Source organism: Micromonospora sp. GCM10011541 (assembly GCF_042650725.1).
GTDB classification, from domain to species: Bacteria; Actinomycetota; Actinomycetes; order Mycobacteriales; family Micromonosporaceae; genus Micromonospora; species Micromonospora sicca.
Genome location: NZ_JBHSBP010000062.1, coordinates 1 through 91,369 on the forward strand (window position 1 = coordinate 1; position 91,369 = coordinate 91,369).

Sequence of the window (91,369 nt, forward strand, 5' to 3'; positions counted from 1 at the left end):
GACAACGGGATCGTCTCGCCACCATCGGGGACCTCGAAGTCGACGCCAACGGCCTGGGCAAGCGCAGCGGCGAGGGTAGTGGCCACCATCGCCGCGAGCGTGGCAATGAAGCCGGTGCCGGCGAGCCCGCGGAGTCGGTGGGTGTGCCTGGTCCGGCCCGATGCCGGGCCCGCGACGACCCCGGTGTCATCCATGCTGTTCATGTCGTTCCTCCATCCCTCGGTAACTGGCGTACGGGGTGTGTTGACCGGCAGGTGACGGTCCTGGCCCTGGGCGTGACGATGCGCACCCTCGCCGTGCGACGGCCAGGGTTCCGCAGGGCGCGGACGCCCGTGCCGCGGAGCCAGAACCCGGCGTCGCGTCCGACGACCGGCCCCGGCTCGCCGTCGCGCAACTCCAGCTGCACCCGCCCCCGGGTGACGACGCCGAACGCGTCGCACCACTGCGCCGCGACCACCGCGACACGCGCGCCACCGCGCAGCGCGAGCGTCCACACCGGGACTACTCCGTGCCGTCCGCCGGCAGGCGCTCCGGCAGCCCGAGCCGCGGGAACTGGTCGTCGTGGAAGATGACGATCTCGCTGATCGCCCCGCCGGTGACGCGCAGGACGTCGATCGTCAGCGGCAGGTACGCGCCCTCCCGCTTCCGCCAGAGGTAGAAGGCGACGGCCGGCTGCCGGTTCACCGAGGTGGGGACCGCGCGCAGGCCCTTCATGCCATCGAATCCATCCTCGACCCAGCTGTTCACCACCGCGTCGCGGCCGACGTACAGGCCCGGCGTGGGCGGCATCGAGCAGCGGACGTCGTCCCGCAGCATGGCAGCGAGCACGTCGATGTCCGTGGCCACACTGGCGTCGGTGAAGCGGCGCACCAGCTCGCGCGTCCCGGCGTCCTCCTCGCCGCCGGTCCAGTCCTGCCGCTCGGCGGGCAGGTGCTCCCGCATGCCGGCGCGGGCCCGCTGCAGCGCGCTGTTCACGGAGTTGACGGAGTCCCCGAGGAGCTCCGCGACGTCCTTCGCCGGCCAGCCGAGCACGTCCCGCAGGATCAGCACGGCCCGCGGGCGCGGCGCGAGGTGCTGGACCGCGACCAGGTACGCCAGCTCGATCGTCTCCCGTGCGACGGCGACGCTCTCCGGCTCGTCCGCATCGCCCGCGGGCAGCTCGTCGAGCAGCCGGTCCGGGTAGGGCTGCAGCCACAGCACCTCGCCGCCGGTCGCAGGCTCCGGGCGGCACTTGGCGAGCAGGTCCAGGCAGGCGTTGGTGGCGATCCGGTACAGCCAGGCCCGGAACGTCGACCGCCCCTCGAAGGTCTCCCGCCGCCGCCAGGCACGGAGGAACGTCTCCTGCACGGTGTCCTCGGCGTCCTCGAACGACCCGAGCATCCGGTAGCAGTGCACGTGCAGCTCCCGCCGGTGCCGCTCCGCCAGCCCCGAGAACGCCGGCTCGTCGACCTCGCCCAGACCGCACCCGCCCAGACCGCTCCCGCCCAGACCGCTCACGCCCAGCTCCTCCAGCCGCGTGTCCGCACTCATCACGTCATCCTTCCGTCTCGTCGTGTCCCGTCGTAGGTGTGACGGGTGCGGGCGCGACAACTCATCACTCGGGTCGATCGGCATGGCTGATCCAGTGACGGATCCGGTGGCGGAGCACGACGCGCGGTACGGCGAGGAGGGCGCGGGTCCGCCGGAGTGGGCGTGGGTGCGCGACCGCCTGGCGCGTGCCGGGATCCCCTGGTTCACGACGACGCGGCGGGCATGGACGCACGGGCACGGCACGAGGTCCACCGAAAGGGATGGGCTTGATCTTGGAGCCGAGACCCGGCTCACCTGGGGAGATGCGCGCCCGAAGGGATTCGAACCCCGGCGCTGTTGCGTTACCGGATCGGCGGACACGCTAGGCCCGCCGACTACCTGTCAGATCGCTTCGGCGAGCTCGGTGAACGCCGCGGCGACCCGCAGTGCGGGACGGGCGGTCTTACCTGGAGCCTCGCCCTCATCGATGTCCGGGTCTGCCACACCCGCCCTGACCTGCAAGATCAGGTTGGAAAACGCTCTATCTCTGACCCGTCCAGCGCAGATTCTGTCGCAACTGCCGGACGGCATCGCCTGGAGCCTCGCGCTGACGGGGTAAGCCGCCTAGGCTGCCGAAATGGCGGTCAAGCGGATCAAGCCGAACATCCGCTCCGAGGACTTCGACGGGAGCCGTCGGTTCTACACCGACCTGATCGGGCTGGACGGCGGTGACGGGCTCGACTGGATCCTGTTCTTCGGTGGGGAGACCCGCGAGGTCCAGCTCTCGGTCATGAAGCGGGACATCCGCGCGGACGTCCACCCCGACGTGTCGATCGAGGTGGACGACGTCGACGACGTGCACGCGCGGTGCGTCGCCGCGGGTGCCGAGATCGTCTACCCGCTCACCGACGAGCCCTGGGGGCTACGCCGGTTCTTCGTCCGCGACCCCAACGGCGCCGTCATCAACGTCACCCAGCACAGGGTGTAGCAGCCGAGCGGGCGGGCGGTGGTCAGGCGCGCTCGGTGGCGAGGCGCGCGCTGAAGCCGAGCAGGGCCACCCCGGTCAGCCCGTCCAGCCAGCGTCGGACCCGGCGGCGGGACAGCAGGTCGCGGGCGCGGTTCATCGTCGCGACCAGCACCAGCAGGTAGGCCAGCCCCAGCACCGCGTGGCTGAGCGCGAACAGCAGCAGCACCGCCAGGGGCGCGGAGCCGCCGACGAACTGCGGCAGCACGGCCAGGTAGAAGGCCAGCACCTTCGGGTTGGTGATGTTGGACAGGAAGCCCTGCCGGAAGCCGGTGAACGCCTCGCCGGACGGGGTGGGGCCGCCGTCGGCCAGCGGCGCGTACCGGCCCTGCCAGGCCGAGCGCCAGGCCTGCACGCCCAGGTACGCCAGGTAGGCGACGCCGGCCCAGCGGATCGTCTCGAACAGCGGCTGGGAGCGGACGATGAGCGCGCCCAGCCCGGCCGCCGCGGCGACGCCCTGCACGGCGTTCGAGCCGGTCACCCCGACCGCGCTCCACCTGCCGCGCCGTCGACCGGCGGCGAGGGTGTTCCGGGTGACCACCGCGAAGTCCGGGCCGGGGATGAGGATCAGCACCGTGGCGAAGACCAGGAAGGATCCGTAGCTGCTCCACGACATGCTTCCGACCCTACGACGGGGCCGACGCGCACTAGTGTTTTCTTGACGGTACTCCGCAATCCGCACTAGTGTCGAAAGCGTGGATACCACGCAGCTCCTCAAGGGCGTGCTCGACCTCGCCGTCCTCGCCGTGCTCCGAGAGGAGGACGGCTACGGCTACGACATCCTGCGCCGGTTGCGCGAGGCCGGCCTGGAGGAGGTCGGCGACGCCTCGGTCTACGGCACCCTGCGCCGGCTCTTCGCCGCCGGCCTGCTCACCACCTACGTCGTGCCGAGCGAATCCGGCCCGCACCGCAAGTACTACGCCCTCAACGCCGCCGGCCGGGACCAGCTCGCCCGCTCCGGCAAGACCTGGCGCTCGTTCGCCACGACCATGGACGCACTGCTCGACGATCGGGGGATGGCGGCATGACCGTCACTGGGCAGGACATCGCGGACTACGTCGACCGGGTGCGGGCCGCACTGGCCGACCTGCCGCCCGCCGTCCGCGACGAGTTGACCGAGGACCTGCCGGAGCACCTGACCGAGGTCGCCGCCGAGGCGGACGGCACGCTGGTCGAGCGGCTCGGCGAGCCCGAGGCGTACGCCGCCGAACTGCGCGCGGCCGCCGGCGCCGGCGAGCCGCTCGGCGCCCGCGGCGGCCTGAACCGGCGGATCGCCGCCGCCGCGCACCGGGCCCGCGCCCGGCTGTCCGGCCTCGACACCAGTCTCGGTCCGATCCTCGGGTACGCCTCGGCGAGCGAGTTCCTCCGCCTGCTCCGGCCGGCCTGGTGGGTGCTGCGCGGCTACCTGGCGGCGGCACTGCTCTCGGCGATCTTCAGTGGTGACCTCACCCTCGTGCCCCGGCCCTTCCTCAGCGAGGTCACCGGCCTGCTCGTGCTCGTCGCCGCCGTGCTGGCCTCGATCTGGCTCGGTCGCAACTCCGACCGACTGCGGCGGTGGCCGCGCCGGCTGATGCACGCCGGCGCCCTCGTGCTGGTGGTCTTCGGGCTGGTCCTGCTCGTCAACCTCGACGAGCGGTCGCAGTGGGACGACTTCGGCTACCAGGGGGTGTCGGTCGGCGACCGGTACGACAGCGTCCAGGACGTCTTCGTCTACGACAGCGAGGGGCGGCTGGTGGAGAACGCCCGGCTCTTCGACCAGAACGGCGTGCCGATCCGGCTCGGCTACCCGTCGTGCGTCGACCCGGCCCAGCCGGACGCCGCGCTGCGCACCGGCTACCCGTACTGCCCGGAAATGGCCCCGTTCCGGCCGCGGCCGCCCGCCACGGCACCGGTGCCGCCGGGGGCGAACGGGGGCGGGGCGACCCCGGCGCCGTCGGGAAGTTCGTTGCCGACGGCGGCCGCCACGCCGACCGCGGTCCCCAGCGCGACGGTGACTCCGGCCCCGACCGGCACGGTCCCGGAGCCGAGCCCGACCCGCTGAACCACACCGAGGGGCGCCCACCGATCCGGTGGGCGCCCCTCGTGCGTCCATGATGGACGGGGCGGTGCAGCGCGACCCGATCTTGATCGCTACGGTGTCGCTTGCTCTCACCCAACCCCGGAAGGAACGCCCGTGTCAGAGCAGGTCGCCGTCGCTCCCGCACCCCCCGCACGGGAGAGCGAGCAGCAGCCCGCCGCCCCGTCCACACCGGCCGCCGGGCGGTCCCGGATCGGCACGGTCCTCGGCGTCGTCGTGCTGATCCTCGGCGTGCTGGTCGCGCTCGCGGTGGGCGCGGTGCTCAAGCTCGGTCCCGGACCCCTCGGCGGCTTGCTGGGCCGCGACGGCACGGCCGACGCGAAGGCCGGCGACTGCGTCGCCGAGCTGCCCCGGGTCGCCGGCACCGGGGCTACGTCGGTCGACGACGCGACGATCGTCCCCTGCACCGGCGCCCGGGCCGCGTACGCGGTGGTCGGCCGGGTGGACGACCCGGCCGCCGCGCGGAGCCGGTCGGCGGTGGCGTGCGAGCCGCACTTCCGCCCCGGCGACGACGGATACGTCCTCTACCGCGTCGGCGGTGACGGCGACGGCTACCTGCTCTGCCTTGTCCGGAAGGCGAACGGGAGGTGAATGCCACTGTTCTCGCGTCTTCCCCGGCGTGGTGGCGGCGTGGCAGGCTACCCGCACGTAGGACCACTGGGCGACCAGCCAACGATGACTGACCGCTAGGAGGACGGGCCATGGGCGAGACGGTGAGCTTCACCAGCAACGGAGGGACGAGCGAGGGGTATCTCGCGATACCCTCCGGCGGTGTGGCCAGCCCGGCGGTCATCGTCATCCAGGACTGGTGGGGTCTCGTGCCCCACGTCCGGGCGGTGGTGGACCGCTTCGCCGAGGCGGGGTTCGTCGCCCTCGCCCCGGACTTCCGGCACGGCGAGCCGGCCAGCAAGCCGACCGAGCCGCGACAGATGCTGAACGGGCCGCAGATGGACGAGGCGGCGACGGAGATCGCCGCCGCGGCGGAATACCTCGCCGGCCGTCCCGAGGTCACCGGCAAGGTCGGCTGCGCCGGCTTCTGCGCCGGCGCCAGCCTGGCCCTCTGGTCGGCGACGTTCTCCGAGCGGATCGTCGCCACCGCCGGCTTCTACCCCCGGCTGCCCTGGGAGGGGATGCGCGCCGACTGGGCCGACTACGCCGGCAAGGCCGCCCTGATCCACTGCTCCGAAGAGGACGGCCTCTCGTCCGCGGACGGCGTGCAGGCCGCCCGCCGGGCCATCGAGGCGGCCGGCGGCAGTTGCCAGACCTACGACTACCCGGGCACGTCACACGCGTTCTTCAACGAGGACCGGCCGGAGAAGTTCGACCAGCGGGCCGCCGCCACCGCCTGGGCCCGCACCCTGGAACTCTTCCGGGCCAAGCTTGGCTGAGCCGCGTACGCCCGACGAGGTGGTCGCCCGCGCCGCGCGGGCGACCGACCTCGCCGACCTCGACGCCGCGGTGAGCGACTGCTTCGCCTGCCCGCGCCTGGTGGCCTGGCGGGAGGAGGTCGCCCGGGTCAAGCGGGCGGCCTTCCGCGACCAGCGGTACTGGGGCCGCCCGGTGCCCGGCTTCGGCGCCGCCGACGCGCGGACCGCCATCCTCGGGCTGGCACCGGCCGCGCATGGCGGCAACCGCACCGGCCGGATCTTCACCGGGGACCGCTCCGGCGACGTTCTCTTCGCCGCGCTGCACCGCGCCGGCCTGGCCAACCAGCCGACCAGCGTGGCCTCCGACGACGGCCTGACCCTGCGGGACACCCGCATCTTCGCCGCGGTGCGCTGCGCACCGCCGGACAACAAGCCCACCCCGGCCGAGCGGGACACCTGCGCGCCGTGGCTGCACCGGGAGGTCGCGCTGATCCGGCCCACCCTGCGCGTCGTGGTCGCGCTGGGTGCCTTCGCCTGGGCCGCGTGGTGGCCGGTGCTGCGCGACGTGTACGGGGTCCGGCCGCCCAGTCCGCGACCGGCCTTCGGCCATGGGGCACACTGGTCCGGCGGCTCCGCACCGGCGCTGCTCGGCTGCTATCACGTCAGCCAGCAGAACACCTTCACCGGGCGGCTGACACCAGGGATGCTGGACGACGTGTTCGCCCGGGCGAAGCAGTTGGCCGGGGTGGACTGAGGATGCGTGGGGCGGTGGGATGGACCTCGGCGTGCTGCGCAGGTGGTGGCCGATCGCGGCGGTGACCGTCCTGCTGGCCGTCGCCGCGCTGGCGGCCGGGCACTCCTCGATCGGGGCCAGCCGGATCCCGCCCGCCGCCGACAACATCCCCTACGTGCCGGACTACCCCTCCGCCGAGCCCGCGCCGTCGATCGCCGTCGAGCCGAGGGACGGCGCCGAGGCCACCCAGGCGCAGATCCCGGACTGGATCGTCACCGCCGCCATGGTCGTGCTGGGCCTGGCGGCCCTGCTCGCCATCGGGTACGTCGGCTGGACGCTGGTCCGCGGCGCGCTGCGGCGGACCACCCGGGCGATCCCGGCGCAGCGGGCCCGGCGTACCGCCGAGGGCACCGCCCGGGAGGTGGTGGCCGCGCTCGACGCGGGCCTGGTGGAGTTGGACGACCGGGCCACCGACCCGCGGACCGCGGTGATCGCCTGCTGGGTCCGGCTGGAGGAGGCCGCCGAGGAGGCCGGCGTGCCCCGGCTCGCCGGGGACACCCCGACCGATCTGGTCAGCCGGCTGCTGCGCGGCGACCCGGCGGCCGGCGTCCCGGCGATCGCCAGCGCGGACGTGCTGGACGGGTTCGCGCACGTCTACCGCGAGGCCCGGTACGCCACGCACACCGTCGACGAGCGGATGCGCGACCAGGCCCGGGCGGCCCTGCGCCGGCTGCGCGGCGAGTTGACCAACCTCGCCGGCCAGGTGGCGCCGTGAGCGCGAGGAGTGAGCCGGTCCTGCGAGCCCCGCAGTCGCGAACCGAGGTGGCGCCGTGAGCGCGAGGAGTGAGCCGGTCCTGCGAGCCCCGCAGTCGCGAACCGAGGTGGCGCCGTGAGTACCAGCATCGACGACCTGCTGTCGTTCGAGGAGGAACCGGCCGGACCGGCCGTCGCGCCCCGCGGCGGGCGGGTTCGCCTGGTGCTGCGGACCCTCGCGGTCACCGCGGCCATCGTGGCGGTCGTCGTGGCGGGCCTGCGGACGGTCGGCCTCCAGGTCTCCCTGTGGATCGTCGTCGCCGGGGTGCTCGCGCTGCTCGCCGTCCGGCGGGTCACCGCCGCGCTGTCGCCCCCGCCACCGCCCCGGGCCGGTTACCGTGCGCCGGCGGGCGAGGAGCCGGGCAGCTGGAACTGGGCCGCCCGGGACGCGCTGCGCGCCGCGATCAACGGGTGGGAACGCCCGCTGGACTGGTGCGCGGGCAACCGCGAGCGGTTCACCGAGCGGGTCCTGCCCCGGATCGGCGAGCTGGCCGACGAGCGGCTGCGCCAGAAGCACGGCATCACCCGCGAGTCCGACCCGGCCCGCGCCCGCACCCTGCTAGGGGAGCCGCTGTGGACATTCCTCAGCACGCCCTCCCGCCGCCGCCCGTCGCCGCGCGACCTCGCGGCGATCGTCACCGAACTGGAGAAGCTGTGTTGAACGACGTGGACCGGAGCATGCCCCCCGCCGAGGTGGGCCAACTGGCCCGGGCGGTGCTCGACGCGGTCGGCACGGTCGTGGTCGGCAAGCGGGAGGCGCTGGAACTCGTCCTCGCCGGCATCCTCGCCGGTGGGCACGTGCTGCTGGAGGACCTGCCGGGGCTGGGCAAGACGCTGACCGCGCGCTCCTTCGCGCAGGCCCTCGGGCTGGACTTCCGCCGGCTTCAGTTCACCCCCGACCTGCTGCCCGCCGACGTCACCGGCTCCTTCCTGTACGACCAGCGCAGCGGCGACTTCTCGTTCCGGGCCGGCCCGGTCTTCACCAACCTGCTGCTCGCCGACGAGATCAACCGGACGCCGCCGAAGACCCAGTCGGCGCTGCTGGAGGCGATGCAGGAGAAGCAGGTCTCCGTCGAAGGCGTCACCTACCGGCTGGACGAGCCGTTCCACGTGCTCGCCACCGCCAACCCGATCGAGTACGAGGGGACGTACCCGCTGCCGGAGGCGCAGCTCGACCGGTTCCTGCTCCGGGTGTCGTTCGGCTACCCGAACCACGAGGAGGAGTGGGAGGTGCTGCGCCGGCGGATGGCCCGCCGTCGCGAGGAGGCCGAGATCAAGCCGGTGGTGGACGCCGCCACGCTGCGCGCCATGCAGGCCGCGCTGGAGGACGTGGTGGTCGAGGACTCGATCGGCCGCTACATCGTGGCGCTCACCGCGGCCACCCGGGAGCACCCGTCCGCGCTGGTCGGCGCCTCCCCGCGCGGCTCGCTGGCGCTGCTGCTGCTGGCCCGGGTCCGGGCCGTCTTCGCCGGCCGGGACTACGTGGTGCCGGAGGACGTCAAGGAGGTGGCGGTGCCCGCGCTGGCCCACCGGATCACGCTGCGCCCGGAGATGTGGCTGCGCCGGGTCGACCCGTCCTTCGTCGTCGGTGAGGTCCTCGAGCAGACGCCCGCCCCGGCCAGCGGCGCGCTGCCCAGCTACGCGGCCGGGCGGCCCGGGCGCTGATGGCCAGCCGTCACGAGCCGGAGCCGGCGACGGGCTGGGCACCCACCTGGGCGCTCGGCCGGGCGGTGCTGCTCACCGGGCTGCTGCTGATCGCGGCGGTGCTGTTCGGCCGGGTCGACCTGGTGGTGCTGGCCACGCCGTTCGCCCTCGGCACCGCGTACGCGCTGCGCCGACGGCCCACCGCCGGGCCGCAGCTGGAGATCAGCACCGGAGACGCACACCTGGTGGAGGGCGGCCCGATGACCGCCACGGTCGCCGTCGGCAACCCGGACACCGTGTCGTACGACGTGGCGGTGGTGCGGACCCGGATGTCGCCGTGGCTGCGGGTGGAGAAGGTCGGCTTCGGCGGGACGGGCCTGCAGGTGGCCCGCGCCGGGGGCGCCGACCGGCCCTTCGTCACCTCCGTGCCGAGGGGCACGGCGGTCGACCTGGAGCTGTCCGGTACGGCGCTGCGCTGGGGCCGGCACCCGATCGGTCCGGCCGGCGCCCGGGTCGCCAGCGCGGACGGGCTGCTGGTCTCCCGGGCCGTGATCACCGACCCGGTGCGGATGCGGGTCTACCCGAGGACCGAGCCCTTCGAGGCGGTGGAGGCGATGCCCCGCGCGGCCGGGCTGGTCGGCGCGCACCATTCCCGGCGGCCGGGGGAAGGCGGCGAGCTGGCCGGGGTGCGGGTCTTCGCCCCGGGTGACCGGCTGCGCCGGATCGACTGGCGGGTCTCGCTGCGGGCCCGCCAGCTGCACGTCGCGGCCACCCTCTCCGACCGGGACGCCGAGGTGGTGGTGCTGCTCGACGTGCTGGCGGAGGCGGGCCGCTCCGGGGGTGTCAACGGTCCCGCGTCGGTGCTCGACACCACGGTCCGGGCGGCCGCCGCGATCGGCGAGCACTACCTGCACCGGGGCGACCGGGTGGCGATGCTGGAGTACGGTCCGGCCGCCCGCCGGCTGCGCCCGGCCACCGGGCGCCGGCAGTACCTGACGGTGCTGGAGTGGCTGCTCGACGTGCACGCCGAGGCCTCCCCGCACGAGCCGTACGACCAGGTCTTCGGGCCGCAGGTGCTCTCCGCCGACGCGCTGGTGGTGGTGCTCACCCCGCTGCTGGACGAGCGGTCGGCGCAGATGCTGGCCCGGCTCGCCCGGGGCGGACGGTTCGTGGTCGCGGTGGACACCCTGCCGGCCGACCTGCCGCCGCCGAAGGACCGGGGCTGGGCCGAGGTGGCGTACCGGCTGTGGCGGCTGGACCGGGACACGATGATCGGTCAGCTCCGCGAGCACGGTGTGCCGGTGGTGCGCTGGGCCGGCGCGGGCAGCCTGGACCAGGTCCTCCGGGACGTCGCCCGGCTGGCCACCGCCCCCCGGGTGGGTACCCGATGAACGACGTGCTGGAGGCGGTGAACGAACGGGTCCGCGCCGTGCGGTACGCGGCCACCCGGGTCAGCCTGGCTCCGTTGCTGGTCCGGGCCGCCATCTTCCTGACCGTGCTGGTCGGTTTCCTGCTGGCGTACCCCGTGCAGGTCTTCGCGCCGCGGGCGCTGCTGGCCCTCACGGTGGTGGCGGTGCTGCCGGCGGCCGGGCCGCGCCGGGTCTGGCCGACCTTCGCGGCGCTGGTCACGGTCGGTGGGTGGCTGCTGGCCTCGGCCGGCTTCGACCGGCCGATCGCGCTGTGGCGACTGCTCGCCGTGGCGACGCTGCTCTACCTGGCGCACACCCTCTGCGCGCTGGTCGCGCTGCTGCCCTTCGACGGGGTGGTCGACCCGGATCTGATCCTGCGGTGGTTGGCCCGGGCCGGTGCGGTGGTGCTCGCCAGCGCGGTGCTCGGCATCCTGCTGGCCGGGCTCAGCGGGGCGGGGGCGGACCGGGGCTTCCAGGCGGCCACGGTGGCGGGACTGCTGGTCGCGGTGGCCGTCAGCGCGTTGCTCGGGTGGCTGTTGCGTCGCAGATAACGGGACGGGCAGGACGTTGTGCAGGTCACAGGTGTTGTGCTCGGTCACAGAAGGGGGTCTCGAACGGGATTAGCCGAGCCGCCCGGGGAAAGATAGATGACGTGAATCCGAAGCGGATCCTTGTCGTGGGTGCCGGGCACGTCGGCCTGTACGCCGCTCTGCGCCTGTCCAAGAAGCTGAGCTCCCGTGAGGCCGAGGTCGTCGTCGTCGACCCGCAGCCGCACATGACCTACCAGCCGTTCCTCCCCGAGGCGGCGGCCGGCAACATCTCGCCCCGGCACTCCGTGGTGCCGCTGCGGCGGGAGTTGCGCAGGTGCAAGGTGGTGGCCGGCACGGTGACCCGGATCGACCACGACCGGAAGACGGCGGTCGTGCAGCCGATCAGCGGCCCGACCCGGGAGATCCAGTACGACCACGTGGTGGTCGCCCCCGGCTCGGTGTCCCGGACGCTGCCGATTCCGGGCCTGCACGAGCACGGCATCGGGTTCAAGACCATCGGCGAGGCCATCTACCTGCGCAACCACGTGCTGGACCGGCTCGACGTGGCGGCCGCCACGACCGACCCGGACGTCCGCCGTTCCGCGCTGACCTTCACCTTCGTCGGCGGTGGCTACGCCGGCATCGAGGCGCTGGCCGAGATGGAGGACATGGCCCGGGACGCGATGCGCTACTACCCGGAGCTGAAGCCGGAGGACATGCGCTGGGTCCTGGTCGAGGCCACCCAGCGGGTGCTGCCCGAGGTCGATCGGGACATGGGCGCCTACACGGTGCAGGAGCTGCTCAAGCGGAACATGGACATCCGGCTGGACACCCGGCTGGAGTCCTGCGTCGACGGGATGGTCAAGCTCTCCGACGGCGACAGTTTCCGCTCCGACACCATCGTCTGGACCGCCGGCGTGAAGCCTTCGCCGATGCTGGACGCCACGGACTTCCCGCGCGACGAGCGCCGGCGGGTCACCTGCCTGCCCACCCTCCAGATCGTGGACGGCGACCGGGTCGTCGAGGGCGCCTGGAGCGCCGGCGACTGCGCCGCGGTGCCGGACCTGACCAAGGAGCCGGGCAACTTCTGCTCGCCCAGCGCGCAGCACGCGGTCCGGCAGGCCGCCCGGATGGCCGACAACATCGTGAACGTGATCCGCGGTCGCGAGCCGGTCAACTACAAGCACAAGCACGCGGGCAGCGTGGCCAGCCTCGGCCTGCACAAGGGCGTGGCGCAGGTCTACGGGATCAAGATGACCGGCTGGCCGGCGTGGTTCATGCACCGGACGTACCACATGTCGCGGATCCCGTCGTTCAACCGCAAGGTCCGGGTCGTGGTCGACTGGTCGCTGGCGTTCTTCCTGAAGCGCGAGGTGGTCGCGCTGGGCCAGCTGCACGACCCGCGTGAGGAGTTCGCCGAGGCCTCCCTGCCGGTCGGCGCGCAGCGCAGCTGAGCTGGTATGGAAGGGTCCGTCGCCACGGCTGTCGTGGCGGCGGGCCCTTTTCGTCTCGCTCTGCTTCAACCCACGCAACACCTCGGTGAGCCGGCGCTTCTGTTCGGACGCGAGTGGCGCCCGCGGGTGGGTCAGAAGCGCCAGGTCCAGGCGTCGGCGATCCGGGTGCCGGGGCCGAAGAGCTGCTCCAGCGTCTTGTGCAGGAGCGGCGCGTGCGGGGCGTCGTCGGTCAGCGCCACGCACGACGCCCCCCAGAACTGGACGTCCCGGGCGGCCTGCCGCCGTTGCTCGTCGCCGATCGCCGCCGGGACGCCCCGCTTGGCCACCTCGGCCAACAGTGCCGAGGTGGGGCGCTTGTAGGTGCCCATGGTGGCCGAGCCGCCCCGGCCGTACGGGCCGATGAAGAAGCCCTCCGGCATGCCGAACTCCGCGTCCGCCGCGGTCGCCCAGCGCATCGGCCCCGGGTCCTTCGGGGTAGCGGGCGGCACGGGGACCAGCACCCCGCCGGGGCGTACGCACTGCCGCCAGTGTCCGGCGGTGACGAACGCCGGCAACGCCGGCCGGTCCGTGGTCGGCAGCGGCGCCGGGAAGACGCTGAGCAGGGCCGCGCCGACCGCCAGGGGGACCAGCCGCCGGGCCCGGCCGGGCTCGCGCAGGGCGCGGTCCACCGCGACCGTCAGCAGGGTGCCGGCCAGCGGCAGCAGGGCGAGGCCGAACCGCATCGGCAGCGCGCCGTCCACCACCGGCAGGCCGCCCAGCAGGGCGTACGGGCCGGGCAGCGCGGTCCGTTCGCCGGAGATCACCAGCTCGGGGCCGAGTGACAGCACGCCCATCACCAGCGCCCCGGCGACGCAGGCGACGACCACCGGCCGGCGGCCGAGCCAGACCGCGCAGGCGCCGGTGACCAGCAGCAGCGGCCAGCCGAGGAAGGTGTTGTACTCGGCCGGCCCGGTGGTCAGGTGGGACGAGGTGTCGCTGCCCAGCACCGAGAGTGGGGAGATCGTCCACCAGCTGCTCAGGTCGGCGGAGAAGTAGTGCGGGCTGAACATCCCGTCGGCGACCCCCTGTGGCCCGGCGAACTGGTACCAGAGGGGGTACGCCAGCACCAGCAGCGCCAGGCCGGCGGCGAGCATCAACCCGCCGCCGAACGGGGGCAGGGCTCGCCGGAACAGCGGTCGGTCGGTCACCGCGTAGGCGACGGTCATCACCAGCAGGGTGAGCGCGGCGAGGAAGAGCACCTCCTCGCCGACGAAGACCTGGACGGTGACTGCCGCCGCCAGCCCGACCGCCGAGGTGGCCAGCCGGCGGCGGTCCGGCCCGTCCAGGGTGCCGGCCGGGTCGGCGGCCCGGAGCAGCCGGACCACCAGCCAGACGATCACCGGGACCAGCCACTGCGCGGTCATGTGCAGGTGACTGTTGCTCTGCGAGATCATGCCGGGGCCGAAGCCGCACAGTGCGGCGCCGAGCCCGGCGGCGAGCCGGCGGGCCCGCAGCGTCCGGGTGAACAGCAGGTACCAGGCGGCCGCCGTGCCGGCCAGGTTCCCGGCGGCCAGCAGCGCGAAGGTGACCGGCGCCCCGACCAGCAGCGTGACCGGGGCGAGGAGCACCCCGAGCGCGATCACCGTGGTGTTGGTCATCAGGTTGACCCCGTCCGGCGCGTTGAGCCGGTCGGTGAGCAGGTTGAAGTCACCGAGCAGGGCGCGCGAGTCGACGGCCAGGAACCACTCGTAGAGGGTCTGGTCCTCGGGGTTCAGCGCGAGCATCCGCTGCCCGGGCGAGGGCCACAGCCCGTGGGTGAGCCAGCCCGCCAGCAGCGCGAAGAGCAGCCCGGCCAGCAGGTCCGCGCGATGGCGGACCGCGGTGGCCAGCAGCTGGGCGGACCGGGACGGGCGGGCGACCTCCGGTTCGAGGCGGACAGCCTGGCCGGGGTCGGGCCCGGGGGCGGTGCGGGCTGCGCTGGTCACGGCCTCGACCATAGTGGCGCGACCAGCACGGGGTACGCCGGGTCCGGGCGCAACGACTACGGTGAGACTGCACCGCCGCGTGTCGCCGCGCCGGTGTCACCCGCCCGGGTGGTGGAACGGCAGACACGGCCGCCTTAAAAGCGGCTGCCGAAAGGCGTGCGGGTTCGACCCCCGCCCCGGGCACCGAGACTCTCAGCTTTCCCACAGCTTCCGCCCGGCGTGGGCTGCGAGCCCCGTTTACCCTTGAGGGTGCACGTTCACGTGCACTGACCCCCTGAGGGAGGCCTGAGAAGTGAAGACCTCGAACCCGGTGCTCGCCCGGCTCGGCCAGGCGGCCGAGCGTGAGCGGGCGGCCGGGTACGCCCAGCCCGGGCCGTACGGACAGCCCGGTTACCCGCAGCAGTACGCGCCCTACCAGCAGCAGTACCCGACCGGCACCGGCTACCCGGCGGCACCGCCCACCGTGACCCCGATGACCCTCGACGACGTCGTCGTCAAGACGGTCATGCTGCTCGGCCTCCTCGGCGCCTCCGCCGCGGCGGCGTGGGTGCTCGTGCCCGACGCCCTGGTCGGTGTCACCTGGATCGGCGCCGCCGTCGTCGGCCTGGCGCTCGGCCTGATCATCTCGTTCTCGCGGATGGCGAACCCGGCGCTGGTCGTGGCGTACTCGGTCGTCGAGGGCGTCTTCGTCGGCATGGTCAGCAAGGCGTTCGAGTCGCTCTACGACGGCATCGTGCTGCAAGCCGTGGTGGCGACCTTCGGCGTCTTCTTCCTGATGGCGGTGATCTACAAGGCACGGATCATCCGAGCCACCCCGAAGTTCGCCCGGATCATGATCTCGGTCATGGTCGGTCTCTTCGCGGTGATGCTGATCAACCTGGTGCTCGCCCTCTTTGGCGTCAACACCCACCTGCGCGACGGCAGCCCGCTGGCCATCGGCTTCAGCCTGGTCTGCATCGTGGTCGCCTCGCTGAGCTTCGTGCTCAACTTCCACGAGATCGAAGAGGGCGTCCGGATGGGGCTCCCGCAGCGCTACTCCTGGATCGCCGCCTTCGGCATCGTGGTCGGCCTGGTCTGGCTCTACCTGGAGATCCTGCGCCTGCTCAGCTACTTCCAGGGCGACGACTGACCCGCCCGCCGCCCGATCCCGGCGCCCGCCTCCGCGACAGCGGCGGCGGGCGCTGTCGTTTTCCCGTCGCCCCCGGGCCGCCCGGGGCAGAGTGGGACCCGGGGGTACGTCGGGCGAGGAGGTCGCGGTGCGGAGTGCCAACGCGGTGCTGACCCGACTGGACGACGTCGGCCGGACCGAACGCCAGGTGCTCGGGGTCGGGGCCGCCGAGGCGATGACCGTGGACGACGTGGTGACCCGGACGGTCGGCCTGCTGCTGCTCACCGGCGTCACCGCCGCCGTCGCCTGGGTGGTGGTCCCGCAGGCGGTGTGGCTCTCGGCGGCGCTGGCCGGAACCGCGATCGCCGGGTTGGTGCTGGTGCTGGTCATCTCGCTGAAGCAGATCACCAACCCGCCGCTCATCGCGGCGTACGCCGTGCTCCAGGGGCTGCTGCTCGGTGTGGCCAGCCGGGCCTTCGAGCTGATCTACCCGGGGATCGTGGTGCAGGCGGTGATCGGCACCTTCGGCGTCTTCCTGGGCATGGCGCTGCTCTACCGGGCCCGGCTCATCCGCGCCACCCCGCGGCTCGCCCGGCTGGTCGCCGGCACGCTCATCGGCATCCTCGCGATCAGCCTCGTCAACCTGGTCACCTACCTGCTCACCGGCCGGCAAGGGGTGGAGGCGTACAGCCTCACCAGTCGGGTCGGCTGGCTGCCGTACCTGATCTCGGTGGTGGCGATCATCGCCGGGGCGTTCAGCTTCATCCTCGACTTCGACCTGGTCGAGCGGTCGGTCCGGGCCGGCCTGCCCCGCCGGTACGCCTGGTTCTGCGCGTTCGGCCTGCTGGTCGGGTTGATCTTCCTGTACTGGCAGATCCTGCGCCTGCTCAGCTACCTGCGCCGGTGACCGCCGGCCCCTCGTAGACTCGGCGGCGATGAGCGCAGCGGAACTGGACCGGGCGGTGGATCTGCTGGTCCGTCAGGTCGGTCACTGGCAGCAGCCCCGGTGGTCGGCGTCGGCCGAGGGCGGCAACGTGTCCCGGGCCGACCTGGTGCACAAGCTGGTGCAGGAGCTCGCCAACCTGGCGGCGGACGTGGAAGGCGGGCCGCGCCGGGACGTACCCCGGTTGGGCAACGACCTGGTGCTGCCGGACCAGCTCCGGGTGGTCGCGGCCGATCTGCTGGCGGCCGGGCCGCCGGAGGCGGTGCTCGACCGGGCCGCCGAGGCGGTCAGCAGGACCCGCTCGGCGCTCTGACCGCGCGGCTGCCGGCGGACCGCTGGCGCGGCGGCGGTCAGCGCTTCAGCCAGCGCCGCAGCTTCCGCCGCCGGGCCCGGTCGCGGGCCCGGGCGACGGCCCGCACGTCCCGGCCCGCCGTCGCGGCCTGCCGCGCGTGCAGGATGCCGTACGTGAAGGTGTTCTCGCCGTCGGCGTACGCGCGCAGCGCCTGCCGCCGCAGCACCTCGCGGGTGACCACCGAGTCCTGGTGCGCGCCGAGCAGGTCCTGCAGGTCCTTGAGCCGGTCGACCAGCCTGCCGGCGGGCTTCCCGACCGCCGGCTCGCGCACCTCGACGGCGTACCGGGCTGCCTTGTACGCCTTCCGCGCCTCGTGCAGCGCGACGTCCTCCGCCGCGTCGTCCGGCCGGTCACCGGCGAGGGCCCGGTCCAGCCGGTCGTCCGCCCGGCTCACCGCCCGGCGCACCCGCCGGGCGACCCAGCGCGCGTCGACCGTCCGCGCGGTCGGCCCCTCCAGCAGCGCGTCCAGCCGGGCCAGCAGGGCGGTGTACCGGTCGGAGTCGAGCGCCGCGCGCAGCTCGTCCAGGGCGGTGGCCAGGTCCGCGGCGAACCGGGCGGAGATCCGCGCCGCGACCGGGCCGAGCACCAGGTCGGCGGGCTCGGCGTGCACCGCGTCGGTGAGCCGGGCGGCCATCACCTGGGTGTCGCGGACGGCGCCGAGCTGGGCGCCGAGCCAGCGCAGCTCGGCCCGCAGCCACTCGCTCTGCCGGCGGTCCCACAGCCCCCGGAAGGTCCGCAGGGTGGACCGCAGCCGGCGGACGGCGACCCGCATGTCGTGCACCGCGTCCTCGTCGGCGCCCAGCGCGCCGGGGTGGTTGGCGATCAGCACGTCCCGGTGGGCGAGGGCGTAGTCGAGGACGGGCGCGGCGCCGGGATCGGGGGTGGCCGCCGGGGCGGCGAGCCGGGTGGCCAGCGCGCGGTGCGACTTGGAGACCGGCACCGGGCGGGCGCCGGCCGCCCGCAGCCGGGCGTCCACCGCGTCGAGCAGCGCGTCGTCGCCGTCGACCAGCTCGACCTCGATCTCCCGCCAGGCCTGCCGCTCGTCGGTGACCAGGTCTCGTCCCTCGACGGTGTCGTCGGCGACCTCGGCCAGCACCCGGCCCCGCCCGTCGAGCAGCCGGCGCTCGGTCCGACGGGTGGTGATCCGCGCCGCCGGGGCCACCGGCCGTCCCCGGGACGCGGCCCGGAACAGCGCGACCAGCTCCGCCGGCGGGTCGGTGTCGTCCGGCCCGGCGGGGAACTGGTACTCGGTCCGGTCGCCGCCGGCCGAGCCGACCTTCAGGTGCCAGCCCGCGTCGTGCCCGCCGGTACGCCGGCGCAGCGCGAACCCGCTGCGGGCCAGCCGGAGGTCGGCGGTGTCCAGGTAGACCGCGTCGAGGTCGAAGGCGGTGGCGTCCGACGTGGTCGTGACGCCACCGCACCCCGTCAGGTCCGGCAGGCGGAACCCCTCGTCACCGGAGTACTTGCGCTCCCGTTCCACGACCGTCGCCATGTCGGAACGGTACCCGGACCCGGGTACGCCGAAGCGGGCTCAGCTCAGCCGCTCGAGCACCATCGCCATGCCCTGGCCGCCGCCGACGCACATGGTCTCCAGACCGATGGTCTTGTCGTGCCACTCGAGGGCGTTGAGCAGGGTGCCGGTGATCCGGGCGCCGGTCATGCCGAACGGGTGGCCGACGGCGATCGCGCCGCCCATCACGTTCAGCTTCTCCTCCGGGATGCCGAGCTGCCGGTAGGAGGGGATCACCTGGGCGGCGAACGCCTCGTTGATCTCGACCAGGTCGACGTCGTCGATGGTCATCCCGGCCCGCTTGAGGGCCTGCTTGGAGGCCTCGACCGGGCCGAGGCCCATGATCTCCGGCGACAGCGCGGTGACGCCGGTCGACACGATCCGGGCCAGCGGGGTCAGCCCGAGGTCCTCCGCCCGCTGGGCGCTCATGATCACCACTGCGGCGGCCCCGTCGTTGAGCGGGCAGCAGTTGCCGGCGGTGATCCGGCCGTCGGGGCGGAAGACCGGCTTCAGGCCCGCGACCGCCGCCAGGGTCACCCCGGCGCGCGGGCCGTCGTCGGCGCTGACCACGGTGCCGTCCGGCGTGGTGACCGGGGTGATCTCGCGGGGCCAGAAGCCGTCGGCGATCGCCTTCTCGGCCAGGTTCTGGCTGCGCACGCCGAAGGCGTCCATGTCCTCGCGGGTGACGTCGTACACCTGGGCGAGGTTCTCCGCGGTCTGCCCCATGGACAGGTAGATGTCGGGAAGCCGGCCGTCCTCCCGCGGGTCGGTCCACACCTCCGCGCCGCCCCGCGCGCGGGCCTCCGACCGCTCGTGGGCCGCCGCGAAGCGCGGGTTCTCCCAGCCGCCGCCGACCAGCGCCTGCGCCTCCGGCGGCAGGGTGTCGGAGTTGCCCCGGGCGTACCGGGAGACCATCTCGACGCCGGCGGAGATGAAGACGTCGCCCTCGCCGGCCCGGATCGCGTGCATCGCCATCCGGGTGGTCTGCAACGAGGAGGCGCAGTAGCGGGTCAGGGTGGCGCCGGGCAGGCCGTCGAGGCCCATCAGGGTGGCGACCACCCGGGCCATGTTGAAGCCCTGCTCGCCGCCGGGCAGGCCGCAGCCCAGGTACAGGTCGTCGATCTCGGTCGGGTCGAGCCCGGGGACCTTGGCCAGGGCGGCCTGGACGATGGTGGCGGCGAGGTCGTCCGAACGGACGTCACGCAGCGAACCCTTGAACGCGCGGCCGATGGGGGACCGGGCGGTGGCGACGATGACGGCGTCGCGGGACGACTCAATCGGCATGAACCAACGTTAACCCGCGGGTAACTTACGGCGGAAGTCGCTCACCGGGCGGGAAATGTCACGCCGCCCGCGGTGGTCAGTGGTGGTGACGGGAGGCGACCGTCGCCGCCGCCTCGACCGCCGGCAGCAGGGCGTGCGCCCAGACCCGGTAGCCGTCGGCGGACGGGTGGTAACCGTCGTGGCAGAGCGTCCCGGCGTCCGCCCGGAACACCGGCCCGGTCTCGGTGGCCAGGTCGACCACGCTGCCGCCCGCGTCCAGCACGGCCGTCGTCTGGGCGCGGGCCACCCGCCGCCCGGACCAGCCCAGCACCTGCCGCAGCGGGGACGCCACCGCGCGGACCGCGCCGAGGTCGGGGCAGGTCCCCACGACCACCTCGACGTGCGCCTCACGCAGCCGGCGCACCGCCGAGCCGAGGTAGGCCGCGGCGTCCGCCGGCCGGGTCATCGCGGTGGCGTCGTTGGCGCCGACCAGGATCAACGCCACGTCGGGACGCTCGCCCAGCAGCGCCCGGGCCACCTGGGTGGCCAGGTCGGTCGAGCGGGAGCCGGCGACGCCGACGCTGGAGAGGTGCACCTGCCGGCCGGTCGGGCCCTCGGCGAGCAGGTGGGCGAGCTGGCCGCCCACGGTCTCCTCGAAGCGTTCCACCCCGACGCCGAGCGCCGAGGAATCGCCGAGCAGCACCAGCCGCAGTGGTGGGGCACCCGCCCGGCCGACCGTGGCGCGCAGGGCGAGGCCCAGCTCCGGCTGGGCGTAGCGGCGGTTGCGGGCGGCGATGGCCTGGCCGGCGAGGACGGCGGCCCCGCCCACCGTGCCGGCGACCAGCGAGAGCGCCGCGGCCCGACCCAGCCGGAACGCGAGCTCGTGGTGCTCGGTCATGCCGTCACCGCCCGGCGGTCGGCGGCACACGTGCCGGTCAGCTCGCTCATGCCAGTCCCTCCAGTGTTGGTGAGTCGGCTGCGGGACCGGGTTGCGGCACCGCGCCGACGCCGAAGAACGCCCGCCGCCGCAGCTGCGCCCAGCGGCCGCCCGGCCCCCGGTCCCGGCCCCGGACCTGGGTGCCGCTGACCTCGGTGCCGGCGTGCCGGGCCGCCTCGTGGGCCGCCTCCGGCAGCGACCGTACGCCTTCGCCCAGGGGGGCCGCCGCCCGGCGTTCCTGGCCCGCCCCGAGCGCGGAGAGCACGGTGGGCAGGAGCGCCGCCGCGGCCACCGCGTACCCCTCGGCGGACGGGTGGAACCGGTCCCAGGCGAACATCCGGGCCGGCTCGGCGGCGAACCGGGGACCCAGCATGTCACCCAGGGAGACCGTGGAGCCGCCCGCCTCGACCACCGCCACCGTCTGGGCGGCGGCCAGCTGCCGGCTCCAGCGCCGGGCCAGCCAGCGCAGCGGCGGCTGGATGGGCCGGATCGCGCCCAGGTCGGGGCAGGTGCCGACGACCACCTCGCAACCGGCCGCGCGCAGCGTGCGGACCGCGTCGACCAGGTAGCGCACGGCCAGCGCCGGCGGGGTCCGGTTGGTGACGTCGTTGCCGCCGATCAGGATCACCGCGATGTCCGGTTCGACCTCCAGGGCCGACTCGACCTGCGGCTTGAGACCGGCCGACAGGGAGCCGACCACGGCGTACCGGTGGAGCCGCACCGGCCGGTGCAGCCGGCGGGACAGCCCGGTGGCCAGCAGCGCGCCCGGGGTCTCCCGGCGGCGGTGCACGCCGTAGCCGGCGGCGGAGGAGTCGCCGAGGATCACCATGGTCAGCGGCGGGCCGGGGAACTTGGCGCCGTACGTCCCGTCGCAGCGCGGCGGGGGCGCCTCGGCCATCGGGATGGTCCGCCTTGCCTGGCGGGCCTGACCGAGCAGCACTCCACCCGTCGCGACGGTGGCCGCCACCGTGGCGCCCGTGCCGATCGCCGCCACCCGGGCGATCCGCCGGGCGCGCTGCCAGCCGGCCGGTACGACGGATCCAGCGTCCCCCATGAGCCGACATTATCGCGCCGGCCCGACACCCCGCTCTCCTCGCGTCGGCTGGTTCGCGGCTGGGAGACGACCGTTCTGGGTACCTCCTGCGGCAGGGCCGCCGACCGACGGTCCGGCCGGCGGGCGGCGCGGGGCTTGCGCCGGGGCGGCACGCTGGTCGAGCGGAAAGGGGCGCAGACGATGGGGAAGACGTTGAAGCGGAGCGCGGCGTTCACCGCGCTGGCCCGGGCCCTCATGGCGGGCGCGCGGGGAGGGCCGTCGCTGGGCGAGCGGCTGGCCGCGCTGCCCCGGATGATCAGGGCGACCGCCCGCGGGGAGTACGACGGCGGCCTGCGGCTGGCCATGATGACCGCGGCGACGGCGTACGTGGTCTCCCCGGTCGACGTGGTTCCGGAGCTGTTCCTGACCATCTTCGGGCTGGTGGACGACGCGGTGATGGTCACCTGGTTGGCGGGCAGCGTGCTGTCGGAGACCGAACGCTTCCTGGAGTGGGAGGCGCGTCGCAGCTCGGTCATCCCCGGACATGTCACGCCCTGACGGCACGTACCCTGGGCGTCGAGAAGTACGTCTGCCCGGCCGCCGTCGCCGGCGCCGCAACGAAGGGCACAACGAGGTGCAGTACTACGACAACGTCGTCGAGCTGATCGGCAACACCCCGCTGGTACGGCTGCGCAACGTCACCGAGGGCATCCAGGCGACGGTTCTGGCGAAGGTGGAGTACGTCAACCCGGGCGGTTCGGTGAAGGACCGGATCGCGCTGCGGATGGTGGAGGACGCCGAGGCCGCGGGCATTCTCAAGCCGGGCGGCACCATCGTCGAGCCGACCAGCGGCAACACCGGCGTCGGGCTGGCCCTGGTGGCCCAGCTCAAGGGCTACAAGTGCGTCTTCGTCTGCCCCGACAAGGTCAGCCAGGACAAGCAGGACGTGCTGCGCGCGTACGGCGCCGAGGTGGTGGTCTGCCCGACCGCCGTCGCGCCGGAGGACCCGCGCTCCTACTACAACGTCTCCGACCGGCTGGCCCGGGAGATCCCCGGCGCCTGGAAGCCCAACCAGTACAGCAACCCGGCCAACCCGCGCTCGCACTACGAGACCACGGGGCCGGAGATCTGGAAGCAGACGGAGGGGGAGATCACCCACTTCGTGGCGGGCGTCGGCACCGGCGGCACCATCTCCGGCATCGGTCGCTACCTGAAGGAGGCGTCCGAGGGCCGGGTCAGGGTCGTCGGCGCGGACCCGGAGGGTTCGGTCTACTCCGGCGGCACCGGCCGGCCGTACCTGGTCGAGGGCGTCGGCGAGGACTTCTGGCCGGAGACGTACGACCGGGGCGTCCCCGACGAGATCGTCGAGGTCTCCGACAAGGAGTCCTTCGAGATGACCCGGCGGCTGGCCCGTGAGGAGGGGCTGCTGGTCGGCGGCTCCTGCGGGATGGCCGTGGTGGCCGCCCTCGAGGTGGCCCGCAAGGCCGGCCCGGACGACGTGATCGTGGTGCTGCTGCCGGACAGCGGCAGAGGCTACCTGTCGAAGATCTTCAACGACAAGTGGATGGCCCGGTACGGTTTCCTGGACAACTCGGGCACCGAACCGACCGTCGCGGACGCCCTCGCCAGCAAGCCGGGCGGCCTGCCCGAGCTGGTGCACGTGCACCCGACCGAGACGGTCCGCGACGCCATCGACTACATGCGCGAGTACGGCGTCTCCCAGCTCCCGGTGCTCAAGGCCGAGCCGCCGGTGGTGACCGGCGAGGTGGCCGGCTCGATCGCCGAGAGGGACCTGCTCGACGCGCTCTTCACCGGCCAGGCGCACCTGCACGACACGATCGAGCGGCACATGGGCGAGCCGCTGCCGATGATCGGCGGTGGCCAGCCGGTGAGCGAGGCGGTCGGCCTGCTGGAGAAGTCCGACGCGGCGCTGGTGCTGGTCGACGGCAAGCCCAAGGGCGTGCTCACCCGCCAGGACCTGCTCGCCCACCTCGGCGCCCGCTGACCCCGGTCGACAGGGCCGCTCCCCGCCGGGCGGCGGCCCTGTCGTCGTCAGCGGGTCAGTTCGGTGGGGACGGCGACCACGTCGACGAAGGCGCCCTTGCGCAGCACGGTGACCGCCAGGCGGGTGCCGATGGCCGGGCCGAGCATCAGCCGTTGCAGGCCCTGGCCGTCCTGCACCGGCCGGCCGCCCGCCGAGACGATGATGTCCCCCAGGTAGATCCCGGCCAGCCCGGCGGGGCTGCCCGGGACCACCTCCACCACCCGCAGGCCGCGCCGCTGCCCGGTCCGTTCGGTGAGTTCCGGGGGCAGCGGCACCGGCGCCCCGGCGACGCCCAGCCAGGCCCGCCGGACCCGGCCGGTGGCGGTCAGGTCGGCGATGATCTGCCGGGTGGTGGCGTTGATCGGCACGGCCAGCCCGAGGCCGTACCCGGCGACCGCGGTGTTCACCCCGACCACCCGGCCGGTGGAGTCGGCCAGCGCGCCCCCGGAGTTGCCCGGGTTGAGCGCGGCGTCGGTCTGGATGACGTCCTCGATCAGCCGGACCAGTCGCCCGTCCCGGGCCGGCAGCGACCGGCCCAGCCCGGAGACGACCCCGGCGGTGACCGAGCCGGCCAGCCCCATCGGGTTGCCGACCGCCACCACGAGCTGCCCGATCCGCAGGCCGTCCGCGTCGCCCAGCTCCACCGGCGGCACCGCCGGCTCCTCGGCCCGCAGCACGGCCAGGTCCGACAGCGGGTCGGTGCCGACCACCCGGAACCGGGTCTCGGTGCCCTCGCCGAAGGCGGCCGAGCCGCCCGCGGCGCCCTGCACCACGTGGGCGCTGGTCAGCAGCAGGCCCTCGGCGTCGATGGTGACGGCAGAGCCGGCGCCGGCCCCGCGCGGGGTCCGCACCGACAGGGCGGCGACGCTGGGCAGCACCCGTGCCGCCACGCCGGTCACCACCCGGGAGTACGCGTCCAGGGCGGCGTCCTCCGCCCGCTCGGTGTGCTCGATGTCCATGACGGGGGCAACGCGGCCGGATCGACGCTCATGCCCCGATCCGCTGAGAGCGAACGGCAGCCCGACCCGGCAGGGGTGCCCGCCGAACGGCGGCGGTCGAGGCGCCCGCGACGGTCAGAGCGGGCGTTCGTAGCGGAGTTGGCGGGTGCGGGCGGCGCCGATGTGTTCGTCACGTGCCGACCCGGTGGGCGTCCAGCCGCCGCGTTCGTAGAAGGCACGGGCGGGGGCGTTCTCCCGGAGTACCCAGAGCACCGCCCGGGACCAGCCGCGGGCCCGCATGGCGGCCAGGGCGTCGACCATCAGCGCCCGCCCGGTGCCCCGGCCGCGCTCGTCCGGTTCCAGGTGGATCGCGTTGAGCAGGCCGGTCGCCGGGTCGCCCTCGTCGTCCGGGCCCAGGTAGCTGAAGCCGACCAGCCGGCCGTCGCGGTCCGCGACGGTCATCCGGTGGTCGTCCCGCTCCCAGGTCCACCGCTCGACCCAGTACCGCCCCATCGCCTCGGGCGTCGGCTCGGCCAGCGCCTCCGCCGGCAGGAACGACGAGTACGCCGCCACCCGCGACCGCTGGTGCAGGGCGCCGACCGGCATCAGGTCGGCCTCGGTGGCGGGGCGCAGGGTGACCGTCATCCGGCCGAGGCTACCCGGCGGGGCGGGACCGGCACGGTCATCAGGTCCTCGGCGACGACCAGCTCACCGGCGAAGTGCTCGCGGGCCTCGTCGGCGAAGCGGCGCGGGTCGGCGTACCGCTGGGAGAAGTGGGTGAGCAGCAGCGTGCGTACCCCCGACTCGGTCGCCACCCGTGCGGCCTGCGCCGCGGTGAGGTGACCGACCTCGGCGGCGAGCGCGGCCTCCGACTCCAGGAACGTCGACTCGATGACCAGCAGGTCGGCGAGCTCGGCGAGGGCGTACACCCCGTCGCAGAGCGCGGTGTCCATCACGAAGGCGAACCGCTGCCCCGGGCGGGTCACGCTCACCTCGTCCCGGGTGACGCGGCGCCCGTCCACGTCGAGGTGGCCGACGCGGAGCAGCTCGCCGACCGCCGGACCGGTGATCCCGTACGCGGACAGCTTCTCCGGCAGCGCCCGGAAGCCGTCCGGCTCGACCAGCCGGTAGCCGTACGTCTCGATCGGGTGCCGCAGCCGGCGGGCCTCCAGCGTGCCGAGGCCCAGCGTGATCCGCTGCCCGTCGGCGTCGATCGGCTCGACGCGCAACTCGGCGGTCTCGTAGAAGGAGCTGGCGTGGCGCAGCCGGGCGAAGTACTCGGCGCCCGCGGCCGGGAAGTGCACGGCCACCGGGTGGGGCACCCGGTCCAGGGAGAGCCGCTGGATCATGCCGGGCAGTCCCAGGCAGTGGTCGCCGTGGAAGTGGGTGACGCAGATCCGGGTGAGGTCGGTGGCGGAGATGCCGGTGTGCAGCATCTGCCGCTGGCTGCCCTCGCCCGGGTCGAACAGCAGCACCTCGTCGTCCCAGCGCAGCAGGTAGCCGTTGTGGTTGCGATACCGGGTGGGCGTCTGACTGGCCGTTCCGAGCACCACCAGCTCGCGCATCGACACGGTCCTGACCTCCCGGCTGGGTCGACTGGCCCGGCTCCGCCGGACATGAAGCGACCCCCGGGGCTTCCGCGCTCGCGCGCGGGCCGGCTGGACTGGGCCGGCACCCCGGGGGTCGGGTGGCTGTCGTGGTTTCGCCGCACCGCTGCCACACGGTCTCGACGATCGTGCCTTTGCCCGCCTCTCGGCGGACGAGATCTCACTGTCGAGGACAGCGGCTAGCGGACAGCCACCTCACGAGTCCGATTGCTATACAAGTCTGGACCACCTCCTTTCCCGTGTACCGCCACGCTATCGACTTCCCGGCGGCCCCGGCAACGGATTTCGATCACAGGCCCGTGCTCGCCGAGCTGATGCGCCGGCTCGGGCACGACCGGACTCCCCGGTCGGGCTGCTGGCCTGGATGATCCAGTGCCGCGAGTCGCTACGAAGCTGATGACGTGAATGGGTCAGCGCCCGGGCCGCCGGGGTGATTCATCCACGACATCGGCTTCGTAGCGCCGGGTGGGCTTACGCCGGGCCCTGCGAGGTCGGGTCGGTGACACCGATCGGGCCCTCGCGGGGGCCGTCCTCGGACGCCGGCTGGACGGCCAGCGACGGGAAGTCGGCCAGGTCGCCTTCAGGCTCGGCGTCCCATTCGGGGAAGACCAGGTCGCTCTGGAGGTAGAGGCAGAGCAACTGGGTGAGGTGGCGCAGCCCGTCGAGGTGGGTGCGCTCGTGGCCGTGGGTGGCGTCGACGCCGAAGCCGAGCAGCGCCACCCGGGCGTGCGCGCCCGCCTCGACCGCCGCCGCCACGTCCGAACGGTAGTAGTCGAAGACGTCGCGGACCAGGTCGACGCCGTGCTCCTTGGCGATGGCGGCCAGGTTGCGGGTCAGGTGGTAGTCGAACGGGCCCACCCCGTCACCCATCGCCAGGGTCGCCGCGTTCTCCCGGGACTGCTGGCCGGGGGCGACCACCGCGGCGTCCACCGAGACGATCTCCGCGACGTCCGGGTCGAGGCCGTGGCTCGCGCCGTGGCCGATCTCCTCGGTGACCGTGACCAGCAGGTGCGCGGTGACCGCCGGGGTGATCCCGGCGTCGACCATCGCCTTGAACGCGGTGAGCACCGCCGCCACGCCGGCCTTGTCGTCCAGGTGCCGGGACTTCACGTACCCGCTCGGCGTGATCACCGGGTTGGGCAGGAACGCCACGAAGTCCCCGGCGTCGATGCCGAGCGCCCGCAGGCCGGCGACGTCGTGCACCGGCTCGTCGACCCGGACCTCGACGTGCTCCCAGCCGACTCCCTGCAGGTCGACGTCGTCGTTGTAGCGGTGCCCGCTCGCCTTCAGCGGGAGCACCTGGCCGGTGATCACCCGGTCCAGGTCGTCGGTGAAGATCCGGACGTGGGCGCCCTCGGCGAACCGGGCGCTGTGCGTGCCGATGGTCTTGAGCTCCAGCCGACCGTTGCACTTCAGCCGCTTCACCATGCCGCCGATGGTGTCGGTGTGCACCACGATCGCCCGGTCGGCGCCGGTCTCCCGCGGCCCGGGCAGATTGGCACTCAGCGCGCCGCGCCGGGTCAGGGTGGAGGAGATGCCGAGCGCGGAGAGCCGTTCCCCGACGTACTGCTGGACGTGGTCGGTACGCCCCGACGGGCTGGGGATCTCCAGCAGCTCCACCAGCACCTGGCGGAGGTAGGCGAGGTCCAGCTCCAGCGGTTTCGGACTCACGCGGCACCGCCCGTCCCGGCCGGCGACCAGAGCCGCTGCGGTGCCCGGGTGCCGGGGAAGAGCAGGTCCACGAAGCGTTCGGCGGTCGGCTGCGGCTCGTGGTTGGCCAGGCCGGGCCGCTCGTTCGCCTCGATGAAGACGTGCTCCGGCCGGTCCGGGGCGGGCACCAGCAGGTCCAGCCCGGTCACCGGGATGTCCAACGCCCGGCTGGCCGCCACGCACGCCTCGGCGATGGTCGGGTGCAGCTCGGCCGTGACGTCGTGGATGGTGCCGCCGGTGTGCAGGTTGGCGGTCCGGCGTACGGCGAGCACCTGACCCTCCGGAAGCACGTCGTGCATCCGGTGGCCGGCCTCCGCCACCACCTCGCGGGTCATGTCGTCGATCGGGATGCGGGATTCGCCGCCGGTGGCGGCGGCCCGGCGGCGACTCTGCCGCTCGATCAGCTCCGTGACGTCGTGCACCCCGTCGCCGGTGATCTGGGCGGGGCGGCGGACGGCGGCGGCCACCACCTCGTGGTCGATGACGATGACCCGCAGGTCCTCGCCGTCGCGCAGTTCCTCGATCAGCACGTCCGGGCAGAACCGCCGGGCCAGCTCCACCGCCGCGGTCAGCGCCTCGGCGGTGCGCACCCCGACGGTGATGCCGTTGCCCTGCTCGCCCCGGGCCGGCTTGACCACCACCGGGCCGACGTCCTCGAGGAAGGCCAGGTCGTCCGGCTCGCCGGTGGCGGTCCGCCCGCGCGGCACCGACAGCCCGGCCTCGGTGAGGATCCGCCGGGTGACCCGCTTGTCGTCGCAGCGGCTCATCGCCACCGCCGAGGTCAACTCGGACAGGGACTCGCGGGTGTGCACGGTCCGGCCGCCGTTGGTCAGCTTCAGCTCGCCCCACTGCGGGTCGGTGACCTCCACCCGGATGCCGCGCCGCATCGCCTCGTCGGCGACGATCCGCGCGTACGGGTTGAGCTCGTCGTATCCCTCGGGGGCGGCGGCCAGGAAGAGCCGCTCGTTGATCGGGTTCTTCCGCTTCACGCAGAGCGTGCCGGTGCGGTGGAAGCCGAGCCGCTCGTAGAGCCGGATCGCCCCCGAGTTCTCCGCGAGCACCGAGAGGTCCACGAAGGCCCGCCCCCGCTCGTCGAGCCGGTCGGCCAGTTCCGACAGCAGCGCCTGGCCGGTGCCGGGCGGCGCGTGGTTGAAGTCCACCGTCAGGCACCAGAGGCTGGCGCCGTTCTCCGGGTCGGCGAAGACTGCCACGTGGTCGACACCGGTGATGGTGCCGACGAGCTCACCGGTGGGCGCCTCGGCGACCAGGTGCAGGAAGCGATCGGTGCCGGCGTTGTCGACCAGCACCTCGACCGGCGCGGTCACCATGCCGTTGCGCGCGTAGATCCGGTTGACCGCGTCGGCGTCCGCGGCGTCGCGCAGCGGACGGATCACCAGGCCGGGGATCTCCGCGCCGGAGTCGGTGGCGGCCGGCCGGCGGTCGCCCAGTGGCAGCCGGTAGGTCAGCGACGGGTCGATGAACAGCTCGTCCGGCAGCCGGGACACCAGCACGTGCGGGTCGCGCAGGTAGATGCAGATGTCCCGGGCGCCGGCCGCCTCGGAGCGCAGCACGTCGGCGACGGCGGACTGGTCGGTGAAGGTCTGGCCGAAGACCAGGCGGCCCCAGCCGCAGTCCAGCACCACGCCGGCCGGGTCGGTGGGGCGCCGCGCGGGCTCGGGCGCGCCCGGGGCGACCGGGTCGCCGCCCGGACCGGTCCGCTCCCGGCGGCGGCCGAGCACCCGTTCCCGTTCGATACGCGCCGTGCCGGTGGCGAGGGTGTCGGTCACGGTCAGTCGATTCCGTGGCTCTGGAGCCACATTTCCAGGAGTCCCAGTTGCCACAGCTTGTTTCCGTTCAACGGGGTCAGTTCGGCGTTCGGGTCGGCGAGAAGCGCGTCGACGTAGTCGGCGCGGAACAGGCCGCGGCGGCGGGCCTCGGGCGCGGAGAGCGCGTCGCGTACCCGCTCGAGGAGCTTGCCCTCCAGGTGGGTGAGGCCCGGCACCGGGAAGTAGCCCTTGGGCCGGTCGATCACCTCGTGCGGGAGGACCCGGCGGCCGATCTCCTTGAGCACGCCCTTGCCGCCCTGGGCCAGCTTCAGCTCGGGTGGGCAGCCCGCCGCCAGTTCCACGAACTCGTGGTCGAGGAACGGCACCCGGGCCTCCAGCCCGTGCGCCATGGTCATGTTGTCGACCCGCTTCACCGGGTCGTCGGTCAGCATGACCTGGGTGTCGATCCGCAGGCCGGCGTCGACCGCGGTCTGCGCGCCCGGCCGGCAGAGGTGCCCGGCCACGAAGGCCCGCGCCGGGTCGCCCTCGGCGAGCCACGCCGGGTTGAGCACCCGGGCCAGGCCGCCCGCGTCCCGGTCGAAGAACGCCTTCGTGTACGTCTCGAGCGCCTGTTCCCGGTCGACGCCGGCCAGCGGCGGGTACCAGTGGTAGCCGCCCAGGATCTCGTCCGCGCCCTGGCCGGACTGGACCACCTTGACGTGCCGGGCGACCTCCTGGCTGAGCAGGTAGAACGCCACGCAGTCGTGGCTGACCATCGGTTCGCTCATGGCCGCGACGGCGGCCTCCAGCGGCGGCAGCAGGTCGCCGGTGGGCACCTTGATCTGGTGGTGGTCGGTGTCGAAGGTCTTCGCCACCAGGTCGGAGTAGACGAACTCGTCGCCCTCCCGGCCACCGACCGCCTCGAAGCCGATGGAGAAGGTGGCGAGCCCGGACTGGCCCTCCCCGGCGAGCAGCGCGACGACCAGGCTGGAGTCGAGGCCGCCGGAGAGCAGCACGCCGACCGGCACGTCGGCCACCATCCGGCGGCGTACCGCGGTGGTCAGCGACTCCAGCAGCGCGTCCTGCCAGTCCCGCTCGGACCAGTCGGCGCGCTCGGCGGCCCGGGTGAACGCGGGGTCCCAGTAGACCCGCTCGCGGGTGGAGCCGTCCGGCTCGTAGACCCGGACGGTGGCCGGGGGCAGCTTGGTGACGCCGCGCAGGATGGTCCGCGGCGGCGGCACGATGCTGTGGAAGCTGAGGTAGTGGGCGAGCGCCACCGGGTCGATCGAGGTGTCGATCCCGCCGCCGGCCAGCAGCGCCGGCAGGGTGCTGGCGAAGCGCACCACGCCGGGCGTCTCGGCCAGGTAGAGCGGCTTGATGCCGAGCCGGTCCCGGGCCAGCACCAGGCGGCCGGTGTCCCGTTCGCTGATCGCCACGGCGAACATGCCGATCAGGTGGTCGACGAAGTCGAGCCCCCACTCGGCGTACGCCTTGACCGCCACCTCGCTGTCGCCGGAGGAGAAGAAGCGGTGCCCCTTGGCCTGCAACTCCTGGCGCAGTTCCCGGTAGTTGTAGATGCAGCCGTTGAAGACGCCGGTCAGACCCGAGGCGGCGTCGACCAGCGGCTGTCCGCTCGCCGCGGACAGGTCGATGATCTTCAGGCGGCGGTGCCCGAGGGCCGTCGGGCCCTGGGACCAGACCCCGCTGTCGTCCGGTCCCCGGTCACTCATCGTGGCCGCCATCCGCTCCACCGCCGCGACGTCGGCGCGCGAGCCGTCCCGACGGAACTCCCCAGCCAGTCCGCACATGCCGCGCAATGCTGCCAGAGGTGGCCACAGTTCGCCTGTTGAGCTGATGCTACGGCGTTACGTGTTTGCTAAGATGCGCGGCTCTCGATTCCTGGGCGCTGCCAGCGCCGACGTTCCTGCCGACGGCCCGCGCGGTGCCCGAATCGCACCGGGCCCACGGTGTGACAAACACCGCAGGCCCGGGAAACGGACATCAGGTCGGTCAGCCGGCGGTACGCGCCACGCCCACCGGGCAGCTCAGCCCGTTGGGGCCGTGGTTGCAGTACCCGTTCGGGTTCTTGGTGGGGGCCAGGTACTGCTGGTGGTAGTCCTCGGCGAAGTAGTAGTGGCCGAGCGGGGCGATCTCCGTGGTGATCTCACCCTTGCCGGCCCGCGCCACGATCGGCGCGAACGCGTCCCGGGAGGCCTGCGCGGTGGCGAGCTGGTCCTCGGTGGTGGTGTAGATCGCCGACCGGTACTGCGTACCGACGTCGTTGCCCTGGCGCATGCCCTGGGTCGGGTCGTGGTTCTCCCAGAAGACCTTGAGCAGGTCCTCGTAGCTGATCCTCGCGGGGTCGTAGACCACCTGGACCACCTCGGCGTGCCCGGTCATGCCCGAGCAGACCTCCTCGTAGGTCGGGTTCGGGGTGACGCCACCCGCGTAGCCGGCCGACGTGGTGATCACACCGGGCAGGGTCCAGAACAGCCGCTCGGCGCCCCAGAAGCAGCCCATTCCGAAGACGGCGACCTGCGAGCCCTCGGGGAAGGGGCCCTTCAGCGAGGACGGGAGCACCTCGTGCCGGTCACCGATCGGCATCGCGATCGGGCGGCCCGGCAGGGCCTGGTCGGGGGTGGGCAGCTCGGCCTTCATGCGGCGAAGGAACACGGTGGGACTCCTTTCCTACCTCTCCCAGCCTGCAACACCGCCGGGCCCCGCTTCCTTACCCGGCCGACTCCCGGTCAGGCCGGCACGGCCGAGGCCACCCGCCGGGCGAACCCCTCGGCTTCGGCGTCGTCGGTGTACCGGGTCCGGGGCCAGAAGAAACCGCGCAGGCCGTCCCCCTTGGTCCGGGGCACCACGTGGGTGTGCAGGTGCGGCACCGACTGGGACACCTTGTTGTTGATCGCCACGAACGTCCCACCGGCCCCCAGACCGGTCTCCACCGCCAGGGCCAACCGCTGCACGAGACCGAAGTACCCGGCCAGCGCCTCCGCCGGCAGGTCGCTCAGGGTGACCAGGTGGGTCCGCGGCACCACCAGGACGTGACCCTTGAACACCGGCCGGGTGTCCAGGAAGGCCACCCCGTCCGGCTCGTCGGCGACGGTGAACGCGGGCACCTCACCCGCCACGATCCCGCAGAACACGCACCCGCTCATCGGGCCAGGTTAGGCGCTCGACGGGTCCGCCGCCGTGCGGCGTAGTCCCAGCCGCCCCGGCATCACCGGTGTTGTGACCCGCGTCCGGGTTCCAGCCGGTGGGACGGGCGGGAGGACTAACGTCTGCGGAATGAGTCACGGCTTCGAGACGCTCGCTATCCACGCCGGCCAGGACCCGGAGGCCCGCACCGGCGCGGTGATCCCACCGATCTACCAGACCAGCACCTACGCGCAGGACGCCGTCGGGACGCCCCGCGAGGGCTACGAATACAGCCGTTCCGGCAACCCGACCCGGGACGCGCTCCAGGAGTGCCTGGCCGCGCTGGAGGGTGGGCCCGTCGGGCTCGCCTTCGCCAGCGGCCTGGCCGCCGAGGACACCCTGCTGCGCACCATCTGCAAGCCGGGCGACCACGTGGTGATCCCGGACGACGCGTACGGCGGCACGTACCGGCTCTTCGCCAAGGTCGCGGAGCGCTGGGGGCTCGACTTCACCCCGGCCCGGGTCTCCGACCCGGACGCGGTGCGGGCCGCGATCCGCGCCACCACGAAGATCGTCTGGGTGGAGACGCCGACCAACCCGCTGCTCGGCATCGCCGACATCGCCGCCCTGGCCGCCGTCACGCACGACGCCAACGCGCTCCTGGTGGTCGACAACACCTTCGCCTCGCCGTACCTCCAGCAGCCGATCATGCTCGGCGCGGACGTGGTGGTCCACTCGACCACGAAGTACATCGGCGGCCACTCCGATGTGGTCGGTGGCGCGCTGATCGCCGCCGACGCCGGGCTCGGCGAGGGGCTGCGCTACCACCAGAACGCGATGGGCGCGGTCAACGGCCCGTTCGACGCCTGGCTCACCCTGCGCGGCATCAAGACCCTCGGCGTACGGATGGACCGACACTGCGACAACGCCGAGCGGATCGCCGCGTACCTGGACGGGCACGCCAAGGTCGGCCAGGTCAGCTACCCGGGCCTGCCGTCGCACCCGGGCCACGAGGTGGCCGCAAAGCAGATGCGCCGGTTCGGCGGCATGATCTCGTTCCGCGCCGCGGGCGGCGAGGAGCACGCGGTGGAGATCTGCAACCGGACGAAGCTCTTCGTGCTCGCCGAGTCGCTCGGCGGCGTGGAGTCCCTGATCGAGCACCCGGGCCGGATGACACACGCAAGTGCTGCCGGCTCGCCGCTTGAAGTTCCCGGCGATCTCGTGCGACTGTCTGTCGGCATCGAGACGGTCGACGACCTGCTCGCCGATCTGGAGCAGGCGCTGGGCTGACCGCTGGGGAGGGTGGCCGTGCAGGACATCATGCCGACCTGGGTGGGGGCGACCGCCAAGCAGATCGCCCGGGGCGTACGCCGGGGTGACGTCTCCGCCACCCAGGTCGTCGCCGACCACCTGGACCACATCGCCCGGGCCGACGCCGACCTCGCCGCGTTCCGCGCGGTACGCGGCGGGGAGGCGATCACCGAGGCGGAGAAGGTCGACGAGCAGGAGGACCTGGCCAACCTCCCGCTGGCCGGGGTGCCGGTCGCGGTCAAGGAGAACACCCCGGTCGCCGGCCTGCCCACCTGGAACGGGTCGGCGGCCGTGCGTACCGCCGTGGCGGAGGCCGACCACGAGGTGGTCCGGCGGCTGCGCGGCGCGGGCGCGGTGATCCTCGGGGTGACCCGGATGCCGGAACTCGGCCTCTGGGCGCTCACCGACGACGAGACCGGGGTGACCTGCAACCCGTGGGACCGGCGGCGCACCCCGGGCGGTTCGTCCGGGGGCGCGGCCGCCGCGGTGGCCGCCGGGCTGGTGCCGATCGCGCACGGCAACGACGGCCTCGGCTCGATCCGCATCCCGGCCGCCTGCTGCGGCCTGGTCGGGCTCAAGCCCGGCCGGGGCGTCGTCCCCTGCCAGCTCGGCGCGGAGGACTGGTTCGGCCTCACCGAGCACGGCATGCTGACCACCACGGTCGCCGACGCGGCCGTCGGCTTCCAGGTGCTCGCCGGCCGCCGTCAGGAGAAGCTGGTCCCGCCGTCGCGGCTGCGGGTCGGCGTCTCGCTGCGCTCCCCGGTGCGCGGCGTCGCGCCGGACGCGCCCAACCGCGACGCGGTGGCCGCGGCCGGCCGGCTGCTCGCCGCGGCCGGGCACGACACCGTCCCCGCCGACCCGGTCTACCCGACCCGGCTGGGCCTGCAGGGCATCGCCACCTGGTTCGCGGCGGCCGCCGCCGACGTGCAGGCCGCCGGGCTGGAGCGGCGGGTCCTGCAGCGGCGCAGCCGCCGGCACGTCGCGCTCGGCGAGTGGGCGCAGCGGCGCGGGTACGTCCGGGAGGCCGACCGGGCCGCCTGGCGTGAGCGTTCGGTGAACTTCTTCGGCGACCACTCGGTCGACCTGCTGCTCACCCCGGCGCTGGCCGGCCCGCCGCCGGAGGCCGCCGGCTGGTCGGGCCGCTCCTGGGTGGCGAACATGACGGCCAACATCCGGTACGCCCCGTACGCCGCCCCGTGGAACATCGCCGGCCTGCCCGCCATCGTGGTGCCGGTCGGCCGGCGTCCGGACGGGCTGCCCGTCGCCGTGCAGCTGGTCGGGCCACCCGGTTCGGAGCTGCTGCTGCTCGGCGTCGCCGGCCAGTTCGAGATGCAGGCCCCGTGGCAGCGGCACGCCCCGGGCTACCCGCGAGTGGGCACGGGGTCGCCGGCCGCGGCATGATCGACTAGCGTGTGCGCGACTTCACACGTACACGGGGGACACGATGCGGTGCCAGACCTGCGGGGACGAGACGTCCCCGGCCTTCGCCGACTGCCAGCGGTGCGGTACGCCGCTGGACGGCCGCCCGACCCTGTCGCCGGGGATCGCCACCTACTCCGTACGCGGCATCGGGCTGGCCGCGGCGATCGGCCTGGGCCTGACGACGCTGCTGTACGTACTGCTGGCGGCCTTCCCGGCCGTCGAGGCGGTGCTGGCCCGGCGCGCCGCGACGGCCGACGACGCGGACGCGTTGCGCAGCGCCGCCGTGGCCGAGGGTCTCCTCAACGTGCCCTACCTGCTGCTCTACCTGACCACCGCGGTGCTGGTGATGATCTGGATGTTCCGGGCCCGGAAGAACACCGACGCGTTCCCGGGGGTCCGGCCACACCTCAACGCCCACTGGGCGATCACCGGCTGGTGGGTGCCCCTGGCCAGCCTCGTCGTGCCCGCCAAGATGATGGCCGACATCGTCCGGGACAGCCGGGGCCGCGGCCGGGGGCTGGTGGCCCTCTGGTGGCTGGGCTGGCTGGTCTTCGGCGTCGCGGACCTGTTCACCAGTCTCCGCGCCGCGCGCGGTCAACTGCTGCTGCCCGATCCGCGCACGCCGGCGGACTTCCAGCGCTACGCCGACCACTACCAGGAGGTCGCGCTGGGCAACCTGGTACCCGCGGTGGCCTGCCTGGTCGCCGGTGTGTCGCTGATCGTGCTGGTGCTGCGGGTCTCCGCCGCCCAGCAGGCGCGGATCGCCCGGGGCAGCGCGGTCTGGCCCGGCGCCCCGGCCTGGGTGGCCGCCCCGGCCGCGTCCGCCCCGGCTCCCGCGCCGGTCACCGAGCCGTCGCCGTACGCGCCGACCGACGTGACCGAGGCACCCGCGCACCCATCGACCGACGCGCCGGTGGCGTCGCCGCCGGCCGTCGGCGCGGCGGGTGGCACGATCGGGGCATGACGGAACTGGTCGGTCTCGCCGACGTACAGGCCGCGCGGGAGCTGCTCGCCGGCGTCACCCGTACCACCCCGCTGGAACCCTCCCGGCCGCTCAGTGCCACCCTGGGCGGCCCGGCCTGGTTGAAGTGCGAGAACGTGCAGCGCGCCGGGTCGTACAAGGTGCGCGGCGCGTACGTGCGGATCTCCCGGCTCTCCGCCGAGGAGCGGGAACGCGGCGTGGTCGCCGCCAGCGCCGGCAACCACGCGCAGGGGGTGGCGCTCGCCGCCGGCCTGGTCGGCACCCACGCCACCGTCTTCATGCCGGTGAACGCGCCGCTGCCGAAGGTGGCCGCCACCAAGGGGTACGGCGCGCAGATCGAGCTGGTCGGCAACACGGTGGACGAGTCGCTGGTCGCGGCGGAGACCTTCGCCGAGCGGACCGGGGCGGTGCTGATCCACCCGTTCGACCACCCGGACGTGATCGCCGGGCAGGGCACGGTGGCGCTGGAGATCCTCGAACAGTGCCCTGACGTGAAGACCATCGTCACCGGGGTCGGCGGTGGCGGGCTGATCTCCGGCATCGCGGTGGCCGCCAAGGCGCTGCGTCCGGACGTACGGGTGATCGGGGTGCAGGCCGCGACCGCCGCCGCCTTCCCGCCCTCGCTGAGGGCCGGCGAGCCGGTACGGCTGCCGTCGTTCTCGACGATCGCCGACGGGATCGCGGTCGGCCGGCCCGGCGACCTCACCTTCACCCATGTCCGCAAGCTGGTCGACGAGATGGTCACCGTCTCCGAGGAGGACATCTCCCGGGCGCTGCTGATGCTGCTGGAGCGCGGCAAGCAGGTGGTGGAGCCGGCCGGCGCGGTCGGCGTGGCCGCGTTGCTGGCCGGCGTGGTCGAGGTGGAGCCGCCGGTGGTGGCGGTGCTCTCCGGCGGCAACATCGACCCGCTGCTGCTGCTGCGGGTGATCGAGCACGGTCTCGCGGCGGCCGGCCGGTATCTGCGGGTCACCGTGCGCTGCTCGGACCGGCCGGGCCAGCTCGCCTCGCTGCTCAGTGAGATCGCCGAGCACCGGGCCAACGTGGTCGACGTGGAGCACCAGCGGGCCAACCCGCGCCTGCGCCTGGGCGAGGTGGAGGTGGCGCTGTCGGTGGAGACCCGGGGTGTGGAGCACTCGGACACGCTGATCAGCGCGCTGCGGGCCAGCGGCTACCAGGTGGTCTTCGCCGCCGAGGCGTGACGCCGCCCGTAGCCGGAAAATGCGACCGCCCCGGCCGTGGCACGGCCGGGGCGGTGCGGCAGTCGGCGGCCTGTCAGCCCCGGTCGGGATCGGGCCCGGGCCTGCCGGCGCGGGTCCGGGTGTGGGGCTCAGCCGGAGAAGGGCTCGAACTTGACCACGGTCACCTTGATGTCGGCGCCGCTGGGCGCCGTGTAGGTGCAGGTCTGGCCCTCGCGGCCGCCCAGGATGGCCTTGCCCAGCGCGGATTCCGGGCTGTAGACGGTCAGGTCGGTGGTGGACGCGATCTCCCGTGAGCCGAGCAGGAACGTCTCGGTGTCCTCGGGGTCGTCGTCGAAGTAGATCGTCACCACCATGCCGGGCGACACCACGTCGGCGGTCGGCGCCTCGCCCACCTTGGCGGTGCGCAGCAGCTCCTGGAGGTAGCGGATGCGCCCCTCGGCCTTGCCCTGCTCCTCGCGGGCGGCATGGTAGCCGCCGTTCTCCCGGAGGTCGCCCTCCTCGCGCCGCGCGTTGATCTCGGCGGCGATCACCGGCCGGTTCGCGATGTGCTCGTCGAGCTCGGCCTGGAGGCGGTCGTACGCGTCCTGGGACAGCCAGGTGGCGGGCGCCTCGTTGCCATTCGTGGACACAGGCGGTCCTCCTCGGTTGGTGCGGACTGGCTGACAGGTGAACTACCAAGTTACCAGTGCGGGACACCTCGGGGTGTCGCCGATCACGTGGGGTGCCGGCGATGGGACCGGTGGTCGGCGCGGGCCGGTGGTCGCGGGCCGACGCCCAGGCCGGCGACGGCGGGCTCGGGCCGCCGCGTCCGGGTCAGCCGGCCGGGCGGCAGCGCACCACCTCGCCGATGAACGGCCGGGCGCTGGTGGCCAGCCGGTGCCGGGCGTCGATCCGGCGTTCCCCCGGCCGCGCGGTCACCGTGACCTCCTCGTGCCCCACCTCGGCGCCGTCGGAGGCCCGGGCCCGGAGCACGCAGGTCGTCGAGCCGCCCGCCGGCACGGTGACCCGGAAGTCGATCACCACCTGGGAGTCGGTGATCTCCGTGTAGGTGATCACCTGGGCGTCGTACCTGGGATCGCCGTACTGCTGGTAGAGCTTGGCCGCGATCAGGCCGAGGGTCGCCAGCAGGACGGCCGCCAGCAGCGCCGCCAGCCGGGGTCGGCGGCGGTCCGGTTCGCGGCGGCGACCGTACCGGCCGGGCGGGAAGACCGGCGCGCCCGGCGTGATTGTGGCGTGCGTCTCGGTCACCGGCGGGTATCTCCTGGCGTTGTTGTCGGCGGCATCGGCAAGAATGGCAGAGTCCATCTTCCCAGCCCGGCGCTGACCCAAGGATGGCAGGTCGGCGGTGACGCGGACAGGTCGGCACGGGTGATTTTCCGGGCGCGGGGGAGATTCCGGCAGGTCAGCCGGGTTACCCGGGGTCGGGTCGCCCGACGGGCACAGACGAGGAGTGCCGAAGGTGGCAGAGCAGTTGCGTCTCATGGCCGTGCACGCCCATCCCGACGACGAGTCGAGCAAGGGCGCCGCGACCACGGCGAAATACGTCGCCGAAGGGGTCGATGTCCTGGTCGTGACCTGCACGGGCGGTGAGCGCGGCAGCGTGCTCAACCCGAAGATGGACCGACCGGACGTCTGGGCCAACATCGGCGAGATCCGGCGCGCCGAGATGGACGCCGCCCGCGCCATCCTCGGCATCGAGCAGGCCTGGCTCGGGTTCGTCGACTCCGGGCTGCCCGAGGGGGACCCGCTGCCGCCGCTGCCCGAGGCGTGCTTCGCCCTGCAGGACGTGGAGGTCGCGGCGGCGCCGCTGGTGCGCCTGATGCGGCAGTTCCGACCGCACGTCGTCACCACGTACGACGAGGAGGGTGGCTACCCCCACCCGGACCACATCATGACCCACAAGGTGACGGTCGCCGCCTTCGAGGCCGCCGGCGACCCGGAGCGCTACCCGGAGCTGGGCGAGCCCTGGCAGCCGCTGAAGCTCTACTACGACATCGGGTTCTCCAAGGGCAAGATCATGGCGCTGCACGAGGGCATGCTCGCCGCGGGCCTGGAGTCGCCGTACGAGGAGTGGCTCAAGCGCTGGGAGGATCGCCCCGACAAGGGCCCCCGGATCACCACCCGGGTCGAGTGCGCCGAATACTTCCCCGTCCGCGACGACGCCCTGCGGGCCCACGCCACCCAGATCGACCCGGACGGCTTCTGGTTCCACGTCCCGATGGACCTCCAGCGGCGCGCCTGGCCGACCGAGGACTACCAGCTCGCCCGCTCGCTGGTGGACAGCCCGCTGCCCGAGTCGGACCTGTTCGCCGGCGTCCGCGAGACGTGCCATGCCCGCTGATCCGGCGGAGGGCTACGCTGGACGGGAGCCGCACATCGGAGGAACACCATGCTGACCACTGCCCAGGTGCTCGCGGAGAACAACTTCGGTGACACCCGCACGGGTGGTCTGGCCGGGCCGATGGGCCTCTTCCTCATCGTGCTGCTGGCCACCGCCACCGTCCTGCTGATCCGCAACATGAACGCCCGACTGCGTCGCCTGCCCGACCGCTTCCCGCAGCAGGCCGGTCCGGCGGACCCCGAACGCACCGACGGGACAGTCGTCGATCCGACAGACGGGACCGTCGCGCAGGAATCACCGACGAACGCTCCCAACGGCTCCCAGCAGCGCCGGAACGGGTAGTCCAGGCGTGATTCACGTCGAAGCCGGTCGTCGCCCTCTGTTGCGACCACCGGCTTTGGCTTAGCCTTCCGCCGGGGGGACCAAAAGTCCCCGAGCCGTGCGCGGAAGGGGGGCGCCGATGACCGTCGAAGCAGCGGCCACCCGCCGCACCCCCGGCGTGCCGGCGGACGGGGTGGGTCCGTGACCTCCGGCCGGGACGGCCAACCCCCCGATCGGCTGGGCCTGCGCGGCACGCCGACCGGGGTGCTCCTGCTGACCGCCGCGGTCGGGATCACCGCCCTGGTCGCCGCCGTCGTCGGCCTGACCGTCCCGGCGGCCCTCCCGCCGGACGACGCGCTGCCCGGCCCGGCCCGCTTCGGCATCGCCGTCGCCGTGTTCGCCGTGGCTCAGCTCGCCCGGCTCCAGTTCCGGACCGCCTCGGGGATGGTGAGCATCACCTGGGGCGAAGCGGCCCTCATCGTGTGCCTCTACCTCGTACCGGCCGGCTGGCTGCCGGCGGCGGCGCTGCTCGGCACCGGGACGGCCTGGACGGCCATGTCCCTGCTCACCGACCGCCGGCCGGCGCTGGAACTCGTCCGGATCACCGGGTCGCTGACCGCCGCCACCGCGCTCGCCGTCGCGGTGACCAGCGCGCTGGGCCGACCCCTGCTCGCCGCGCCGACCCCGGCGCTCGCCCTCGCGCTCACCGCCGGCTCGGTGACCTACCTGCTCACCACCGGCTGGCTCGGCGGGGCGACCCTGGCGCTGCGGCACGGCGTCCCGGTCGGACCGCCGCTGCTCGCCGCGCTCCGCGGCAAACTGCTGATGTTCGTCGGCAACGTGGCCGTCGGCCTGGTGATCGTCACCCTGCTGGAGCTCGACGCCCGCTGGTTGCTGCTGCTCCCGCCGCCGCTCTGGCTGCTCCAGCAGACGTACCGCCACCGGCTCCGGGCCGACCAGGAGCGGCGTACCTGGCGGGCGTTCGCGGAGGCCACCGCCGCCCTCAACCAGCTCGACGAGCGGGGCGTGGCGACCGCCGCGGTGTCCGGCGCGCTCACCCTGTTCGGGGCGGAACTCGTCGACGTGGACGTGGCCCGGGGCGACGGCCGGTGGTGGCGGTACCGGGCGGACCTCGGCGGCCAGCTGCGCGACCGTGAGGTGGACGCGCCGGTGCGTACCGAGCCGGCCGAGCACGAGCTGGTCCGACCGCTGACCGTGGGCAGCGTCGGGGTGGGTGAGCTGCGGGTCCACTTCGCTCGGTCGGCCCCGCCCAGCGCTCGGGAACGGGACGCCGTCGCGGCCTTCGGCGACGCCCTGGCCGCCGCCCTGCACGACGCGGCCACCCACCGGGAGCTGCGGCTGGTCACCGCGCGCTCCTCGTACGAGGCGGTGCACGACCAGCTCACCGGGCTGGTCAACCGGGCCGCCATGCTCGACCAGGGCGACCAGGCGTTGCGCAAGCTCGCCCACGATCACCCGGTGGCGTTGCTGCTGCTCGACATCAACCAGTTCAAAGAGGTCAACGACACGCTCGGGCACGCGGCCGGGGACCAACTGCTGCGGCTGACCGCGAGCCGGCTGACGGCCCTCGCCCGCCCCGGTGACCTGCTGGGCCGGCTCGGCGGAGACGAGTTCGCCCTGCTGCTGACCGCGGTTCCGGTGGTCGGTGACCGCCCCGCGCCGATGGCGTACGCGCTGCGGCAGGCCCGGGAGATCGCCGAGCGGCTCGCCGCGCCGACCGAGGTGGCGGGCGTACGGATGTCCGTCGAGGTCTCGGTGGGCGTGGTGGTCGCCGACGCGGGAGCTGCCGATCTGACCGAGCTGCTGCGCCGGGCCGACATCGCGATGTACCAGGCGAAGGAGGGCGGCGGCAGCGTCGCCGCGTACGACAGCTCCCGGGACGCCGCGAGCACCGACCATCTGGCGCTGCTCGCGGAGCTGCGGGAGGCGCTGGCGGCCGACGACCAGCTGGTGCTGGCGTTGCAGCCGGCGGTGGACCTGGCCACCGGCGCCCCGACCGGCGTGGAGGCGCTGATCCGCTGGCGGCACCCGCGCCGCGGCTGGCTCGGCCCGGCCGACTTCATCCGCCCGGTGGAGAACAGCGAACAGCTCGGCGCCTTCACCCGGTACGTGCTGGACAAGGCCCTCGCGGTCGCCGCCGACTGGGCCCGCCTGGGGCTGGACGTGCCGATCTCGGTGAACCTGTCGGCGCGCAGCCTGCTCGACCCCCGGCTGCCGGCGGAGATCGGCGAGGCGCTGCGCCGGCACCAGGTGCCGCCGCGCCGCCTGGTCCTGGAGATCACCGAGACGGTGGTGATGAGCGAGCTGGAGATCATCGACGAGGTGCTCGCCACGCTGCGCGCGATGGGGGTGCAGCTCGCCGTCGACGACTTCGGCACCGGCTTCTCGTCGTTGACCTTCCTCACCCGGATCGCCGTCGACGAGCTGAAGGTCGACCGCTCGTTCGTGATCCGGATGGCCGACTCGCCGGAGGCGGCGGCGATCGTCCGGACCACCGTGGGGCTCGCCCACGAGCTGGGGCTGCGGGTGGTCGCCGAGGGGGTGGAGACCGCCGAGCAGCGGAACGCCCTGGCCGAGCTGGGTTGCACCGCCGCCCAGGGCTACCACTTCTTCAAGCCGATGCCGGCCGACAAGATCGGCGCGGTCCTCGGGTCGCTGCTCGACGCCGCCCCCGGCAACGTCTTCCCGCTCCGCGCCGACGGCGCCTCCTGAGTCCCCGGGCACCGTCCCGCGGCGGCCGGACGTCCGGCCGCCGCGCCGTCCCGCGCCGCCGGAGTGGACCGGCGGCGCGGAACCCGGCGGCTCAGCCGCGCGGCAGCACGTCGTCGACCACGCCCGGCAGCGTCGACCAGTCGGCGGAGGCGACGCTGGCGTGGGCCCGAGCCAGCTCGGCCACCCGGGCCGCCGCCGCGTCCGGGTCGGCGCCGACCGCCGGCGGCACGTCCTGCGCGTCGGTCATCACCAGCAGGTAGTGGTTGGTGTCGTACCAGGCGGTGTCGATCCCGCCGCTGACGTACGCCGTCGCGTCCCCGTCGAAGAGCACGAACCAGGGGCGCAGGGCGGTCTCGGCGTACCGGATGCGCGGGTCGCCGGTCTGCGCGTTGTGCACGGCGGGGAACGCCTGCGCCCTGGGCAGGGTGCCGGCCGCCGACAGGCCGGCCAGGTACCGGGCGTACTCGACGTCGGTCCGGAGCGTGTCGGTCGGATTGTCCTCCTCGACGGTGCCCGGGATCAGCTCCACGATCACCCGGCCGGCGAGCTGTCCCCGGGTCGGCCAGGCGTCGGCGCGGGCGGCGGCGTCGAGGGAGGCGTGGCCGGCGAGCAGCTCGGCCGGGCGGAACACCGCGGCGCCCAACCGGGCCGCGAGCACCGCGTCGAGCTGGGCGGGCCCCTGACCGGTGCGGCCGCTGAAGCCCGTCTTCAGCTCCAGCTTGAGGATCAGCGGACCGGCCCCCGGGTGCGCGGCCAGCCAGAGCCGGATGTCGTCGAGGCAGTGCTCCAGATTCCTGTTCCGGATGCCGGTGTAGAGCTGGGCGGCGCTGGTGGCGGCGACGCAGTTGTTGTCGTTGCCGAGCGGGTTGGAGTGGCTGACCCGCCACTGCCGGGCGATGACGTCCGGCCAGACGTCCAGCTCGATCAGCCCGGGCCGGGCGTCGAGGGCCTGGGCCAGGTAGGTGTAGGTGCCGCGCTCGTACGCGTTGTGCGTCCCGACGGTGGTGGCCGCCGAGACCCGGGTGTCCACGGGGACCGCGGCGGACGCGGGCGTGGGGGCGAGGGTGGCGGTGACCAGGGCGGCGAGGCCGAGCAGGGCGGGGAGTCTGCGCATGACGTCTCCTTCTCCGGGGACCGGCGGTGGTGGCCGGCCGGCATGCGCCTGATTCAAATCAATGAATGTGAATATTGGAAGGCCGCTCGGTATCCGGCCGGCCGGCCTGGCGGAACGGGGCGCCCCATCGCGGCGACGATCGCGGGCGACCTCCGACAGGTCGGCCCGGCGCTGGATATGGTCGTCGGGTGAACCGACTCGCGAACGCCACCTCGCCCTACCTGCTCCAGCACGCCGACAACCCGGTCGACTGGTGGCCGTGGTGCGACGAGGCGTTCGCCGAGGCGAAGCGGCGCGACGTGCCGGTGCTCATCTCGGTCGGCTACGCCGCCTGCCACTGGTGCCACGTGATGGCGCACGAGTCGTTCGAGAACGAGGCCGTCGGCCGGCTGGTCAACGACGGCTTCGTCGCCATCAAGGTGGACCGCGAGGAACGGCCGGACGTCGACGCCGTCTACATGACCGCCACCCAGGCGATGACCGGCCAGGGCGGCTGGCCGATGACCGTCGTCGCCACCCCGGACGGCACCCCGTTCTTCTGCGGCACCTACTTTCCGCGGGCGAACTTCATCCGGCTGCTGGAGTCGGTGGGCACGGCGTGGCGCGACCAGCGGGAGGCGGTGCTCCGGCAGGGCGCCGCCGTGGTCGAGGCGATCGGCGGGGCCCAGGCCGTCGGCGGGACGTCCGCGCCGCTCACCGCCGACCTGCTCGACGCCGCCGCCGCGCAGCTCGCCACGGAGTACGACCGGACGAACGGCGGCTTCGGCGCGGCGCCGAAGTTCCCGCCGCACATGAACCTGCTCTTCCTGCTCCGCCACCACCAGCGCACCGGTTCCGCGCAGAGCCTGGAGATCGTCCGGCACACCTGCGAGGCGATGGCCCGCGGCGGCATCAACGACCAGCTGGCCGGCGGCTTCGCCCGCTACTCAGTGGACGCGCACTGGACCGTGCCGCACTTCGAGAAGATGCTCTACGACAACGCGCTGCTGCTGCGGGTCTACACCCAGCTCTGGCGGCTCACCGGCGACCGGCTGGCCCGGCGGGTGGCCCGGGACACCGCCCGGTTCCTCGCCGACGAGCTGCACAAGCCGGGGGAGGGCTTCGCCTCCGCCCTGGACGCGGACACCGAGGGCGTCGAAGGGCTCACCTACGCCTGGACGCCGGCACAGCTCGTCGAGGTGCTCGGCGAGGCGGACGGCCGGTGGGCCGCCGACCTCTTCGCGGTCACCGAGGAGGGCACCTTTGAGCACGGGATGAGCGTGCTGCGGCTGGCCCGGGACGTCGACGACGCCGACCCGGCGGTGCGCGCGCGCTGGCAGGCGGTGGTCGGGCGGCTGCTGGCCGCCCGGGACGCCCGCCCGCAGCCCGCCCGCGACGACAAGGTGGTGGCCGCCTGGAACGGCCTGGCGATCACCGCGATCGCCGAGTTCCTTCAGGTCGCCGCCGTCTACGCGTCCCCCGACGACGAGGACGCGAACCTGATGGACGGGGTCGCCATCGTCGCCGACGGCGCGCTGCGGGACACCGCCGAGCACCTGGCGAAGGTGCACCTCGTGGACGGGCGGCTGCGCCGGGTCTCCCGGGACGGGGTGGTCGGCGAGCCGGCCGGCGTGCTGGAGGACTACGGCTGTGTGGCCGAGGCGTTCTGCGCCATGCACCAGCTCAGCGGTGAGGGGCGCTGGCTGGAGTTCGCCGGTCAACTTCTCGACGTCGCGCTGGCCCGGTTCGCCGCGCCCGACGGCGGGTTCTTCGACACCGCCGACGACGCCGAGCGGCTGGTCACCCGGCCGGCGGACCCGACCGACAACGCCACCCCGTCCGGGCGGTCGGCGATCGTCGCGGCGCTGGTGGCGTACGCGGCGCTGAGCGGGGAGGTGCGGTACCGGGAGGCCGCCGAAACCGCCCTGTCGACCGTCGCGCCGCTCGTCGGCCGGCACGCGCGGTTCACCGGGTACGCCGCCACCGTCGGCGAGGCGCTGCTCTCCGGGCCGTACGAGATCGCGGTGGTCACGGACGATCCGGCCGAGGACCCGCTGGTCCGCGCGGCGCACCGGTACGCCCCGCCCGGCGCGGTGACCGTGGCGGGCCGTACCGACCAGCCCGGCGTGCCGCTGCTCGCCGACCGGCCGGCGCTGGACGGCCGTTCCACCGCGTACGTCTGCCGGGGTTTCGTCTGCGACCGGCCGGTCACCTCGGTCGACGACCTGGTCGCCCAGTTGGGCTGACCCGGCGGCCGGTCACGGCCAGAGCAGCTCGCGGTCCCACCCGCGCTCGGTGCGGCGGTAGCGCAGGCGGACGTGCCGGCGTTCCCGGTCGGCCTGCCAGAACTCCACCCTCGTCGGCGCGACGGCGTAGACGGTGTGCGTCTCGGCGACCAAATCGGGGTCGGCGGCCAGCCGGGCGCGGACGTCGGCCAGCTCCCGGTCCAGCTCGGCCCGGTCGGCGAGGACGGCGCTCTGCCGGCCGGCCAGGGTGGCGATCCGGGAGCCCTCCGGTCGGGCCAGGAAGTCACCCCGGGAGACCGTCGCGTCGGCGGCCCGGGCGGCGCCGCGGACCCGGACCTGGCGGCCCTGCTCCCGCCAGTGGAAGGTGAGCGCGACCCGGGGGTCGCCGGCGAGCTGGCGACCCTTGGCGCTGATCGCGCTGGTGGCGAAGTGCCAGCCGGTCGTGTCGAGGTCCTTGAGGATCAGCACCCGAGCGTCCGGCGCGCCGTCGGCGTCGACGGTCGACAGGGTCATCGCGTGCGGCTCGTCCACACCGGCGGCGACGGCCTCGGTGAGCCAGTCGGCGAAGAGCGTCATCGGCTCCGCCGGCGCGCCGGCCGGGTCGAAGGACGGCATCTGGTGGGCCAGCACCGGCAGCGCGCGCAGTGTCTCGCGGGTCGTCATGAGCTGATCATCCCAGCCCGGCGTCTCCGTCAGTCCTCCGCGTCGCCGGTCGGGCGGCCTCCCGTGCCGGGCGTGCTCCCCGCCCCGGCTGCGGGGTCGCGCAGCGCGGGCGGCAGCCCGTCGAACCAGTCGAGCACCGCCCGCTCGTACGCCAGACCGAAGCGCAGGGTGGCCACCGAGTACGGGTCGATGGCGTCCGCCTCCTCGGGGAGCGCGGCGGCCACCTGCTCGTAGCCGGCCAGCCGTTCGGCGTGCGCGGCCCGGTGCTGCGCCAGGAACGCCGCCATCCGGTCCGCCGGCAGGTGCCGCCCGAAGAGCACGGTGAGCAGCAGGGGGAACCGGATGCTCTCCTCGGCCGGCGGCCGGGCGGCCCACTCGGCGAAGGCGGCGCGGCCGGCCTCGGTGATCTCGTACGGCTGCCGGTCGCGGCGGCCGCGCTCGCCGGCCCGGACCAGTCCCGCGGCGGCCATCGCGCTCAGCTCCCGGTAGACCTGGCTCTGGGTGAGTGACCAGAACGCGCCGATCCGCTGCTCGGCGACCGTCACCAGGTCCCAGCCGGTCATCGGGCCGTCGTGCAGGAAGCCCAGCAGGGAGGCGGCGGTGGCGTTCAACGGCCGGTCTGGCATGGGCTGGCGCTCCTTCGCGTTTTCGCTTGACATCCCATTGTGTCAGGTCGCAGGATCAAGGCATCGACCTCCCACAGTGGGAGGTCACGGGGAGGCGTCATGCACACCGTTCTCGTCCTCATCCACGCGGCCAGCGGCACCACCGGCCTGCTGCTCGCGCTGCCGATTCTTCTCGCCCCCAAGCGCCGCGGCCGGCACACCCTGCTCGGCCGGATCTACGCGGTGGCCGCCGTCGGGCTCAGCCTGAGCGCGCTGGGGCTCTTCGCCCTGGACCCCGCCCGTCTCTGGGGGCTGGCGATCCTCGGCGTGCTGACGCTGGGCTGGCTGCTCGGCGGGCTCTGGTTCGCCCGCCGCCGACCCGGGGGCCTCGGCGGCCGGGGCTGGCGGGTGTGGCACCTGAACCTGATGGGCAGCACCGTGATCGCCTTCGTGACCGGCTTCGCCGTACAGCTGACCGACGGCAACCTGGTCGCCTGGACCGCGCCCACGGCGGTCGGCTCGGTGCTGATCGCCCGGCGCAGCGCCCGGGAGCTGGCCCGTACCCCGCGCCGCGTCGTGGTGAGCGCGGCGGGCTGATCCCGCCCTCCGGGCCGGGACCGGCGCCCGCCCCGATAGGCTGGCGGCGCTATGGATTCCCGTACCGGACTGCCTGTTGTCGGCATGGTGGGCGGCGGCCAGCTGGCCCGGATGACCCACCAGGCCGCGATCGCCCTCGGCCAGTCGCTGCGCGTGTTGGCGCTCGCCCCCGACGACGGCGCCGCGCTGGTCGCGGCCGACGTCCAGTACGGCGACCATACCGACCTGACCGCGTTGCGCACCTTCGCCAAGGGCTGCGACGTGGTCACCTTCGACCACGAGCACGTGCCGACCGAGCACATCCGGGCCCTCGCCGACGAGGGGGTGAAGCTCTTCCCCCCGGCCGACGCGCTGCTGCACGCGCAGGACAAGCGGGTGATGCGCGAGCGCCTCGGTGAGCTGGGCGCGCCGAACCCGGCCTGGCGACCGGTCGCCGAGCCGGCCGACCTGGCCGCGTTCGGTGACGAGTTCGGCTGGCCGGTGGTGCTGAAGTCGGCCCGGGGCGGCTACGACGGGCGTGGCGTCTGGCTGGTGGACGACGCGGCGCAGGCCGCCGATCTGGGCTCGACCCTGCTGGCCGGGGGCACCTCGCTGATCGTCGAGGAGCGGGTGGCCCTGCGCCGGGAGTTGGCGGTGCAGGTCGCGCGCTCACCGTTCGGCCAGGTGGCCGCGTACCCGGTGGTGGAGACCGTGCAGCGGGACGGGATCTGCGTGGAGGTGCTGGCGCCCGCGCCGGACCTGGCCGAGGAGTTGGCCGTCGCCGCCCAGCAGCTCGCCATCGACCTGGCCACCGCGCTCGGCGTGGTCGGCCTGCTCGCGGTGGAGCTCTTCGAGACCCCCACCGGGCTGGTGGTCAACGAGCTGGCGATGCGTCCGCACAACTCGGGGCACTGGACCATCGAGGGCGCCCGGACCTCTCAGTTCGAACAGCATCTGCGGGCGGTGCTCGACTACCCGATGGGGGACACCTCGCTGACCGCGCCGGTGGTGGTGATGGCGAACGTGCTCGGCGGCGAGCCGGGCGGCATGTCCCTCGACGAGCGGCTGCACCACCTGTTCGCCGCCGAGCCGGGCGCGAAGGTGCACCTGTACGGCAAGCAGGTGCGCCCCGGCCGCAAGATCGGGCACGTCACGGTGCTCGGGGACGACCTGGACGACGTACGGGCGCGGGCCGCGCGGGCCGCCCGCTGGCTGCGGGAGGGGCACGAGTGAGCACCGTCGGCCTGATCATGGGCAGCGACTCCGACTGGCCGACCATGAAGGCCGCCGCCGAGGCGCTGGACGAGTTCGAGGTGCCGTACGAGGTCGCCGTGATCTCGGCCCACCGCACCCCGGTCAAGATGATCGAGTACGGCCGGGACGCCGCGGACCGCGGCCTCAAGGTGATCATCGCGGGTGCCGGCGGCGCCGCCGCCCTGCCCGGGATGGTCGCCTCGGTCACCCCGCTGCCGGTGATCGGTGTGCCGGTGCCGCTGAAGCACCTCGACGGGATGGACTCACTGCTGTCCATCGTGCAGATGCCGGCCGGCGTGCCCGTGGCCACCGTGTCGATCGGCAACGCCCGTAACGCCGGCCTGCTGGCCGTGCGCATCCTCGCCGCCGCCGACCCGGCGCTGCTGAAGCGGATGGCCGCGTACCAGACGGGCCTGGAGGAACTGGTCGCCGAGAAGGACGCGGCCCTCCGCGCCTCGCTCGGCTGATCCAACTTGCCGGTCCGCCGGCTGCCGGACTGCCGGACTGCCGCCATGCTGACGGCGTTCGCCGCCATTGCGCACCGGGCTCGCGGCCATGTACCGAGCGTCACCATCCGCCAGCCGTCGTGTGGTCACTCCGCGTGATCCGTGGGTCGGGAGGCGATTGTCCTCACGCCGCCTTTGCTCTGCTTCACTCCACGCAACACCGGCGCTGAGCTGGCATTTCTCTTTCGCTCATGCGGTAGGCCGTGGTCGCGGCTGTCACCGTCCGTTGCTGTTGCGTTGGCTGCAGCAGAGCAAAGGCGATACGACGACACTCTGCGTCCGGCGGGCTCGACGCGGACAGTGAGGAAGGCCCGATCAACCCAGGTCGGTTCGTCCGCCGAATCGGACCGGATCCGCCGCCCCCGCACAGACGAGCTTCATCGCATGCCGCGCAACGCGGTCTGCAGGCGTTCCTGTGCGCGGCGGCGGCGCTCGTTGCTCGCCCCGAGCACCAGCAGCACGAAGCCGACCGGAATCAGCACCAGCCACGGCCCGAGGCTGAACAACGCGTGCACCGCCGCGATCGCGGTGACCGTGGCACCCACGATCACCGGCGCCTGCTGCCGGCTGGTCGAGCCGAAGATCAGCACCGCGACCGCGCCGAGCAGCAGCAGCACCTGCCGCAGCATGCTGGAATCGGTGGCCAGCACGATGGCCAGGGTCGGCACGAACGCGGTCACCAGCGCCGGCCCGTACGCGAGCCAGCTCGACAGGTCCGGCCGGTGGCGCAGCTCCAGCACCCCCACCAGCAGGGCGAGCGCGGCGAACGGCAGCGTGTACGCCTCGGGCAGCGCCACGTCGGCCACCCGCATCAGGATCCACCAGGCGCTGATCTCGCAGGCCACCACCGCCCAGAACAGGATCCGCCGCTCCACCGGCCGCCGGCCCTGCCGGCTCGCGGCCACCCCGAGGACGGCGCCCCAGGCGACCAGCAGCGCGGCGATGTGCCGGGGGGAGTCGAAGGCCAGCGCCAGCGCGATAAGGGCGGCCGCGTACCCGCTCCACTCCACGGTGGCCGCCTCCCGGTACGCCTCCGGGCGGCGCAGCCGGGGCAGGGTGGCGGCGAAGACCTGCAGCGCCGCCCCCACCGCCAGCACCCCGAACGCGGACCAGACGGCGGCCAGCCCCACCACCAGGCCGAGGGTGAGCACGAACAACTCCGCCATCAGCGAGGCGAACAGCCAGCCGAGGATGCGCGCCCGCTGCGTGGTGCCGAAGAGCGCGGCGACCACGCCGACGCCGACCGCCCCGCCCAGGGTGAAGAGGGTCAGCTCCCGGGTGGCGAGGCTGCCGGCCAGCCCGGCGCCCCCGGCGGCCAGCCCGATCGCGAAGACCAGCACCCGGGCCACCCGAAGCGACCGGGCCGGCTCGGCCAGCGGCGGCGGCGGGGTCAGGGCCAGCCCGAGCATCGAGATGGTGAAGACCACCAGCCCGGCGAGCGAGCTCTCCGGCCAGCCGTGGCCGAGCGCCACCGGGGTGATCAGCAGGGTGACCGCGGCGCCGGGCAGCACCACCGGCACGGCCCGGGAACGCCGGCCGCCGCTGAACCCGGTGGCGGCCAACGCGGCGGTCACCGTGAGCAGCAGCGCGGTCAGCACGTGCGTCGGGTCGACCGCGTCGGGCGGCGGGGTGAGCAGTTCCGGCGGCGGTCCCTGCCAGATCCGGGACAGCGACCGGAGCGGCTCGACCAGCGCGACCAGCAGCGGCGGCGCGAGCGTGACCAGCGCCAGCGTGGTGGGCAGCACCGCCGCCGCGAGCGCCCCGGCGGCCGGGCTGACCCGCCAGCGCAGCTCCGTCCGGTCGTCCGGCAGCCGGCGCAGCGCCCCGTCCAGCAGCACCGACCAGCGGCGTACCGGCCGGGCCGAGCCGGTCGGCGGGGTGGTGGCCGCCCGGACCAGCTCGGCGAGCACGCCGAGCAGCGCCGCAGCGGCCGCGTACACCCCGGAGGGCAGGCGGGTGACGATCGCGGCCAGGGCGCTGACGGTCGCGCCGCCGACCACCGCCACGCTCGCGTAGGGCAGGTACTGCGGGACCTGCCGGCGGACCACCGCCACCGCCGCCAGGCCGAGGCTGGACGCGGCCAGCGCGGCGGTCACCACCACCTGCGGGGAGTGCTCGAACTCGGCGGCCAGGGCCGCCACCGCGCCGGGGAGCGCGAGCAGGGCGGCACCGGCCGCCGCGCCGCCCACCTGTACCAGGTGCGGCGGCATCCCGTCGGTCTCGATGTTCTCCACCAGCGGCGGCGCGAGGCTCCGGGCCAGGGCGGCCACCACCACGCCGATCAGCGCGATGCTGCCGAGCGCCAGCGCGGTGGTCCACGGCCGGACCAGCCCGGCGCCGGCCGCGTGCAGGGCGACCACTCCGGCCACCGTGGCCCGGGACAGCGCCGCGCGGGGGTCGATCGCCGCGACCGCCGCCATGCCGAAGACCGTGGCGACCGCGGCGCCCACCAGGACCGGCGACCACCAGGGCAGGTCGAAGGCGGCCGGGGTGCCGATGGTCGCCAGCACGACGGCCACCCCCGCCACGTCGTACTTCCACGGCGGCGGCAACAGGATGCCGGCGGCGACGGCCAGCATCGCCAGCGCGACGGGAGCCTGCCAGGTCGACCCGCCGGTCGGCGCGGCCGGCCAGCCGGTCAGGTCGCCGGCCCAGATCGGGCCCGGGGTGGCCAGCACGCCGACCCCACCGCGCAACGCGGTCCAGGCGGCGATCAGGCCGATCAGGGCGCCGCCGACCGTGATGCCGAGGATCGGTCCCCGGCGCCACTCCTCCGGCATCGCCCGCGCTGCCACCGCGACCACCAGGACGAGCGCGGCCGCCACCACGAGCTGCCCGCCGGGCGCGAGCACGGCGGCGATCCGGGCCAGAGTGGCGATCAGGGCCACGGTGGTCCCGGCGGCGGCCAGGTCGGACCCGTCCAACGAGAGGTCGGAGCGGCGCCCCCGGTCGATGGACGGGGCGAGGAAGAGCAGCACCGCGGCGACGATCAGCAGCGCGCCCACCCAGGCGTCGGCGCTGGTCGTGCCGGGTGCCCCGAACGCGGCCGCGGCGACCGCCAGCGCACCGAGGCCGGTACCCACGGCGTGCGGCAGGCTGAGGTGCCGCTGCGCGACCTGGCGGATCGAGGCGTAGCCGAGGGTGACGCAGACGCCGAGGAAGCTCGCCGCGAGCACCGGGACGGTGACCTCGCGCAGGCTCGCGGGGGTGGGGGTCGGGTCGGTGGGCACCGTGGCGGCGACGAACGCGGCCACCGCCCCCGGCAGTGCGAACGCCGCCCCGCCGGCGGCCCAGCCGGAGACCGTGTCCGCCGCGGCCGGGGCGATCCTGATCCGGGGCGCGAGCGAGACCAGCGCGCCGGCCAGGAACAGGGTGGTCAGCGCGGCGGCGGTCAGCGCCGGGCGGGAGAGCGCCGCGCCGGCACCGGCCAGGCCCAACCCGGTCGCGGCGACCGAGTGCACCACGGCGGAACGTCTGCCGTCCGCCGACAGCCCCAGCACACCGACGCCCACCGCGGTGAGCAGCATCGGCCAGGGGGCGATTGTCCAGCCCAGCCCGAGGGAGGCCGGCACGGCGAGCGCGGTCAGCGCGGCCCCGAGCACGGCGAACTCGCGCCGGATCTCCGGGGGCAGGGCGACCATCGCGGCGATCGTCAGCAGGAAGGCGCTCGCGGCGAGCTGCCACCCGGTCGGGCCGACCGCCGCCGCCAGCGTGGCGTGCCACCGGTCCAGGTCCGCCGCCCAGGCGGGCAACGCCGCCCGGACCGGCGCCAGCCCGGCCCGCAGCGCGCCGCCGGCCACCACCAGCCCGCTGACCGTCAGGGCCACGGCCGAGGCCAGCTGCGGCCCGCGCCGGGCCGCCTCCGGTACGGCCCGTACGGCCAGCCCGGTGACCGTGATCACCGCGGCGATGAGCAGCAGCGACCGACCGGGGAAGGCGACCGAGGCGATCCGGCCCAGCGCGCCGATCACGGCGAGGGTGACGATGCCGGCGCCGACGTCGGGCAGCGGCGCTCGACGCAGCACCAGCGTGCCGGCCAGCCCCACCAGCGCGGCGAGCAGCAGCACCGCGCCCGCGCCGGTGGCGACCGGCACCGTGTCGGCGCGCAGCAGCGCGGTGACCGCGTACGCCAGGGCGACCGCGACCGCCGCGCCGTGCAGCACCCAGGTCAGCTCGCCCAGCCAGGGCACCGGCCGGGCCGGGCCGGTCGGCGGGGCGGCAGCCTCCGCGCCGAGCACCTCGGCGGACTCCTCCGGGTCCGTCTCCGGGCGCCCCTCGGCGGCCCGCGGCGGGGGTGGCGGCGGGGTGGGCAGGTCACGCCGGACCGGTCGCTCGAGGATCACCGCCGAGCGGGCCAGCGCGAGGTCGACCACCGCGACCACGGTCAGCACCAGCGCCCAGCCGGCCGGCCCGGTGATCCGGTCGTACGCCAGCAGCGGCAGCACCGGCTGGGCGGCGAGCACGGTGGCGAAGCGCGGCGCGCGCAGCCCGGTCCACTGGGCGTACCCGAAGGCCACCAGGGTGGTCATCAGGAAGATCGACCCGGCGAAGACCGCGCCCGAGGCGCCGCCGCCGATCCGGTCGACCGCCCAGAGGGCGTACCCGGCCAGCGGCACCAGCAGCAGGCCGACCGCGGCGATCGTCTCGGCGGTGGAGGTGAGCCCGCGGCGGGCCAGCACCGGCGGGGCGAGGAGCATCAGCACTGTCGCGACCACCAGCACGCCCAGCCGGGCCAACGCGTCCATCGAGCTGGTGGCGACCGCGGCGAAGACCACCGCGGCCACGCCGAGCAGCAGCGCGCCGAGCCCGAGCGGGATGTTCTGCACCTCCCGGGAGGAGGCCTCCGGCGGATGCTCCGGGTCGTCCACGTCCAGCCACTGCGGGGTGGACAGGGGCGGCGACGGCGGCAGGTCGTCCGGGCCGGGTGGCGGGGTGCCCTGCCGGGGCACCCGGGGCGGCGCGCCGGTGGTGGCCGTCGGCGGCCGGCGACCCGGCCGGCGGCGCAGCACCCGGCGGGGCCGGGTCGCCTGCTTGATCCGTTCCTCACCGGCGTGCGCGAGGATGTCCCGCTGGAAGAGGGCGGCCTGCATCTTGGCGGCGATCTGCCGTTGTTCACGGGCGATCTCGGCGTCGCGCGCCTTCATCTCCGCGATCGAGCGCTCGATCTCCGCCAGGTGCTCGGCCCACTGTGGCTGGTCGGCGCCGCAGTGCGGACAGATGATGGCCGGCTTGATCTCCCGCCCGCACGAGGCGCATCTGAAGGTCTGCACGACACCCCTCCGTCCGGCCGGCCCGCGGTGTGGACCTCCACTGTCGCAGCATGCCCTGACCGGGCGCGGATTTCGACCGTTGGCGGCGCGTTCGGGGCAACAAATGCGTTCGGGGCAACAAAAGGAACGGCCGGCCGTGGAGCAGTTCCACGGCCGGCCGTACGCGTCGGGTGAGGGTCAGGGGCGGCCCATGCCGCGGTACTCCCAACCCGCCTGGGTCCACAGTGTGGAGTCGAGGCAGTTGCGCCCGTCGACCACCCGCCGGCCCCGCACCAGTTCGCCCAGGGCGACCGGGTCAGCGTTGCGGAACTCGGCCCACTCGGTGAGCACGCAGACCAGGTCCGCGCCGCTGACGGCGTCGGTCATGGTCTCCTCGTACGTCAGCTCGGGCACCGCCCGGCGGGCGTTCTCGGTGCCCTGCGGGTCGAAGACGTGCACGTCGGCCCCGGCCTTGCCGAGCAGCGAGGCGACCGCGAGCGCCGGGGCGTCCCGGACGTCGTCGGTGTTCGGCTTGAAGGTGGCGCCGAGCACGGCGATCCGGGTGCCGGAGAGGTCCGGACCGGCCGGGCCGGAGCGGCGGCCGAGCAGCTCGGCGGCGAGCTGGACCACGCGGGTCCGGCGGCGCAGGTTGATCAGGTCGACCTCGTGCAGGAATCGCAGCGCCTCGCCGGCGCCGAGCTCCTGGGCGCGGGCCTGGAAGGCGCGGATGTCCTTGGGCAGGCAGGCCCCGCCGAAGCCGAGACCGGCCTGGAGGAAGCGGTTGCCGATCCGGGGGTCGTACCCGATCGAGCGGGCCAGCTGGGTGACGTCGCCGCCGGCGGCCTCGCAGACCTCGGCCATCGCGTTGATGAACGAGATCTTGGTGGCCAGGAAGGCGTTCGCGGCGACCTTGACCAGCTCGGCGGTGGCGAAGTCGGTGACCACCAGGGGGACCTCCCGGTCCTCGGTGGCGGCCAGGTCGAAGACGCCCTTGTGGGCGGCGTAGAGCATGCCGTTGGCCCACTCGCTCTTGACGCCGACCACGATCCGGTTGGGGCGCAGCACGTCGTCGACGGCGAAGCCCTCCTGGAGGAACTCGGGGCTCCACGCCACCTCGACGCCGAGGTCGGCGGGGGTGTGCTTGCCGACCAGCTGCTCGACCCACTCGGCGGTGCCGACCGGGACGGTGGACTTGCCGACGATGAGCGCCTTGCGGGTCAGGTGCTGGGCCAGGCTGGTCACCGACGCCTCGACGTAGGACAGGTCGGCGCCCATGCCGTCGGCGCGCTGCGGGGTGCCCACGCAGATGAAGTGCACGTCGCCGAACTCGGCGGTCTCGGCGATGTCGGTGCTGAACCGCAGCCGGCCGGCGGCCAGGTTGCGCCGCAGCAGCTCGTCCAGGCCAGGCTCGTGGATCGGCACCTCGCCGGCGTTCAGCTTGGCGATCTTGTCGGCGTCGACGTCGAAGCCGAGCACCTCGTAGCCGAGCTCCGCGTAGCAGATGGCGTACGTCGCGCCGAGGTAACCGGTGCCGAGGAAGGTCACCCGGGGCCGGGCCGCGCCGGAGGGCGGGGTCACTGCGGCGATGGCCGGCACCGGCTGGGTGTTCGGGTACGGGATCGTCACGCCTGTCTTCTCCGCTCGCACTGGCGGCGCTTCCTTGCGTCGCGTTCGGCTGCGGCGCCTGGCCGGGCACCGGTTGGGGGACGTTCTGTGGTCGCCGGTCGACGTCGACGCCTGTCACGCAAGAGCCTACGCGGCGGCAAGGAGCACCAGAACGCCGGTCGCTATCCTTCACTCTGCGCGGTCGGCGGTTCTCAGGCGCTACAGACTGGGCATGATAGCGGTGAAGGGGAGGGGCCAACATGGCCGCAGAGCAGTCGTTCGACGTCTACCGGTTGCCGGAGGAGCACGAGGCGATCCGGGAGGCGGTCCGTGAGGTCTGTGCGGCCAAGGTGGCCCCGCATGCGGCTGAAGCGGACGAGACCGGCGAGTTCCCGAAGGCGTCGTACGACGCCCTGCGGGCCGCCGACTTCCACGCCCCGCACATCCCCGTGGAGTACGGCGGCGCCGGCGCGGACGCGCTGGCCACGGCCATCGTGATCGAGGAGGTGGCGCGGGCCTGCGCCTCGTCCTCACTGATCCCCGCGGTCAACAAGCTGGGCACCATGCCGCTGATCCTGGCCGGCTCGGAGGAGCTCAAGCGGAAGTACCTGACCCCGGTCGCCGCCGGGGACGCGATGTTCTCGTACTGCCTCTCGGAGCCGGAGGCGGGCAGCGACGCCGCCTCCATGACGACCCGGGCCGTGCGGGACGGCGATCACTGGGTGCTCAACGGCGTGAAGCGGTGGATCACCAACGCCGGCGTCTCCGAGTACTACACCGTGTTCGCTGTGACCGATCCCACAGCCCGCTCGCGGGGCATCTCCGCCTTCGTGGTGGAGAAGTCCGACGCCGGGGTCAGTTTCGGCGCGCCGGAGAAGAAGCTGGGCATCAAGGACTCCCCGACCCGCGAGGTCTACCTCGACAACGTCCGGATCCCGGCGGACCGGATGATCGGCGCCGAGGGCACCGGCTTCGCCACCGCGATGAAGACCCTGGACCACACCCGGGTCACCATCGCCGCCCAGGCGGTCGGCATCGCCCAGGGCGCGCTGGACTACGCCAAGGGGTACGTGAGCGAGCGCAAGCAGTTCGGCAAGGCGGTCGCCGAGTTCCAGGGCATCCAGTTCATGCTCGCCGACATGGGCATGAAGCTGGAGGCGGCCCGGCAGCTCACCTACACCGCGGCCGGCAAGTCCGAGCGTGGCGACGCGGACCTGACCTACTTCGGCGCGGCCGCGAAGTGCTTCGCCTCGGACGCCGCCATGGAGATCACCACCGACGCGGTGCAGCTGCTCGGCGGGTACGGCTACACCCGCGACTACCCGGTCGAGCGGATGATGCGGGACGCCAAGATCACCCAGATCTACGAGGGCACCAACCAGGTCCAGCGCATCGTCATGGCCCGCCAGCTGCTCAAGGGCTGACCGGGCGGACCGTTCGGGCGGGCGGGCCGGGTTCTCCGGCCCGCCCGCAACGGTCATCGGGTCTCGGTGGTGCCCTCCGGTCGCGTGGCGGCGCGCGGCGGCGCGGACCACGGCGACTCGCCGGTGTTCCGGCGGGGCAGCGGGTCGGTGGGGGTCGGGTCGGGATAGCCGAGGGTGAGCGGGGTGGTGTCCTGCTCGTTCCGGGCGCCGGACGGCGGCCAGTCGCTGAGCGCGGAGGTGTTCTCGGCCGGCTTGTCGGCCGAGGTCAGCTCCGCCTCGGCCGGCGACGCCGGCCACCGCCGCCAACGCTGCGCGCTGAAGGCCGCCATCAACAGCAGCACGCCGATCAGGAACAGCGTGCCGTTCTCCACCGGCTGGCGCAGCGGCAGCGGGTCCCCGAGCGCCTTCCAGCCGTCGGGGATCCAGTCCCGGACCGTGAACGGCGCGATGAACATCCCGACGTACGGGGTGATCAGCAGCAGCCCGGCGACGAGCGCACCCAGCGGCGAGAAGCGCAGCGTGCCGAGCAGGCCGAGCAGGATGCCGGCCACACCGAGGTAGACGGCCGGCTCGATCAGATTGGCCGTGGAGGAGGCCTTGATCTCCACCCAACGGTCGATGGTGCTGCCCGATCCGTCCTGTCCGAGGGTGATCAGCACCCAGGTGACGGGCGCCACCACCAACCCGGCGAGGAAGCTCCAGAGATGTCGCATCCGCGCACCGTACCGTTTTCGGCATGACAGATCACCCCTCCACCGGGCCGGCCGGCAAGCCGACGTCGTACTCCCGGGTCACGCTCAGCCGGATCATGACCGCGGTCGATGTCAACCTGTACGGGACCGTGCACGGTGGGGTACTGATGAAGTTCGTCGACGACGTGGCCGGGGCGGCCGCGGCGCGGCACAGCGGCGGCACCGCGGTCACCGCCTCGATCGACGAGATCGTCTTCTCCGAGCCGGTCCGGGTGGGCGACCTCGTGCACGCCCACGCCCAGGTGAACTGGACCGGCAACACCTCGATGGAGGTGGGCGTGCGGGTGGTCGCCGAGCGGTGGGACTCGGCCGAGGACGAGCCCGTCCGGGTGGCCACCGCGTACCTGGTCTTCGTGGGAGTGGACGTGGGCGGCGCGCCGCGGCCGGTCCGGCCGGTCCTGCCGGAGACCCCGGAGGACGAGCGGCGGTTCCGGGAGGCGGAGATCCGCCGGGCGCACCGGCTGGCCAGGCGCCGGGCGATCCAGGCCCACCGCGCCGGCTGACGCCCGGTCCACATACCCGCCGGGCGGGGCGTGTGGGCCGGCCACGCCCCCTGGGCGGCACCCGGTGCGGAGAATGACGCTGCGAGGTAGGGCAAGATGGCGGCACGGCCCATGTCACAGAGTCGTGCGGGCCGCAGGGAGGGTGGAGCAGTGGGTGACGTGCTGTGGACGCCGCCGGCCGACGTGCGCGAGCGGTCCCGGATCGGTGACTACCTGCGCTGGCTGGCCGAGCACCGGGGGCTGGAGTTCGCCGGCTACGACGCGCTCTGGCAGTGGTCGGTCACCGACCTCGACGCGTTCTGGCGGTCGATCTGGGACTACTTCGACGTGGTCGCGCACACCCCGCCGACCGCGACGCTGACCGACCCGGCGATGCCCGGCGCCCGCTGGTTCCCCGGGGCCGCGCTCAACTACGCCGAGAACGTGCTGCGGATGCCCGGCCGGGGCGACGACGACCCGGTGGTGATCGCGCACGGGCAGACCCGGCCGCCGGTCACCCTCACCGCCGCGGAGCTGCGCGAGCAGGTCCGCCGGGTGGCCGCCGGGCTGCGCCGGCTCGGCGTCGGCCCCGGCGACCGGGTCGCGGCGTACGCGCCGAACATCCCCGAGACGTACGTGCTGCTGCTGGCCACGGCCAGCCTCGGCGCGATCTTCTCGTCCTGCGCGCCGGAGTTCGGCACCCGCAGCGTCACCGACCGCTGGCAGCAGATCGAGCCCAAGGTGCTGGTCGCGGTCGACGGCTACCGGTACGGCGACAAGCCGGTGGACCGGCGCGGTGAGGTGGCCGCGATCCGGGCCGCGCTGCCGTCGCTCCGGCACACCGTGGGCATCGCGTACCTCGACCCGGCCGGCGCGCCGCCGGAGGGCGCGCTCTCCTGGGCCGAACTGGCCGCGCCGACCGACCAGCCGCTGGCCTTCGCCCCGGTGCCGTTCGACCACCCGCTGTACGTGCTCTACTCCTCCGGCACCACGGGGCTGCCCAAGCCGATCGTGCACGGCCACGGGGGCATCCTGCTGGAGCACCTGAAGATGCTCGCCCTGCACCACGACCTGGGCCCGGCGGACCGGTTCTTCTGGTTCACCACCACCGGCTGGATGATGTGGAACTTCCTGGTCTCCGGGCCGGCGGTGGGTGCCACCATCGTGCTCTTCGACGGCAATCCGGGCCACCCGGACCTGGGCGCGCTGTGGCGGCTGGCCGCGGAGACCGGCACCACGTACTTCGGCACCTCCGCGCCGTTCCTGCTGGCCTGCCGCAAGGCCAACCTGGTGCCGAAGGAGATCGCCGACCTCTCCGCGCTGCGCGGCGTCGGCTCGACCGGGGCGCCGCTGCCCGCCGAGGGCTTCACCTGGGTGTACGAGAACGTCGGTGACCGCCTGCAGTTGCAGTCCCTCTCCGGCGGCACGGACGTCTGCACCGGCTTCGTCGGCGGCGTGCCGCTGCTGCCGGTGCACGCCGGGGAGATCACCTGCCGGGCGTTGGGCGCGAAGGTGGAGGCCCGTTCGGCCGACGGCACCCCGGTCATCGGGGAGCTGGGCGAGCTGGTGATCACCGCGCCGATGCCGAGCATGCCGGTGGGCTTCTGGAACGACCCGGACGGCGTCCGCTACCGCGAGGCGTACTTCGAGGTCTACCCCGGGGTGTGGCGGCACGGGGACTGGATCACGATCAACGAGCGTGGCGGCTGCGTCATCACCGGCCGCTCCGACGCCACCCTGAACCGGGGCGGCGTCCGGCTGGGCACCGCCGAGTTCTACTCCGTGGTGGAGGGGCTGGACGAGGTCGTCGACTCGGTGGTGGTGCACCTGGAGGACGACCAGGGCGGCGCGGGGGAGCTGCTGCTCTTCGTGGTGCTCGCCGAGGGCCTGGAACTGGACGACGAGCTGCGGAAGAAGATCTGCCGCGAGCTGCGTACCGCCCTGTCGCCCCGGCACATCCCCGACGAGATCCACCAGGTCCGCGCCGTCCCGCGCACCCTCTCGGCGAAGAAGCTGGAGGTCCCGGTCAAGAAGATCCTCACCGGCACCCCGGTCGACTCCGCGGCCGCCAAGGGCGCCCTGGCCAACCCGGAATCCCTGACGGCCTTCGCCGCCTTCGCCCAACGCCGCACCCCCACCGACAACCCCACCCGCGCCTGACCCCCACCCCCACCCGCGTCGATCTTGGCACTTGTCGCCCCGGCGAATGGGGCACAACGCCCATCGTGGGGGCCCGAACTGCAAGATCGGCGCGCTGGGGGTGGGGGAGGGTGGTCAGGTCAGGGTGTGGGTGACCCTTTCGGTGGTCGCGCGGGAGTCGGTGCGGGTGGCGTCGAGGTTGCCGCAGAGGACGATGCTGGCGCGGGCCGTGAGCGGGGCGAGGAGCCAGTCGACCGGGTCGGGGTGGACGGCCGCGTCGATCAGCAGGCGGTCGCCGGGGGCGATGCCCAGGTCCGCGGCGCGGGCCTCCGCGCGGGCCAGCAGGTCCGCCTCGCCGGCACCGGGGTACGGGGTGAAGTGGTCGCCGTGGCCGCGTACCGCCACGACGTAGTCGGCGAAGCCGGGCGGCACCTGACGCAGCGGGGCGGCGAACGGGGCGAGCGCGAGGGCGTACCGCTCGCCCGCTGACCAGGCCGCCGCCTCCTCGGCCCGGTCCGCCGCCGCGAAGAGCACGTCCACGTCGCCCGGCTTGTCGACCACCGTCAACGTCGCCGACCAGCAGCCGAGCAGCACCGCGGCGGTCTGCCAGTGCGGCGGCAGCAGCACCCCGGCCGTGTCGCCGGGGGCGACGGCCGCCTCGTCGACGAGCAGGTTGGCCGTCTTGGCCACCCAGTTCGCGAGCGTCGCGCCGGAAAGCTCGGTCCGCTCACCGGTCGCGTCGTCGTACCAGGTCAGCAGGGGGCGGGTCGGGTCGGTCGCGATCGCGACGGCGAAGACCCGGGCAATGTTGTCGGACATCGGCGCGAACGATACGCGGTCCGCGCCCGTATTCGATGACGATGACAAGTCGGCGTACCGTCGGGTCGCAGTCAGCGTCGGGGCCCCGCCCCGGCGTAGGCTTGCCGACAGTGCTGTTCACCACAGACCCGCCAGCCTGAGGAGTCGCCCCGTGACCGCCGGTCGCCCGCCCCGCGTGCTCATCGACGCCACGAGTGTCCCCGCCGACCGTGGCGGCGTCGGTAGATACGTCGATGGCCTGCTCGGCGCCCTCGGCAAGGTCTGCGGCTCCGGCGTGGACCTTGCCGTGGTGAGCCTCCGCACCGACCTGGAGCGCTACACCCGGATGCTGCCCGGGGCGGAGGTCATCCCCGCCCCGGCGGCGGTCGCGCACCGTCCCGCCCGGCTCGCCTGGGAGCAGACCGGCCTGCCGCTGCTCGCCCAGCAGGTGGGCGCGGAGGTGCTCCACTCGCCCTTCTACACCTGCCCGCTGCGGGCCGGCTGCCCGGTGACGGTCACCGTGCACGACGCGACGTTCTTCACCGAGCCGGAGCATTACGACAAGTCCCGCCGGACGTTCTTCCGCAGCGCGATCAAGACGTCGCTGCGCCGGGCCGACCGGGTGATCGTGCCGAGCAAGGCCACCCGGGACGAGCTGATCCGGCTGCTCGACGCCGACCCGACCCGGATCGACGTGGCGTACCACGGTGTCGACCAGGCGGCCTTCCACGCCCCGAGCGAGGAGGAGAAGGCCCGGGTCCGGGCGCGGCTGGGGCTGGGCAGCAGCAGCTACATCGCGTTCCTCGGGGCCAAGGAGCCGCGGAAGAACGTACCCAACCTGATCCGCGGCTGGGCCCGCGCGGTGGCCGACCGGACCGACCCGCCGGCCCTGGTCATCGCCGGCGGCCAGGGGCACGACGACGACATCGACCGCGCGGTGGCCGAGGTCCCGTCGCACCTGCGGCTGCTCCGCCCGGGCTACCTGCGCTACGCCGACCTGCCCGGCTTCCTCGGTGGCGCACTGGTCGCCGCCTACCCGTCGTACGGCGAGGGCTTCGGCCTGCCGATCCTGGAGGCGATGGCCTGCGCCGCGCCGGTGCTGACCACGCCCCGGCTCTCCCTGCCCGAGGTGGGCGGCGACGCGGTGGCCTACACCAGCGAGGACTCGGCCCAGATCGCCACCGACCTGGCCGCCCTGCTGGACGACGAGCACCGCCGGCTCTCCCTGGCCAAGGCCGGTTTCGACCGGGCCAAGGAGTTCACCTGGGAGTCCAGCGCCGAGGTGCACATCGCGGCGTGGAGCCGGGCCCGTTCCTGATTGTCGGCTGCCGGTACGCCCGACGGTGCGTCCGCGGCATGGCGGTTCGGGCATGATGTGCTGATGTTCTACGCCGTCATCCCGGCGGGTGGCAGCGGCACGAGGTTGTGGCCGCTGTCCCGTGCCGGCCACCCCAAGTTCCTCCACCCGCTGACCGGCACCCCGGCCTCGCTGCTCCAGGCCACGGTGGACCGGCTCGCCCCGTTGGCCACACCCGAGCGCACGTTGGTGGTCACCGGTGCCGCGCACGTCGCGGCGGTGGCGCGGCAACTGGCCGGCCTGCCGGAGGAGAACATCCTCGTCGAGCCCTCGCCGCGCGACTCCTGCGCGGCGATCGCGCTGGCCGCCGCGGTGATCGTGCTGCGCGACCCGGAGGCGGTGATGGGCTCGTTCGCCGCCGACCACCTGATCGGCGACCCGGCCCGGTGGGCGGAGACGGTGCGCGAGGCGATCGGCGGCGCCGAGCGGGGGCTGCTGATGACGGTGGGCATCACCCCGACCCGGCCGGAGACCGGCTACGGCTACCTGGAGACGGGCGACCCGACCGGGGACGGTCCACTGCGTCCGGTCGTGGAGTTCAAGGAGAAGCCGGCCGCCGAGGTGGCCGAGGAGTACGTCCGCTCCGGGCGGCACCTCTGGAACGCCAGCATGTTCGTCTGGCGGGTGGACGTCTTCCTGGCCGAGCTGGCCCGGCAGCAGCCGGCGCTGCACGCCGGGATCACCGCGATCGCGGCCGCCTGGGGCACCCCGGAGCAGGACGACATCCTCGGCACCATCTGGCCGACCCTGCCGAAGATCTCCGTGGACTACGCGGTGATGGAGGGCGCGGCGACGGCCGGCCGGGTGGCCACCGTCCCCGGCGACTTCGGCTGGAACGACGTCGGCGACTTCCACACCCTCGGTGAGGTGCTGCCCGCCGACCCGGACGGCAACGTGGTGCTCGGCATCGAGGGCAAGCCGGGCGTGCTGCTGCGGGACAGCCGCGACCTGGTGGTGGTGCCGCAGTCGGGTCGGCTGGTGGCCGCCCTCGGCCTGCACGACCTGATCGTGGTGGACACCCCGGACGCGGTGCTGGTCTGCCCCCGCGACCGGGCCCAGGACGTCAAGAAGCTGGTCGACGAGCTGAAGGAGCGCGGCGAGGAGGGCTACGTCTGATCCGACGGCTCAGCGGTGCGGCGGCGCAGGGCGGCCAGGGCCGGGGCGACGAGCTGGGTGGTGCCGTCGGCCAGCGGCTCGGGGAGCCGGTCCGGCGGGAACCAGCCCAGCGCCTCGGACTCCGCGCTGACCCGCTCGGTGGCGCCCGCCGGGGCGAAGACCGCGAACCGGACGTCGTAGTGCAGCGAGCCGCCCTGGCAGGCCACCGGGTGGATGTCCACGTCGATCGGCACCGGGTCGACCACCAGGCCGGGGATCCCGGACTCCTCGGTCGCCTCGCGCAGCGCGGCCTCCGCGAGGGTCCGGTCGGCCGGCTCGCAGTGCCCACCGAGCTGCACCCACTTGTGGAACTTGCCGTGCAGGCAGAGCAGCACCCGCCCGCCGGTGGGATCGAGCACCAGCGCGCTGGCGGTGACGTGCCCGGCGCGGTGGCTCCGGCTCATCGCCACCGGGCCGGCCGTCAGCAGCCGCAGCGTGCGGTCCCGGGCCTCGGCGGCCGCCGGGCTGGTCGGGGTCCAGCCGGTCAGCACGGCGGTCGCGTCGGCGTGCAGGGCGGTGACGTCGTGGACGCCGGCGGGCGACGGATCCGTCTCGGGAGCGCCGGCCGGCGGGGCGGCGGGGCTGGTGGTCGCGGCGTCGGGCACCCCGACACTCTACGAGCGCGGCCCCCGTACCCTGGCCGGGTGGCCCTGCGACTCGTCGAGTTCGTCGTGGCCGGCAACGAGGCCAGTGACCTGCTGCCGGTCCGCTCACCGGCGGTGCTGCGCGCGCACCACGCGCGGCGCGGCTTCTGGACCGTCCTGGACGAGGGCCCGGTGGAACGCTGCCTGGCCCTGCTGCTCGAACGCGAGGACGGCGAGTGGGTGGCGCAGCACGTCGCCGCCGACGCCGGCGTGGAGAACGGCCGGACCGAGGACGGTGAGGCGCTCGCCCACCACGACGGCGGGGTGTACGTGTTCGGCTCGCACTTCGGCTCGAAGGCCGGCCCGCTGCGGCCTCGGCGGGCGTTCGTGGCCCGGTTCCGGGAGGACGACGCCGCCACCGGGACGCTGCCCGTGCACGTGGTGCGCAACCGGTTCCGGCTGCACCGGGCGGTCAACGACGCGCTCGCCGCGGCTCCGCTGACCCCGCTGCCGCCGGGCGACCGGGTCCGGCACCGGTTCATCGTGGAGACCCTGGCCCGGGGCACCGCCCGGGCGAAGAGCTGGGTGAGCCGGCTCACCGAGGACGACCTGCCGCTCAACGTCGAGGCGGCGGCCTTCACGCCGACCGGCACGGTGCTGCTCGGGCTCCGGTTCCCGGTGACCGCCGAGGGCGAGCCGATCCTGGTCGAGCTGGCCGGGGTGGCGGGGATGTTCGCCGCCGACCCGGCCTGGCCCCAGGCCGTGGGGGCGTACGCGCTGACCGGGGTGACGCCGCCGGGGGCGCTGACCGGTTTCCGGGCGATCGCGCCCACCGCCGACGGCGGATACGCGGCGGTGATCGGGTCGATCGACGCGCTGGGCAAGGGTTCGGTGCTGCTCGACGACCATCCGCAGGGCGGCGCGGTGACCTCGCGGCACGTCCGCTTCCGGCTCGACGTCACGCCGGACGCGCGGGTGGCCGGGAAGGTGGTCGCCGACCTGGCGCCGTTCCACCACGTGGAGGGCTTGGCCGAGCTGGCGGGACGCTGCTGGTACGTCACCGACGAGGACCATCGGGTGGCGCTCTGGAGCGACTGACACCCGGGTCGAGCCTCGGGGACGACCGGGTGACACCTCTGCGGAACGTGGCCCGCAGACCCTCGTGGTGCCGCCCGGTCGCCGCTTTCCCGGCCCCCGGTCGCCCCCGGAGCCGGTGATGTCCCGGTCCTGAGGGGCAAGGGGAAGCATGCCCAACCGGGCCGGGTCACGTCGAGGTTTTTCAGCCCACGCTTAAAGATGGAGATTAGTGCCGGCGGGTACAGTGCACATGGTCGGCGGGCATTCCCCCTGCCCCGCCCCCGGGAGCGCTCCATGCTGAAGATTTTTTTCACGAGCGAGGACATTCTGCGGACGAGGGTGGCCCCCACCGCGGACCCGGTCTGGGAACTGGTCCTCAGCCTGCACCTGTTGCAGGGCCGCAGCCGGGACCCGCTGCTGGCGAACTGGCGGCGCAGCGTGGCCCGGACCCTGCGTACCGACAGCGCCACCGACCGTCTCCGCCTGCTCTTCGCGCTGAACCCGCCCCGCGGCTACTTTCCCGACTTCCTCACCCCGTACGAGAGCCGGGCGGGCTTGGAGGCGGGGCTGGAGGCGGTCCGGGAAACCCCGGTCGACCTGCTGCGCCGGGATTTGACCCTGCTGGCCGGGGAGACCCCGCTGCCCTCCTCGGCGTCCGCGCTGGCCCGGGGCGAGCCCGAGGTGCTGCGCCACCTCACCGACTCGATGGTGCGGTACCAGGAGCTGGCCATCGCGCCGTACTGGTCCCGGATCCGGGCCGCGGTGGAGGCCGACCGGGCGCGGCGGGCCCGGGCCCTGCTCGACGGCGGCGTGGAGGGACTGCTCGCCAGCCTCCGGCCGAGCATGCGCTGGGAGGCGGGAATGCTCGAGGTGCTCGACTACCCGGACACCCGGGAGCTGCACCTGAACGGCCGCGGGCTGCTGCTGGTCCCGTCCTTCTTCTGTGCCCGGACCCCGGTCGCGCTGCTCGACCCGACCCTGCCGCCGGTGCTGGTCTACCCGGTCGACCGGCTCGGCGGGCTCGCCCCGGAGCCCGGCCGGGGCGCCGGTCCGGCACCGGAGGAGGGGAGCCGCCAGGCCCTGGCGGCCCTGCTCGGGCGGACCCGCGCCGCCGTGCTGGAGGCGACCGACGGCGGCTGCACCACCGGTGAGGTGGCCCGCCGGCTGCACATCTCCCCGGCCGCGGCCAGCCAGCACACCGCCGTGCTGCGCAACGCCGGGCTGCTGGTCAGCCACCGGGACCGCAACACCGTGCTGCACACGCTGACCCCGCTCGGCCGGGCGATGCTCGACGCCTGAGCCACGTCCCGGCGTCGCCCGGGGCCGGCGGTCAGAGCGCCAGGGCGCCGCCGGCGGTGCTGCCGTCGGGCGGCGGCAGCAGCGCGGAGGGGATCCCCTCCGCGGCCAGCGCGGTCCGCAGCCGTTGCAGGTCGGCGCCGAAACGCACCAGGTCCGGCTGGTCGACCGGGGTCGGCGGCGCCCCGAGGACCAGCCCGCTGGCCTGCGCCGGCCAGCCCGGCACGGTGGCCACCAGACCGGCGCGTACCTCCGCGTTGGTGACGTGGGTGAAGACCGTGCCGGGCGCGACCACGTCGGCGACCGCGGCGACGGCCCGGTCGACCGCGGCCGGGTCGGCCGGCGCCGACCCGGGCCCGTCGGCCAGGGTGGCGGCGGCGCGCAGCCCGGCGGCCGTCGCCTCGGCGGTGCCCAGCGAGAACAGGTCGAGTTCGGCGTCCCGGACCAGCGCCCGCGCGCCGTCGCCGTCGTCGGCGCGGGCCACGCCCGGGTAGCCCCGGACCACCGCGACCGGCACCTGGTCGCACTTGCCCTTGATCAGCTCACCGGCGCCGGCCAGCTCGTCCACCACGGCGATCTCGGTCAGTTGCAGCTCGTTGCCGTACGGGTCGATCTCGCCCCGGTGGTCGCGGATGGCCGGCATCCCGGCCACCCCCAGCGCCACGTCGGTGAGCCCGTTGCGCCACGGCCGGCCCATCGTGTCGCTGATGATCACCGCGACGTCGAGGTCGTAGCGGTCCCGCAGCGCCGCGCGCAGCGTCCGGGCCGAGGCGTCCGGATCCTCCGGGAGCAGCACCAGCCGGGTCTTGTCGACGTTCGAGGCGTCGATTCCGGCGGAGGCCATCACGAAGCCGTGGTGGGTCTGCACGATCCGGGTCGCCCCCCGGCTGGCGACCACCCGGGCCGTCTCGGCTTCGAGCACCTCGTCCCGGGCGGCGAGCCGCTCCGGGCCGTCCGCCGGCACGTCGACCAGCCGGCCCTCCGCCTTCGACACGATCTTGCTGGTCACCACCAGCACGTCGCCGTCGCGCAGCCACGGCGCCGCGGTGGCGATCAGCGCCGCCAGGTCGTCGCCCTCGGTCACGTCGCCGATGCCCGGCACCGGCAGGATCTCCAGCTTCACACCAGCTCCAATGCGGCGCGGACCATCGCCACGGTCGCCGCCTCGTCGGTCATCCGCAGCGGCGCCGTCCGGACGGTCACCCCCGGCACCAGCGCGCCCTCATCCTCCGGTGCGACCAGCCAACCGTCGAGCAGGCCGCCCGCCGACCGTCCGCCGTAGAGGCCGCCCACGCCGGCCGCGCTGCACTCCACCCCGAGCACCGCCAGGCAGCGGTCGGCCATGCCACGTACCGGCGCCCCGCCGATGACCGGCGACACGCCCACCACCGGCGCCGGCCCGTCGGTGACCGCTTCCCGCAGCCCCGGCACGGCCAGGATCGGCGCGATGCTCACCACCGGGTTGCTCGGCGCGATCAGCACCACGTCGGCCGAGCCGATCGCCTCCAGCACCCCCGGAGCCGGCTTCGCCGTCTCCGCGCCGACGAAGACGAACCGGTGCGTCGGGAGGTCCGCCCGGTACCGCACCCACCACTCCTGGAAGTGGATCGCCCGCTGCCCCTGGTCGCCGTCGCCGTCCGGCCCGCTCACGACGACGTGGGTCTCCAGGCGGTCATCGGTGGCCGGCAGCATGGTCAGGCCCGGTTCCCACCGGGTGGCCAACGCCTGGGTCACCGCGGAGAGCGGGTACCCGGCGTTGAGCATCGTCGTCCGCACCAGGTGCGTCGCGATGTCCTTGTCGCCGAGGCCGAACCAGGTCGGCTCGGCGCCGTACGCGGCCAGCTCCGACTTGACCGTCCAGGTCTCGCCCACCCGACCCCAGCCGCGCTCCGGGTCGGCGCCGCCGCCCAGCGTGTACATCACGCTGTCCAGGTCGGGGCAGACCTTCAACCCGTGCAGCAGCAGATCGTCGCCGACGTTGACCACGGCGGTCACCTCGGCCGCCACCTCCCGGGCGTACGCCCGGACGCCGAGCAGGAACCGGGCGCCGCCGATCCCGCCGGTCAGAACCACGATGCGCATGGCGTCCATCCTTGCGTACGCGCCGCCGTCGGTCGGCCGGTGCCCGGAGCAGACTAGGCTCACAGCGGCAACTGTCCGTTTTCGTCCCCAGGGGGAGTTCGTGACCAGCCCCGCCGAGCCCGCGTCCACCGACGCGCCGCAGGCCAGCCAGCTGACCAAGCCACTGCGCGAACTGGCCGCGCTCGTCCTGCTCGGCGCGAACGCCGTGCTCCTCGTCGTCGGCCTCTTCCGGCTGCTGGTGCCGATGGACGACTACAGCACCTTCAGCGGCCGGGCGGGGAGCACCTTCTTCGTCTTCGTCGGCGTCGAGTCGACCGTGCTGCCGGTGCTGGCCGTGCTGCTCGCCACCCACGTCCGGCCGGTGCTGCCCAAGGCCAAGCTGATCACCCAGGTCGCCCTCGGCGAGTACGCGCTCGGCGCGCTCTTCGGCGCGCTGACCTTCCTGATCTGGCTCGTCGGCCGGCTCGCCGAGGCGGAGGTGCTCGACGCCCTGCTCGGGCTGCTGACCCGGGCCGCCTGGCTGGCGATCTTCGCCGTCGCCGGGTACGTCGTCTTCAAGGTCTGGCGCACCCTGTACTACACGCCCCGGCCCAAGCCGCAGCCCGGCGTCTACGGTCAGCCGCAGCCCGGTTGGCCGCAGCCGGGCGCCCATCCCGGCCAGCCCGGCGGCTACCCGGCCCCCGGCCAGGGGGGCTACCCGCCGGCCGGCGGCTACCCGGCCCCGAATCAGCCCGGCTACCCGGCCGCGAACCAGCCCGGCTACCCGGCCGCGAACCAGCCCGGCGGCTACCCGCCGCCCGGCCAGTTCGGGCAGCCGAACCCGTCGGCGCCGCCGTTCAACACGGCCCCGCCGTACGGCAACGCCCCGCACCCGGCCCCGCCGGCCGGCGTCCCGCACTCCGCGCCGCCGTTCGGCCAGCCGCCGTCGGCCGACCCGACGCAGGCCATCCCGCGGCAGTCCGCGGAGTTCGGCCAGCCGACCTGGCCCGACGGCGACCACACCCAGCGTTTCCACGGGGACGACCCCAACCAGCCGCGCTGACCCACCGCCGGCGCCTGGCGGCCGCGCCCGCGTACCACCGCCGAGAAGAGTGGCCTGTCCCGCCGGGAGGCCGCTCTTCTCGTTGCGGCGGGCCCCGGCGCGGCCGTTCGGCGGGCGGGTCCCGGCGTCCGGTCGGGACGGTCGGGGTCAGCGCATAGGCTGGGCGGATGGTTGATCGCACCGACTCTGCCCCGACCGCGGCGAGCGTGCAGCGGGCGCTGCGCCGGGCCGCGACCGGGCGGGCGCTGGACCTCGACGAGGCGACGGCGCTGCTGACCGCCCGGGGCGCCGCGCTGGACGAGCTGCTCCGGATCGCCGGCGACATCCGCGACGCCGGGCTGCGCGAGGCCGGCCGTCCCGGTGTGGTCACCTTCTCCAAGAAGGTCTTCGTCCCACTGACCCGGCTGTGCCGGGACCGCTGCCACTACTGCACCTTCGCCACCGTGCCGCACCGGCTGCCGGCCGCCTTCCTCGACCGCGACGAGGTGCTGGCGATCGCCCGCGAGGGCGCGGCGCAGGGCTGCAAGGAGGCGCTCTTCACCCTCGGCGACCGCCCGGAGGAACGCTGGCCGGCGGCGCGGCAGTGGCTGGACGAGCGCGGCTACGACTCCACCCTGGACTACCTGCGGGCCTGTGCGGTGGCGGTGCTGGAGGAGACCGGGCTGCTGCCCCACCTGAACCCGGGCGTCCTGTCCTGGTCGGAGCTGCAACGGCTCAAGCCGGTCGCGCCGAGCATGGGGATGATGCTGGAGACCACGGCCACCCGGCTCTGGTCGGAGCCGGGCGGCCCGCACTTCGGCTCGCCCGACAAGGAGCCGGCGGTCCGGCTCCGGGTGCTCGACGACGCCGGCCGGGTGGGGGTGCCGTTCACCACCGGCATCCTCATCGGTATCGGGGAGACCCTCGCCGAGCGGGTCGACGCGCTCTTCGCGATCCGCCGCGCGCAGCGGGAGTACGGACACCTCCAGGAGGTGATCGTGCAGAACTTCCGCGCCAAGCCGGACACCGCGATGCGCGGCATGCCCGACGCCGAGCTGCACGACCTGGCCGCCACGGTCGCAGTGGCCCGGGTGCTGCTCGGCCCGCGGGCCCGGATCCAGGCCCCACCGAACCTGATCGAGGGCGAGTACGACCTCCTCCTGCGCGCCGGCATCGACGACTGGGGCGGGGTGTCCCCGGTGACCCCGGACCACGTCAACCCGGAGCGCCCGTGGCCGCAGCTCGACGAGCTGGCCCGGCACACCGCCACGGCCGGCTTCGCCCTGCGGGAACGGCTCACCATCTACCCCGAGTACGTCCGGGCCGGCGACCCCTGGCTGGATCCACGCCTGCTGCCGCACGTGACCGCGCTGGCGGATCCGGCGACCGGCCTCGCGGTCGAGTCGGCCGGCCCGGTCGGCCGTCCGTGGCAGGAGCCGGAGGAGGTGTTCGGCGGCCGGACCGACCTGCACGTGACCATCGACACCGCCGGGCGCACCGACGACCGGCGCGGCGACTTCGACAGCGTCTACGGTGACTGGTCGGAGGTGGCCGGCAAGGCCGACGCCAGCCTGGCCGGCGCCGTCCGGGCCGCCACCGGGAGCGGGGTCGGGACGACCAGCGGCGCGGACGACCACGCCCTGCGTACCGGGCTCCGGTTGGCCGCGGACGACCCGGCGGCGCTGCTGGAGCCGCGGCACGCGGACGCGGCGCTGGCGCTCTTCGCCGCCGCCGGCCCAGCGCTGGACGAGCTCTGCCGGCGCGCCGACGAGGTGCGCCGGGACGTGGTCGGCGACGACGTCACCTACGTGGTGAACCGCAACATCAACTTCAGCAACGTCTGCTACGTCGGTTGCCGGTTCTGCGCCTTCGCCCAGCGGGAGAGCGACGCGGACGCGTTCCGGCTGTCCCTGGAGCAGGTCGCCGACCGGGCCGAGGAGGCGTGGGCCGCCGGCGCCAGCGAGGTCTGCCTGCAGGGTGGGATCGACCCGAAGCTGCCGGTCACCGGCTACGCCGACCTGGTCCGGGCGATCAAGGCGCGGGTGCCGGGGATGCACGTGCACGCCTTTTCCCCGATGGAGATCGTCACCGCCGCGGCGAAGGCCGGCGTGCCGGTGAAGGAGTGGCTGGTCCAGCTCCGCGAGGCCGGGCTGGACACCATCCCGGGCACCGCCGCGGAGATCCTCGACGACGAGGTGCGCTGGGTCCTCACCAAGGGCAAGCTGCCGGCCGCCGCCTGGGTCGAGGTGGTGAGCACGGCCCACGAGCTGGGCATCCGGTCCAGCTCCACGATGATGTACGGCCACGTCGACCACCCGGGCCAGTGGCTGGCCCACTTCCGGGTGCTGGCCGGGGTGCAGGACCGCACCGGGGGCTTCACTGAGTTCGTCGCCTTGCCGTTCGTGCACACCAACGCGCCGATCTACCTGGCCGGCATCGCCCGGCCCGGCCCGACCTGGCGGGAGAACCGCGTGGTGCACGCGATGGCCCGGCTGCTGCTGCACGGCCGGATCGGCAACATCCAGTGCTCCTGGGTGAAGCTGGGCGACTCCGGCACGGTGGCGATGCTCCAGGGCGGCTGCAACGACCTGGGCGGCACGCTGATGGAGGAGACCATCTCCCGGATGGCGGGCTCGGGCAACGGATCGGCGCGTACCGAGGAGGAGTTGCGGGCGATCGCGGCGGCGGCGGGACGACCGGCCCGCAAGCGGACGACCGCGTACGGTCACGTCCGCGCTTAGCGTCGAACCTTTCCCCGTCGCCGGCCGTACCACTGGCTGCCGGCGGCGGTTTCGGCGAGGACCGTCGCCGGCAGCCCCTACCGGGGGTGCCCGGCGGCGTCCGCCTCGGCGGAGCGTCCGGGGCTCCCGGCCACCGCGGGCGCTGACGCGCCGGCCCGGAAAGGTTGCCCATGACCAGTGATCAGCGGAAGCGGCCCTGGCCGCGACTGACCCGCCGGCAGACGTTGACCGCCGCGGCGAGCGCCACCCTGGGCGCCGCCGCCCTCACCGTGCCGGGCCTGTCGGCCGCACAGAACACCCCGTCCGCAGGGCGCCGGGACGACGCGATCGTGGTCCACCTCCGCGACGCCGCCTCCGGGACCATGGACGTCTTCGTCGGCACGACCCGGATCGAGGTACGCGACCGCGCCCTGGCGGACCGGTTGCGGCGCGCTGCCCGACGCTGACCCGCCCCGCGCCGCCCGGCGGCGTGACCTCTCCCGGCGCAGGCTCTCGGCGCCGGTGATCCCACTCGACTACCGCTTCCCAGACGCAAAGGTGTGGTCCGCCATGTCCTCCCACCGTGAAGCCCCGGAGATAGCCAAGGATCCGGTCGCCGACAGCTCCGACCTGTACGCGTTCGTCAGTCCCGATCATCCGGACACGGTCACGTTGATCGCCAACTACGTGCCGTTGCAGCTCCCCTCCGGCGGTCCGAACTTCTTCGAGTTCGGTGACGACGTGCGGTACGAGATTCATATCGACAACGATGGCGACGGCTATCCCGATGTGACGTACCGGTTCGAATTCCGCACCGAGATCACCAATCCGAACAGTTTCCTCTACAACACCGGGCCGATCGAGTCGCTGGACAGCAAGAACTGGAACCGGCGGCAGTTCTACCGGCTGACCCGGGTGGCCGACGGCAAGGAGCACGTGCTCGCGCACAAGTTGCCCTGCCCGCCGTGCAACGTCGGTCCGCTCTCCACCCCGAAATACCAGGACCTGGTCCGGCAGGCCACGTTCCGCCTGTCCACGGGGGAGAAGGTCTTCGCGGGGCAGCGCGCGGACGGCTTCTTCGTCGACCTCGGCGCGATCTTCGACCTCGGTACGCTGCGGCCGTTCCAGCAGTTGCACGTGGCCGGCAAGAAGCTCTTCAAGACCGAGGGGGAGCCGGTCAACGCGGTGGACCGGATGAACGTGCACAGCATCGCCGTGCAGGTGCCGCTGAGCCGGGTCCGCCGCAAGGCCGCCCGGTACGGCGCCGCCGACCGGGCCTCGACGATCGGGGTGTGGACGTCCGCCGCCCGGCAGCAGGTGCGGGTGCTCGGCGACCGGGTGGCCGCGGACACCGCCGCCGGCCCGTTCACCCAGGTCTCCCGCCTCGGCAATCCACTGTTCAACGAGGTCATCGTGCCGATGTCCAAGAAGGACCTGTGGAACACCTTGCCGCCCGCGGAGGACAAGCGGTTCGCCCGGTTCGTCGAACAGCCGGAGCTGGCCGCGCTGCTGCCCGCGCTCTACCCGGGCGTCTTCCCCAGCCTCGACGCGCTGAACAAGTCGAAGAAGCCGCGGGCGGACCTGGTGGCGATCCTGTTGACCGGCGTCCCGGCCGGGCTGATCGACGGCTTCACCAACGTGGCCGGCGACGTCCAGGCCGACATGCTGCGGCTGAACACGGCGATCAAGCCGAACCGCAAGCCGGACCGGTTCGGTGTGCTCGGCGGCGACCTGGCCGGCTTCCCGAACGGCCGCCGGGTCGGTGACGACGTGGTGAGCATCGCGCTGCGGGCGATCGCCGGCGTCACAGTGCCGCTGGTGGACAAGGCGTTCAAGCCGGACGCCGCGGCGGCGGCGGTCACCCCGGGGCTGAGCGCCGCCGACGTGACGGCCCCGTTCCTGGGCGACTTCCCGTTCCTGGGCACCCCGTACGACGGGTTCAACAACCCGCCGGCGGCGAAGTCCTGAGGAGCGGGTCGTGCACGAGCACCAACACAGCTACGGTCCGACGGGCAGCGGCAGCGTGATGCTGAATCTCGGCGGGAACTGCGGTGCCCTGATCATCTACACCGGACGGGACCTGCACGGCCGGGAGATCGAGATCAGCCGGGACGACGAGGAGCGGCGGACGCACTCCGCGGTGCGGGAGCGGCAGGTCCGCGACGGGGTGTTCCACAGTGCCGTCTACCCGGATCTCGAGGCCGGCCTGTATACCGTCTGGTGGGACGACCGGACACCGGCCGGAGCGATCTCCGTCACCGGTGGGTCGATCGCCGAATTCGTCTGGCCGACCAGCTCTCCGCCGGGGGCGGGCTGATCCTCCGACGCCCTCCGGCCGCCGCGCCCCGTCCCATCACGTGGACGGGGCGCTGCCGGTGCTGTCCCGCTCGACGGGCGGTCGGCGCGGACTCGGGTTAACCTTTGCCCCACCACAATGCTGATCTTGGACGCTGCCGCGCCGGCCGCCCGGGTACGGCCCGCCGGAACCTCCACCGGGGGTCTCCGGCGTCGTCGTCGCCGGGCACGCCACGGCAGAAAAGCCGGGCAACTCGCCGGTGAGGGCGTTACTCGTCCGGGGTCTGAATCGATAGGGCAGGTTGCGAGGCTCGGGCGGCTCGGTCGGTCGTCCGGGACGTGTCGGGAGGGCGACTCCATTATCAAGTTCGGCTTGACGGCGCACGCATTACACGCGTGTAATTTGAATGGGGTTGTTCGCGCGGAACACAACAAAATGTGACCGGACGGACAAGCACGCCTTTCGCGTGGGGGGTTGCAGCGGCGATGACGCCGGTGCGCGACAAGGAGGCATCTGATGGACGGCCAGCTCGAGGTGGCCGACCTGCTCGGAAACGCGCCGGAGTGGCAGGAGCGGGCGCTGTGCTCGCAGACCGACCCGGAGGCGTTCTTTCCTGAGAAGGGCGGCTCGACCCGCGAGGCGAAGCGCATCTGCTCGCGGTGCGAAGTGAAGACGGAGTGCCTGGAATACGCTCTCGGCCACGACGAGCGGTTCGGGATCTGGGGTGGGCTCTCCGAGCGGGAGCGGCGCAAGCTCAAGCGGCGGGTCGCCGCCTGAGACGGTGCCGGGCCAGGGCGGTGGGGGCCGCCCGGCTCGGGACGACCGCGCGACCGGCGGGCGCCGGTCGGGTGTCGGTGACGGGCGCCGGCGACGCGACGGGGGTCGCGGAGGCCGGCGGACCCGGCGCCACGCGTGGGGGGATGCGCCCCTCAGGCCAGCTCGTCGGGGTCGACCCCGAGCAGGTTCGCCACCTGCTCGATGATCACGTCGTGCACCAGGTCGGCGAGGTCCTCGCGGTCCATCGCCCGGAACTCCAGCGGCCGCCGGTAGAGGACGATCCGCGGCGGCACCTCCTGCCGGCCGGGTCGGCCCGGCAACAGCCGGGCGAGCGGCACCTCGCCGTCCTCCAGCACGTCGGAGTCGTAGACGTTCAGGTCCGGCGGGACGTCCTCGACCGCGAACTCGACGCCGGCCAGCTCCTTGGCGAAGCGGCGTTCCAGCGTCTCCACCGTGTCCAGCACCAGGTCGTCGAATACCTCCGCCTTCGTCCGGGCCAGCGGCACGGTGGCCGGCACCAGCCGCCCGCGCAGCCCTCGACCGTGGCGGTCGCGGTGGGTGCGCCGGCCGGAGCCGGGGCGGCGGTGTTCCGGGCTCGTCATGAGGAAGAGGGTAGCCCCCGCCACCGGCCCGCCCGCCGCTGCGCCGCTGGTGCGGCGTGCCGGTGATCCGATCGGAGGAATTGTGATCACCGTGACGGGCGTGTCGCAACGCGAAGCGGTGCGCCGGACCCGGTAATGGGGATACCCTGCCGCCGTGAGGTCACCACGGCGCTGCTCCCGTAACGGCTGCCCCCGGCAAGCGGTCGCCACATTGACCTATGTCTACAACGAGTCGACAGCCGTGGTGGGCCCGCTGGCGGCCTTCGCCGAGCCGCACACGTACGACCTCTGTGAGCCGCACGCCCGCAGCCTGACCGCCCCGCGCGGCTGGGACGTGGTCCGGCACGAGGGCGAGTTCGAGCCCCCGCCGCCCACCACCGACGACCTGGTCGCCCTGGCCGAGGCCGTCCGCGAGGCCGCCCGCCCCGCGCCACCCCGTCCCCCCGAGGACGACCACGACCTCCACCAGGCCCAGCAAACCGGCCGCCGCGGCCACCTCCGCGTAATCCCCCCCACCCACTGACCCCCCCCGCGCGCCCGCCGGCGTCGCGCCCCCGCTCTCCTCGTCGATCATGAGGTTGGCGGGTCAGTTGATCTCCGATTCACCCGCCAACCTCATGATCGGCGGGCTGGCAGCGGGGAGCGCTGGGAGCGCTGGGGGGAGTGGGTCAGTGGCCGAGGAGGCGGGAGAAGGCGGCGGCGCGGCGGGCGGGCCGGTTGGTGCGCTGTTCGGCCTCGTCGGCGGAGAACATCAGCCGGAGGCCGGCGTTGACGGCCAGCCAGCGCAGGGGCTCGGGTTCCCACCTCGGGGAGCGGTGGTTGACCCACGGCAGGGCCGTGAGCTCGGTCCGCTGCCCCCGGATCAGGTCAGCCAGGGTGCGACCCGCGAGGTTGCTGGTGCCGACACCGTCGCCGACGTACCCGCCGGCCCAGGCCAGCCCGGACGCCCGGTCCAGGCCCACCGAGGCGGCCCAGTCCCGGGCCACGCCGAGCGGCCCGCCCCAGGTGTGCGTCACCGGGACCTCCGGCCCGAGCACGGGGAAGAGTTCGCCGAGCACCCGACGCAGGGCGGCGAAGACCCGCGGCTCCCGGTCGTAACCGGGCGCCGTCCGCGACCCGAAGTGGTACGGGGCGCCCCGCCCGCCGAAGGCCAGTCGACCGTCGGCGGTGCGCTGGCCGTAGATGATGACGTGCCGGTAGTCGGAGAAGGTCTCCCGGTCGGCCAGCCCGATTTCCGCCCACGTCGAAGCCGGCAGCGGCTCGGTGGCGACCATCAGCGAGTAGACCGGCGCGACGGTCCGGCGCTGCCTCGGCAGGCCGGGCGTGAAGCCCTCGGTGGCGCGGACCACCACCGGCGCCCGGACCACCCCGGCGGGGGTCACCGCCGCCCCGGGCCGGATCGCCGTCACCGGCGTCCGCTCGTAGATGGTCACCCCGCGGCGTTCGACCGCCCGGGCCAGCCCCCGGACCAGCCGGGCCGGATGCACGGCGGCGCAGTGCGGGGTGTACGTCCCACCGAGCACCCCGTCGGCGGCGCAGCGCGCGGCGGCCTGGTCGGCGTCGAGGAGCACCAGGTCCTCGTCGGAGAGGCCGTACTCCCGGGCCTCCTCCACCGCGGCCCGGGCGCGGCCGAGTTGGGCGCCGGAGCGGGCCAGCACCACCGTCCCGGCGGGCCGCCAGTCGCAGTCGATGCCCTCGGCGGCGACCACCCGGCCGACCTCGCGGACGCTCTCCTGCATGGCCCGCTGCATGGCCAGAGCCCGGTCCCGCCCGTGCCGCCGGGCCAGCGCGGGCAGCGAGGTGGGGAAGAGCGCGGAGCACCAGCCGCCGTTGCGTCCGGAGGCGCCGTACCCGGCGATCTCGGACTCCAGCACGGTGACCCGCAGCGTCGGGTCGGTCGCCGCCAGGTAGTACGCCGTCCACAGCCCGGTGTAGCCGGCTCCGACGATCACCACGTCCGCGTCGGCGTCGCCGGGCAGCGCGGGGCGCGGGGTCAGCGGCCCGTCCACGCTGGACAGCCAGTACGACAGCTCCTGGTAGCGCATCACCACTCCGGTGGGGGCAGGTCGTGGCGCAGCCGCGGATCGGGCTGCGGAATGCCGTACGCCTCGACGACCGGCACCACGCCGGCCCAGACCGGGCGGTCGAGGTCGTCCTCGAGGTCGTCGGGCGGGCCCGCGCTGACCTTCACCGAGCACTCGTCCAGCGGCAACGCGAGCACCAGGGTGGCGGCCAGTTCCTTCGCCGAGGGTGGCCGGATCACCGCCCACCGGCCGGGCAGCAGGTGCGCGGAGAGACGTTCCAGCGCGGCCAGCTTCTCCACGCCGTCCAGCGCGGTCAGCGCGCCGAGCACCATCGCGCAGCGGTAGTTCATCGAGGACTCGAAGGCGCTGCGGGCCAGCACCAGGCCGTCGAGCAGGGTGACGGTCAGGCAGGCCGGGGCCCCGGCGGCCAGGTGCCGGAAGAGCCGGCTGCCGGTGGAGCCGTGCACCAGCACCCGGTCACCGTCGCGGGCGTACGCCACCGGCAGCGCGTACGGCTGGTCGCCGTCGACGATGGCCAGGTGGCCGACCCGGCCGGCGTCGAGCACGGCGTGCAGCACGGCGCGGTCGTGGACCGCGAGGTCGGGCAACCGCCGGACCCGGGTGCGGGGTGTGCCACCGACGCCCCCGGGGCCGTCGGCCCGCTCTTCGACCGGGTGCGCGACGGTGCGGGGCCGGTCCCCGGTGTCCCGGGAGCCGACCCCGCCCGAGCCTGGTCCGCCGGTCAGAGCCGGGCCCATGCCTCGGTCAGCACGGCCCGCAGGATCTGCTCGATCTCGTCGAACTGCTGCTGCTCGGCGATCAGCGGCGGGGCGAGCTGCACCACCGGGTCGCCCCGGTCGTCGGCGCGGCAGTAGAGGCCGGCCTGGAACAGCGCGGTGGAGAGGAAGCCGCGCAGCAGCCGCTCCGACTCGGCCTCGTCGAAGGTCGCCCTGGTCGCCTTGTCCTTCACCAGTTCGATGCCGTAGAAGTAGCCGTCGCCCCGGACGTCGCCGACGATCGGCAGGTCGTTCAGCTTCTCCAGGGTGGACCGGAAGGCGTCCTCGTTGGCCCGGACGTGCCCGACCAGGTCCTCGCGGGCGAAGACCTCCAAGTTGGCCAGGGCCACCGCGCAGGAGACCGGGTGGCCGCCGAAGGTCACCCCGTGGGCGAACATGCCGGTCTCGGTGAGGAACGGCTCCATCAGCCGCTCGCTGGCGATCATCGCGCCGAGCGGGGCGTAGCCGGAGGTGAGGCCCTTGGCGGTGGTGATGATGTCCGGCTGGTAGCCGTACCGGGTGGCGCCGAAGTACTCACCCAGCCGGCCCCAGGAGCAGATCACCTCGTCACTCACGAGCAGCACGTCGTACGCGTCGCAGATCTCGCGGACCCGCTCGAAGTAGCCGGGCGGGGGCGGGAAGCAGCCGCCGGAGTTCTGCACCGGCTCCAGGAAGACCGCGGCGACGGTGTCCGGCCCCTCCCGCTCGATGGCCCGGCCGATCTCCTCGGCGGCCCAGCGGCCGAACGCCTCGGGGGAGTCGCCGTGCTCGGGGGCGCGGTAGAAGTTGGTGTTCGGCACCTTGATGCCGCCGGGCACCAGCGGCTCGAAGTCGCTCTTGATGCCGGGCAGGCCGGTGATCGACAGCGCGCCCATCGAGGTGCCGTGGTACGCGATGTAGCGGCTGACCACCTTGTGCTTGTTCGGCTGGCCGGTGCGCTTGAAGTAGGCCCGGGCCAGCTTCCAGGCCGCCTCGACGGCCTCCGAGCCGCCGGTGGTGAAGAAGATCCGGTTCAGGTCGCCGGGGGCGAGCGAGGCGATCTTCTCGGCCAGTTCGATGGCCTTCGGGTGGGCGTACGACCAGAGCGGGAAGTAGGCCAGCTCGCCGGCCTGCTTGGCGGCCGCCTCGGCCAGTTCGGTGCGGCCGTGGCCGGCGTTGACGACGAAGAGACCGGCGAGTCCGTCCAGGTAGCGACGGCCTCGGGAGTCCCAGACGTAGGCGCCCTCGCCGCGCACGATGGTCGGCACCTCGCCGTCGGAGTAGCTGGCCATCCGGGTGAAGTGCATCCAGAGGTGGTCGGTGGCGTTGGCCATGTCAGCCCCATCGGGTCTCGGGCCGGTCAGGGGTGACACCGGCCGCTCTGCCCACGGTTATCGCACAACGGGTGCTGATAACGCAAGTGCCAGCGGCTTGACGCAACGGATTCAGTGAGAAGCGTTGAGGAGGACAACGGAATCCGTATCAGGCCGTGCCCCAGCTGTAGGTCTGCTTGCGCAGCTTGAGGTAGACGAACGCCTCGGTCGCCAGCACGCCCTCGACGGCGCGCAGCTTCTGCAGGATCTCCAGCAGGTGGGCGTCGTTGCGGCAGACCACCTCGGCCAGCAGGTCGAACGACCCGGCCGTGATGACCACGTAGTCGATCTCCTCGAACCCGGCGAGCCGGTCGGCGACGGCCTCCAGGTCGCCGTCGGTGCGCAACCCGATCATCGCCTGCCGGGGAAAGCCGAGCTGGAGCGGATCGGTCACCGCGACGATCTGCATGACGCCGGCGTCGAGCAGTCGCTGCACCCGCTGGCGGACCGCCGCCTCGGACAGGCCGACCGCCTTGCCGATGGTCGCGTACGGGCGGCGGCCGTCCTCCTGGAGCTGCTCGATGATCTGCTTCGCCACATCGTCCAGCAGAGCGTGACTGGCGCCGTCGCGTACGGTGACGCGACGCGAGCCGTTGCCAGTCTCCAGGTGCCGGTTGTTCATCGCCGCTCCCATGTCCGATTGCTTGGGGCTGAGCGTAGTGCCCCCGCCGCAGTCTGGCGTATTTCGTCGCCCATTGCTATTCCCGCAACGGAATCCCTTGTAAGGAAGGTCACTGCATGTCAGGATCAGTCGTCCATCGCCACTGACCCTCCCGCCGGCGCGCCACCCCCCGTCCCGCCGCCGACGATGACCCCCCTAGGAGTCGTCACATGCGTAGTCCCCTCCGGCCCCTTACCCGGCGTGGTCTGCTCACCGGCACCCTCGGCTCGGCGGCGCTGCTGGCCACCGCCGGCGCGTTGACCGGCTGCGGCACGAAGGGTGCCCAGCAGACCGAGGCCGGTTGCAAGAGCGATGACCTCTCCGCTACGGAGAAGAAGCTGGCCTTCTCGAACTGGCCGCAGTACATGGACGTCGACGAGAAGGACGAGTCGAAGCGGCCCACGCTCGACGCCTTCATCGCCAAGTCCGGCATCCAGGTGACCTACACCGAGGACGTCAACGACAACAACGAGTTCTTCGGCAAGGTGCAGAACCAGCTCGCCGGCTGCCAGACCACCGGACGGGACATCATGGTCCTCACCGACTGGATGGCAGCCCGGATGATCCGACTCGGCTGGATCCAGAAGCTGGACAAGGCCAAGATGCCCAACGTCGAGGCCAACCTGCTGCCCTCGCTGCGCAACCGCTCCTTCGACCCCGACAGCGAGCTCGCCATCCCGTGGCAGTCCGGCCTCGCCGGTCTCGCCTACAACGCCAAGGTGGCGAAGGAGATCCGCACCGTTGACGAGCTGCTCACCCGCCCCGACCTCAAGGGCAAGGTGACCGCGCTCTCCGAGATGCGGGACACCATGGGCCTGCTGCTCCAGTCCAACGGTCACGACCCGGCGAACTTCACCGCCGCGCAGTTCGACGACGCGCTGAACAAGCTCAAGAAGGCCGTGGAGTCCAAGCAGATCCGCAAGTTCACCGGCAACGACTACGCCCCGGACCTGGCCAAGGGCGACATCGCCGCCTGCATCGGCTGGTCCGGCGACGTGATCCAGCTCGGCTTCGAGGACGAGAAGATCAAGTTCGTGGTGCCCGACTCCGGCGTGATGCTCTGGTCGGACAACATGCTCGTGCCGAACAAGGCCACCCACCGGGCCAACGCCGAAGAGCTGATGAACTACTACTACGACCCGGCGGTGGCCGCGAAGCTGGCCGCGTACGTGAACTACATCTGCCCGGTCAAGGGCGCGCAGGCCGAGATGGAGAAGATCGACCCGGACCTGGCCGCCAACCCGCTGATCTTCCCGGATGAGGCGATGCTGTCGAAGTCCAAGGTCTTCATGGCCCTGGACGAGAAGCAGGAGAAGGAGTACGAGGCCAAGTTCCAGCAGGTCATCGGGGCGTGAGGACGATGGGACACGAGGCACCGGCCGGCGACCTGCGGCTGGCCAACCTGACCAAGCGGTTCGGCATCTTCACCGCGGTCGACGACCTCAGCCTGACCATCCCGCAGGGCTCGTTCTTCGCCCTGCTCGGCGCGTCCGGCTGCGGCAAGACCACCACGCTGCGGATGATCGCCGGGCTGGAGGAGCCGACCAGCGGGCAGGTGCTGCTCGGCGACCGGGACATCGCCCGGCTGCGGCCGTACAAGCGACCGGTGAACACCGTGTTCCAGAGCTACGCCCTCTTCCCGCACCTGGACATCAACGAGAACGTGGCCTTCGGGCTGCGCCGGCGGGGCATCCGCAAGGTCGCCGACCAGGTCGACCGGATGCTCGCGCTGGTGCAGCTCGAGGGGTACGGCCGCCGCCGCCCCGCCCAGCTCTCCGGCGGGCAGCAGCAGCGGGTCGCGCTGGCCCGCGCCCTCATCAACCACCCGCAGGTGCTGCTGCTGGACGAGCCGCTCGGCGCGCTGGACCTCAAGCTGCGCCGGCAGATGCAGATCGAGCTGAAGCGGATCCAGACCGAGGTCGGCATCACCTTCGTGCACGTCACCCACGACCAGGAGGAGGCCATGACCATGGCCGACACCGTCGCGGTGATGAACGCCGGAAAGATCGAGCAGCTCGGCGCCCCCGCCGACATCTACGAGTTCCCGGCGACCGCGTTCGTGGCGAACTTCCTCGGCCAGTCCAACCTGCTCGCCGGCGAGGCGGGCGGGACGAGCGGCGACCACGTGCTGGTCTCCGCGCACGGCGGGCGCTTCTCGGTGCCCGCCGCGCGGGCCCGCCTCGACCGGGGACCGGTCTTCCTCGGGGTACGCCCCGAGAAGCTGCACCTGGTCGGGACCGCCGCCGAGGTGCCGGCCGGCCACCAGCACGTCGGCGGCGTGGTGACCGACGCCTCCTACGTCGGCGTCAGCACCCAGTACCTGGTGAAGACCGCCTGGGGCAGCGAGCTGTCGGCGTTCTCCGCGAACAGCGGCCTCGGCGGGCAGCTCCCGGTCGGCGCCCCCGTGGTGGCGCACTGGGACCCGCGGCACGCCTTCCTGCTCCGCCGGGAGCCGGGCGAGGAAGACCGCACCACCCCGCTGCTCGACGAGCCGCCGGTGAGCGTGCTGTCATGACCGCGCTCGCCCACGTACCCACCTCGTCGGGGCAGCCGGCGGCGCCGCCGGCCCGGCGCGGGCGGTACCGGCTGCTGCCGTACCTGCTGCTGCTGCCGGGGGCGGCCTGGCTGCTGATCTTCTTCGCCCTGCCGCTGTTCCAGCTCGCGGCGGCCAGCCTGTACGACCGGAGCGACTCGCTCGCCACCGGGTACTCGCCGGCCCTCGAGCTCGGCAACTACCCGGAGGCATTTGAGGCGTACTGGCCGCAGTTCACCCGATCGTTCGCCTACTCGGCGATCGCGCTGGTGCTGGCCCTGCTGATGGGCTACCCGCTGGCGTACGCCATCGCGCAGAAGGCCGGCCGGTGGAAGAACCTGCTGCTGGTCGCCGTGGTCGCGCCGATGTTCACCAGCTTCCTGGTCCGCACCCTGGCCTGGAAGACCATCCTGTCGGACAACGGCTGGGTGGTCGGGCTGCTGCGGGACGTGCACCTGCTCGGGCCGGACGGCCGGCTGCTGGCCACCCCGATCGCGGTGGTGCTCGGCCTGACCTACAACTTCCTGCCGTTCCTGGTGCTGCCGCTGTACGCGAGCCTGGAGCGGCTGGACTACCGGCTGCTGGAGGCGGCGAGCGACCTGTACGCCAACCCGCTGCGGGCGTTCCGGAAGGTCACCCTGCCGCTGTCGATGCCCGGGCTGATCGCCGGAACGCTGCTCTTCTTCATCCCGGCGACCGGTGACTACATCAACGCCGAGCTGCTCGGCACCCCGAACGAGTACATGATCGGCAACGTCATCGACTCGGCGTTCCTGGTCCGGCTGGACTACCCGCAGGGCGCGGCCCTGTCGTTCCTCCTGATGGCGGCGATCCTCGCGGTGGTCTTCGTCTACCTGCTCAAGGCCGGCACGGAGGAGGTGCTCTGATGAGAATCTCGCGTTGGTTGGCCGACCGGTGGGTGATGGGCGTCGCCCTGCTGGTCCTCGGCTACCTGTCGCTGCCGATCCTCGTGGTGGCCGGCCTCTCTTTCAACCGCCCCTCCAGCCGGCTCTCCTACGACTTCCACGAGTTCACCCTCGACAACTGGACGCACCCCTGCGCCACGTCGGACATGTGCGACGCCGTGGTGCGCAGTGTGCAGATCGGCTTCATCGCCACCGTGGTCTCCACGGGGCTCGGCACGCTGATGGCCTTCGCCCTGGTCCGGCACCGGTTCACCGGCCGGTCCGGGATCAACCTGCTGATCTTCCTGCCGATGGCCACCCCTGAACTGGTGATGGGCACCTCGCTGCTCGCCCTCTTCGTCTGGTCGGACGGCCAGCTCCGGGCCACCTTCGGCTTCGGCATCCCGCAGGGCTTCTGGACCATCGTCATCGCGCACGTGATGTTCTGCGTGTCGTTCGTGGTGGTGACCGTGAAGGCGCGGCTGGCCGGCATGGACAGCCGGCTGGAGGAGGCCGCCATGGACCTCTACGCCAGCGAGTGGCAGACCTTCCGGCGGATCACCCTGCCGCTGGTGCTCCCCGGCATCGTGGCCGCCGCGCTGCTCGCCTTCTCGCTCAGCTTCGACGACTTCATCATCACGAACTTCAACGCGGGCACCACCGTCACCTTCCCGATGTACGTCTGGGGTGCCTCACAGCGCGGCATCCCGCCGCAGGTGAACGTCATCGGCACAGCGATGTTCGTGATCGCGCTGCTGCTGGTCGGACTCAGCTCGCTGCGCGGCCGGCGGGCGAAGCGCCGGTCATGAACCTCCCGCATACCGGCCGGGCGTTGGCCGACGCGGCGCCCGTGCCGTACTGGCTCGACCGTCCGGAACGCCCCGACCCGCTGCCGCCGCTCACCGGTACGCACACCGCCGACCTGCTGGTCGTCGGCGGCGGGTACGCCGGGCTCTGGACCGCCCTGCTCGCCAAGCGGGCCGACCCGGACCGCGACGTGCTCCTGGTCGATGCCGGAACCTGCGGCTGGGCGGCGTCCGGGCGCAACGGCGGATTCTGCGCCGCCTCGCTCACCCACGGGCTGGCCAACGGCGTCGACCGCTTCCCCGGCGAGATCGACGAGCTGGAACGGCTCGGCCGGGAGAACCTGGACGGCATCGCTGCCGCGGTCGCCGAGCACGGCATCGACTGCGACTTCGAACGCACCGGTGAGCTGGCGGTGGCCGTCGAGCCGTACCAGCTCGCCGGGCTCGCCTCCGACGCCGAGCTGGCCCGCCGGTACGGCCACGACGTCCGCCTGCTCGACCGCGACGAGGTACGCGCCGAGGTGGACTCGCCGACGTACCTCGGTGGGATGTGGGACCGGGACCGGGTGGCCATGCTCGACCCGGCGAAGCTGGCCTGGGGGCTGCGCCGGGCCTGCCTCGACCTCGGCGTGCGGATCCACGAGCACACCCGGGTCACCGGCCTGCGCCGCGACGGCGGGGCGCTGTGGCTCGCGACCGCCGGCGGTGCCGACGCCGCCCCGGGCAGCGTCCGCGCCCGGCAGGTCGCGCTCGCCACCAACGCGTTCCCGCCGCTGCTGCGCCGGCTGCGGGCCTGGCTGGTCCCGGTGTACGACTACGCGCTGATGACCGAGCCGCTCACGCCCGGGCAGCGGAAGGCGATCGGCTGGACCAACCGGCAGGGGCTCGCCGACACCGGCAACCAGTTCCACTACTACCGGATCACCGCCGACGGCCGGATTCTCTTCGGCGGGTACGACGCGGTCTACCACTACGGCAACCGGATCGCGCCCGAGTTGGAACAGCGGACGGTCACCTTCACCGCCCTCGCCGAGCACTTCTTCACCACCTTCCCGCAGCTCTCCGACGTGCGGTTCAGCCACCGCTGGGGTGGGGTCATCGACACCTGCACCCGGTTCTGCCCGTTCTTCGGCACCGCGTACCAGGGCCGGCTGGCGTACACCGCCGGGTTCACCGGGCTCGGCGTCGGGGCGACCCGGTTCGGCGCCCGGGTGATGCTCGACCTGCTCGGCGGCGAGGAGACCCCGCTGACCCGGCTCGACCTGGTGCGCAGCAAACCACTGCCGTTCCCGCCGGAGCCGTTCCGGGCCACCGGCATCAATCTCACCCGCTGGTCGCTGGCCCGCGCCGACGCGCGCGAGGGGCGGCGCAACCTCTGGCTCCGTACGCTCGATCGTCTTGGTTTGGGGTTCGATTCCTGATGCGCATCCTGCTCGTCGGCGCGGGCGGCGTCGGCTCCGCCGCCGTCGCCATCGCCGCCCGCCGCACCTTCTTCGAGACCATGGTGGTCGCCGACTACGACCTGGGCCGTGCGTCCCGGGCGATCGCCGAGCACGACGGCCGCTTCGTCGCCGCCCACGTCGACGCCGCCTCGGCGGACGCGGTCGCCGCGCTCTGCCGGGAGCACCGGATCACCCACGTGCTCAACGCGGTCGACCCGCGCTTCGTCATGCCGATCTTCGACGGCGCGTTCGCCGCCGGCGCCGACTACCTCGACATGGCGATGTCCCTGTCCCACCCGCACCCGACCCGCCCCCACGCCGAGACCGGGGTGAAGCTCGGCGACGAGCAGTTCGCTCGTTCGGAGCAGTGGTCCGCTGCCGGGCGGCTCGCGCTCTGCGGCATCGGCATCGAGCCCGGCCTGTCGGACGTCTTCGCCCGCTACGCCGCCGACGAGCTGTTCAGCGAGATCGACGAGATCGGGGTCCGCGACGGCGCCAACCTCACCGTCGACGGGTACGACTTCGCGCCGTCGTTCTCCATCTGGACCACCATCGAGGAGTGCCTCAACCCGCCAGTCATCTGGGAGGCCGACCGGGGCTGGTACACCACCCCGCCGTTCAGCGAGCCGGAGGTCTTCGACTTCCCGGCGGGGATCGGCCCCGTCGAGTGCGTCAACGTGGAACACGAGGAGGTGCTGCTCGTCCCGCGGTGGGTCAAGGCGAAGCGGGTCACCTTCAAGTACGGCCTCGGCGACGAGTTCATCGAGGTGCTGAAGACCCTGCACAAGCTGGGCCTGGACTCGACCCGCCCGGTGTCGGTGCGGGGCGCCCAGGTCTCCCCGCGGGACGTCGTCGCCGCCTGCCTGCCCGACCCCGCCACCCTCGGCGACCGGATGCGCGGCAAGACCTGCGCCGGGACGTACGTCACCGGCGCCGGGGTCGACGGCCGGCCCCGGAAGGTCTACCTCTACCACGTCGTCGACAACGGGTGGTCGATGAAGGAGTACGGCCACCAGGCGGTGGTCTGGCAGACCGCCGTCAACCCGGTCGTCGCCCTGGAACTGCTCGCCACCGGCGCCTGGTCCGGCGCCGGCGTGCTCGGCCCGGAGGCGCTGCCGCCGGTACCCTTCCTGGACCTGCTGACCGGCTACGGTTCGCCGTGGGGGATGGAGGAGCGGTGACCCGCTACGGCCCGATGTTCGGCCCCGACATCACCTTCCTCGGCGTGCCGCCCTGCACTCTTTCCGAGCCTGTCACCTATGTGGACGCGGACATCGTCATCGTCGGCGCACCCTTCGACGGGGGCACCTCGCACCGGCCCGGCACCCGGTTCGGCCCGTCCGCCATCCGCCAGGCCTGCTACCTGCCGCACGACGGCTCCCGCCCGTCCCTGGCGTTCCGCGTCGACGCCCTGAAGGACCTCCGGGTGTACGACGCCGGTGACGTCGAGATGTTCTCCGGCGACATCGAGCGGTCCCTGTCGGCCCTGGAAGAGGCCGTCCATGCGGTGGCCCGGGCCGGTGCCATCCCGATCGTGCTCGGCGGCGACCACTCCATCGCCCTGCCCGACGCCACCGGGGTGGCCCGGCAGCACGGGCTCGGCCGGGTGTCGCTGGTCCACTTCGACGCGCACGCCGACACCGGGGACATCGAGTTCGGCTCGCTGCACGGGCACGGCCAGCCGATGCGCCGGCTCATCGAGTCCGGCGCGGTACGCGGCGACCGCTTCCTCCAGATCGGGCTGCGCGGCTACTGGCCCGGCCCGGAGACGCTGTCCTGGATGGCGGAGCAGCGAATGCGGTCGTACGAGATGACCGAGGTGGTCGCCCGCGGACTGGACGCCTGTCTGTCCGAGGCCTTCGAGATCGCGGTGGACGAGTGCGAGGGCGTCTTCCTCTCCGTCGACGTGGACGTGGTCGACCCCGGCATGGCTCCCGGCACCGGCACCCCCGAGCCCGGCGGCCTGACCTCCCGCCAACTCCTCGACGCGGTCCGCCGCGTCTGCTACGAGCTGCCGGTGATCGGCGTCGACGTGGTCGAGGTGGCCCCGCCCTACGACCACGCCGACATCACCGCCTACCTCGGCAACCGCGTGGTCCTGGAGGCCCTGTCGGCGATCGCCCGCCGCCGCCGCGACGCCGCCGGCGGCCCACCCTGGAACCCCACCCAACCCCTCCTAGACGCCCGCTGACCCCCCGCCCCAACCCCCACCCCACCCCTTCTCCCGCGATCTTGCACTTTGTGTCGCCGCATTCCGGCCAATAGCACCTAAATCGGGGTCAGCAACTGCAAGATCGCGGGCGATAGGGATGGGGGTAACACGGGGGGCGGGGTGGGGGCTGGTTGTCCACAGGGGGGTGGGTTGTCCACAGGCGGTTTGGTCGGGGGCGGGGTGGTGGGGGTGGTTGGCGGATTCTGCGGACATGCCGACCGAGCTGTTGACTACCAGGGCGCTGATGCGGGCGCTCACCATCAGGCGGATCAGGACCCGCATCAGCAGAGAAGAACTGCTGCGGGTGCGGCGGGGTGTCTACACCCGGCAGGTGTGCGATGACGAGGACGAACTGCGGGCCCTGATGCTGCGCCTTCCCGTGGAGGCCATGCTGACCATGCAGAGCGCCGCCCGCCGCCACGGGTTCGGCGTGCTGCCCGAGGGAGCCGTGCACGTGCAGTTGCCGCCGCGGCTGGCCAGGCCGCGGCTGCCCGGCCTGATCGTCCACCACTCGGTACTTCCGGTGCGTCCGGTGATCGTCGGTGGGCTGCCCTGCGTCCCGGCCGCCCAATGTGCGGTCGACCTGGCGCGCACCGCTCGACGCATGGACGCGCTGCCCGTGCTCGACTCCGCTCTTCGTTCCGGAGCGGTGGGCGCGGACGATCTCCTCACCGAGCTGCCGTTGCACAGGACGCTGCGCGGTATTCGTCAAGCGCGACAGCTGGTGCCGTTGGCGGACGGCCGCGCGGAATGCCGGCAGGAGAGCCAGCTGAGGCTGCTCCTCATCGACGCCGGGCTGCCCGTCCCCGAGCCGCAGATCTGGGTGCACGACGAGTACGGCATCTCACGCTTCCGGATCGATCTCGGATATCGCGAACGTCGGGTTGGCGTCGAGTACGACGGGCTCTCTCACCTGGACCGGGAGCGGCTGCGCCACGATCGCGACAGAGTCAACTGGCTGGACGCGAGCGGCTGGAGAATGCGCTACTTCACCGACCGGGACCTCTACCGCCGCCCGGCCCACATCATCGCCACCGTCCGCGCCGCCCTGGCCTGACTGTGAGCATGGCGGGGTCGGTTCAGCAGTGGTGAGCTGACAGTTGGCAGCGGT

The 91,369-nt window shown here is 73.6% G+C and carries 83 protein-coding genes and 1 tRNA gene; 51 read left to right on the forward strand and 33 right to left on the reverse strand.

What is annotated here, in order from left to right; all coding sequences use genetic code 11:
* Both ACFOYX_RS26400 and ACFOYX_RS26405 read right to left on the reverse strand, forming a co-directional pair.
* Positions 1 to 203: DUF6069 family protein (locus ACFOYX_RS26400; protein ID WP_377534493.1), on the reverse strand; the 203-nt coding region annotated here is incomplete at its 3' end.
* A 298-nt stretch (positions 204 to 501) separates the two neighbouring features.
* Positions 502 to 1,530, reverse strand: coding sequence for an RNA polymerase subunit sigma-70 (locus ACFOYX_RS26405; RefSeq protein WP_322440672.1), 1,029 nt, complete (start codon positions 1,528 to 1,530; stop codon positions 502 to 504).
* Between the two features lie 616 nt (positions 1,531 to 2,146).
* Here ACFOYX_RS26405 and ACFOYX_RS26410 point away from each other — a divergent pair.
* The gene (locus ACFOYX_RS26410; protein WP_109805074.1) at positions 2,147 to 2,497 is read left to right on the forward strand and encodes a VOC family protein; all 351 of its coding nucleotides are present in this window, start codon (positions 2,147 to 2,149) and stop codon (positions 2,495 to 2,497) included.
* Positions 2,498 to 2,519: 22 nt separating this feature from the next.
* Here the strand turns inward: ACFOYX_RS26410 and ACFOYX_RS26415 are convergent, their stop codons facing one another.
* Positions 2,520 to 3,149 carry a LysE family translocator gene (locus ACFOYX_RS26415; RefSeq protein ID WP_322440671.1) on the reverse strand — a complete coding sequence of 210 codons (630 nt, stop codon included), beginning with the start codon at positions 3,147 to 3,149 and terminating at the stop codon, positions 2,520 to 2,522.
* Positions 3,150 to 3,228: 79 nt separating this feature from the next.
* Here ACFOYX_RS26415 and ACFOYX_RS26420 point away from each other — a divergent pair, with 79 nt between their 5' ends.
* The 11 genes from ACFOYX_RS26420 to ACFOYX_RS26470 all read left to right on the forward strand — a co-directional run bounded on the left by ACFOYX_RS26420 (position 3,229) and on the right by ACFOYX_RS26470 (position 12,560).
* Positions 3,229 to 3,561 carry a PadR family transcriptional regulator gene (locus ACFOYX_RS26420; RefSeq protein WP_088969841.1) on the forward strand — a complete coding sequence of 111 codons (333 nt, stop codon included), beginning with the start codon at positions 3,229 to 3,231 and terminating at the stop codon, positions 3,559 to 3,561.
* The gene (locus tag ACFOYX_RS26425) at positions 3,558 to 4,574 is read left to right on the forward strand and encodes an HAAS signaling domain-containing protein (protein WP_322440670.1); all 1,017 of its coding nucleotides are present in this window, start codon (positions 3,558 to 3,560) and stop codon (positions 4,572 to 4,574) included. The genes ACFOYX_RS26420 and ACFOYX_RS26425 overlap by 4 nt, the downstream gene beginning before the upstream one ends.
* Positions 4,575 to 4,706: 132 nt before the next feature.
* Positions 4,707 to 5,201 (forward strand): hypothetical protein, encoded by a 495-nt coding sequence (locus tag ACFOYX_RS26430; RefSeq protein ID WP_322440669.1) that lies wholly within the window; start codon positions 4,707 to 4,709, stop codon positions 5,199 to 5,201.
* A 110-nt stretch (positions 5,202 to 5,311) separates the two neighbouring features.
* Positions 5,312 to 5,998 carry a dienelactone hydrolase family protein gene (locus tag ACFOYX_RS26435; protein WP_322440668.1) on the forward strand — a complete coding sequence of 229 codons (687 nt, stop codon included), beginning with the start codon at positions 5,312 to 5,314 and terminating at the stop codon, positions 5,996 to 5,998.
* Positions 5,999 to 6,017: 19 nt separating this feature from the next.
* Positions 6,018 to 6,731, forward strand: a complete 714-nt coding sequence (locus ACFOYX_RS26440; protein ID WP_322440725.1) for a uracil-DNA glycosylase — start codon at positions 6,018 to 6,020, stop codon at positions 6,729 to 6,731.
* Positions 6,732 to 6,750: 19 nt separating this feature from the next.
* Entirely contained in the window at positions 6,751 to 7,485 is a 735-nt protein-coding gene (locus ACFOYX_RS26445) for a DUF4129 domain-containing protein (RefSeq protein WP_109805080.1), read from the forward strand.
* Between the two features lie 114 nt (positions 7,486 to 7,599).
* Entirely contained in the window at positions 7,600 to 8,184 is a 585-nt protein-coding gene (locus ACFOYX_RS26450; RefSeq protein ID WP_322440667.1) for a hypothetical protein, read from the forward strand.
* The gene (locus ACFOYX_RS26455; RefSeq protein WP_130331740.1) at positions 8,181 to 9,188 is read left to right on the forward strand and encodes a MoxR family ATPase; all 1,008 of its coding nucleotides are present in this window, start codon (positions 8,181 to 8,183) and stop codon (positions 9,186 to 9,188) included. Before ACFOYX_RS26450 ends, ACFOYX_RS26455 begins: the two co-directional genes overlap by 4 nt.
* Positions 9,188 to 10,558: a DUF58 domain-containing protein gene (locus ACFOYX_RS26460; protein WP_322440666.1), complete on the forward strand. Its 1,371-nt coding sequence runs from the start codon at positions 9,188 to 9,190 to the stop codon at positions 10,556 to 10,558. The genes ACFOYX_RS26455 and ACFOYX_RS26460 overlap by 1 nt, the downstream gene beginning before the upstream one ends.
* Before the next feature lie 8 nt (positions 10,559 to 10,566).
* Positions 10,567 to 11,127, forward strand: coding sequence for a hypothetical protein (locus ACFOYX_RS26465; protein ID WP_377534508.1), 561 nt, complete (start codon positions 10,567 to 10,569; stop codon positions 11,125 to 11,127).
* Between the two features lie 101 nt (positions 11,128 to 11,228).
* On the forward strand, positions 11,229 to 12,560 hold the full coding sequence (locus ACFOYX_RS26470; RefSeq protein ID WP_322440664.1) for an NAD(P)/FAD-dependent oxidoreductase: 1,332 nt from the start codon (positions 11,229 to 11,231) through the stop codon (positions 12,558 to 12,560).
* Between the two features lie 131 nt (positions 12,561 to 12,691).
* Here ACFOYX_RS26470 and ACFOYX_RS26475 read toward each other — a convergent pair whose 3' ends face one another.
* The gene (locus tag ACFOYX_RS26475; protein ID WP_322440662.1) at positions 12,692 to 14,524 is read right to left on the reverse strand and encodes a hypothetical protein; all 1,833 of its coding nucleotides are present in this window, start codon (positions 14,522 to 14,524) and stop codon (positions 12,692 to 12,694) included.
* 102 nt (positions 14,525 to 14,626) lie between these two features.
* On the opposite strand from ACFOYX_RS26475, the gene ACFOYX_RS26480 reads away from it, so the two are divergent.
* The 4 genes from ACFOYX_RS26480 to ACFOYX_RS26495 all read left to right on the forward strand — a co-directional run bounded on the left by ACFOYX_RS26480 (position 14,627) and on the right by ACFOYX_RS26495 (position 16,888).
* Positions 14,627 to 14,707 (forward strand) — tRNA-Leu (locus tag ACFOYX_RS26480).
* 109 nt (positions 14,708 to 14,816) lie between these two features.
* Positions 14,817 to 15,653, forward strand: coding sequence for a Bax inhibitor-1/YccA family protein (locus ACFOYX_RS26485; RefSeq protein WP_322440661.1), 837 nt, complete (start codon positions 14,817 to 14,819; stop codon positions 15,651 to 15,653).
* 127 nt (positions 15,654 to 15,780) lie between these two features.
* A complete protein-coding gene (locus ACFOYX_RS26490; RefSeq protein ID WP_322440660.1) occupies positions 15,781 to 16,539 on the forward strand; it encodes a Bax inhibitor-1/YccA family protein in 759 nt (252 codons plus the stop codon).
* A 28-nt stretch (positions 16,540 to 16,567) separates the two neighbouring features.
* Positions 16,568 to 16,888, forward strand: coding sequence for a hypothetical protein (locus ACFOYX_RS26495; protein ID WP_109805090.1), 321 nt, complete (start codon positions 16,568 to 16,570; stop codon positions 16,886 to 16,888).
* A gap of 37 nt (positions 16,889 to 16,925) precedes the next feature.
* Here ACFOYX_RS26495 and ACFOYX_RS26500 read toward each other — a convergent pair whose 3' ends face one another.
* The 4 genes from ACFOYX_RS26500 to ACFOYX_RS26515 form a co-directional block, all read right to left on the reverse strand.
* On the reverse strand, positions 16,926 to 18,419 hold the full coding sequence (locus tag ACFOYX_RS26500; protein WP_322440659.1) for a CYTH and CHAD domain-containing protein: 1,494 nt from the start codon (positions 18,417 to 18,419) through the stop codon (positions 16,926 to 16,928).
* 39 nt (positions 18,420 to 18,458) lie between these two features.
* Positions 18,459 to 19,721, reverse strand: coding sequence for an acetyl-CoA C-acetyltransferase (locus tag ACFOYX_RS26505; protein ID WP_322440658.1), 1,263 nt, complete (start codon positions 19,719 to 19,721; stop codon positions 18,459 to 18,461).
* Between the two features lie 76 nt (positions 19,722 to 19,797).
* Positions 19,798 to 20,598: an SGNH/GDSL hydrolase family protein gene (locus ACFOYX_RS26510; protein WP_109805093.1), complete on the reverse strand. Its 801-nt coding sequence runs from the start codon at positions 20,596 to 20,598 to the stop codon at positions 19,798 to 19,800.
* Between the two features lie 46 nt (positions 20,599 to 20,644).
* The gene (locus ACFOYX_RS26515; RefSeq protein ID WP_109805094.1) at positions 20,645 to 21,691 is read right to left on the reverse strand and encodes an SGNH/GDSL hydrolase family protein; all 1,047 of its coding nucleotides are present in this window, start codon (positions 21,689 to 21,691) and stop codon (positions 20,645 to 20,647) included.
* 180 nt (positions 21,692 to 21,871) lie between these two features.
* Here ACFOYX_RS26515 and ACFOYX_RS26520 point away from each other — a divergent pair, with 180 nt between their 5' ends.
* Together ACFOYX_RS26520 and ACFOYX_RS26525 are read left to right on the forward strand one after the other, a co-directional pair.
* On the forward strand, positions 21,872 to 22,228 hold the full coding sequence (locus tag ACFOYX_RS26520) for a YkvA family protein (RefSeq protein ID WP_089011129.1): 357 nt from the start codon (positions 21,872 to 21,874) through the stop codon (positions 22,226 to 22,228).
* A gap of 76 nt (positions 22,229 to 22,304) precedes the next feature.
* The gene (locus ACFOYX_RS26525; RefSeq protein WP_109805096.1) at positions 22,305 to 23,675 is read left to right on the forward strand and encodes a cystathionine beta-synthase; all 1,371 of its coding nucleotides are present in this window, start codon (positions 22,305 to 22,307) and stop codon (positions 23,673 to 23,675) included.
* 47 nt (positions 23,676 to 23,722) lie between these two features.
* On the opposite strand, the gene ACFOYX_RS26530 is transcribed toward ACFOYX_RS26525, so the two are convergent.
* The 8 genes from ACFOYX_RS26530 to ACFOYX_RS26565 all read right to left on the reverse strand — a co-directional run bounded on the left by ACFOYX_RS26530 (position 23,723) and on the right by ACFOYX_RS26565 (position 32,899).
* On the reverse strand, positions 23,723 to 24,673 hold the full coding sequence (locus tag ACFOYX_RS26530) for a trypsin-like peptidase domain-containing protein (RefSeq protein WP_322440657.1): 951 nt from the start codon (positions 24,671 to 24,673) through the stop codon (positions 23,723 to 23,725).
* A gap of 114 nt (positions 24,674 to 24,787) precedes the next feature.
* The gene (locus tag ACFOYX_RS26535) at positions 24,788 to 25,297 is read right to left on the reverse strand and encodes a GNAT family N-acetyltransferase (protein WP_238453506.1); all 510 of its coding nucleotides are present in this window, start codon (positions 25,295 to 25,297) and stop codon (positions 24,788 to 24,790) included.
* Positions 25,294 to 26,223 carry a ribonuclease Z gene (locus ACFOYX_RS26540; RefSeq protein WP_322440656.1) on the reverse strand — a complete coding sequence of 310 codons (930 nt, stop codon included), beginning with the start codon at positions 26,221 to 26,223 and terminating at the stop codon, positions 25,294 to 25,296. Before ACFOYX_RS26540 ends, ACFOYX_RS26535 begins: the two co-directional genes overlap by 4 nt.
* Before the next feature lie 507 nt (positions 26,224 to 26,730).
* Positions 26,731 to 27,930 (reverse strand): osmoprotectant NAGGN system M42 family peptidase, encoded by a 1,200-nt coding sequence (locus ACFOYX_RS26545; protein WP_322440655.1) that lies wholly within the window; start codon positions 27,928 to 27,930, stop codon positions 26,731 to 26,733.
* The gene (ngg, locus tag ACFOYX_RS26550; RefSeq protein ID WP_322440654.1) at positions 27,927 to 29,756 is read right to left on the reverse strand and encodes an N-acetylglutaminylglutamine synthetase; all 1,830 of its coding nucleotides are present in this window, start codon (positions 29,754 to 29,756) and stop codon (positions 27,927 to 27,929) included. The genes ACFOYX_RS26545 and ngg overlap by 4 nt, the downstream gene beginning before the upstream one ends.
* Before the next feature lie 2 nt (positions 29,757 to 29,758).
* Positions 29,759 to 31,543: an N-acetylglutaminylglutamine amidotransferase gene (locus tag ACFOYX_RS26555; protein ID WP_322440653.1), complete on the reverse strand. Its 1,785-nt coding sequence runs from the start codon at positions 31,541 to 31,543 to the stop codon at positions 29,759 to 29,761.
* Between the two features lie 202 nt (positions 31,544 to 31,745).
* Positions 31,746 to 32,408 carry a peptide-methionine (S)-S-oxide reductase MsrA gene (gene msrA, locus ACFOYX_RS26560; RefSeq protein WP_322440652.1) on the reverse strand — a complete coding sequence of 221 codons (663 nt, stop codon included), beginning with the start codon at positions 32,406 to 32,408 and terminating at the stop codon, positions 31,746 to 31,748.
* 74 nt (positions 32,409 to 32,482) lie between these two features.
* Entirely contained in the window at positions 32,483 to 32,899 is a 417-nt protein-coding gene (locus ACFOYX_RS26565; protein WP_109805105.1) for an HIT family protein, read from the reverse strand.
* Between the two features lie 130 nt (positions 32,900 to 33,029).
* On the opposite strand from ACFOYX_RS26565, the gene ACFOYX_RS26570 reads away from it, so the two are divergent.
* The 4 genes from ACFOYX_RS26570 to ilvA are packed head-to-tail and all read left to right on the forward strand — an operon-like array spanning position 33,030 to position 37,793.
* Positions 33,030 to 34,169, forward strand: coding sequence for a cystathionine gamma-synthase (locus ACFOYX_RS26570; protein ID WP_322440651.1), 1,140 nt, complete (start codon positions 33,030 to 33,032; stop codon positions 34,167 to 34,169).
* Between the two features lie 12 nt (positions 34,170 to 34,181).
* Entirely contained in the window at positions 34,182 to 35,591 is a 1,410-nt protein-coding gene (locus ACFOYX_RS26575) for an amidase (RefSeq protein ID WP_322440650.1), read from the forward strand.
* 43 nt (positions 35,592 to 35,634) lie between these two features.
* Positions 35,635 to 36,576 (forward strand): DUF4328 domain-containing protein, encoded by a 942-nt coding sequence (locus ACFOYX_RS26580; protein WP_322440649.1) that lies wholly within the window; start codon positions 35,635 to 35,637, stop codon positions 36,574 to 36,576.
* Positions 36,573 to 37,793, forward strand: coding sequence for a threonine ammonia-lyase (ilvA, locus tag ACFOYX_RS26585; RefSeq protein WP_322440648.1), 1,221 nt, complete (start codon positions 36,573 to 36,575; stop codon positions 37,791 to 37,793). The genes ACFOYX_RS26580 and ilvA overlap by 4 nt, the downstream gene beginning before the upstream one ends.
* A gap of 128 nt (positions 37,794 to 37,921) precedes the next feature.
* On the opposite strand, the gene greA is transcribed toward ilvA, so the two are convergent.
* On the reverse strand, positions 37,922 to 38,422 hold the full coding sequence (gene greA / locus ACFOYX_RS26590) for a transcription elongation factor GreA (protein WP_109805110.1): 501 nt from the start codon (positions 38,420 to 38,422) through the stop codon (positions 37,922 to 37,924).
* 184 nt (positions 38,423 to 38,606) lie between these two features.
* A complete protein-coding gene (locus ACFOYX_RS26595) occupies positions 38,607 to 39,041 on the reverse strand; it encodes a DUF4307 domain-containing protein (protein ID WP_322440647.1) in 435 nt (144 codons plus the stop codon).
* A gap of 211 nt (positions 39,042 to 39,252) precedes the next feature.
* Between ACFOYX_RS26595 and mca the strand changes: the two genes are divergently transcribed.
* The 3 genes from mca (at position 39,253) to ACFOYX_RS26610 (ending at position 43,188) form a co-directional block, all read left to right on the forward strand.
* Complete coding sequence (mca, locus tag ACFOYX_RS26600; protein ID WP_322440646.1) at positions 39,253 to 40,134, forward strand: mycothiol conjugate amidase Mca; 882 nt, start codon at positions 39,253 to 39,255, stop codon at positions 40,132 to 40,134.
* Positions 40,135 to 40,182: 48 nt separating this feature from the next.
* On the forward strand, positions 40,183 to 40,476 hold the full coding sequence (locus ACFOYX_RS26605) for a hypothetical protein (protein WP_109805112.1): 294 nt from the start codon (positions 40,183 to 40,185) through the stop codon (positions 40,474 to 40,476).
* Between the two features lie 216 nt (positions 40,477 to 40,692).
* The gene (locus tag ACFOYX_RS26610; RefSeq protein ID WP_322440724.1) at positions 40,693 to 43,188 is read left to right on the forward strand and encodes a bifunctional diguanylate cyclase/phosphodiesterase; all 2,496 of its coding nucleotides are present in this window, start codon (positions 40,693 to 40,695) and stop codon (positions 43,186 to 43,188) included.
* A gap of 91 nt (positions 43,189 to 43,279) precedes the next feature.
* Here ACFOYX_RS26610 and ACFOYX_RS26615 read toward each other — a convergent pair whose 3' ends face one another.
* The gene (locus tag ACFOYX_RS26615; protein ID WP_322440645.1) at positions 43,280 to 44,302 is read right to left on the reverse strand and encodes a phosphatidylinositol-specific phospholipase C domain-containing protein; all 1,023 of its coding nucleotides are present in this window, start codon (positions 44,300 to 44,302) and stop codon (positions 43,280 to 43,282) included.
* Between the two features lie 188 nt (positions 44,303 to 44,490).
* Here ACFOYX_RS26615 and ACFOYX_RS26620 point away from each other — a divergent pair, with 188 nt between their 5' ends.
* Complete coding sequence (locus tag ACFOYX_RS26620) at positions 44,491 to 46,527, forward strand: thioredoxin domain-containing protein (RefSeq protein WP_322440644.1); 2,037 nt, start codon at positions 44,491 to 44,493, stop codon at positions 46,525 to 46,527.
* Between the two features lie 12 nt (positions 46,528 to 46,539).
* On the opposite strand, the gene ACFOYX_RS26625 is transcribed toward ACFOYX_RS26620, so the two are convergent.
* Together ACFOYX_RS26625 and ACFOYX_RS26630 are read right to left on the reverse strand one after the other, a co-directional pair.
* Positions 46,540 to 47,190: a pyridoxal 5'-phosphate synthase gene (locus ACFOYX_RS26625; RefSeq protein WP_322440643.1), complete on the reverse strand. Its 651-nt coding sequence runs from the start codon at positions 47,188 to 47,190 to the stop codon at positions 46,540 to 46,542.
* A gap of 29 nt (positions 47,191 to 47,219) precedes the next feature.
* Positions 47,220 to 47,816 (reverse strand): PadR family transcriptional regulator, encoded by a 597-nt coding sequence (locus ACFOYX_RS26630; RefSeq protein ID WP_322440642.1) that lies wholly within the window; start codon positions 47,814 to 47,816, stop codon positions 47,220 to 47,222.
* Positions 47,817 to 47,915: 99 nt separating this feature from the next.
* Here ACFOYX_RS26630 and ACFOYX_RS26635 point away from each other — a divergent pair, with 99 nt between their 5' ends.
* From ACFOYX_RS26635 to purE, 3 genes are read left to right on the forward strand one after another with little or no spacing between them, the layout of a single operon-like run.
* The gene (locus ACFOYX_RS26635) at positions 47,916 to 48,392 is read left to right on the forward strand and encodes a hypothetical protein (protein WP_322440641.1); all 477 of its coding nucleotides are present in this window, start codon (positions 47,916 to 47,918) and stop codon (positions 48,390 to 48,392) included.
* 51 nt (positions 48,393 to 48,443) lie between these two features.
* Positions 48,444 to 49,604: a 5-(carboxyamino)imidazole ribonucleotide synthase gene (locus tag ACFOYX_RS26640; RefSeq protein ID WP_322440640.1), complete on the forward strand. Its 1,161-nt coding sequence runs from the start codon at positions 48,444 to 48,446 to the stop codon at positions 49,602 to 49,604.
* A complete protein-coding gene (gene purE, locus ACFOYX_RS26645) occupies positions 49,601 to 50,092 on the forward strand; it encodes a 5-(carboxyamino)imidazole ribonucleotide mutase (RefSeq protein ID WP_109805119.1) in 492 nt (163 codons plus the stop codon). Before ACFOYX_RS26640 ends, purE begins: the two co-directional genes overlap by 4 nt.
* 416 nt (positions 50,093 to 50,508) lie before the next feature.
* Here purE and ACFOYX_RS26650 read toward each other — a convergent pair whose 3' ends face one another.
* Complete coding sequence (locus tag ACFOYX_RS26650; RefSeq protein ID WP_322440639.1) at positions 50,509 to 55,401, reverse strand: SCO7613 C-terminal domain-containing membrane protein; 4,893 nt, start codon at positions 55,399 to 55,401, stop codon at positions 50,509 to 50,511.
* Between the two features lie 177 nt (positions 55,402 to 55,578).
* Positions 55,579 to 57,006: a UDP-glucose/GDP-mannose dehydrogenase family protein gene (locus tag ACFOYX_RS26655; protein ID WP_322440638.1), complete on the reverse strand. Its 1,428-nt coding sequence runs from the start codon at positions 57,004 to 57,006 to the stop codon at positions 55,579 to 55,581.
* A 239-nt stretch (positions 57,007 to 57,245) separates the two neighbouring features.
* Here ACFOYX_RS26655 and ACFOYX_RS26660 point away from each other — a divergent pair, with 239 nt between their 5' ends.
* The gene (locus tag ACFOYX_RS26660) at positions 57,246 to 58,409 is read left to right on the forward strand and encodes an acyl-CoA dehydrogenase family protein (RefSeq protein WP_322440637.1); all 1,164 of its coding nucleotides are present in this window, start codon (positions 57,246 to 57,248) and stop codon (positions 58,407 to 58,409) included.
* A 53-nt stretch (positions 58,410 to 58,462) separates the two neighbouring features.
* On the opposite strand, the gene ACFOYX_RS26665 is transcribed toward ACFOYX_RS26660, so the two are convergent.
* Positions 58,463 to 59,122: a hypothetical protein gene (locus ACFOYX_RS26665; RefSeq protein WP_322440636.1), complete on the reverse strand. Its 660-nt coding sequence runs from the start codon at positions 59,120 to 59,122 to the stop codon at positions 58,463 to 58,465.
* A gap of 23 nt (positions 59,123 to 59,145) precedes the next feature.
* On the opposite strand from ACFOYX_RS26665, the gene ACFOYX_RS26670 reads away from it, so the two are divergent.
* Positions 59,146 to 59,664 (forward strand): acyl-CoA thioesterase, encoded by a 519-nt coding sequence (locus ACFOYX_RS26670; RefSeq protein WP_109805948.1) that lies wholly within the window; start codon positions 59,146 to 59,148, stop codon positions 59,662 to 59,664.
* Between the two features lie 150 nt (positions 59,665 to 59,814).
* Entirely contained in the window at positions 59,815 to 61,803 is a 1,989-nt protein-coding gene (locus ACFOYX_RS26675; RefSeq protein WP_322440635.1) for an acetoacetate--CoA ligase, read from the forward strand.
* 114 nt (positions 61,804 to 61,917) lie between these two features.
* On the opposite strand, the gene ACFOYX_RS26680 is transcribed toward ACFOYX_RS26675, so the two are convergent.
* Positions 61,918 to 62,601 (reverse strand): TIGR03089 family protein, encoded by a 684-nt coding sequence (locus ACFOYX_RS26680; RefSeq protein WP_322440634.1) that lies wholly within the window; start codon positions 62,599 to 62,601, stop codon positions 61,918 to 61,920.
* A 151-nt stretch (positions 62,602 to 62,752) separates the two neighbouring features.
* Between ACFOYX_RS26680 and ACFOYX_RS26685 the strand changes: the two genes are divergently transcribed.
* Positions 62,753 to 63,898 (forward strand): glycosyltransferase family 1 protein, encoded by a 1,146-nt coding sequence (locus ACFOYX_RS26685; protein ID WP_109800151.1) that lies wholly within the window; start codon positions 62,753 to 62,755, stop codon positions 63,896 to 63,898.
* Positions 63,899 to 63,961: 63 nt separating this feature from the next.
* Positions 63,962 to 65,053: a mannose-1-phosphate guanylyltransferase gene (locus ACFOYX_RS26690; RefSeq protein ID WP_109800150.1), complete on the forward strand. Its 1,092-nt coding sequence runs from the start codon at positions 63,962 to 63,964 to the stop codon at positions 65,051 to 65,053.
* On the opposite strand, the gene ACFOYX_RS26695 is transcribed toward ACFOYX_RS26690, so the two are convergent.
* The gene (locus ACFOYX_RS26695) at positions 65,044 to 65,604 is read right to left on the reverse strand and encodes an NUDIX hydrolase (protein WP_322440723.1); all 561 of its coding nucleotides are present in this window, start codon (positions 65,602 to 65,604) and stop codon (positions 65,044 to 65,046) included. The genes ACFOYX_RS26690 and ACFOYX_RS26695 overlap by 10 nt on opposite strands.
* Positions 65,605 to 65,736: 132 nt before the next feature.
* Between ACFOYX_RS26695 and ACFOYX_RS26700 the strand changes: the two genes are divergently transcribed.
* On the forward strand, positions 65,737 to 66,774 hold the full coding sequence (locus ACFOYX_RS26700) for a hypothetical protein (RefSeq protein WP_322440633.1): 1,038 nt from the start codon (positions 65,737 to 65,739) through the stop codon (positions 66,772 to 66,774).
* Positions 66,775 to 67,047: 273 nt separating this feature from the next.
* Positions 67,048 to 68,052, forward strand: a complete 1,005-nt coding sequence (locus ACFOYX_RS26705) for a winged helix-turn-helix domain-containing protein (RefSeq protein WP_322440632.1) — start codon at positions 67,048 to 67,050, stop codon at positions 68,050 to 68,052.
* A 31-nt stretch (positions 68,053 to 68,083) separates the two neighbouring features.
* Here ACFOYX_RS26705 and ACFOYX_RS26710 read toward each other — a convergent pair whose 3' ends face one another.
* A complete protein-coding gene (locus ACFOYX_RS26710) occupies positions 68,084 to 69,172 on the reverse strand; it encodes a coenzyme F420-0:L-glutamate ligase (protein WP_322440631.1) in 1,089 nt (362 codons plus the stop codon).
* Positions 69,169 to 70,131 (reverse strand): 2-phospho-L-lactate transferase, encoded by a 963-nt coding sequence (cofD, locus tag ACFOYX_RS26715; RefSeq protein WP_322440630.1) that lies wholly within the window; start codon positions 70,129 to 70,131, stop codon positions 69,169 to 69,171. Before cofD ends, ACFOYX_RS26710 begins: the two co-directional genes overlap by 4 nt.
* A gap of 100 nt (positions 70,132 to 70,231) precedes the next feature.
* Here cofD and ACFOYX_RS26720 point away from each other — a divergent pair, with 100 nt between their 5' ends.
* From ACFOYX_RS26720 to ACFOYX_RS26745, 6 genes are all read left to right on the forward strand, one after another.
* Positions 70,232 to 71,173, forward strand: a complete 942-nt coding sequence (locus tag ACFOYX_RS26720; RefSeq protein ID WP_322440629.1) for a hypothetical protein — start codon at positions 70,232 to 70,234, stop codon at positions 71,171 to 71,173.
* 167 nt (positions 71,174 to 71,340) lie between these two features.
* Positions 71,341 to 73,893, forward strand: a complete 2,553-nt coding sequence (locus ACFOYX_RS26725; RefSeq protein ID WP_322440628.1) for a bifunctional FO biosynthesis protein CofGH — start codon at positions 71,341 to 71,343, stop codon at positions 73,891 to 73,893.
* A gap of 170 nt (positions 73,894 to 74,063) precedes the next feature.
* Complete coding sequence (locus tag ACFOYX_RS26730; protein ID WP_109800144.1) at positions 74,064 to 74,339, forward strand: hypothetical protein; 276 nt, start codon at positions 74,064 to 74,066, stop codon at positions 74,337 to 74,339.
* A 103-nt stretch (positions 74,340 to 74,442) separates the two neighbouring features.
* The gene (locus tag ACFOYX_RS26735; RefSeq protein WP_322440627.1) at positions 74,443 to 75,840 is read left to right on the forward strand and encodes a DUF4331 domain-containing protein; all 1,398 of its coding nucleotides are present in this window, start codon (positions 74,443 to 74,445) and stop codon (positions 75,838 to 75,840) included.
* 10 nt (positions 75,841 to 75,850) lie between these two features.
* On the forward strand, positions 75,851 to 76,189 hold the full coding sequence (locus ACFOYX_RS26740; protein WP_377534506.1) for a phospholipase: 339 nt from the start codon (positions 75,851 to 75,853) through the stop codon (positions 76,187 to 76,189).
* Positions 76,190 to 76,684: 495 nt separating this feature from the next.
* Positions 76,685 to 76,945, forward strand: a complete 261-nt coding sequence (locus ACFOYX_RS26745; RefSeq protein ID WP_013284161.1) for a WhiB family transcriptional regulator — start codon at positions 76,685 to 76,687, stop codon at positions 76,943 to 76,945.
* A gap of 152 nt (positions 76,946 to 77,097) precedes the next feature.
* On the opposite strand, the gene ACFOYX_RS26750 is transcribed toward ACFOYX_RS26745, so the two are convergent.
* Positions 77,098 to 77,547, reverse strand: coding sequence for a metallopeptidase family protein (locus ACFOYX_RS26750; protein WP_088963879.1), 450 nt, complete (start codon positions 77,545 to 77,547; stop codon positions 77,098 to 77,100).
* Positions 77,548 to 77,701: 154 nt separating this feature from the next.
* Here ACFOYX_RS26750 and ACFOYX_RS26755 point away from each other — a divergent pair, with 154 nt between their 5' ends.
* Positions 77,702 to 78,070 carry a DUF3499 domain-containing protein gene (locus ACFOYX_RS26755; protein ID WP_322440626.1) on the forward strand — a complete coding sequence of 123 codons (369 nt, stop codon included), beginning with the start codon at positions 77,702 to 77,704 and terminating at the stop codon, positions 78,068 to 78,070.
* Positions 78,071 to 78,215: 145 nt separating this feature from the next.
* On the opposite strand, the gene ACFOYX_RS26760 is transcribed toward ACFOYX_RS26755, so the two are convergent.
* The 4 genes from ACFOYX_RS26760 to ACFOYX_RS26775 all read right to left on the reverse strand — a co-directional run bounded on the left by ACFOYX_RS26760 (position 78,216) and on the right by ACFOYX_RS26775 (position 82,321).
* Positions 78,216 to 79,592 (reverse strand): FAD-dependent oxidoreductase, encoded by a 1,377-nt coding sequence (locus ACFOYX_RS26760; protein ID WP_322440625.1) that lies wholly within the window; start codon positions 79,590 to 79,592, stop codon positions 78,216 to 78,218.
* Positions 79,592 to 80,329, reverse strand: a complete 738-nt coding sequence (locus ACFOYX_RS26765) for a pyridoxamine 5'-phosphate oxidase family protein (RefSeq protein WP_322440624.1) — start codon at positions 80,327 to 80,329, stop codon at positions 79,592 to 79,594. The genes ACFOYX_RS26760 and ACFOYX_RS26765 overlap by 1 nt, the downstream gene beginning before the upstream one ends.
* The gene (locus tag ACFOYX_RS26770; protein WP_109800526.1) at positions 80,314 to 81,660 is read right to left on the reverse strand and encodes an aspartate aminotransferase family protein; all 1,347 of its coding nucleotides are present in this window, start codon (positions 81,658 to 81,660) and stop codon (positions 80,314 to 80,316) included. The genes ACFOYX_RS26765 and ACFOYX_RS26770 overlap by 16 nt, the downstream gene beginning before the upstream one ends.
* Before the next feature lie 148 nt (positions 81,661 to 81,808).
* Positions 81,809 to 82,321 (reverse strand): Lrp/AsnC family transcriptional regulator, encoded by a 513-nt coding sequence (locus tag ACFOYX_RS26775; protein ID WP_109800525.1) that lies wholly within the window; start codon positions 82,319 to 82,321, stop codon positions 81,809 to 81,811.
* A 209-nt stretch (positions 82,322 to 82,530) separates the two neighbouring features.
* Here ACFOYX_RS26775 and ACFOYX_RS26780 point away from each other — a divergent pair, with 209 nt between their 5' ends.
* The 8 genes from ACFOYX_RS26780 to ACFOYX_RS26815 all read left to right on the forward strand — a co-directional run bounded on the left by ACFOYX_RS26780 (position 82,531) and on the right by ACFOYX_RS26815 (position 91,315).
* The gene (locus tag ACFOYX_RS26780) at positions 82,531 to 83,715 is read left to right on the forward strand and encodes a spermidine/putrescine ABC transporter substrate-binding protein (protein WP_109800524.1); all 1,185 of its coding nucleotides are present in this window, start codon (positions 82,531 to 82,533) and stop codon (positions 83,713 to 83,715) included.
* A gap of 5 nt (positions 83,716 to 83,720) precedes the next feature.
* Positions 83,721 to 84,875 carry an ABC transporter ATP-binding protein gene (locus tag ACFOYX_RS26785; protein ID WP_322440721.1) on the forward strand — a complete coding sequence of 385 codons (1,155 nt, stop codon included), beginning with the start codon at positions 83,721 to 83,723 and terminating at the stop codon, positions 84,873 to 84,875.
* Entirely contained in the window at positions 84,872 to 85,780 is a 909-nt protein-coding gene (locus ACFOYX_RS26790) for an ABC transporter permease (RefSeq protein ID WP_322440623.1), read from the forward strand. The genes ACFOYX_RS26785 and ACFOYX_RS26790 overlap by 4 nt, the downstream gene beginning before the upstream one ends.
* Complete coding sequence (locus ACFOYX_RS26795) at positions 85,780 to 86,607, forward strand: ABC transporter permease (RefSeq protein ID WP_322440622.1); 828 nt, start codon at positions 85,780 to 85,782, stop codon at positions 86,605 to 86,607. The genes ACFOYX_RS26790 and ACFOYX_RS26795 overlap by 1 nt, the downstream gene beginning before the upstream one ends.
* Entirely contained in the window at positions 86,604 to 88,025 is a 1,422-nt protein-coding gene (locus tag ACFOYX_RS26800) for an FAD-dependent oxidoreductase (RefSeq protein ID WP_322440621.1), read from the forward strand. Before ACFOYX_RS26795 ends, ACFOYX_RS26800 begins: the two co-directional genes overlap by 4 nt.
* A complete protein-coding gene (locus ACFOYX_RS26805) occupies positions 88,025 to 89,227 on the forward strand; it encodes a saccharopine dehydrogenase C-terminal domain-containing protein (RefSeq protein ID WP_322440620.1) in 1,203 nt (400 codons plus the stop codon). Before ACFOYX_RS26800 ends, ACFOYX_RS26805 begins: the two co-directional genes overlap by 1 nt.
* On the forward strand, positions 89,224 to 90,237 hold the full coding sequence (gene speB / locus ACFOYX_RS26810) for an agmatinase (RefSeq protein ID WP_322440619.1): 1,014 nt from the start codon (positions 89,224 to 89,226) through the stop codon (positions 90,235 to 90,237). Before ACFOYX_RS26805 ends, speB begins: the two co-directional genes overlap by 4 nt.
* Positions 90,238 to 90,469: 232 nt before the next feature.
* Positions 90,470 to 91,315 (forward strand): DUF559 domain-containing protein, encoded by an 846-nt coding sequence (locus ACFOYX_RS26815; protein WP_322475189.1) that lies wholly within the window; start codon positions 90,470 to 90,472, stop codon positions 91,313 to 91,315.
* The last annotated feature ends 54 nt before the right edge of the window (positions 91,316 to 91,369 follow it).

Coding starts and splice junctions, on each gene's coding strand:
- ACFOYX_RS26445 (WP_109805080.1), top strand. CDS start 6,751: ATGGACCTCGGCGTGCTGCGCAGGTGGTGGCCGATCGCGGCGGTGACC.
- ACFOYX_RS26570 (WP_322440651.1), top strand. CDS start 33,030: ATGAGTCACGGCTTCGAGACGCTCGCTATCCACGCCGGCCAGGACCCG.
- ACFOYX_RS26690 (WP_109800150.1), top strand. CDS start 63,962: ATGTTCTACGCCGTCATCCCGGCGGGTGGCAGCGGCACGAGGTTGTGG.
- ACFOYX_RS26405 (WP_322440672.1), bottom strand. CDS start 1,530: ATGAGTGCGGACACGCGGCTGGAGGAGCTGGGCGTGAGCGGTCTGGGC.
- ACFOYX_RS26460 (WP_322440666.1), top strand. CDS start 9,188: ATGGCCAGCCGTCACGAGCCGGAGCCGGCGACGGGCTGGGCACCCACC.
- ACFOYX_RS26805 (WP_322440620.1), top strand. CDS start 88,025: ATGCGCATCCTGCTCGTCGGCGCGGGCGGCGTCGGCTCCGCCGCCGTC.
- ACFOYX_RS26705 (WP_322440632.1), top strand. CDS start 67,048: ATGCTGAAGATTTTTTTCACGAGCGAGGACATTCTGCGGACGAGGGTG.
- ACFOYX_RS26425 (WP_322440670.1), top strand. CDS start 3,558: ATGACCGTCACTGGGCAGGACATCGCGGACTACGTCGACCGGGTGCGG.
- ACFOYX_RS26725 (WP_322440628.1), top strand. CDS start 71,341: ATGGTTGATCGCACCGACTCTGCCCCGACCGCGGCGAGCGTGCAGCGG.
- ACFOYX_RS26495 (WP_109805090.1), top strand. CDS start 16,568: ATGAGCGCAGCGGAACTGGACCGGGCGGTGGATCTGCTGGTCCGTCAG.
- ACFOYX_RS26815 (WP_322475189.1), top strand. CDS start 90,470: ATGCCGACCGAGCTGTTGACTACCAGGGCGCTGATGCGGGCGCTCACC.
- ACFOYX_RS26565 (WP_109805105.1), bottom strand. CDS start 32,899: ATGAGCGGGTGCGTGTTCTGCGGGATCGTGGCGGGTGAGGTGCCCGCG.
- ACFOYX_RS26410 (WP_109805074.1), top strand. CDS start 2,147: ATGGCGGTCAAGCGGATCAAGCCGAACATCCGCTCCGAGGACTTCGAC.
- cofD (WP_322440630.1), bottom strand. CDS start 70,131: ATGCGCATCGTGGTTCTGACCGGCGGGATCGGCGGCGCCCGGTTCCTG.
- ACFOYX_RS26680 (WP_322440634.1), bottom strand. CDS start 62,601: ATGTCCGACAACATTGCCCGGGTCTTCGCCGTCGCGATCGCGACCGAC.
- ACFOYX_RS26730 (WP_109800144.1), top strand. CDS start 74,064: ATGACCAGTGATCAGCGGAAGCGGCCCTGGCCGCGACTGACCCGCCGG.
- ACFOYX_RS26785 (WP_322440721.1), top strand. CDS start 83,721: ATGGGACACGAGGCACCGGCCGGCGACCTGCGGCTGGCCAACCTGACC.
- ACFOYX_RS26750 (WP_088963879.1), bottom strand. CDS start 77,547: ATGACGAGCCCGGAACACCGCCGCCCCGGCTCCGGCCGGCGCACCCAC.
- ACFOYX_RS26635 (WP_322440641.1), top strand. CDS start 47,916: ATGCACACCGTTCTCGTCCTCATCCACGCGGCCAGCGGCACCACCGGC.
- ACFOYX_RS26435 (WP_322440668.1), top strand. CDS start 5,312: ATGGGCGAGACGGTGAGCTTCACCAGCAACGGAGGGACGAGCGAGGGG.
- ACFOYX_RS26615 (WP_322440645.1), bottom strand. CDS start 44,302: ATGCGCAGACTCCCCGCCCTGCTCGGCCTCGCCGCCCTGGTCACCGCC.
- ACFOYX_RS26505 (WP_322440658.1), bottom strand. CDS start 19,721: ATGCCGATTGAGTCGTCCCGCGACGCCGTCATCGTCGCCACCGCCCGG.
- ACFOYX_RS26735 (WP_322440627.1), top strand. CDS start 74,443: ATGTCCTCCCACCGTGAAGCCCCGGAGATAGCCAAGGATCCGGTCGCC.
- ACFOYX_RS26630 (WP_322440642.1), bottom strand. CDS start 47,816: ATGCCAGACCGGCCGTTGAACGCCACCGCCGCCTCCCTGCTGGGCTTC.
- ACFOYX_RS26520 (WP_089011129.1), top strand. CDS start 21,872: ATGGGGAAGACGTTGAAGCGGAGCGCGGCGTTCACCGCGCTGGCCCGG.
- ACFOYX_RS26625 (WP_322440643.1), bottom strand. CDS start 47,190: ATGACGACCCGCGAGACACTGCGCGCGCTGCCGGTGCTGGCCCACCAG.
- ACFOYX_RS26580 (WP_322440649.1), top strand. CDS start 35,635: ATGCGGTGCCAGACCTGCGGGGACGAGACGTCCCCGGCCTTCGCCGAC.
- ACFOYX_RS26515 (WP_109805094.1), bottom strand. CDS start 21,691: ATGGGGGACGCTGGATCCGTCGTACCGGCCGGCTGGCAGCGCGCCCGG.
- ACFOYX_RS26790 (WP_322440623.1), top strand. CDS start 84,872: ATGACCGCGCTCGCCCACGTACCCACCTCGTCGGGGCAGCCGGCGGCG.
- ACFOYX_RS26660 (WP_322440637.1), top strand. CDS start 57,246: ATGGCCGCAGAGCAGTCGTTCGACGTCTACCGGTTGCCGGAGGAGCAC.
- ACFOYX_RS26765 (WP_322440624.1), bottom strand. CDS start 80,329: ATGGGCCCGGCTCTGACCGGCGGACCAGGCTCGGGCGGGGTCGGCTCC.
- ACFOYX_RS26415 (WP_322440671.1), bottom strand. CDS start 3,149: ATGTCGTGGAGCAGCTACGGATCCTTCCTGGTCTTCGCCACGGTGCTG.
- ACFOYX_RS26795 (WP_322440622.1), top strand. CDS start 85,780: ATGAGAATCTCGCGTTGGTTGGCCGACCGGTGGGTGATGGGCGTCGCC.
- ACFOYX_RS26760 (WP_322440625.1), bottom strand. CDS start 79,592: ATGCGCTACCAGGAGCTGTCGTACTGGCTGTCCAGCGTGGACGGGCCG.
- ACFOYX_RS26500 (WP_322440659.1), bottom strand. CDS start 18,419: ATGGCGACGGTCGTGGAACGGGAGCGCAAGTACTCCGGTGACGAGGGG.
- ilvA (WP_322440648.1), top strand. CDS start 36,573: ATGACGGAACTGGTCGGTCTCGCCGACGTACAGGCCGCGCGGGAGCTG.
- ACFOYX_RS26640 (WP_322440640.1), top strand. CDS start 48,444: ATGGATTCCCGTACCGGACTGCCTGTTGTCGGCATGGTGGGCGGCGGC.
- ACFOYX_RS26775 (WP_109800525.1), bottom strand. CDS start 82,321: ATGAACAACCGGCACCTGGAGACTGGCAACGGCTCGCGTCGCGTCACC.
- ACFOYX_RS26555 (WP_322440653.1), bottom strand. CDS start 31,543: ATGTGCGGACTGGCTGGGGAGTTCCGTCGGGACGGCTCGCGCGCCGAC.
- ACFOYX_RS26670 (WP_109805948.1), top strand. CDS start 59,146: ATGACAGATCACCCCTCCACCGGGCCGGCCGGCAAGCCGACGTCGTAC.
- ACFOYX_RS26800 (WP_322440621.1), top strand. CDS start 86,604: ATGAACCTCCCGCATACCGGCCGGGCGTTGGCCGACGCGGCGCCCGTG.
- ACFOYX_RS26530 (WP_322440657.1), bottom strand. CDS start 24,673: ATGGACATCGAGCACACCGAGCGGGCGGAGGACGCCGCCCTGGACGCG.
- ACFOYX_RS26605 (WP_109805112.1), top strand. CDS start 40,183: ATGCTGACCACTGCCCAGGTGCTCGCGGAGAACAACTTCGGTGACACC.
- ACFOYX_RS26510 (WP_109805093.1), bottom strand. CDS start 20,598: ATGACCGAGCACCACGAGCTCGCGTTCCGGCTGGGTCGGGCCGCGGCG.
- ACFOYX_RS26535 (WP_238453506.1), bottom strand. CDS start 25,297: ATGACGGTCACCCTGCGCCCCGCCACCGAGGCCGACCTGATGCCGGTC.
- ACFOYX_RS26745 (WP_013284161.1), top strand. CDS start 76,685: ATGGACGGCCAGCTCGAGGTGGCCGACCTGCTCGGAAACGCGCCGGAG.
- ACFOYX_RS26780 (WP_109800524.1), top strand. CDS start 82,531: ATGCGTAGTCCCCTCCGGCCCCTTACCCGGCGTGGTCTGCTCACCGGC.
- ACFOYX_RS26665 (WP_322440636.1), bottom strand. CDS start 59,122: ATGCGACATCTCTGGAGCTTCCTCGCCGGGTTGGTGGTGGCGCCCGTC.
- ACFOYX_RS26770 (WP_109800526.1), bottom strand. CDS start 81,660: ATGGCCAACGCCACCGACCACCTCTGGATGCACTTCACCCGGATGGCC.